The 115,343-nt window shown below is 69.6% G+C and carries 100 protein-coding genes and 3 pseudogenes (2 of these 103 cut by a window edge); 65 read left to right on the forward strand and 38 right to left on the reverse strand.

All coding sequences use genetic code 11. The features are described from left to right. The 4 genes from OG870_RS00275 to OG870_RS00290 all read right to left on the reverse strand — a co-directional run. Positions 1 to 600, reverse strand: partial view of a GH1 family beta-glucosidase gene (locus OG870_RS00275; protein WP_266593312.1) — the start only. The gene continues 804 nt to the left of window position 1, outside the view; only the first 600 of its 1,404 coding nucleotides appear in the window; it begins with the start codon at positions 598 to 600; the stop codon falls past the left edge of the window. A gap of 315 nt (positions 601 to 915) precedes the next feature. Continuing rightward, positions 916 to 1,821, reverse strand: a complete 906-nt coding sequence (locus tag OG870_RS00280) for a carbohydrate ABC transporter permease (protein WP_266593310.1) — start codon at positions 1,819 to 1,821, stop codon at positions 916 to 918. Then, a complete protein-coding gene (locus OG870_RS00285; RefSeq protein WP_266593308.1) occupies positions 1,818 to 2,765 on the reverse strand; it encodes a carbohydrate ABC transporter permease in 948 nt (315 codons plus the stop codon). Before OG870_RS00285 ends, OG870_RS00280 begins: the two co-directional genes overlap by 4 nt. A 165-nt stretch (positions 2,766 to 2,930) precedes the next feature. After that, positions 2,931 to 4,235, reverse strand: a complete 1,305-nt coding sequence (locus OG870_RS00290) for an ABC transporter substrate-binding protein (RefSeq protein WP_266593306.1) — start codon at positions 4,233 to 4,235, stop codon at positions 2,931 to 2,933. 569 nt (positions 4,236 to 4,804) lie between these two features. On the opposite strand from OG870_RS00290, the gene OG870_RS47970 reads away from it, so the two are divergent. Together OG870_RS47970 and OG870_RS00295 are read left to right on the forward strand one after the other, a co-directional pair. Next, positions 4,805 to 4,978: a hypothetical protein gene (locus OG870_RS47970; RefSeq protein WP_405626645.1), complete on the forward strand. Its 174-nt coding sequence runs from the start codon at positions 4,805 to 4,807 to the stop codon at positions 4,976 to 4,978. After that, positions 4,906 to 5,112 (forward strand): hypothetical protein, encoded by a 207-nt coding sequence (locus OG870_RS00295; RefSeq protein WP_266593304.1) that lies wholly within the window; start codon positions 4,906 to 4,908, stop codon positions 5,110 to 5,112. The genes OG870_RS47970 and OG870_RS00295 overlap by 73 nt, the downstream gene beginning before the upstream one ends. 301 nt (positions 5,113 to 5,413) lie before the next feature. On the opposite strand, the gene OG870_RS47975 is transcribed toward OG870_RS00295, so the two are convergent. Both OG870_RS47975 and OG870_RS00305 read right to left on the reverse strand, forming a co-directional pair. Continuing rightward, on the reverse strand, positions 5,414 to 5,809 hold the full coding sequence (locus OG870_RS47975; RefSeq protein ID WP_443063423.1) for a hypothetical protein: 396 nt from the start codon (positions 5,807 to 5,809) through the stop codon (positions 5,414 to 5,416). Continuing rightward, positions 5,790 to 5,978: a helix-turn-helix transcriptional regulator gene (locus tag OG870_RS00305; RefSeq protein ID WP_266593302.1), complete on the reverse strand. Its 189-nt coding sequence runs from the start codon at positions 5,976 to 5,978 to the stop codon at positions 5,790 to 5,792. Before OG870_RS00305 ends, OG870_RS47975 begins: the two co-directional genes overlap by 20 nt. Before the next feature lie 207 nt (positions 5,979 to 6,185). On the opposite strand from OG870_RS00305, the gene OG870_RS00310 reads away from it, so the two are divergent. Continuing rightward, positions 6,186 to 7,310, forward strand: a complete 1,125-nt coding sequence (locus OG870_RS00310; RefSeq protein ID WP_266593300.1) for an RDD family protein — start codon at positions 6,186 to 6,188, stop codon at positions 7,308 to 7,310. Further along, a complete protein-coding gene (locus OG870_RS00315; protein ID WP_266593298.1) occupies positions 7,307 to 7,648 on the forward strand; it encodes a transcriptional regulator in 342 nt (113 codons plus the stop codon). The genes OG870_RS00310 and OG870_RS00315 overlap by 4 nt, the downstream gene beginning before the upstream one ends. Positions 7,649 to 7,768: 120 nt before the next feature. Here OG870_RS00315 and OG870_RS00320 read toward each other — a convergent pair. Then, a pseudogene (locus OG870_RS00320) lies at positions 7,769 to 8,203 on the reverse strand (DUF4158 domain-containing protein); the annotation flags it as partial. A gap of 167 nt (positions 8,204 to 8,370) precedes the next feature. Between OG870_RS00320 and OG870_RS00325 the strand changes: the two are divergent. The 3 genes from OG870_RS00325 to OG870_RS00335 all read left to right on the forward strand — a co-directional run bounded on the left by OG870_RS00325 (position 8,371) and on the right by OG870_RS00335 (position 10,885). After that, positions 8,371 to 9,063, forward strand: coding sequence for an SDR family oxidoreductase (locus OG870_RS00325; protein ID WP_266593296.1), 693 nt, complete (start codon positions 8,371 to 8,373; stop codon positions 9,061 to 9,063). Between the two features lie 258 nt (positions 9,064 to 9,321). Next, positions 9,322 to 9,663, forward strand: a complete 342-nt coding sequence (locus OG870_RS00330) for a YciI family protein (protein WP_266593294.1) — start codon at positions 9,322 to 9,324, stop codon at positions 9,661 to 9,663. Beyond that, positions 9,647 to 10,885 (forward strand): RNA polymerase sigma factor, encoded by a 1,239-nt coding sequence (locus OG870_RS00335; protein WP_323179509.1) that lies wholly within the window; start codon positions 9,647 to 9,649, stop codon positions 10,883 to 10,885. The genes OG870_RS00330 and OG870_RS00335 overlap by 17 nt, the downstream gene beginning before the upstream one ends. 87 nt (positions 10,886 to 10,972) lie before the next feature. On the opposite strand, the gene OG870_RS00340 is transcribed toward OG870_RS00335, so the two are convergent. From OG870_RS00340 to OG870_RS00355, 4 genes are all read right to left on the reverse strand, one after another. Beyond that, the gene (locus tag OG870_RS00340; protein WP_266593292.1) at positions 10,973 to 12,466 is read right to left on the reverse strand and encodes a UvrD-helicase domain-containing protein; all 1,494 of its coding nucleotides are present in this window, start codon (positions 12,464 to 12,466) and stop codon (positions 10,973 to 10,975) included. Further along, positions 12,463 to 12,939, reverse strand: coding sequence for a hypothetical protein (locus OG870_RS00345; RefSeq protein WP_266593290.1), 477 nt, complete (start codon positions 12,937 to 12,939; stop codon positions 12,463 to 12,465). Before OG870_RS00345 ends, OG870_RS00340 begins: the two co-directional genes overlap by 4 nt. Before the next feature lie 3 nt (positions 12,940 to 12,942). Then, a complete protein-coding gene (locus OG870_RS00350) occupies positions 12,943 to 13,794 on the reverse strand; it encodes a DUF6083 domain-containing protein (RefSeq protein WP_266593288.1) in 852 nt (283 codons plus the stop codon). Between the two features lie 170 nt (positions 13,795 to 13,964). Beyond that, positions 13,965 to 14,228 (reverse strand): helix-turn-helix transcriptional regulator, encoded by a 264-nt coding sequence (locus OG870_RS00355; protein WP_266593286.1) that lies wholly within the window; start codon positions 14,226 to 14,228, stop codon positions 13,965 to 13,967. 180 nt (positions 14,229 to 14,408) lie between these two features. Here OG870_RS00355 and OG870_RS00360 point away from each other — a divergent pair, with 180 nt between their 5' ends. Together OG870_RS00360 and OG870_RS00365 are read left to right on the forward strand one after the other, a co-directional pair. Continuing rightward, on the forward strand, positions 14,409 to 15,473 hold the full coding sequence (locus OG870_RS00360; RefSeq protein WP_266593284.1) for a hypothetical protein: 1,065 nt from the start codon (positions 14,409 to 14,411) through the stop codon (positions 15,471 to 15,473). A gap of 203 nt (positions 15,474 to 15,676) precedes the next feature. Further along, positions 15,677 to 16,339 (forward strand): hypothetical protein, encoded by a 663-nt coding sequence (locus tag OG870_RS00365; protein ID WP_266593282.1) that lies wholly within the window; start codon positions 15,677 to 15,679, stop codon positions 16,337 to 16,339. 233 nt (positions 16,340 to 16,572) lie between these two features. On the opposite strand, the gene OG870_RS00370 is transcribed toward OG870_RS00365, so the two are convergent. Then, positions 16,573 to 17,943 (reverse strand): Fic family protein, encoded by a 1,371-nt coding sequence (locus tag OG870_RS00370; protein WP_266593280.1) that lies wholly within the window; start codon positions 17,941 to 17,943, stop codon positions 16,573 to 16,575. Positions 17,944 to 18,428: 485 nt separating this feature from the next. Between OG870_RS00370 and OG870_RS00375 the strand changes: the two genes are divergently transcribed. Then, entirely contained in the window at positions 18,429 to 19,850 is a 1,422-nt protein-coding gene (locus OG870_RS00375) for a hypothetical protein (RefSeq protein ID WP_266593278.1), read from the forward strand. A 133-nt stretch (positions 19,851 to 19,983) separates the two neighbouring features. Here OG870_RS00375 and tpg read toward each other — a convergent pair whose 3' ends face one another. From tpg to OG870_RS00430, 11 genes are all read right to left on the reverse strand, one after another. After that, positions 19,984 to 20,538 (reverse strand): telomere-protecting terminal protein Tpg, encoded by a 555-nt coding sequence (gene tpg, locus OG870_RS00380; RefSeq protein ID WP_266593276.1) that lies wholly within the window; start codon positions 20,536 to 20,538, stop codon positions 19,984 to 19,986. A gap of 6 nt (positions 20,539 to 20,544) precedes the next feature. After that, the gene (tap, locus tag OG870_RS00385) at positions 20,545 to 22,593 is read right to left on the reverse strand and encodes a telomere-associated protein Tap (RefSeq protein ID WP_323179503.1); all 2,049 of its coding nucleotides are present in this window, start codon (positions 22,591 to 22,593) and stop codon (positions 20,545 to 20,547) included. A 16-nt stretch (positions 22,594 to 22,609) separates the two neighbouring features. Further along, on the reverse strand, positions 22,610 to 22,996 hold the full coding sequence (locus tag OG870_RS00390; RefSeq protein ID WP_266593270.1) for a hypothetical protein: 387 nt from the start codon (positions 22,994 to 22,996) through the stop codon (positions 22,610 to 22,612). A gap of 65 nt (positions 22,997 to 23,061) precedes the next feature. Continuing rightward, positions 23,062 to 23,634 carry a hypothetical protein gene (locus OG870_RS00395; protein ID WP_266593268.1) on the reverse strand — a complete coding sequence of 191 codons (573 nt, stop codon included), beginning with the start codon at positions 23,632 to 23,634 and terminating at the stop codon, positions 23,062 to 23,064. A 513-nt stretch (positions 23,635 to 24,147) separates the two neighbouring features. Continuing rightward, positions 24,148 to 24,933: a hypothetical protein gene (locus OG870_RS00400; RefSeq protein ID WP_266593266.1), complete on the reverse strand. Its 786-nt coding sequence runs from the start codon at positions 24,931 to 24,933 to the stop codon at positions 24,148 to 24,150. Then, positions 24,930 to 26,360 (reverse strand): hypothetical protein, encoded by a 1,431-nt coding sequence (locus OG870_RS00405; RefSeq protein WP_266593264.1) that lies wholly within the window; start codon positions 26,358 to 26,360, stop codon positions 24,930 to 24,932. Before OG870_RS00405 ends, OG870_RS00400 begins: the two co-directional genes overlap by 4 nt. Beyond that, the gene (locus OG870_RS00410) at positions 26,357 to 27,175 is read right to left on the reverse strand and encodes an ATP-binding protein (protein WP_266593262.1); all 819 of its coding nucleotides are present in this window, start codon (positions 27,173 to 27,175) and stop codon (positions 26,357 to 26,359) included. The genes OG870_RS00405 and OG870_RS00410 overlap by 4 nt, the downstream gene beginning before the upstream one ends. After that, positions 27,169 to 27,996 (reverse strand): ATP-binding protein, encoded by an 828-nt coding sequence (locus OG870_RS00415; RefSeq protein WP_266593260.1) that lies wholly within the window; start codon positions 27,994 to 27,996, stop codon positions 27,169 to 27,171. The genes OG870_RS00410 and OG870_RS00415 overlap by 7 nt, the downstream gene beginning before the upstream one ends. Then, positions 27,993 to 29,558: a Mu transposase C-terminal domain-containing protein gene (locus OG870_RS00420; RefSeq protein WP_266593258.1), complete on the reverse strand. Its 1,566-nt coding sequence runs from the start codon at positions 29,556 to 29,558 to the stop codon at positions 27,993 to 27,995. Before OG870_RS00420 ends, OG870_RS00415 begins: the two co-directional genes overlap by 4 nt. 1,499 nt (positions 29,559 to 31,057) lie before the next feature. Continuing rightward, entirely contained in the window at positions 31,058 to 31,798 is a 741-nt protein-coding gene (locus tag OG870_RS00425; protein WP_266593256.1) for an HNH endonuclease, read from the reverse strand. A gap of 279 nt (positions 31,799 to 32,077) precedes the next feature. Next, positions 32,078 to 36,208 carry a hypothetical protein gene (locus OG870_RS00430; RefSeq protein ID WP_266593254.1) on the reverse strand — a complete coding sequence of 1,377 codons (4,131 nt, stop codon included), beginning with the start codon at positions 36,206 to 36,208 and terminating at the stop codon, positions 32,078 to 32,080. Between the two features lie 435 nt (positions 36,209 to 36,643). Here OG870_RS00430 and OG870_RS00435 point away from each other — a divergent pair, with 435 nt between their 5' ends. From OG870_RS00435 to OG870_RS00510, 16 genes are all read left to right on the forward strand, one after another. After that, on the forward strand, positions 36,644 to 36,994 hold the full coding sequence (locus OG870_RS00435) for a hypothetical protein (protein WP_266845016.1): 351 nt from the start codon (positions 36,644 to 36,646) through the stop codon (positions 36,992 to 36,994). A 109-nt stretch (positions 36,995 to 37,103) separates the two neighbouring features. Then, positions 37,104 to 37,394: a hypothetical protein gene (locus tag OG870_RS00440; protein ID WP_266845018.1), complete on the forward strand. Its 291-nt coding sequence runs from the start codon at positions 37,104 to 37,106 to the stop codon at positions 37,392 to 37,394. Then, on the forward strand, positions 37,391 to 37,582 hold the full coding sequence (locus OG870_RS00445) for a hypothetical protein (RefSeq protein ID WP_266845020.1): 192 nt from the start codon (positions 37,391 to 37,393) through the stop codon (positions 37,580 to 37,582). Before OG870_RS00440 ends, OG870_RS00445 begins: the two co-directional genes overlap by 4 nt. Next, positions 37,582 to 38,721, forward strand: a complete 1,140-nt coding sequence (locus OG870_RS00450; RefSeq protein WP_266845022.1) for a hypothetical protein — start codon at positions 37,582 to 37,584, stop codon at positions 38,719 to 38,721. The genes OG870_RS00445 and OG870_RS00450 overlap by 1 nt, the downstream gene beginning before the upstream one ends. 97 nt (positions 38,722 to 38,818) lie before the next feature. Beyond that, positions 38,819 to 39,718 (forward strand): hypothetical protein, encoded by a 900-nt coding sequence (locus tag OG870_RS00455; protein ID WP_266845024.1) that lies wholly within the window; start codon positions 38,819 to 38,821, stop codon positions 39,716 to 39,718. A gap of 62 nt (positions 39,719 to 39,780) precedes the next feature. Continuing rightward, complete coding sequence (locus OG870_RS00460; protein WP_266845026.1) at positions 39,781 to 40,548, forward strand: hypothetical protein; 768 nt, start codon at positions 39,781 to 39,783, stop codon at positions 40,546 to 40,548. 5 nt (positions 40,549 to 40,553) lie between these two features. Next, positions 40,554 to 41,174: a cell envelope biogenesis protein OmpA gene (locus tag OG870_RS00465; RefSeq protein ID WP_266845028.1), complete on the forward strand. Its 621-nt coding sequence runs from the start codon at positions 40,554 to 40,556 to the stop codon at positions 41,172 to 41,174. Between the two features lie 224 nt (positions 41,175 to 41,398). Next, positions 41,399 to 41,884, forward strand: coding sequence for a hypothetical protein (locus OG870_RS00470; protein ID WP_266845030.1), 486 nt, complete (start codon positions 41,399 to 41,401; stop codon positions 41,882 to 41,884). Between the two features lie 142 nt (positions 41,885 to 42,026). Continuing rightward, entirely contained in the window at positions 42,027 to 42,551 is a 525-nt protein-coding gene (locus OG870_RS00475) for a single-stranded DNA-binding protein (protein ID WP_266845032.1), read from the forward strand. Between the two features lie 172 nt (positions 42,552 to 42,723). Beyond that, on the forward strand, positions 42,724 to 43,383 hold the full coding sequence (locus OG870_RS00480) for a DNA-processing protein DprA (RefSeq protein ID WP_266845674.1): 660 nt from the start codon (positions 42,724 to 42,726) through the stop codon (positions 43,381 to 43,383). Between the two features lie 68 nt (positions 43,384 to 43,451). Then, the gene (locus OG870_RS00485) at positions 43,452 to 44,675 is read left to right on the forward strand and encodes a hypothetical protein (protein ID WP_266845034.1); all 1,224 of its coding nucleotides are present in this window, start codon (positions 43,452 to 43,454) and stop codon (positions 44,673 to 44,675) included. 80 nt (positions 44,676 to 44,755) lie between these two features. Next, positions 44,756 to 45,388 (forward strand): hypothetical protein, encoded by a 633-nt coding sequence (locus tag OG870_RS00490; RefSeq protein ID WP_266845036.1) that lies wholly within the window; start codon positions 44,756 to 44,758, stop codon positions 45,386 to 45,388. Continuing rightward, the gene (locus OG870_RS00495) at positions 45,385 to 45,924 is read left to right on the forward strand and encodes a DUF6248 family natural product biosynthesis protein (RefSeq protein ID WP_266845038.1); all 540 of its coding nucleotides are present in this window, start codon (positions 45,385 to 45,387) and stop codon (positions 45,922 to 45,924) included. Before OG870_RS00490 ends, OG870_RS00495 begins: the two co-directional genes overlap by 4 nt. A gap of 400 nt (positions 45,925 to 46,324) precedes the next feature. Continuing rightward, entirely contained in the window at positions 46,325 to 47,065 is a 741-nt protein-coding gene (locus OG870_RS00500) for a phosphoadenosine phosphosulfate reductase (protein ID WP_266845040.1), read from the forward strand. 73 nt (positions 47,066 to 47,138) lie between these two features. After that, positions 47,139 to 47,492 (forward strand): hypothetical protein, encoded by a 354-nt coding sequence (locus tag OG870_RS00505; RefSeq protein ID WP_266845042.1) that lies wholly within the window; start codon positions 47,139 to 47,141, stop codon positions 47,490 to 47,492. Between the two features lie 109 nt (positions 47,493 to 47,601). After that, complete coding sequence (locus OG870_RS00510; RefSeq protein ID WP_266845044.1) at positions 47,602 to 48,504, forward strand: hypothetical protein; 903 nt, start codon at positions 47,602 to 47,604, stop codon at positions 48,502 to 48,504. 259 nt (positions 48,505 to 48,763) lie between these two features. On the opposite strand, the gene OG870_RS00515 is transcribed toward OG870_RS00510, so the two are convergent. The 3 genes from OG870_RS00515 to OG870_RS00525 form a co-directional block, all read right to left on the reverse strand. Beyond that, the gene (locus OG870_RS00515; RefSeq protein WP_266845046.1) at positions 48,764 to 49,756 is read right to left on the reverse strand and encodes a hypothetical protein; all 993 of its coding nucleotides are present in this window, start codon (positions 49,754 to 49,756) and stop codon (positions 48,764 to 48,766) included. 344 nt (positions 49,757 to 50,100) lie between these two features. Further along, positions 50,101 to 51,555, reverse strand: a complete 1,455-nt coding sequence (locus OG870_RS00520; RefSeq protein ID WP_266845048.1) for a hypothetical protein — start codon at positions 51,553 to 51,555, stop codon at positions 50,101 to 50,103. Beyond that, positions 51,552 to 52,991, reverse strand: a complete 1,440-nt coding sequence (locus OG870_RS00525; RefSeq protein ID WP_266845050.1) for a hypothetical protein — start codon at positions 52,989 to 52,991, stop codon at positions 51,552 to 51,554. The genes OG870_RS00520 and OG870_RS00525 overlap by 4 nt, the downstream gene beginning before the upstream one ends. A 695-nt stretch (positions 52,992 to 53,686) precedes the next feature. Here OG870_RS00525 and OG870_RS00530 point away from each other — a divergent pair. The 26 genes and pseudogenes from OG870_RS00530 to OG870_RS00655 all read left to right on the forward strand — a co-directional run. After that, positions 53,687 to 54,619: a conjugal transfer protein gene (locus OG870_RS00530; RefSeq protein ID WP_266845052.1), complete on the forward strand. Its 933-nt coding sequence runs from the start codon at positions 53,687 to 53,689 to the stop codon at positions 54,617 to 54,619. After that, positions 54,616 to 54,957, forward strand: coding sequence for a hypothetical protein (locus tag OG870_RS00535; RefSeq protein WP_266845054.1), 342 nt, complete (start codon positions 54,616 to 54,618; stop codon positions 54,955 to 54,957). The genes OG870_RS00530 and OG870_RS00535 overlap by 4 nt, the downstream gene beginning before the upstream one ends. Then, entirely contained in the window at positions 54,954 to 55,541 is a 588-nt protein-coding gene (locus tag OG870_RS00540; protein WP_266845055.1) for a hypothetical protein, read from the forward strand. Before OG870_RS00535 ends, OG870_RS00540 begins: the two co-directional genes overlap by 4 nt. Next, entirely contained in the window at positions 55,538 to 58,228 is a 2,691-nt protein-coding gene (locus OG870_RS00545; RefSeq protein WP_266927983.1) for an ATP-binding protein, read from the forward strand. Before OG870_RS00540 ends, OG870_RS00545 begins: the two co-directional genes overlap by 4 nt. Continuing rightward, positions 58,228 to 58,563, forward strand: coding sequence for a hypothetical protein (locus tag OG870_RS00550; RefSeq protein ID WP_266845057.1), 336 nt, complete (start codon positions 58,228 to 58,230; stop codon positions 58,561 to 58,563). Before OG870_RS00545 ends, OG870_RS00550 begins: the two co-directional genes overlap by 1 nt. A 1-nt stretch (position 58,564) precedes the next feature. Then, positions 58,565 to 61,246, forward strand: coding sequence for a hypothetical protein (locus OG870_RS00555; protein ID WP_266845058.1), 2,682 nt, complete (start codon positions 58,565 to 58,567; stop codon positions 61,244 to 61,246). A 17-nt stretch (positions 61,247 to 61,263) separates the two neighbouring features. Next, the gene (locus OG870_RS00560; RefSeq protein ID WP_266845059.1) at positions 61,264 to 62,394 is read left to right on the forward strand and encodes a C40 family peptidase; all 1,131 of its coding nucleotides are present in this window, start codon (positions 61,264 to 61,266) and stop codon (positions 62,392 to 62,394) included. Further along, on the forward strand, positions 62,391 to 63,035 hold the full coding sequence (locus OG870_RS00565) for a hypothetical protein (RefSeq protein WP_266845060.1): 645 nt from the start codon (positions 62,391 to 62,393) through the stop codon (positions 63,033 to 63,035). Before OG870_RS00560 ends, OG870_RS00565 begins: the two co-directional genes overlap by 4 nt. Then, complete coding sequence (locus OG870_RS00570) at positions 63,011 to 65,635, forward strand: ATP/GTP-binding protein (RefSeq protein ID WP_266845061.1); 2,625 nt, start codon at positions 63,011 to 63,013, stop codon at positions 65,633 to 65,635. The genes OG870_RS00565 and OG870_RS00570 overlap by 25 nt, the downstream gene beginning before the upstream one ends. Further along, entirely contained in the window at positions 65,632 to 66,546 is a 915-nt protein-coding gene (locus tag OG870_RS00575; protein WP_266845062.1) for a replication-relaxation family protein, read from the forward strand. Before OG870_RS00570 ends, OG870_RS00575 begins: the two co-directional genes overlap by 4 nt. A 149-nt stretch (positions 66,547 to 66,695) precedes the next feature. After that, entirely contained in the window at positions 66,696 to 66,917 is a 222-nt protein-coding gene (locus OG870_RS00580; protein WP_266845063.1) for a hypothetical protein, read from the forward strand. A gap of 99 nt (positions 66,918 to 67,016) precedes the next feature. After that, positions 67,017 to 67,583, forward strand: a complete 567-nt coding sequence (locus OG870_RS00585) for a hypothetical protein (protein ID WP_266845064.1) — start codon at positions 67,017 to 67,019, stop codon at positions 67,581 to 67,583. A gap of 13 nt (positions 67,584 to 67,596) precedes the next feature. Then, positions 67,597 to 68,367 (forward strand): hypothetical protein, encoded by a 771-nt coding sequence (locus OG870_RS00590; RefSeq protein WP_323180323.1) that lies wholly within the window; start codon positions 67,597 to 67,599, stop codon positions 68,365 to 68,367. A gap of 101 nt (positions 68,368 to 68,468) precedes the next feature. Continuing rightward, entirely contained in the window at positions 68,469 to 69,122 is a 654-nt protein-coding gene (locus OG870_RS00595; protein ID WP_327690530.1) for a hypothetical protein, read from the forward strand. Then, positions 69,080 to 69,967 carry an ATP/GTP-binding protein gene (locus OG870_RS00600; protein WP_266845066.1) on the forward strand — a complete coding sequence of 296 codons (888 nt, stop codon included), beginning with the start codon at positions 69,080 to 69,082 and terminating at the stop codon, positions 69,965 to 69,967. The genes OG870_RS00595 and OG870_RS00600 overlap by 43 nt, the downstream gene beginning before the upstream one ends. 20 nt (positions 69,968 to 69,987) lie before the next feature. After that, positions 69,988 to 70,692, forward strand: a complete 705-nt coding sequence (locus OG870_RS00605; RefSeq protein WP_266845067.1) for an SAF domain-containing protein — start codon at positions 69,988 to 69,990, stop codon at positions 70,690 to 70,692. Further along, positions 70,692 to 71,519, forward strand: coding sequence for a hypothetical protein (locus tag OG870_RS00610; protein ID WP_266845068.1), 828 nt, complete (start codon positions 70,692 to 70,694; stop codon positions 71,517 to 71,519). The genes OG870_RS00605 and OG870_RS00610 overlap by 1 nt, the downstream gene beginning before the upstream one ends. Continuing rightward, a complete protein-coding gene (locus tag OG870_RS00615; RefSeq protein WP_266845069.1) occupies positions 71,509 to 72,999 on the forward strand; it encodes a CpaF family protein in 1,491 nt (496 codons plus the stop codon). The genes OG870_RS00610 and OG870_RS00615 overlap by 11 nt, the downstream gene beginning before the upstream one ends. Beyond that, complete coding sequence (locus tag OG870_RS00620) at positions 72,996 to 73,946, forward strand: type II secretion system F family protein (protein WP_266845070.1); 951 nt, start codon at positions 72,996 to 72,998, stop codon at positions 73,944 to 73,946. Before OG870_RS00615 ends, OG870_RS00620 begins: the two co-directional genes overlap by 4 nt. Next, positions 73,943 to 74,827 carry a type II secretion system F family protein gene (locus tag OG870_RS00625; protein ID WP_266845071.1) on the forward strand — a complete coding sequence of 295 codons (885 nt, stop codon included), beginning with the start codon at positions 73,943 to 73,945 and terminating at the stop codon, positions 74,825 to 74,827. Before OG870_RS00620 ends, OG870_RS00625 begins: the two co-directional genes overlap by 4 nt. A gap of 48 nt (positions 74,828 to 74,875) precedes the next feature. Continuing rightward, positions 74,876 to 75,196: a hypothetical protein gene (locus tag OG870_RS00630; RefSeq protein WP_266845719.1), complete on the forward strand. Its 321-nt coding sequence runs from the start codon at positions 74,876 to 74,878 to the stop codon at positions 75,194 to 75,196. After that, positions 75,196 to 75,621 carry a TadE family protein gene (locus tag OG870_RS00635; protein WP_266927986.1) on the forward strand — a complete coding sequence of 142 codons (426 nt, stop codon included), beginning with the start codon at positions 75,196 to 75,198 and terminating at the stop codon, positions 75,619 to 75,621. Before OG870_RS00630 ends, OG870_RS00635 begins: the two co-directional genes overlap by 1 nt. Before the next feature lie 14 nt (positions 75,622 to 75,635). Beyond that, positions 75,636 to 76,079, forward strand: a complete 444-nt coding sequence (locus tag OG870_RS00640) for a TadE/TadG family type IV pilus assembly protein (RefSeq protein ID WP_266845073.1) — start codon at positions 75,636 to 75,638, stop codon at positions 76,077 to 76,079. Then, positions 76,079 to 76,531: a TadE/TadG family type IV pilus assembly protein gene (locus OG870_RS00645; RefSeq protein ID WP_266845074.1), complete on the forward strand. Its 453-nt coding sequence runs from the start codon at positions 76,079 to 76,081 to the stop codon at positions 76,529 to 76,531. Before OG870_RS00640 ends, OG870_RS00645 begins: the two co-directional genes overlap by 1 nt. Then, positions 76,531 to 80,025: a hypothetical protein gene (locus OG870_RS00650; protein ID WP_327690531.1), complete on the forward strand. Its 3,495-nt coding sequence runs from the start codon at positions 76,531 to 76,533 to the stop codon at positions 80,023 to 80,025. Before OG870_RS00645 ends, OG870_RS00650 begins: the two co-directional genes overlap by 1 nt. A 695-nt stretch (positions 80,026 to 80,720) precedes the next feature. Then, positions 80,721 to 81,369, forward strand: a pseudogene (locus OG870_RS00655) (IS5 family transposase); the annotation flags it as partial. A 58-nt stretch (positions 81,370 to 81,427) separates the two neighbouring features. On the opposite strand, the gene OG870_RS00660 reads toward OG870_RS00655, so the two are convergent. After that, a complete protein-coding gene (locus OG870_RS00660; RefSeq protein ID WP_266593208.1) occupies positions 81,428 to 82,600 on the reverse strand; it encodes a hypothetical protein in 1,173 nt (390 codons plus the stop codon). A 265-nt stretch (positions 82,601 to 82,865) separates the two neighbouring features. Beyond that, a complete protein-coding gene (locus OG870_RS00665) occupies positions 82,866 to 83,351 on the reverse strand; it encodes a hypothetical protein (RefSeq protein WP_266593207.1) in 486 nt (161 codons plus the stop codon). A 222-nt stretch (positions 83,352 to 83,573) separates the two neighbouring features. Here OG870_RS00665 and OG870_RS00670 point away from each other — a divergent pair, with 222 nt between their 5' ends. Together OG870_RS00670 and OG870_RS00675 are read left to right on the forward strand one after the other, a co-directional pair. Next, entirely contained in the window at positions 83,574 to 84,179 is a 606-nt protein-coding gene (locus tag OG870_RS00670) for an ABC transporter ATP-binding protein (RefSeq protein WP_266593452.1), read from the forward strand. Continuing rightward, complete coding sequence (locus OG870_RS00675) at positions 84,176 to 85,009, forward strand: ABC transporter permease (RefSeq protein WP_266593206.1); 834 nt, start codon at positions 84,176 to 84,178, stop codon at positions 85,007 to 85,009. The genes OG870_RS00670 and OG870_RS00675 overlap by 4 nt, the downstream gene beginning before the upstream one ends. A gap of 96 nt (positions 85,010 to 85,105) precedes the next feature. Here the strand turns inward: OG870_RS00675 and uppS are convergent, their stop codons facing one another. Continuing rightward, positions 85,106 to 86,938: a polyprenyl diphosphate synthase gene (uppS, locus tag OG870_RS00680; protein ID WP_266593205.1), complete on the reverse strand. Its 1,833-nt coding sequence runs from the start codon at positions 86,936 to 86,938 to the stop codon at positions 85,106 to 85,108. Between the two features lie 298 nt (positions 86,939 to 87,236). Here uppS and OG870_RS00685 point away from each other — a divergent pair, with 298 nt between their 5' ends. Together OG870_RS00685 and OG870_RS00690 are read left to right on the forward strand one after the other, a co-directional pair. After that, positions 87,237 to 88,271 carry an SDR family NAD(P)-dependent oxidoreductase gene (locus OG870_RS00685; protein ID WP_266593204.1) on the forward strand — a complete coding sequence of 345 codons (1,035 nt, stop codon included), beginning with the start codon at positions 87,237 to 87,239 and terminating at the stop codon, positions 88,269 to 88,271. A 100-nt stretch (positions 88,272 to 88,371) separates the two neighbouring features. Then, positions 88,372 to 88,848 (forward strand): nitroreductase family deazaflavin-dependent oxidoreductase, encoded by a 477-nt coding sequence (locus OG870_RS00690; protein ID WP_266593203.1) that lies wholly within the window; start codon positions 88,372 to 88,374, stop codon positions 88,846 to 88,848. Between the two features lie 391 nt (positions 88,849 to 89,239). Here OG870_RS00690 and OG870_RS00695 read toward each other — a convergent pair. Next, a protein-coding gene (locus OG870_RS00695; protein ID WP_405627053.1) for an IS5 family transposase occupies positions 89,240 to 90,099 on the reverse strand; the annotation gives its coding sequence in 2 pieces (ribosomal slippage) (positions 89,240 to 89,754 and positions 89,754 to 90,099; 861 coding nt in all). Between the two features lie 72 nt (positions 90,100 to 90,171). Further along, positions 90,172 to 91,401, reverse strand: a complete 1,230-nt coding sequence (locus OG870_RS00700; protein WP_266593448.1) for an IS701 family transposase — start codon at positions 91,399 to 91,401, stop codon at positions 90,172 to 90,174. A gap of 290 nt (positions 91,402 to 91,691) precedes the next feature. On the opposite strand from OG870_RS00700, the gene OG870_RS00705 reads away from it, so the two are divergent. Then, the gene (locus OG870_RS00705) at positions 91,692 to 92,102 is read left to right on the forward strand and encodes a hypothetical protein (RefSeq protein ID WP_327690532.1); all 411 of its coding nucleotides are present in this window, start codon (positions 91,692 to 91,694) and stop codon (positions 92,100 to 92,102) included. 255 nt (positions 92,103 to 92,357) lie between these two features. On the opposite strand, the gene OG870_RS00710 is transcribed toward OG870_RS00705, so the two are convergent. From OG870_RS00710 to OG870_RS00725, 4 genes are all read right to left on the reverse strand, one after another. After that, positions 92,358 to 93,554, reverse strand: coding sequence for a hypothetical protein (locus tag OG870_RS00710; RefSeq protein WP_266593201.1), 1,197 nt, complete (start codon positions 93,552 to 93,554; stop codon positions 92,358 to 92,360). 60 nt (positions 93,555 to 93,614) lie between these two features. Next, positions 93,615 to 94,298 carry a hypothetical protein gene (locus OG870_RS00715; protein WP_266593200.1) on the reverse strand — a complete coding sequence of 228 codons (684 nt, stop codon included), beginning with the start codon at positions 94,296 to 94,298 and terminating at the stop codon, positions 93,615 to 93,617. Positions 94,299 to 94,513: 215 nt separating this feature from the next. Beyond that, entirely contained in the window at positions 94,514 to 98,296 is a 3,783-nt protein-coding gene (locus OG870_RS00720) for a hypothetical protein (RefSeq protein WP_266593198.1), read from the reverse strand. 474 nt (positions 98,297 to 98,770) lie between these two features. Beyond that, positions 98,771 to 98,971, reverse strand: coding sequence for a hypothetical protein (locus OG870_RS00725; protein ID WP_266593196.1), 201 nt, complete (start codon positions 98,969 to 98,971; stop codon positions 98,771 to 98,773). A 94-nt stretch (positions 98,972 to 99,065) separates the two neighbouring features. Between OG870_RS00725 and OG870_RS00730 the strand changes: the two genes are divergently transcribed. Together OG870_RS00730 and OG870_RS00735 are read left to right on the forward strand one after the other, a co-directional pair. Continuing rightward, a complete protein-coding gene (locus OG870_RS00730; protein ID WP_266593194.1) occupies positions 99,066 to 99,206 on the forward strand; it encodes a hypothetical protein in 141 nt (46 codons plus the stop codon). A 220-nt stretch (positions 99,207 to 99,426) separates the two neighbouring features. Continuing rightward, positions 99,427 to 100,128 (forward strand): TRADD-N-associated membrane domain-containing protein, encoded by a 702-nt coding sequence (locus OG870_RS00735; RefSeq protein ID WP_323179507.1) that lies wholly within the window; start codon positions 99,427 to 99,429, stop codon positions 100,126 to 100,128. A 26-nt stretch (positions 100,129 to 100,154) separates the two neighbouring features. Here the strand turns inward: OG870_RS00735 and OG870_RS00740 are convergent. Further along, positions 100,155 to 100,403 (reverse strand): annotated as a pseudogene (locus OG870_RS00740) (helix-turn-helix transcriptional regulator); the annotation flags it as partial. Positions 100,404 to 100,743: 340 nt separating this feature from the next. On the opposite strand from OG870_RS00740, the gene OG870_RS00745 reads away from it, so the two are divergent. The 4 genes from OG870_RS00745 to OG870_RS00760 all read left to right on the forward strand — a co-directional run bounded on the left by OG870_RS00745 (position 100,744) and on the right by OG870_RS00760 (position 111,909). Then, a complete protein-coding gene (locus OG870_RS00745) occupies positions 100,744 to 101,709 on the forward strand; it encodes a hypothetical protein (RefSeq protein WP_266593190.1) in 966 nt (321 codons plus the stop codon). A gap of 533 nt (positions 101,710 to 102,242) precedes the next feature. Beyond that, positions 102,243 to 109,124, forward strand: coding sequence for a polymorphic toxin-type HINT domain-containing protein (locus OG870_RS00750; protein WP_266593188.1), 6,882 nt, complete (start codon positions 102,243 to 102,245; stop codon positions 109,122 to 109,124). A 20-nt stretch (positions 109,125 to 109,144) separates the two neighbouring features. Continuing rightward, positions 109,145 to 110,776 (forward strand): hypothetical protein, encoded by a 1,632-nt coding sequence (locus OG870_RS00755; protein ID WP_266593186.1) that lies wholly within the window; start codon positions 109,145 to 109,147, stop codon positions 110,774 to 110,776. A gap of 101 nt (positions 110,777 to 110,877) precedes the next feature. Continuing rightward, positions 110,878 to 111,909, forward strand: coding sequence for a Dyp-type peroxidase (locus OG870_RS00760; protein ID WP_266593184.1), 1,032 nt, complete (start codon positions 110,878 to 110,880; stop codon positions 111,907 to 111,909). Between the two features lie 376 nt (positions 111,910 to 112,285). On the opposite strand, the gene OG870_RS00765 is transcribed toward OG870_RS00760, so the two are convergent. Both OG870_RS00765 and OG870_RS00770 read right to left on the reverse strand, forming a co-directional pair. Next, positions 112,286 to 112,942 (reverse strand): contact-dependent growth inhibition system immunity protein, encoded by a 657-nt coding sequence (locus tag OG870_RS00765; RefSeq protein WP_266593182.1) that lies wholly within the window; start codon positions 112,940 to 112,942, stop codon positions 112,286 to 112,288. Positions 112,943 to 112,959: 17 nt separating this feature from the next. Further along, a complete protein-coding gene (locus tag OG870_RS00770; RefSeq protein WP_266593180.1) occupies positions 112,960 to 114,510 on the reverse strand; it encodes an RNase A-like domain-containing protein in 1,551 nt (516 codons plus the stop codon). Positions 114,511 to 114,540: 30 nt separating this feature from the next. Between OG870_RS00770 and OG870_RS00775 the strand changes: the two genes are divergently transcribed. After that, the gene (locus OG870_RS00775) at positions 114,541 to 115,125 is read left to right on the forward strand and encodes a recombinase family protein (protein ID WP_266593178.1); all 585 of its coding nucleotides are present in this window, start codon (positions 114,541 to 114,543) and stop codon (positions 115,123 to 115,125) included. A gap of 214 nt (positions 115,126 to 115,339) precedes the next feature. Continuing rightward, positions 115,340 to 115,343: the beginning of a hypothetical protein gene (locus OG870_RS00780; RefSeq protein WP_266593176.1), read on the forward strand. 461 nt of this gene lie beyond the right edge of the window; the window shows 4 of its 465 coding nt (coding positions 1-4); the start codon lies at positions 115,340 to 115,342; its stop codon lies beyond the right edge, outside the window.

Raw genomic sequence — 115,343 nt, forward strand, 5'->3', positions numbered from 1 at the left:
TGCGGCTTCCGGCTCGGTCCGGCCGGGTGCGTGGACGCCCTCTGAGTAGCCGAGGAACGCCGCGCACCACGGTTCGTTGAGCGTCGTCCAGGTCCGTACGCGGTCGCCGAGCGCGCCCGCCACGAGCGCGGTGTAGTCCGCGAACCGCTGGGCCGTGTCGCGCTCGGGCCAGCCGCCGGCGTCCTCGAGTTCCTGCGGGAGGTCCCAGTGGTAAAGGGTCAGTACGGGGCGGATGTGGTGGGCGTGGAGCTCGTCGACCAGGGCGCGGTAGAAGTCCAGGCCCTTCTGGGCGGCGGGGCCGCGCCCCGTCGGCTGGACACGGGGCCAGGACACGGAGAAGCGGTAGTCGGTCAGGCCCAGCTCGGCCATGAGCGCGACGTCTTCACGCATGCGGTGGTAGTGGTCGGCGGCGATGTCTCCGGTGTCGCCGTTGCGGACCTTCCCCGGTGTTCTGCTGAAGGTGTCCCAGATCGACGCCGTCCGGCCGCCCTCGTTCGCGGCCCCTTCGATCTGGTAGGCGGCGGTGGCGGCGCCCCAGCGGAACGTCGGCGGGAACGTCAACGGGGAGGCGGTAACCAGGTGAGGGGCAGTCGTGGTCATCAGGGCTCCGTGGGGGTCGTTGATGTCGTGTGGAGTGGCGCTGCACGGCCTTGCAGCGCTCAGGAGACGAACCGGGCATCGGCCGGCCAGGTCTCGCCCCCGGTCATGCACCGTGCGGTGGGGGCGTTTCCGTTGTGGTTCAGCGCCCTGTCATCGGGGCAGTGGATCGGCCCCCGCCCAGCGGCTGTTCGGCCCGAGCGCAGTGAGGCGGGGCGTGATGGCGCGCGTCGGGGCAAAGGGCTCGAAGAGCGGGGGCCGGCTTCAGGGGGCGCTGCGCGCCCGGCCAGTCAGCGCAGTGGGGGCGTGGGCGGCGTGCTATCCCTTCACCGCTCCCTGCATGATGCCGCCCACGATGTGCCGGCCCAGCAGGCCGAAGACGAGCAGCACGGGCAGCGTGCCGAGCAGGGTGCCGGCCATGATGACGGACTGGTCGTGGACGTATCCCCCGCCGAGCTGGCGCAGGGCGACCTGCACGGTCGGCTCCTGTGAGGACAGGGCGATGATCGGCCAGAAGAAGTCGTTCCAGGAGGCCATGAAGGTGAGCATCGCGAGCACCGCCATGCCGGGCCGCGCGATCGGGATGACGATGCTCCAGAAGATGCGCCGTGTGGAGGCGCCGTCGACCCGGCCCGCCTCGATCAGCTCGTCGGGCAGCGTCTGCACGAGGTACTGCCGCATGAAGAACACGCCGAAGGCGGACACGATGCCGGGCAGGATGACCGCCTGGAGCTGGTTGACCCAGTGCAGCTTCGCGATGACCATGAACAGCGGGATCACGCCGAGCTGTGGCGGGATCATCATCGTGCCGATCGTCAGGGCGAGCAGCGCGTTGCGCCCTTTGAACTGCAGCTTGGCGAAGGCGAAGCCGGCGAGGGTGGAGAACAGGACGGTGCCCACCGTCACCGCCCCCGAGACGATCAGTGAGTTGAGCAGCGCCTTGCCGATGTCGGCCTGCTCGAGCACCTGCTGGAAGTTGTGCATCAGGCTGCCGCCGGGCAGCAGCGCCGGCGGACTCTTGGCCAGGTCGGCGTTGGAGCGGGTGGCCGCGACGATCGTCCAGTAGAAGGGGAAGGCGGAGATGAGCGCGGCGACGATGAGGATCGCGTAGGCGAGACGGCCGCCGTGCTGGTGGCCTCCCGCCCGCCCCCCGCGCGGGCGGCGGGCCGGACGGGCTGCAGGGGCGGTCTTTTCGGTGCGCCGGGGCGTGGCCAGGGTGGTCATCGCTGGGCCTCCTTGCGGGTGCGGCGGCGCGCGATCACGGTGTTGATGAGCACCAGCAGCAGGATGAGGACGAACATCACCCACGCGGTGGCGGCGGCCCGGCCGAGGTGGAAGAAGCCCCAGCCCTCCTGGTACATGTACAGGCCGAGGGTCTGGTACTGGTGCGAGATGCCGCCGGACATGCTGCCCTCGAACAGCAGGGGCTCACCGAACAGTTGGGTGGCGCCGATGGTGGACACCACGACGGTGAACAGGATGGTGGGCCGCAGCCCGGGCAGGGTGACGTGCAGGAACTGCCGCCAGCGGGACGCGCCGTCCAGCTCGGCGGCCTCGTACAGGTCGGCGGGGATGGACTGCATGCCGGCCAGGTAGATCAGCGCGTTGTAGCCGGTCCAGCGCCAGACGACGATCGTGGAGACGGCGATCTGCGAGGCGAGGGTGCCGGACTGCCAGTCCACCGGGTGGACGCCGACCAGGCCGAGCAGATAATTGATCAGGCCGAAGTCACGGCCGAAGAGCTGGGCGAAGACCAGGGTGGCGGCGGCCACCGACGTGGCATACGGCAGCAGCATGGTGACGCGGAAGACGGTGCGGCCGCGCAGCTTGTAGTTGAGCAGGTGGGCCAGTCCCAGCGCCATCATCAGCTGCGGGACGGTGGAGATGACTCCGATGGTGAAGGTGTTGCGCAGCGCGGTCCAGAAGTAGTCGTCGCCGAAGAGCGCGGTGTAGTTGCCCAGGCCGCGCCACTCCAGCTGCCCCGGCGTTTGGAGTTCGACCCGGTAGAGCGAGACGTAGGCGGTGTAGAGCAGCGGGAACAGCCCGAAGGCGGCGAACAGCGCGAAGAACGGGGCGATGTAGGTGTACGGCGACAGCTTGGCCAGGCGCCGCCTCAGGGTGGCCGGCGGCCGCGCGGTCCGCGGCGGGGCGGCGGCGGTCAGGGTCATGGGTCAGACCTTCGGTCGGGGGCAGATCGTGGGGTCGGGGCACGCACGTCGGATGTGGGGCGCGAAGGACCGCTTGGGGGCGGTCCTTCGCGCCCGGGAGACAGCCGGCTGACCGGGCGCGCAGGGCGGCGGGTCGGGGGCGTGCCCTGCACACCCGAGGAGGCGTCAGCCGACCGCGTTGTCGATGCCCTTCTGCGCGTGGCTCCAGGCGGTGGCGGAACTGGTGCCCTTCTGCTCGACCTCACCGAGGGCATTGGTGATCTGCTGGTCCACGTCCCTGTCGTGCACGCCGAGCACCTGCACGGGAGAGGTCTGCGCCGCCGTGCCGAACAGCTCACCGATCGGCGCGTTGCTGAAGTAGGGGTCCTTGACGCCCTGGACTCCGGCGATGGCCCCGAGGTTGGAGGGGAAGCTGCCCTGTTTCTTGAAGAGCTTCTCCTGCTGCGGTGCCGCCGTCAGCCACTTGATGAAGGCGTACGCCTCCTTCGCGTGCGGCGAGGTCTTGGGGATGGACAGGTAGGAGCCGCCCCAGTTGCCGGAGACTCCGCCCGGCAGCGGGGCGACGTCCCACGTGCCCTTGCCGGCGGTGCCGGCCTGGCCCTTGATGTAGCCCAGCATCCAGGCGGGGCAGCCGATAGTGGCGAAGGAACCGCTGCTGAAGGCCTGGTTCCAGGACGGGGACCACTGGGTGAGCTTGGCGCTCAGCCCGTCCTTGGCGGCCTTGACCGAGGTGTCCCAGGCGCTCTTCACGGCCGCGTTCTTGTCGTAGACGAGCTTGCCGGAGGCGTCGTAGTAGCGCTCCTTCTGCTGGCCGATCATCAGCGAGTAGAGACTGCCGATGCTGTCGATCCAGTGGCTCTTGGCGCCGGCCTTGGCCTTGTACTGCTCGCCCAACTTCAGGTAGCCGTCCCAGCTGGCCCACATCTTGGCCAGCTCGGTGCGGCCGGTGGGCAGTCCCGCCTTCTTGAACAGGTCGCTGCGGTAGCAGATCGCCTCCGGGCCGACATCGGTGCCCAGGCCCAGCGTCCGGCCGTCGGCCGTGGTGGCGGCCGCCCACTTGGCCTTGGAGTAGTCACCCTTGAGGTCCTTGGCGCCCAGCGAGTTCAGGTCCACGAACTTGTCGGACATCTGCTGGGTGACCGAGGCGGTGCGGCCCACCTCGATGCCCTGGATGTCAGCCAGACCCCCACCGCCGGCGAGGTGAGTGTTCAGGGCCTGCCAGTAGTCGTTCTCCTGCTCGGTGCTGGTCTCCTTGATCGTGACATTCGGGTGGAGCTTCTCGTACTCCTTGTACAGGCCGGCTTCCTTGAAGCCGAAGGTGCCGAACAGGTCGATGGTGAGCGTGACCTTGCCGTTGTTGTCCGCGGACGACCCGGACGACCCGGATCCACAGGCAGCAAGGAGCACACCGGCAAGTGCGACCGCCCCGAGTCTGAGGGTGGTACGTCTGGCGGCTCGGGAGATGAGCATGGAAGCCTCCCATGGCTTCGGGACGGGATGCGAGGCGCCTTTTGAGAGCGCTCTCAAGCAGTGCCCTGGAGACTGCCGCAGGGGTGCAGACTCCGTCAAGACTCAAAGACGTAACGGAATAGATTGAGCCATGAGGTGCGGGCGCTCGCCATCAAGGCTGCAGCCATAGCCCGGGGCATGCCAGCCCTTGCGACCTACGAATCAACGCGCCGTGACCTTTACCCTTTCCAGCGAGGCACTCGGCAGGCAGCCGAGCCGTCGGCCTGTCAGGCAGGAGCGGATCCGGATCCCGCTGCCGTCTGCACCTGGCCTGAAAGAGAGAGTGGCGGCGCCAGGAGCCGAACTCGGGTACGGCACCTCGCGCCGCTGCGAGTTCAAGAGATCATTGGCCTCGGAGCGCAAGACCTGCCAGGATCCTGGGCGTGAGGTCTGGGGACACGGGGCCCGATTCGCATCTCGAGGAGGACAATCGGCGAGTGACTCGACCCGAGGACCGATTGCTCTCCCTGGAAGGGATCGAAGACGATCGCTGGGGGCCTGCGACGTACGACTCCTACCTGGTCACCACGGTGCATGCCCTGCGCCACAAGCCCATCGGCGCGCTGAGCGTCCAGGACCTGAGGCTGCCGATCGGGCAGAACATCGGTCTGACCCACCTCCTGCCGCGGCCATGGAGATACTCCGAGCGGATCTTATGGCCGCCGACGACTTCTACGAAGGGGACCTGCTCTCCGCCGTCATGACCAGCCGGACACCATGGGCCGACATGCCGGCGACGGCGCGCGAGCTGCACTCGATCGTCTCCGGGCTCAAAGGGCTGGACCCCTGGCTGCAGGAGCAGGCCGACACCTTCCTCGATGCCGTCGCGGACCTATGACGCGCCCCTGGGGGTGAGGGGTGACCTCGCTGCGGTCGCGGCCGGAGGGACTGGCCGAATCAGAAGAACTATGCGACTCGAGGGGCCGGGCGCCGCTCCCTCCTCGGGCAGGTGCGTATCCGGAAGCGAGGTTCTCGAGAGCGCTCTCTGGCAACGTCGAGCGGGGACGGCTCTGCGCGGCCAGGGTGCACGGCATGACAGATCGTATGGGCTCCGCCGTGTCTCGAGTGGCGTGGGTGACGGGCGCCAGCCGGGGAATCGGCAAGGGGATCGCGCGGGCCTTGGGTCAGGCCTGGGAGTCCTAGCTCAGACACCAGGGAGCAAGTAACCCGTCGGTAGCTTTCAGGGCTTCGCGGCGGAGGCCCTCTTCTGTTGGCGGGGCACGGTCTTGGTCTTGTTGAGGTGTCCGTACACCGTCGAGCGGGGTACACCGAGTGAGCTTGGGTCGGCGCCCGCCGACCCGGCCGCGGGCGCGTGCGGAGGCCAGGCCGTCCATCGTGTTGGCGACGATCAGTTCGCGCTGGAACAGGTCGGCGATCTGTTGGACGGTCTTTTCTCTGGCGTCGTAGAGCTGCTGGGCGAGGGCGGCCTGGTCGGGAACGAGGGCGGCGACAAGTGCTGCAACGCCGGATAGGAGTGGAACCAGGAGTTGTAAGCCCCGGTCGGGGTGGCCTGCGTCATCGGACGGCATCGGCATGGAAAATCTCCTCTACAGGTCTGGAAAAGAAGCCGGCCAGCGGAAGTGAGGGCGTGTAGCGGCCGGTCTCGACCGAATTGATGGTCTGGCGCGACACCCCCATGGCCTGGGCGAGCTGACTCTGGGAGAGCTCGCGCTCCACCCTGAGACGGCGCACGTCGTTCCTCACTGCTTACCATCCCTGGATGTCGACGCCTCCACTTTCGATGAAAAGTTGGCTTGACATGCCGCAGGCATCAAGCGGGCTTTCCATCGTTCCGCCCGAGCCTCCGACCTGCCGCCGACCCTGCCACCCGCCTGCCGAACCCGTTGCCACCATCAACCCTGCTCCGTATAGTCCTCTGCACGATAGAGTTCTCGCCGGTGGGGAGTATCCATGGAGCCAGAGGCAGGATTGACACGGGGCGCGGACCGCCTGGAGGCAGCCGGATTCGGTGCCCGAAGCGGCGCGGCCATACTGGATGCGGTGGTCGCCTACGCGATCCTGCTGGTCTGCGGATGGACCTGGATGTTCGTTTCGAATACCCCGGTCACCTCGTACGACCAGGCCGTTCCGGGCTATGTCAGCGCGACGGTCATGATTGCGGTGTGGCTCTATCTCACCGGCACGGTGGCCGGCGGTGGGACGCTGGGCATGCGGGCGACCGGACTCCGAGTTTGCCGCACTGACAGCGCCTGCCCGCCGGGCCCGGCCAGAGCCGTGGTCCGCTCCCTCGTCCTGGTCGCCGCCGTCTGGCTGCTGTCGGAGGTCCACCCGGCGATTGTTGTGGCGTACTTCCTGCTGATGCTGGTCATCCCCGGCCACCGCCTGCCACATGACCTGGCCGCGGCCACCAAGGTGGTGCGCGTGGCAACCAGCGCCGCACCTGCGGTGACACCCCTGCCCGTGCCGGTCCGGCCGAACATTGACCCCGCCGAGGCGCGGTCTGTCCTGGCAGACCTTGAGCATCTGCGGCGACGTTCCGCAGGGGATCTACACCGGGCATCAGTACCGATGATCGTCCTCGGCCTGATCGAACTGGTCGGAGCGGGAGCCGACCTGCAGCAATTCGGCGACCTGTTCGTTCTTCCCTGGCTGTACTGGGTAGTCGCCGGGCCGATCGGCATCGCAGTCACAGCGTGGTGGTATCGCCGGTTCCGGCTGAGTGACGGTGCCGGGCCTGGGGAACGCGACATCGTCGTCATCGCTGTCATGGCCGGCTGCGCGGCGGTCCTCGGCGCGTTCCTCTCGCTCGGCGGGGCGATCACCGCAGCGGGTTTCCTCGCCGTGGGACTCGTCCGGCACAGCCGGGTCCTGACCACTGCCGCAGCCGCATCGTGCCTCGTCATCGGGCTGGAACAGCCCCTCCATGCGCTGTCGACCGGTCTGACCAACACGTATCCGAAAATGCCGGCGGCCCACCTGCTCGATCAGCACGGGACGACCGTCATCCTCGCACTGCTGGGTATGAGCCTGTTCGTCGCCGGCAGTCTCACGTTGCGCCAGGAGCAGAGTCGATGAATGACGGGCATACAGAGCAGCCGCATCCTTCCGTCGGTCTCAACGACGTGGTGCACCACCGTGCCCGGCTCGGGATCCTGACCGTGCTCGGCCAGGTACGGAAGGCAACATTTCCCTATCTCAAGTCGCAGCTCCGGCTTACCGACGGCAACCTCGGCCGGCACCTGGAAGTGCTGGCCGCCGAGGGGCTCGCCACTCTCATCAAGGGGTACGAGGGCCGGCGGCCCCGGACCTGGGCCGAGATCACCGATGCTGGCGATGCGGCGCTGGCCGCCGAGATCGCCACCCTCAAGCAGCTCGTGAGCCAGTTCGAGGAGCACGGGTCCTCACCGCGGTGAGACCGTTGATCCCACCGGGTGGCGCCTGCAGGGGCACCGGCAACACCTCGTCGCCGGCCACTGTCAGCATCATGTTCACTGCAGAGGTGGTCCACACAGCGTAGGCCCTGGCCTGGAAACTCAACTGCGCGGAGACATGGTCTGCGCCCTGGCTGTATGACGCCGTGCGCTGGGCACCGTGACCGGCATTCGGAGTTCGAGCTGTTTGTCCATGTTGAGGCGGAATGTGCCGTACGGGTTGATGTTCGACCAGAACAGCGCCGGCCGGAAACCCAGCGCCTCGCGGATCTGCTTCCGGTGCCGCTTCGCGCCCGCCAGGTCGTACTTCGCGAGTTCGGCCACCGACACCCTGACCAGACCGGCGACGTACTCGACAGCAGGCTGCGGGAACTCCTCGATGAACTCCGGGAACCGGCCCTCGATCTCGAAGAACTTGAGCATCAGGCAGAAGCCGAGCCGGGTCGGACCGGACTTGTTGGCCACCAGGCCCCAATCGCCATCCACCAGCGTCCAGCACGCCACCACGTCTTCCGGCGACCACTCCTGTCGCACACCCGTCCCCTGCCGTCGGCCCTTCGGACACTCATCCGATCAGCCCAACGAGGCGCCCCCGCAGCAGGAAACGGCAGACCCAAGCCTTACCGCACCTACCGGCGGGTTACTTGTTCCCTGGTGTCTGAGCTAGGACTACAGGGCCGGGCCAGGAGGGCTGGACGGTCTACGTGACGGCCCGTTCGACCAGCCGGGCGGCGTCACCTGAGGCCGGTACGGTGGAGGCGACGGCCGGGGAGGTGCAGGCGGCGGGCGGTCAGGGGATCCCCGTGGTCTGCGACCACGGGGACGACGCCGCGGTGGCGGCGGTCGCCGAGCGCATCACGGCCGAGCAGGGACGCTTGGACCTGCTGATCAACAACGTCTGGGCCGGGTACGAGCGGCTTAACGCGGGGGCCTGGGAGGAGTGGAACGCCCCGCTGTGGCAGCAGCCGCTGGAGCTGTTCGACGCCATGTTCACGCACGGGGTACGCGCCCACTACGTGGCGACCTCGCTGTGCGCGCCCCTGCTGATGAAGACGCCGGGCAGTCTGGTGGTGACGGTCTCGTTCGCCGTGCCCGAGGGCGAGCAGCACGCCTACGGCATGGCCAAGGCCGCCGACGACCGGCTGGCTGGCTGTGGCCGCCGCCGCGCAGCTGCGCCCGCACGGCGTCACCTCGGTGGCCCTGCACCCCGGGCTGGGGCGCACCGCGGCGTGATGCGGTTTGCGGAGCACCTGGATCTCAGTGCGTCCCAGTCACCTGAGGGCGTGGGTCGCGCCGTCGTTGCCCTGACCGCGGACAACGAGCGCCAGGCGCTGACCGGCCAAGCTCTGGGTGTGGCCGCGCTGGCCGACCGCTACCGGATCGACGTGCACAGCTGACCGCGCCCCGACCTGGCGCCCGCGCGCCGGCGGGCGCGACGAGAACGTCGTATGCGGGTCCGCTCGGGGGCGTATGCAGGCACACGATCGCCGCTGCCGCCTTCCGCGCCAGGGCGTTGGACTGTCATCGCCGGCGGTTTGTTGGGGGATCCGGTGGTCACCGTGGCGCTGCTGCCGGATTCGGGAGAGGGACCTGTCCTTTCGGCGCCGCCTTGTTCGTCGTGGTGGTACAGAGACATCACGAGCAAGGAGGAAGCCATGAAGTACGTGTTGCTGCTGACCCGGGGCGCCTGGCAGGAGGACGGCCCTGAGGAGGAGCGCGGTGAGGTGTTCGGCCGTATCGGGGAGTGGATCGGCAAACACTTCGCCGACGGCACCATCGTGGAGGCGCAGCAGCTGCGCGAGCCGGACACCGCCACCACCGTGGTGCTGGAGGACGGCCGCTCCACCCTGATCGACCGCCCGCTGCTGGAGGCCAAGGAGGCGATCGGCGGCTACGCGGTCGTCGACGTGCCTGACCTGGACGCCGCCCTGGAGCTCGCCGCGAGCTTCCCGATGCCCGACGGCAAGGTGGAGGTGCGCCCTGTCGTCGAGCGCTGACCCGCGCCACGGCGCCGCCGCGCGGTCGCTGCTCGAGCGGGTCTTCCGCGAGGAGGCGGGCCGGCTGACCGCCAGCCTGGTCCGCCTCCTGGGCGACTTCGACCTGGCCGAGGAGATGGTCGCCGAGGCCGTCGTGGAGGCGCTGCAGCGCTGGCCGGCTACCGGGCCGCCCGAGCGGCCCGGCGCCTGGCTGCTGACCACGGCCCGCAACAAGGCGCTCGACCGCATCCGCCGCGAGGGCCGCTACCGCGACAAGCTCGAACAGCTCGCCGCCCTGCCCGCCTCGGCCGAGCGCGAACCCGACGACCGGCTGCGGCTGATCTTCACCTGCTGCCACCCCGCGCTCGGTGCCGACGCCCAGGTCGCCCTCACGCTGCGCGCCGTGGCGGGACTGACCACCGCCGAGATCGCCCGGGCCTTCCTGCTGCCCGAGGCCACCCTCGCCAAGCGCCTGACCCGCGCCAAGCAGAAGATCGCCAAGGCCGGCATCCCGTACCGCGCCCCGGAGCCCGCCGAGCTCAAAAGCCGCCTGGAGCAGGTGCTGCGGGTGATCTACCTCGTCTTCAACGAGGGCTGCTTCACCACCGCAGGCGACACAGGGGTGCGCCGGGAACTGGTCGACGACGCCGAGTGGCTCGCCGGCCTGCTGGCCCAGTCCCTGCCCTCCGAGCCCGAACCCCTGGGTCTGCTCGCGCTGATCCGCCTGCACGCCGCCCGCTGGCCGGCGCGTCTCGACGACCGAGGCAGCCTCGTGCCGCTCGCCGAGCAGGACCGCTCCCGGTGGAACACCCGCCGCATCCGCAGCGCCGTCACCCTGATCGAGTGGGCCGCCGCGCTGCGCCGCCCCGGCCCGTACCAGATCGAGGCCGCCATCGCCGCCGTCCACTGCGAAGCCCCCAGCTGGCCGGCGACCGACTGGCCCCAGCTCCTGCAGCTGTACGACATGCTGCTCACGGTCGACCCGTCCCCGGTCGTCCGCCTGAACCGGGCCGTCGTCGTCAGCCACACCGGACCGGACACCGCCCTGGCCCAAGTCGACGCACTGGCCGACCAGTTGGGCCGCTACCACCTCTTCCACGCCACACGGGCCGCGCTCCTGCGCGCCCTGGGCCGCACCGACGACGCCCGCCAGGCCGACGCACAGGCCCTCCGGCTCACCAGCAACCCCGCCGAACAATCCCTGCTCACTGCTCGCCTGCACGGCGCCGAAAGCCCCGGATAACGAGCCGAGGAAGATCACAACGGATCCTCCCCTCGCGCCCTGGAGCCAAGTGCCGGCCGGATGACCACAGGAGTGGGAGCTTCGACTTCAGTTGCAGGAACTCCGTCCGCAGGATGCGGGAGATGGCATGCCGTGTGGATGGTCGTGGATCCAGGACAGGCCTCCGAGGTCGAGGTGGGAGCGGGTGCGGGTGACGGCGACATAGGCGAGGCGGGCCTCGCTGTCGTCGATGGGTGCGGGTGCGGCCTGGCGCACATCGGTGTCCTGGTCGGGGTCCTGGGGCGGGGTGAAGTCGTCGGCGATCTTCACGCGGGGCCATTCGCGGCCTTTGGCCTTGTGGGTGGTCGAGACGGTGACCTGGGCATGCTGTTCGGGCGCGAGGCAGGCGACGGCGGCGAGGATGGCGTCGGTGCCGTGGGTGTCGACGAGGTCGAGAAGCGGCTGCAGGTCGCGGCCGGCGGGGTCGTAGGCGGCGTAGTCCTGCAGTTCGCCCCAGGAGGGGAACAGGACGAGTTCGGGGTGAGTGGTGCGGCGGCCTTCCTTCAGATCGCGGGCGGCGAGGGCCAGGGCGCGCAGGCTGTCTCCGCCTCCGACCAGGGCGACCCGGCATCCGGTGGTCATCAGGCTCATGACGTGGGCCATGGCGCCGACGTTGGTGCGGCACAGCACCGCGTCGGGCCGAGTGAGGGGGCCGAGTTCGGTGGGCACGGTCTCGGTACCAGTCAGCCGGAGGGGGGCGTCGGCGATGGCCAGCCACCGATTGGCCTCCTCGGCGAGGTGAGGGCCGAAGCGGAAGGACTTCGACAGGGCGAGCTGGGTGCCGTCGAAACCGGTCATGACGTCCTTGGCGCCCCGCCAGTGGTAGATGGCCTGGGCGGAGTCGCCGACCATGACGAGCTGGGCGTGGTCGCGCTGGCTGAGGAAGATGTGTTCGACGACGGGGTTGGTGTCCTGGGCTTCGTCCAGCAGCAGGAAGTCGGCGTCGATCCTGGGCTGGGTGAGGGCCCACATTTTCAGGTAGTGGTCGTGGTCGAAGCGGACCGCGCCGTCGTCCAGGTGGTGCAGGTCGGCCCAGGCTTTGCGGGCGAAGGGCACGATGTGGGCGGCGAGTTGGGCGTGGAGGTCGGTCTCTTCCAGGCCGCGCAGGCGGGGTACGTGGTGGCGGGTGATGGCTTCGTCCGCGGTGTGGCAGAAGCGGGCGACGGTGCGCAGCAGGGTGTGGGAGAGGGCTCGTTGGGAGATCTCGCGTTCTGCGATGCGGAGGGCTTTGGTCAGGCCGAGGGCCTGTCCGGTCTGCCAGGCCGGGCGGCGGGGTGCGTTCAGGCGCTGGGTGTAGCGGTGGCCGATGGCGGCGTAGGCCAGGGCGTGGGCGGTTTTGCACTGGACGGTGGTGGGGAAGCGGGTGCGGGCGTCCTGGGCGATGGCCCGGTTGAAGGCGAGGTAGCGGCCGCGGCGGGTGGTGGTGCGGGCGAGGAGGGCGAGGGTGGTGGTCTTGCCGGTGCCGGCGCCGGCCTGCAGGGCCAGGTGGTCGCCGGCCTGGAAGGCGTCGGCGGCTGCCGTCTGTTCGTCGGTGGGGTTCACGGGGTGGGCCTCTCGGACAGCCGGGTGAGCGCGTGCCCGACGGCGGAGATCAGGTAGGCGGGGGTGGTGTGGGCCAGCAGCTGGCCAACTGCCCTGTCGAGGCGGTCCATTTCCTGGTCGGCGTGTTGGGCCAGGGCCCGGCGCAGGGCCAGTTCCAGGAAGTGTTCGGGGGTCTGCTGGGCGCGGCGGGCGGCGGCGGTGAGGGCGGCGTGCGCGGCGGGCGGGAAGGCGACGTTGAGCAGCACCTTGTGCTCGGTGTCCGGGTAGTGCGTGGTGATCACGTCGATGGGCAGTCGTTCCCCGAGCCGGTGGCGCAGTCGGCGGGCGGCCCGGTGGGGGGTCTTGGCCGGGATGAGGGCCATCAGGCGGGTGGCGTCGTGGTTGGCGGCGAGCGGCAGCACGCGGGCGGCGCGGTGCAGGGCCGCCGGGGGCAGGGGGCGGGTCAGCACGATTTCCAGTGCGTGGTGCGGCATGGGTCAGCCCCTTCGGTGCGGGCGGGCCGGGGGCGGCAGGTGGGTGTGGATGTGCGCCGCGTGCAGGAGGGGGTCGAAGGGCTGCCAGCCGGCCAGGGCGAGGTCGGCGGCGCCGGGGGCGGTGGCGTGTGCCGGGAAACGCTGGGTGCGCCAGCGCAGCTGTTCGCCGTACGAGAGGTGGCCCAGGTCGTAGACGGCCATCAGAGCGTCGGGGAGGGCAAGTTGGCCGTGTCGGGCGGTGGCGGGCAGTAGTTTCCACACCCCGGCCGGGCTCGCGAGGATGGGGTTGGGGCAGCGGTGACGGTGGCGGGTCTGGGCCACGCAGCGCGGGTCCTCGAGCCGCTGCTGGGCGAGGTAGCGGCACAGCAGCAGCTGGACGACGGGGCGGCCGAGGCCGCCGGTGCGGGAGGCGGGCTGCGGGGCGGCGGGTGAGGCGGGGATGAGGCCTCCGGTGTCGATCAGGCGGCGGGTGCGGACGGCGAGTTGGCGGCGGATCGCCTCGAGGCGGGGGCCGGCCTGGCAGGTCGGGGTGCGGTGGGGGCAGAGCACGGCATGCGGGATGCGGCACCAGGCGCTGTTGTCGCCGTGCGGGTAGGCGATGCCGCCGCTGAGGTGCCAGCGGCAGGATTCGGGGACGTCGGCGGCGGCCAGTTCCGCGGGGTGCAGGGCGATGGGCCGCTGGTCGGGGCGCTGGTAGAGGTCGATGCGGTGGCCGCAGTGGCGGCAGCGGCCGGTTTGGCCGGCGCGCAGCAGGCGGCTGGGGCTGGTGGTCGTCACCCGGAGCGGGCGGGGGCGGTGGGCGGCGCGGGGGCTGCCGTCCCGGTGACGGCCGTCGGGGGCGGGTGTGGGGCACATGGCCCGGACCGTGCCAGGCGACACGCAGGCGTGAGCAACGTGTCGGGGGTATGTCCCCCGGCCAGCCCAACAAGCCCGCACACATGAGCGTTACTGCGGATGGTTGTTCTATGCCTGAGTGCTCGATCGGGTGATTTGTTGCGTGGTGCGCGCCGGGACGGAGCGGGGGTTCAGGAAGCGGCCGTGCCGGGCGGGGTGTGGTCGTCGCACAGGGTGCCCAGGAAGTGCTCGATGGGCACGTCGAAGGTGTGGGCGAGGGTGTGCCAGGTGGTGACGCTGCCGGTGGTGCGGCCGTGTTCGAGGTCGATGAGGGTGCGCCGGGCCAGACCGCTGCGGTCGGCGAGTTCGTCGAAGGTCCAACCGCGTTCGGCCCGCAGGCGCGCGAGCACGACGCGCAGCGCAGTGAGGTCGGGGTCGGGCGGCAAGATCGTCACCTGACCATCCGACGGTGCAGACCCCTGCCCCGTCAGTGCGGGTTTCTGCACTTTCGTCGAGGGTGGAGGGACGGTGATATCCACGGTGCAGCAATCTGCACTACGGTGCGTCCGTCCCGGCCCCCGTGCGACCGGGGCACCGACCACCGCGGCGCGGACAGACGGGAGGACAAGCAGCCGATGAGGCTTGCCGGCGCGCATGCCGCAGTGCGGCGCATCTGGACCGTGGAGCTGCGTCCGCACGCGGGCGGTCCCACGCTTGTCTGCCCCTCCTGCACCGCCCACACTTCTCCCCTCACCGCTTCCTCCGCGCGCTCCGCCGCCCTGGCGCACTTGGCCTGCCATGCCCGCGCGGATGCGTTGCCGGCGTATCTGCGCAGCTGCCAGTGCCGGGTGCAGGGCTGTGTATGGCATCCGCGGCGCCGCGGATGCGCCGGGCCGGTACTGCTGGCCCTGACCCTCGAGGGCAGCGGTCGCGCCTGGCGGCTGGCCGACACCTGCGCCGCCTGCGCGGCGGCCACCAGCCATACCGCGGTGGTGCCGGACACACTGTTGAGCCCCTCCCGGCCGCACGACGCCGCCCGCACGCCGTCTGCCGAACACACCGGGCCGTCCGCGCAGGCCGACGAGCGGGTGCGCGTGCGGGAGATGCTCACCTACCTCGGCGCCGCGCTGCCCCGGTTCACCTCTCCCGCCGCCCGGCTGCTGGGCCTGCAGTGCGCCCTGCGCGCCGACACCCGCGGCCACGTCCGGCTGCCGACCGGCCTGCTGCGCGGCATGCGCCTGCGCGGACATCGGGAGCTGTGGCAGGAACTGGCCCACGCCGGCTGGCTGCAGCCGCCGGATGCAAGGTCGCTGCCCGTGCGGGCGCGGCTGCTTGATGCCGCGGTCCTCGACCAGGCGCCGGGCCGCCGCGCCCGCCGCCGCGCCGCCCACTGGGCGCTGCACCCCGCCCCGTTGGCCCTGCCGGCCGCACCGCCCGCCCTGCGGCTGACCGTCCTCGTGCTGGCCGCGCACACCGTGGCCGACACCCACCACGGCACCGACATGGATGTCCTCGCCCGCCTGTGCGGACACTCCCCGCAGCAGACCGGGGAACTCCTCGACCGGCTGGTGACCACCCGCACGCTGGCAGCCTGGCAGCACAACCGGGAGAGCGACGAAGTGTTCTGGCAACTGCCCCAGCCCCGTACACGAACCCGCCCAGCAGCACCGTCCTGCAGATGCCAGGCGCCACTGCCTTGAGGCCGGCCACGGGCCGAGAAAGGCCGCCTGCGCGGGAACAACCGGCTCCGCCGGTCCGTACCATCACTACGCCAAGGCACATGCTGCAGTGATGGCGTCCGCTCTGCGGCACCGTTCGGCACTGGCCGACAGGACGCTGCCCCCGTCAGGAGCGGCCCGCAGACGCCGCCCTCACGGCCGCACACGAGGAAAGGTCAAGCGCCATGTCCGAGAGCACGACCAGCACCACGGAACTGACATCGCAGTACATCGCCCGGGTGACCGACGACCTCGAACACAATCTCAAGGAACAGGAACGCGTCAGTGCGGAAATCACCGCCCTGCAACAACAGTTGACCGCCCTGCAGCAGGACCACACCGTGCTGGTGAACATGCAGCAGGCACTCGGCATCACCGAAGCACCAGCAAAGTCGGCGATCACGCCCGAGAGCACCGCAGTGCCCTCTCCCCGGCAGAAAACCAGCGCCGAACCAAGCAGCAGGCGAAGGGCGAGGAAGGCCACGGCCGCGCAGGCAAGCCCGACGGCCAGGAAGCCAGCCGCCAAGAAGCCCGCAGCCAAGACCGCAGACGCTTCCAAGACAACCCAGCCCACCCTTGTGGAACTCATCCGCCGCCACCTCGCCGAGCAGAGCGAACCACGCTCCGCTGCGGAAATCTCCGCCACGCTCGGCCAGGCCCATCCCGAACGCGGAATCAAGACCAAGGTCGTGCGCGTCACTCTCGAAGGACTCGTGGCCAAGAGCCAGGCTCACCGCACCAAGCAAGGCAGCTCAGTCTTCTACACCGCCCCCGACGTACCGGCGCCAACAACTACTTCCCCGACCGAGGCGCAGCCCGAAGACGCTGCTCCTCACTCGCCGGCCTGATGTGGTCGGGTAGCCGGAGCACGATAATTGTCACCATCGGTGCCTACTGACCTGCGGCTTCGGTACGGCGAGGCAGGGCAGTTGTCACCAGGTCGGCACGCTACTTGTCACCAGCAGCGCGGAGGCGGGGCAGTTGTGACCGGCTCCGGTACGCCGCCGCGGTCTGGGCTGCAGGACGGATCCGTACGATCCAGCAACTCAGATGGTCTCAGCAGCGCCTTCTTGTCCAACGGCTAGGAGCCGAGGGAGGCGGTGTTGCGTCGGGTCTCCGCGAGGTGGATGTCGACGTACCGCGTGAGGGTCAACGCGTCCTGCCGCTCATCGGCCTGGAAGGTGACGCGACGCAGCAGGCTGACCCCGTCGAGCGCGACGCCCTCGCGGGCGAGGACAAAGACGAGGGCAAGGAAGGCAGACCGGGCGTTGCCGTCGTCGAAGGGATGGAAGAAACACACGTCGAGATAGGCACGTGCAGCCCGAGCAGTGAGCGGAAGGGACCGCTCGGCGTTCCGCGCGCTCTCAGCCAGACAGGCATCGAGGCGAGCTCGGGTGTCCGGGCCGATGCCGTAACGTTCCCGGCCCCCCTTGGCGAAGGCCGGCAGCTCGCGGAACGGCGGCAACCGCTCTGAGCCCAGGACATGTTGCTGCCAGCGCCGGAGCAGCTCGAAGTCGAGTCGTGCGCCGCGTGCCGCGTCGGCCCGCAGCAGTTCCAGGGCGGCGAGCAGGCCCTCGACGCGGGCGGGGTCGATGGCGCCGTCGAAGGCACGGATGTCCTCCACCGCACCGTCGCGTGACGGAAACACCGGTTCCCCGCCGCCCCCGTCCGGGGCCTCGTGCCAGGGCACGGTCTCGCGCAGCGCGAGCCAGCGCTCAAGGTGGTCCTGCGCGAGCCCGCCCGCTCGTTCGGCGTGGTCCGGCCGCAGCGAGAGCGAGAGTCGCTCGGCGACGTCCTCGACCAGCGCCAGGTCGGGTCCGGTCCAGCTCTCGAACCGCCCGCCGATCGCCTCGTCGACCAGCTTCTCCGCGACGTCGGGCGCGACGTTCCAGCGGCTGAGGAACCAGGTGAGCACCTGACGGCAGTGCCCGTGCCAGCCACTGCCGCAGCCGGTCCGGTCGGTCACCTGCACAATCAGGTTTCGGGCGGCGCGCTCCCACAACATCCGCTGGTCGTCGACCTCGGCCAGGTTCAACGGGTACGCGTCGAACCACCCAGCGAGACTCTCCAGCCACTCGCGCCACTCGCAGAGGGCCGCGACGACGCGGGCGAGCGTCTCCTGCGGAGTGGTGATCGAGTCTCGCGGGCAGCACCAGTTCCCGACGGGTCCTCCGTCGAAGTCCCCTTCGTCGTGCGCCCAGCGCCAGCCCGCGGTCCAGCGGCCGTAGCGCTCGGCGAGGGCGTGCGACATGGCATCTGCCCAGGGCTGCCCCTCGCCCGAACTCCAGGCGCTCATCACCGGGTCGCCCAAGGGTATGTCAGGGCGGCTGGGCACCCTCCGAGCAGGCCCGAGCGACCGCACCACCTGCGGCGCCGACGCGCTGTCGAAGAAGCGACGGGCGGGATCCACATCGCCCCAGGTCAGAAAACCGGGGGCCAGCTCGACAATCACCGCGTAAGCCTGCCACGCCCACCCGCCTGCAGTTCAAGCGGATTACCGACTGAAGTGCTATGGCGCCAGCCGAAGCAGTCGCATTCCGCCTGCCACCCTGGAAGGGCCCGCGCTTCGATCTGGTAACAACAAGCCTGCCTGTCTGACAACCAACGTGCTTCGGCTCATCACAACTGTGGTCGGGTAGCCGGGTCACGTTGCCGTGACCCGGCTACCCGACCACAACGATGTGCCGAAGCCCGATAGTTGTCACCCTCGGCATCCGCTGGCCTGCAGCTTCAGTAGGACAAAGCATGGTCGTTGTCACCGATGCGACGCGCTACCTGTCACCAGCGGCAAGCGAAGCAGGGGCGATGTCACCGCGTTCGGCTTCTGGTGAGCAGGGTGCCGAGCGGCAGCCCTCGGCGATCACGGGCCATATTTCGCGCGCCCTACGCGAACCCCGCCTCCTACGATCACCGGGTACGACTGCTGGAGGGGCGGGAATGCTTGAGGACATCGAGGACGGGACAGCGGCAGCGACGCGGCTCGCGGGTGGTGCGCCGCTTCACAGCACGCTGGATGTCGCCGACCCCGCTGACTGGCTCGCGCTGGACGCAGGAGTGCGTGAGGTGGCCTGGCGCCGCCCGCAGCTCCTGCCGGGGTGGGAGCACTCCGCCCCACTGCCCGCCGACCTGACTCAGCTCGGCGAGCCTCGGCTCGCACTCGCCCTCTGCCACCGCGACGGGCGAATCCGTCAGGAGGCGCTGCGCCAGTCGGTCCGATACCCCGGTCTGCTGCCGTTGGTCGTGATCCGCTGCGCCGATTGGGTCGGCCCAGTGCGCCAGCACGCCCGGCAGTTGCTGCGCGAGGCCCTGAACGTGCACGCTGCCCTCGACCTCGCGCCGCTCATCCTCCGCGTCGGCCGCCGCGACAGGGGTGCCTTCGGCGTCGATGTGCTCGGCCAGATCCTGCGCCAGGCATCCCACGGGCAGCTCGCTGTTCTCTTCGCTGACCCCGACCGCATCGTCCGGCGATTCGCGTACCGGCTGGCCATCGAGGGCCGACTACTCCGTCCCGCCGAGCTGGCCCGCGCGGCCGCCCGGGACCAGGACACCGTGGTCCAGGACCTGTGTGCCACAGCGGCGCTCACGGCTTTGGGGGATGAGGACACCTACGAGGGTGTGCTGCCTCCACTGCTGTCCGCACGCAACCCGCGTACCCGGTCGGCCGGCGTCACCGCACTGAGACGGGCAGGGTGGTCAGAGCAGGCGGAACCGTTTCTCAGCGACCGGTCCGCGCTCGTGCGTGCTTGCGCCCGGTACGTCGTACGACAGCAGGGAGGTGACCCGACGACCTGGTACCGGGAGCGGTGCACGGCACCGGACAACCCCGAGTTGCCGCCCGGTGCGGTCATCGGGCTGGCCGAGTGCGGTAACCGCGCGGACGCCAGGCTGCTGCGACCGCTGCTCGTACACCCGGCGGCCGGGGTGCGGGCACGAGCGGTGGCAGGGCTGCGGGCACTGGACTGCGTGGATGCGAAGCAGTTGTGGCCGCTCCTCGACGACCCTGCCGCCGGAGTCGTCCGCGAGACCGCCGCCGCCCTCCTGCCCTCGGCCAAGGACCTGCCCGCCGACTGGCTATTGGAGCGCATCAGCTCCGAGCGTCCGCGGCACGTCCGCGTCGGTGCGTTCCGGCTGCTCGACGCGTGCGGCGGCATCGTGGCGCTTCGGGCGGCTGTCGGTCTTTTCGAGGACCCCGATGTGAAGCTGCGCACCTGGGCCGCGCAATCAGTGCAGCGCTGGCATCCCTCGCCTGACGGGCCGCGCGGCGACGCGGAGGTGGGTGAACTGCTCGACCGGAGCCGACACCTCTTCAGCGACCACCTGCTGCGCCGGCGCAAGTGGGAAGCCGGGTTGGACAGCTGAGACTGCACCGCGGTCCCGAACTCTGCTCAGCACTCGCCGCCCGGTGGCCCTGGTGACAGCACGCCTGCCTTGGTGACAACTATTGTGCTTTGGCTCAGCAGGCGGGGGCCCTTGGTGGAGGGGGCCGCTCTGCTCAGTAGTCGACGTCGAGGTAGTCGAGGTCGGTGAAGTCCACCAGCAGGCCGTGTGCGCGTCGTCCGCGGTCTTTGAAGTAGATCTCCTGGAGTCCTTCGGTCACGATGTCCTGGAGTTGTTGCTCTGTGGCTCCGGCGGCGTGGGCGTCGAAGAGTCGTGCTGCGTAGGCTGGCGGCAGGCCTTGGGTGATGGGCCTCAGCCGCGGGTCGTCGGTGGTACCGGGGGCGGCGGTGAAGCCGAAGCGTGCCCGGGTGTCGATGACGATGCCGCTGGTCGTGGCGGCCTGTCGTTTCGCCCGGTCGCGGACTCGGGGCTGCCATCGTTTGCGGACTTCGTCAGCGAGCCGTTGGGCGAGGTCGTGGCGAGGCTGCTTGAGCTGTCCTTTGACGTAGCGCTCGACGGTGCGCTGGGTGATGCCCAGCAGGTCAGCCGCGGCCCTGGTGCCCTTGGTTTGTCGGACCAGGAACTGCATCTGTTTCTGGGCCGACTTCGGGATGGGGCGGGTGAAGTGTGCGGCGTCGGCCTGGTCGAGGCTGTCGGCGATGATGCCCATCGGTGCCTACTCCCCTTCGTCCTGGCCGGAGATGATGCCGGTCTTGATGTGCCGGGCGATGTTCACGTCCGGGCCATGTTCTTCCAGCAGGCCTTCGGCCCACAGCACGCTCTGGGTGCCCTCGTGTTTGACCATCCCGGGTGAAACGCCGAGCCGGAAGCCGCCGGGCAGGGGCTTGCCGTCCCGGTAGGGCAGGAAGTTGAGCGGGCTGGGGCCGTCGGAGGCGTACACGGCGCAGTCGGAGAGGACCGCGACCGGGTACAGGTCCGCGTGGGTGGCGAGCTTGAGCATCTTGCGGTGCATGTTGACGCGGGCGTTGGCGATGACGGCGGCGCGGATGTCGGGGCGCCAGGTCGGGCGGGCGAGGGCGGGCCAGGGCTCGCCCGGTCGCCAGCCGCCGCTGCGGGCCCGCTCGCGGAGTTTGCCGATGCCGCCTTTGACGGTGGCCTTGATGGCGCTGAGCACGGCGGCGAGGACGGGGTCGGTGTGCTGGTGGCCGGCCATCGCGGCCAGGTACTGCTCTTCGGGCATGCCGGGGGTGATCCCGAGGTCGGCCATCGTGGCGATGTAGGCGTCGCGCAGCCGGGTGTACCAGGCGTCCAGGTAGGGGCCGTGCTCGTAGCGCAGGTAGGCCTCGAGAGGGGTGATCGTGTAGCCGAGTTCGACGGCGTAGGCGACGGTTGGGGTGGCGTACCAGGCCGGGCCGGTGGGGCGTTCGCCGTGCGGGGTAAACGGGCTGGGCAGGCGCTCGTCGAGGCGGATGTGGGAGAGGTCGACCAGCCAGGAGCCGGGCAGTTTCGTGTCGAAGGCCGGGCGGTGGACGTGGACGGGGGCGGACAGGCCGACGGTCAGCCGGTTGGCGGCCGCGGCGAAGGCCATGTTGACGTCGATGCCGACGACATAGGGCTTCATGCACTCCTCGTCCGTCAGCGGCCTCGCCCACTGGTAGGCCTCTTCGTCCAACACCTGGTCGGGGGTGCGCTGGTGGAAGCGGGGATACAAGGCGGCGACGGCCGGGTGTCCGTCGGGAGCCTCGGGCGGGGCACACTCCACCGCCTCGGTCAGCGAGCCGGGCATCGGGCCGGAGACCCAGTTCCCGGTGACGGGGTCCTTCACCGCGCGGGTAGGCGGGCGCAGCGCGGTCATCAGTTCCAGGCCGGTGACGGCGGTAGAGCCGCAGGGGGTGAGCACACGGGTGGCGTAGGTGCCGAGCAGGCGGGCGAGTTCAGCCGGCTCCAGCTGGTCGGCTGTCCCCCAGGAACGGGCGTCGAGGGCGCCCCAGGGCAGGACGGCGAGCTGCACGCACTGGCGGCGCCCGTCCTGGGCCGGCCGGTAGATACGCGGCCAGGGGCCGAACCCACGGCGCGTCAGCTTCCACTTCGCGCGGGCGAGTTGACGCACCACTGGATGATCGTCGGGCAGGCGCAGGCCCCGGCGGTCCTCCAGCTCCGCGGGCAGGCCGAAGCGGGCAGTTGCCTGAGCGGTGAGGACGATCAGCGGGTCCGAGTCCTTGCCGTGCCGGTGCAGCCTCTCCGCGCCCAGCCCGGACTGACGCAGCACCCAGTCAGCCAGCTGCGGGATCGTGGCCGCGGGGCACTCCAGCAGCACCCCGCCCAGGCAGTAGGCGGTGCCGTCCCCGTCCAGCACCGCCAGCGGCCCGTTGGGAAACCGTGCGTCGGCAGCACGCGTTGGTCCGCTCGATCGAGCAGGACGTGCCGTCGGCGCCGGTGTGTTCTGGGTCGAGGGCACAGAAGGCGGTTTCGGTCGGGCTGCGGGCCGGCTGGAGGGCGAGGGGGCGGGATGGCGCTGAGCAAGCCCCTCGAGCAAATGGCGGTATGCCTCGCGGCGCTCCCCCGTCGGCTCGGACCGGCCGGCCTCCCACCCCTCAATGCTCGGCACCCGCGTACCAAGCGCCTGGGCGATGGCGGCCCGGGTCAGCCCGGCCGCCTCACGCAGTCTTACCCGCTCGGCCGGCAAAGGCAGCACGGTACCGTCGTCGACGGCGGCAAGCAGCGAGTCGACAGCGGCGAACAGTTCCTGCGGCTGGTCCGTCATCTGGGCTTTCCCCTTCTTACCTGACGCCCTGGCGGATCTCTTCGAGGCGGGTCATCAGCCGCTGATAACGCTGCGAAGCAGCCTGCTGCGAGTTCAGCCCCTGATGCTGCGCGATCTGACGCCAGTCCATGTCACGGCGCCTGGCTTCGATGACCACCTGGGACTCCAACCGGTCCAGCTGATGCCGCATGTCTTCGAACAAGCTAAGCGCCGCACCGAGATCATCCGGGGTCACGTCCGCCGCACGGCCGCCGGTTTGCTGGTAGTTGGCGGCAGTCATCAGCAGCCGCCCCAGCAGGACGGCATCGCGTTCCAGGCTGCGCGCCGGACCCCACTGAGCGGTTGGGCCCTCCGCGAGGGCAGACAACCGCCGCCGGGCTTCATCGCGAGCATCATGTGCCATGTGCCCAGCTTACCTCATTGCTCAATGAAACAACGTATTATTGTTTCATTGAGTATGGGTGGTGTTCAGGGGCATACACCGAGCTGCGGGATGCAGTGAAGCGTCCTCATGCCCCCGATCGTGTCGGTCACTTGGTGGTCGCAGTGCTGCAGCAGATGCCTGAGGTCCTCGGGGAGTTCGGCGTGGTGGACCAGGATGAGTGCTACCCGGGTGGTGCGGTGCAGATGGACCAGGTCGGTCCACATGCCCATGTGCATGAGATGGGTGCGCAGCAACGTCACCGTGCGGGCGGCCCGGGTCCGGGCCACGGCGTAGGCAGCCTTGTGCTCACGCTTCCCATGAACCAGTGAGGACCCCTCGGGAGGCGGTGGCCCCTCCCCCAAGGCCTGGCTCAGCTCGTCCCACACCTGTCGCTCACGGTGGGGCTCAGCGGGATGGACCACCAGGTGACCTGCCGCCGGGTTGTAAATCTGCAGGGCAGCACGCGTGAATCCGACGTCATCGCGGCTGTCGACGACCACCCTGACGGGCGGACGCCGCGGAGTACACAGCAGATCCCATGACGGTGGCTCGTGCAGGCCGGGCCCGCACACCAGAAGGTCGACGCTCGTCTCTCCCAGAGCGTTGATGGGATTCATGGCATCTGCCAGCGCCGCTGTGATACGGCTGCCCGGAATGAGCATGTGCGCTGTTCACCGGCATGTGGCACGAGGTCGCTCATGGCGCCCCCGGAGTAAGTCGTGTGACGTGATGCCGCGCTCGATCGGACTTCCATCAGCACCTCGGCTGCTTGCGGGGCACGGGCCCGTCCATCCTCAGGGCGCGGAAGAGGTCTTCGCGCAGGGTGCGTACGAGCGGAAACCGAGCCATGCCCAGATCACTTGCTCGCGTGCGGTGCTGCGGAGCGCGGCGAGTGTCCTGCTGGCGTCGGCGTCTCCATGAAGGCACGTCATACCGCCGGCCTTGATGGCGTCATCGATCGCGGTCTTGGCCGTGCTCGGTGCGGGGGTCGGCACCAGGGCGGGCTTGGTCGGGCCAGCTGCCAGGAGTACTGGCCTCTTTCCAGTCGGCCGGGTACAGAAGTCATGTCAGGGATCCCTGGTGATCGGAGCAGGCTGCCGGCGGCAGGGCCGGGGGCCGCGGGGCGGGTGTCATTGGGTGGCGAGGGCGGCCTGGGCGCCGGTGGGTACCGTGGTGGCGGATTCCGGCGGGTGTTCGGTCATCGGGGAGGCAGTCAGGCCCAGGGCGAACAGCAGGTCGGGGTGGGGGGCTGGCGGGCCGACGGGGGCCAGCAGGCGCCGGTTGATCAGGCGCGGGATCTGAGCGGCCGAGGCGTTAACGGGCAGGCCGAGCACGGTGTGGTGGAGCAGGCGTGCTGCGGCGGTGGCCTCGGTGGGGCTGAGTGCTGCGGCGCAGTGCCCGGCGTGGTGCAGGTTGTCGAGCTGGCGGGAGGTCAGCAGTCCGGGTGTGGCGGCCAGATGGATGGTCGTTTCGGTAGAGATCAAGCGCTGCGGGCTGTTGGGCTGGTCGAGATGGGCCTTGAGAGCTGCGGTGGCTCGTGTCAGGCGTGTGGGTTTCCATTCCAGGGCGGAGGCGAGGTCGTCGGGGTGGACGGGGCCGGTTTCGATGAGGGCGGCGTGCAGAACGGCGGCCTGGGGGGTGAGTTGTGGGTTGTGGCGAGGGCCCGCGCGGGCGGTGCCGGGCTGGCAGAGCAGGGATTCGGGTGAGGTGTTCAGGATGTGGGCCAGGGCGATCATCGCCGCGCTGCTGAGGCTCTGCGGGGTGAGACGGGCTTCCCAGTCGGCGGTGGGGATGCCGGTCAGCGCGGTCAGTTCGTCGTCGGTGAGCCGGCATTGGGATGCCCGCGCCCGTAGGTAGGGCAGGTCGAAGGCTGCCGAATCCAGAAGGTTGGGTGGGTGCGGGAGCGGGTGGGTCACGGGTGTGCTCCGGGTGCTGGGGGCATGGTGGGCGCAATGGCCGGGGCGGGGGTGTTGAGGTGCCAGCAGCGGGCAACGGTGTGCCAGTCCTCTGTGGTGTGGGGGTGGAGGACGGTGGGGATGTGGAGGCTGACGTCGCGGATGAGGTGGTCGAAGCGTTCGGAGGTGCCGAAGCAGTTGGCGAACAGTCCGAGGTGGTCGGCGGTGCGTGGGGTGCGGCGGCGGAATTCCAGGGCCGCGGCCAGGAGCGGGCGGGCGCGGGGCGGGATGGCGTACAGGTGCCGTGGGCCGGGTGGCACGCCGACGTTGATCCGGGAGTCGCGGTCGATGGCCAGGAGAGTGGCGTGCTCGCCGACGCTGGCGAGTTGGGTCATGGACAGCAGTGACTGGCTGGTGCCGGTGAACAGCAGGGCGGCGACGGCGGCGGCGCGCAGCGGGTTGGGCAGCTGGGTGGTGAGGATGTGCGCCACACGCGGAGTGATCGGCACGGTGGTGATGCCGGGGCCGCCGTGCTTGGCGAGGTCGTCGGGCACGTTGAGCAGGAGGGCTTGGCTGAGGAATGCGGCCTGGGCTCCGCGGACGCGGGCCAGGGTGTGCTGGGGACTGGGGCTGAGGACGGTCAGCCGGGCCAGGAACAGGCGCAGGCCTTCCATGTTCCGCCAGGGGGTGGCCCCGTCCGGACCGGCGTCCTCGGCCTGAGGCGTGTCGGGGGGTGGCGGTGGTGGGGGGTGGCGGGCCAGCCAGGTACGGGCGGCGGCATAGCCGGCTCGGTATTGACCGTCGGTGTGGGCGAAGTCGAGGTCGTTCTGGCGGCGCCAGCAGTCGGCGCGGAAGGCGGCGACTCCGCTGCGGGGCAGGCTGGGCAGCGGATAGGCGTGGTCGGACGGGGGCGGGCCGTGGCGTCGGCCGGTGGCAGCCGGGCCGATGGCGTTCAGGATGGTGTCGGTGCCGCGCACGGCGGTGAGGTCGGTCAGGTTGGCGGCGGTGAGGCGTTCGTTGAGGCGCTGTTCGTCGGCCGGGGTGGGTGTGTGGGCGATGAGGATCAGGTGGATACCGGTCTCGGTGCGCCAAGTGGCCAGGCGTTTGAGGCGCTCGGGGGTGAGGCGGTGGGCGCGCAGCACGATGGCTTCCGCAAGGCCCATGTGCAGCGTCCAGCAGGTCACCGCGCGCCAGGCCGGATCGGTGGACATCCGCTCGGCATCGGGGCGGGAGAAGCTGTCGCGGCCCATGGCACGCAGCAGGTCCAGGGCGAGGTAAGCGAGGCTGCTGGTGTGGGGGGTGGGGTCGGTGGTGATGCGGCCGCGGTGGGGGTGCGCACGCTGGTAGGCGGCGGCGTGGATGGTGCGGTCGTCGTGGGTGTCCAGCAGTAGCGTGACGGGCGGCGGCGCCGGCCCTGTGACGAGGTGGGCGGGTGAGGTCACGGTCATGGCTGGCGTGAGGTGTCGATGCGGCGGATGACCTGCCACAGCAGGCCGGAGTCGGGGTGGGTGGCGCCGGCGGCGGCCAGGGCGCGCTGGACGTGGTGGGTCAGCAGGGCCCAGCGGCGCAAGCTGCCGTGGGCGAAGCGGCCGTCCAGCATCCGCAGATGATCCGGTGCAACGGTGTGCCACAGCGGGTGCAGGGCGGGAATGATGCGGGCGAGCTGGTCGCCGGCGATCGTCACAAGGGTCAGCCAGGCCGCGGTGCGGGTGTGCAGCATCTGCTGGGCGCGCAGGGCCCGTTCACCGCCCTGTCCGGCGATCAGGACCACGCAGAGTCCGGCGGGAAGGTCGTCGTGCAGGAAGCGGAGGTATTCGAAGCAGGTGTCGGGCATCCGGTCAGCTTCGTCGACGACCACGATGTGCGGCCCGGCGTCGAGCGCGCGGCGGATGAGGGAGTCGGAGGCCGCCGGGTCGCCGGGCGGTTCGCCTTTCAGCCCGAGGGCGTAGTGCAAGTGAGTGCGCAGGTCAGCCGGTCCTGGCCTGGCGCCCAGGCGCAGCAGGAGGTGCGCCTCGGGAAAGCGGGTAAGGGCGGTGGTGTGAACGGCGAAGGTCTTGCCTACGCCGGCGTCGCCCAGCACGCACAGGAAACGCTGCTGACGGTGGGCATCGGCGAGTGCGCGTTGGACTGCCGTGAGGCCGGGAGTCGCGACGGTGCCTGCCCCGGCCAGACTGAGGAAGTGCAGTTCGCGGGGCGCGGGCTCGTCGGCGAGGGGAAACGGCTGCGTGGCCGCACACCCTTGCGCAGCAGTCTCGGTCAGCATCGGGCCAGGGCCCAGTCGACGATGCGGTCGTCGACCTGCTCGGCGCCGAAGTGCTCCATGCCTTTCAGGACGTGCTTGGTCACCTTGACCCACTCGCGGAAGGAGCCCAGGGTGTACTGGGTGTCGATCCGCTTCAGCAGTGCCTCGTCGACGTCCCGCCACACGGGGTGGGAGTCGGGTACGGCTTTGAGGACCTCGTCCTCGGTCATGGCGAGGATCTCCAGGCGGATGTAGATCCTGGAGGCGAGCGCCGGGTCGCTCTGCAGGGTCTCGTAGGCCTCCCGGCCACCGACGAACATGATGGCGGGCTTGGGGTCGCAGTTGTCCCACAGCTTGCGCAGGAACTCGAAGTTCTCCCGCCGGTACTGCTGGGCCTCGTCGCACACGATCACGTACGGGCGCCGCGGCAGAGTCTCGCGCAGCAGTTTGTCGAACGCGGTGGGGGTACCGGGCATCTTGCAGCTGAGGTTCATCTGGTGGAACAGCTCCTCGCGCAGGTCCTTCGGGCCGGGGCGGGAGCGTGCGAAGTCCAAGGGGAGGATCAGGTCCGGGTTCATTTCCTGGATCGTGGCGCGGGTGCTGAAGCTCTTGCCGAGCCCTGCGTCGCCGTAGATCACGGACATGGCCTTCGACTCGACGGTGTCGATGACGGTGTCCTTGATCTGTAACAGGGTGTCGGTGGCGACCAGGGTGGAGTCCTCGAGGCCGAGGAAGAACTGCGGACGCAGGTCAGGCCGGCGGCGCGGTGCCGTGGCGGGCTGACCCGCGTCCGGCGCAGCGCGGCGTTTGGGCATGTGCTTGCGTTTCGGAGCAGTGGTCATGAGGCGTCGTCCTCCGTTGAAGGAACAGGGGTCTGGCCGGGGCGCCGCCAGGTGGGCGGGAGCGGGGTCAGGGGCTGGTAGGGCTGTACGCGCCGTCGCGGCGGTGTGGATGGGGTGGTGCCCTCCAGTTCGGCGCGTGCCTCCTGTTCCGTCATGCGGAGGGCACGGACGGGGAGTTCGGGCTGAGTGGAGGGCAGGTGGCGTTCCCGCCTGCGATCGGCGGAGCGTTTCAAGGCCTGGCGCAGCACCTCGCTGTGCTCGTCACGGTCGCTGAGGACTGCCTTGCGCATCTCCTCGCTGGCCTCGTTGCTGAGGAAGGCCCGGCCGAGATAGCGGTTGCCACGGAAGGTATAGAGGTCGATCTCGTGGTCGTGGTGGGGCATCCACCGCACGCGCAGTTCCAGACCGATGCGTCCCACCCCCTTCTCCGGCATGTAGTAGCGGTTACGGAACTCCACTCCGTGACTGGTGACCTTGTGGATCTTGTTGTCGCTCTCCAGCATGAACGCGCGCAGTTCTTCCGGGCTGGGCTCGGGCCGGATCTCGGTGGGATCGCTCAGCCACGCTTCAAGCGGTGTCATCCCGGTCCGTTCAAGGACGTGCTGGGTGTTGTGCTCCTCAACCCACTGGCGCAGCTTGTCGACGAACGCCTCGAAGGTCAGGGGCGGGTCCTGGTCGCCGACGCGGCGACGGTGGTCAAGCAGGGGCGCCTTGGTGTAGCGGGGCAGGTCAGCGAAGAACCGGGTCACACCGGTGCCGTTCAGCCGCTCGATCCCGCCCTTGTGGCGGGCGCTGCGCACCTTGTGCATCGGCACACCGAGCAGACCGAAGGTCCGCCGGACTGTCTTGGACATGAAGTCGGAGCCACCGTCGACCCTCACCAGGTGCGGCAGCCCGCCGGCGGGCCCGTACGGGGGTTCACGCAGCACAGAGGCCCGCACGGCCGCCAGGACCGATCCGCGGTGCGCAGAGCCGGCGGTGACCGCCCAGCCCATCACGTTGCTGGTGCCACGGTCCTCGAACCACGTCACCCACACGTTCGACAGCTTCTTGTCGGGCATCATCACGACGGTCGGGGCCTGCTTATGATCCCCTTCCCACACCTGGTTGCGGGCGACCGCCGGGCGCTGGAAGGCGGGATCGAAACCGCGGGCAGCTGGGATGCCTTCCCGCAGCCCGGCCATGAAACCGGGGTCAAGGTCACGGGCGATGGCGTCGTGCAGCGTGGTCAGGCCGATCGGCCTCTCCCCCGCCCTCTTGGCCTCACGCACCAGATGCTCGTGGGCACGCTTGACGTTGCCCCGGTAGTCGGCGAGGACATCGATGATCTCTTCGGTGATCCGGAAACGCCTACGTTCGGGCTTCTCCGGTGAGCCGGACCCTTCCGCCTCGGCCAGCCAGCGCCACGCCTGCCGCAGACTCACGTCCACCGACTCGGCAATGAGCCTCATGTGCGCGGTGGTCAGCTCCCCCGACTCCCGCAGCCTGAGCATCTGACGGACGGCAGCAGGCCTCAGCTCGTCGCGGGGCCGTTCCAGACCCGTCTCCGACTCATCGTCCACGGTGATCACCGTCGGCAGAACCTGTAAGACCAGCAAGTGAATAGCGGCGCAGCGCTCAAGTACAGCCTCCCCCGGCAGAGGTAACAGAGGCGGCACGGTCGGGTGCCGCACAGCGTGGATTGAGGCTAAATGCGGCGTGACCGAATCGGAGGAGGCTGTCACTGGAACGAGTGGGCTCTGGGCCGTTTCGCCTTCACTCAGCGAGAACATGCGCTACTTGATGCTGGCGATATGGCCAGGCCGGTGCAGGCCCGGCCCCCCCAAGGGCGCCCTTCCGGAGTTCTTCCCCGTAGCCTGTACTGCTCTGTATGGAGTGCCGCTCTGCACGTACATGCACCGAACTCGCCAACAGGGAAGCGGGAACGCCCATGGCTATCCGTAGCCCGTGGCCCTGCCTACAGCCGTCGATGCCATATGGGACACCTACGCCCCCTGGTCCTCCACCGGTCCAGGTCATCGTCGACCCCGTGGACGACCCCGCGCTCATGCGTGCGGCTCTGCTGGCCCATGCTCCAGAAGAGGGGCGGATAACCGTTCACCTTGCGCCCTCGCGGTATCCCTCACGCATGCTCTTTCAAGAGATGCTTACCCAACTGGGCAAGAATCCGTATTGGAGATCCAATACCGAGGCCGCTGACACGCTGAGGGGACAGGTTTTTATTTGGATCACCGCATTGGGGATCAGGCATGTCATCTTCTGTCGCGCCCACAACAGTCGGTGGGACCGAGTCTGGGAAGTCCTGCTCGCGCTGCGCCAATCCGCGAACTTGCGTCTTACCGCGCTGTGGCACCGGCCTTGGACCGGCACCCCACATCTGGCCCGCGTGCCACACCGGGTGATCAGGGCCCGGTCCGCAGCGCGGGCGGCCTTGCTGAATACGCCACAACCTCTCTGTCCGACAGAGAGTGGAACATCACTGAAGATGACAGCGGTAAGCCGACCTTTGCCAGAGCCTGTATTCTCCGACGCCCTTCCAGGACACACAGTGCTAAGTGGCCGCATGGATGAGCCGTTGTGTCCAGGCGCCGACACGATCCAGTATTCTCCGTCACGCCCGGACGGCCTGCGGATGCACCCCAGCCCAGAGGTTATCGCTGGCCTGCTACAGATCGCCGACCCCGCAATTGCCGCGATCTTGACGACCGCAACGGTCACCGGCCTTGGTCTACGCGCACTCTCCAACACACGAACTTGCGACGTATCCGTAGTCGGCGACTTGCTCAAGACACATGGAGGCGTAGGCTACGACTTTCACGGGCAGTGCGCACTGCATATGATGCCGCGATGGGCCCAGCCAGTCCTCAGAGCAGGTCGGCTCGAATGCCTCACGTACTACGAACACCCATTCGGTTACGCCAAGAAGCGCGAGAAAATGCTTCAGAACGCCGCCCGCGATATTGGGCTTCCTCTATAGACCGCGTGGTCCCGAACGTCGGCGACCAGCCTTTGTCACCGGCCAGCAGGTCAGCACCACGCAGGTCACGAGCGAGCAGAAGGCTTACCGACGACGACCTCCGAGATCTTCAAGACGGTCAATCTGAATCTTGAGGGCAGCCGTCGCGCGCTCAACCTGCGGGGCCTTTTCCAGCGCGGCGACGAGGTCCCGTGCGGCGTGGGCGAGCGTCGGGGCGGTGTCCGGAAGTTCCCGAAGCCGGAAGGCGGCTGTGTTCAGCAGCTCAACGGTGTCGGGCGAGAGACCGAACCCGTGCACTCGAGGGTCAGCCAGTGACGTGGTGAGCATGCCGAGCAACTCGGCCATCTGGGGCGCGAACCGCCGGAACTCCTCCAGGGCTGGCCCCACTTGGTCAAGGAGGTCAGCCTGCGCCTTCGCGATCGCGTCGGACAGCGCCTCCTCACTCAGGACGCGGGTGTCCTTGAACCGCTGGAGGCTTTCGCCCTCCCGGCGCTGCTTCCAGCTCTCCAGCTCCTCCACCGTGTAGCGGTCGCGGTACTTCCCGTCGATCAGCTTGTGGTGAGGCTCGCAGAGCAGCAGCAGGTTGGCGAAGCTGTTCACGTCTCCCGGCCAGGTCGGATCGGCCCGGGGCCCATTGGCTTCGAATGCGCGGATGTGGGCGATCTGCACATTCGTCATCGGCACCCCGTTGACCTCACGGATCACCGGTGTGGGGCACGGAGGGTCAGGCCAGTAGCAGTACCCGCGGGACAGATCCATCAGCGCCATGATCACAGCGTTGCTGTAGTAACGGCTCGCCATCGCCACCCCCGGTGAGGAATCCAAGGTCCACACCATAGGAGGGCCGCCGGGGCTGTGTGGACGTGCAATCCGGCCACGGCGGCCGGGCCATGCCCAGGCCCCCGAGCGTGAGCCGCCCCCTCTTCCTCACCTGCCGCGCCATCGGGGCCCCAGCGCGCCACACACTGGACAGACCCGGAGCACGGCATCGCACCGCGGACCCGGACAGTGGTCCGGACGCCTCTGCGCAGGCGGATTCCGGCAGCCGCCACTCCAAAGGGGGCGCCAGTCTGGTCCTGCCTCGGTTGGGGCGGACGAAGGGGGTCAGTCGGTCTGGGCTCCGGGAGGCCGGCAGTCGAGGACCCGTGCGCGGACCAGGGCATCTTGCTGTGCGGCCAGTTCCTGCTGCTCGTGCTCGATCTGCTGCGGGGTGTGGCCTGGCGAGCAGTGCTGCCGCCGCTCGGAGTGCCACTGGTCGCAGTCGAAGAGGCCGACGAGGAAGATGCCAGCGGTGCGGGGGCGGCGCAGGTAGCGGGCGACCAACTGCTCGGCGAGCGCTGTGGGTAGGCTTCGGTTCCAGCAGCCTTTTGCTTCGATGACCACGGTGAATGGCTCGGTGTCGTGGGAGGGGTCGGCCGCCTGGATGTGAATGTCTGTGCGGCCTCCTCCGGCGCCTGGGCGGTCGACTTGGACCTCGCGATTGAGGATGATGCGCCTTCCGCCGAGGTGGATCTTGAGCAGGCCCATGACGAGGTCGCTGAAGTCTTCTTCCCATGTCGGCCACATCGCGTTGTAATCGGCTGCGGCGGCGCGGTTCCACAGCAGGATGGCCATCCCGTTGGGGCCCGAGAGTGTTTCCTGGACTCGGTCGACGGCCTCCATGACAACGTCCAGGAGTTGGGCTTCGTCGGTGATCACGCGCAGGCTGTGGTCGGCCGCCAGTTTCTTCAACTGGTGCGCGGGCAGCGGCCGGCTCTGCTGCTGGGCCGCCTGGCGGGCGGTGCGGCGGGCCAGGCGCCGCAGCCAGGACGTGTGGCGGGATGTGGAGGCGGCCAGTTGGCCGAGGTGGTCGGCCGCTTGCGGTGTGCCTTTGCTGGCGATCAGCTGGGGCAGGGCGTCGGCGAGGTCGTGGAGGGTGTCTTCCCGGGTGATCCTGTAGGCGACACCGGGCTCGTGCTCGGTCCGGGGCCGGTGAAGTTCCTCCCGTTCGCACAGGCGTGTGTAGAGGTCGACAAGATCGTCTACGTCGAGTTCTGCCACGCCTGCGGGCCAGCGATCGGAGCCGCCGATGATCATACGGTCGATCACGGCCCTGCACAGGTCGGGATCCTCGAACGCCTGACGGATGGGCGGCCAGCTTTCCGGCAGGTCGGGGTAGGACATGAGAGTGCAGGCCGCGGTGATCCAGCGCCCTGGGTCTGGTTCTGCCCCTTCATGGGGCGGGCCAGCTGCCACGGTGTCTTTGACCTGGGCGAGGGCAGAGGTGTCGCCGAGGCCGGACAGGGTGACCGTCACGGCAGCCCAGGCTGCGTCACTGCGGTCGCATGCAGCAGCCCAGGCCCGCACGACGGCGAGGGCGTCCATCGCGTCCAGTGTGTGCAGGAACCGGACCAGGTCGGTGAGCCGGTAGGACTCGAGGCGGTCCAGGCATGTCGCAAGCGCGGCCTCGAACGCGTGGCCGGCGTGGCGAGCGCACCGCTTGAAGAGGCTGTGGTGCAGGTCCGCCTCCTGCGCGGGGGGTGTCATCGTGGCCAGCGCGAGCGCCCACCCGGTCCACCGCTCGATGTCTGTTGCGGGCGCTGTGGCTTGCCATGCGTCGGCCGACACGAATCCTGCCGCGGTCAACTCTGGTACGTCGGTCCATTCGGTGCCCCAGGCTGAGACGTCGTGCGGCTTCCATGCGGGGGCGGTGGCCAGGACGTGCAGGGCGGCGTGGAACAGCTTCGCGTGCAGAGCGCTGTCCATGGGCGGGCATGACGGTGCTGCGGCCACTGCGGTGAGGTGGAAGGATCCGTCGGAGGGCCGACCGTCGTGGGTGCGGTAGATGTGGCCGAGGACCGTGCGCCAGGCAGCGCGGACCTGGTCCGGGGCGGCAGTGTGGACCGCCTCCAGCGCTGCGGTGAACTGGTCCTCGTCGAAGGTGTTGCGGCGCCGCTGCTCTTGCTCGCCCTTCTGCCTACGGAGCTGCCACTCGGGGGGCGGAGCGTCCCACCAGGCGGTGGCGTTCCTAAGTTCGTTATCGGCCTGCCGGGCCTGTTCGATGGCCTCGTGCAGCCGCGCGTCATCCGGCCGCTGTCTGCGGCTGAAGAGCGGCTGCGCCGTACGCCGCATCTCTTGTGGCAGGTCCGGCCAGCGCTCGGCCCAGTACAGCAGGTCTTCGTCCGGGAACAGCCCCACCTCCGGGGTGGTGAAGGTGAGTTCCAGTACATGCTCCTGGCTGCTGTGGCGCAGGACGTAGTCGGCAAGACGGCGGCGCAGAACGGGCACGGCATTCAAGGAGTCGTGCAGGTATTCGAGTGGGGTGCGTGCGTCGCTGGTGTGGGACAGCTCCGGGTAGGCCGCCAGGGCGACGAGCGCCCGGCCGGCCTGCTCCTCGCGGGACACCGGGCTGCCGAGGCCAGGGTGGCTGATGATGTGGATGCACCTCGCCAGCAGTGCAGTGGCGATCAGGGACTTGGGGGTTTGGTCCTCAAGGGCTGTGCGGCACCAGGCCAGAGCCTCGTCGGCATGCTCTGCCGAAATCAGGTCCATGGCCTTCTCCAGCTCCGGCCGGTAGGTGAACGACCGTTGGGCAGGGAGCAGGTCGAAGTACTCGGTCAGTGGCAGGTGCTGCGGCCACAGATGGTCCAGCGCTGCTTCGGCAACGCCGGTCTTCGCGTCCGCGGCCAGGGCGCGCATTCTGGCGACGACCTCGTCGCCGTGCACGGTTCCCTCGGCGATCGCGTGCAGAGCGAAGGAGCGAAGCCGCGTCGGCAGCGTGATGTCCTCCGCGAAGGACAGTAGCGCGGGCGTTAGTTGGGCTGGCTGGCACTGTGCAGCGATCCACAAAGCCAAGTACGTCTGATCCGGGTCGGCGTCGCGGACCAGGAACGGGGTCAGCTGTGCGAACAGAGAGGGGTGGGTCAGCCGTTTGAGGAGTGCGAAGTCGATGCGGTCGAAGCCCTCGTCGGGGGCTTCATCCAGGAGTGCCTGGGCGGCCTGCTGCCGGTAGTCGGCCGACAGCGAGGGCAGGTCGGCCAGGAGAAGGACCCGCGGGTCGTGGACGAGTAGATCCTCGAATAGCTCCAGGTCGTCGGCCGCGAGGCGGGCGGCGATCTCCTCCTGCTCTGGCACGATGTGGCGCGCTGAGCCGCTGCCTGCCCACAAAAGCTCGCTTCGCACCGCCGGGGCGATGTGCTCACGCAGGTACTGCGCCGCCAGGTGTTCCTGGTAGCTGCGGTGGGCAAACACCCAGCGCCGCTGCCCCACCGGTGTCAGCAAGGAGGACTCGGTCAGGTGCAGCAGTTCATGGCGGCGGCACTCCAGTTGCGGAACGAGTCCGGGAAGGGCGGGGTCGACAAGGCTGTCGAGATGTAGTTCGCCCTCTCGCGCCGGCTCCCGGTCGGCGAGGGCCGGGACGCGGCTGAACTGCAGAGCGGCTGCCGCCCAGCGGGCCACTTCCAGCAGGTGATCCACCGCTGGCCGTTCCTGGCGCTGTACAAACCCCTGCGGCCAGCTCTCCGTGCACAGCCTGCGGCAGGCCTGGTTGTAGGCCTCGGCCACCGTCTTGGGGAGAGCTTCTCCTTCGGCCTGAGCATCCAGCAGCGGGATCAGCGTGACAGGCTGCTCTGCCAGGGCCGCAAGGCCCCGGCCGCTCACCTCCTCGGCGAACGCTGCCCCGTCCAGGCCGCGCTGCCAGGCCGCGCTCTCCACGTCGTGCCGAGTCAGAGGCTCCAGCGTCATCAACGTCACCTGGTCCGCATCCGGCCACAGCCCCCGCAACCCGCTTTCCAGCGCCTCGGGCCATCGGGTGGTACGGCAGGTGATCCGCAAGCGCAGCCTTTCGCGCTGTGGCTCCGACAACGCCCGCAGTTGCAGCAGGAGGACTCTGTCGAGACCAGGGATGTCGCTCAGGCCCTCATCCAGCCCGTCCAGTAGCACATACCGCGGCCCGTCTCCTTGCCCATGCAGGTGCTGCTGCAGTGTGCTGCCCGCCGAGGCCGTATCGGCGACGTCCCGGCCCAGATGCAGCCAAGGCGCCGCCTCTGCACCCTGGTCCCTGAGCAGGCCGTGCTCCTGTTCCAGAGCCACGGACTTGCCCGCACCGCGCTCCCCCAACACCACAACGACCGGCACATCCCGCATCTCGTCCAGCCGCACCGGACTGCCGACATCCCACCCGCCATCGAAGGCATCGGTCCGGGCACTGCTCTCGGCCTGCAGGGGTCGCAACGACCGTCGCCACGCGTATCGCATCAGTCCATTCTCACCGCCCGTAGCACCGAAAGCGGATCACGGACGGTCAGCCTTGAGTACTCCGGTGTAGCCGGAGGCTGGTGGTCGGGTATCGGGCATCCTGCCGATCTCGCGGGAAGCGTGCTGACGGCACGGCACTCGGGACCGCATAGGCATTGGTCATTGCACCACCGGTGGGCTCGAAAGGACGGACCATGGCAGGCTCGCCACGAAGGAGGTTCGGTGAAGGTGACACCGGACGATACGGCTTTACGTCACCACATGATTCGGACCACTGCCATCGTGATCGGCTCGGCAGATAGCTGCTGATCAGCGCAAAGGCAGCTTCTCACCAGTGACACGCGAACCCGAACATCTCAGTGACGGCTTCCCCGAACCTCACACCCGCCGCAGGGGAGCCGAGGCGTACCCCGGGACCAAGGAGAAGGTGTGATCATGCGCTGGCTGATGACCTTGGGCGAGCGCACCCGCCCGGACGCTCCCACCTTCGCTGAGTGCCCCGGCCCGCACGAGGCCCGCGCCGTTGCCCTGGTCGACGACGTCGGGCAGTTGTTCCCCGTCCTGCTGGAGTCGCGGCGGCTGTTCGGCGTCGAACTGACCGGGTGGGCCAGCCAGGTTGAGGCGGACGACGTCGAGAACCTTCCCCAGGAGGTGATCGAGAACTGGGGGCCCGACCAGCTGCGGCTGGACACGATGCCGGGTGGCTACGTGAAGGTGTCCGACTACCGCGACAATCAGGCATTCACCGCCCTGCCGCCCAGGACCAACATGCTTACGCGCCCGTAGGCGCACCGGCACCGGAGGGGTGGGGCAGCCCCAGGAAATCCAGTTGCCCCACCCCATCAATTACGTATTATGGAACATGTCAGATCGAGTGTGAGCGAGGAGACACCCCGTGGCATCTTTCGACCACGCCACCCCGGAGCGCTGCTCCGAGCTCGGCCGCGCTCTCACGGCCGCCGGCCTCACCTGGAGCGACAACGGCCGCCAGGACGCCCCGCAGTACCTCACCTACACCGTGACCGACCCGCACGGCCGCACGTGGCGGATCAGTCCGGCCACCAACTTCCAGATCTCCACGTCGAATGCGGCGCAGATCTGGGAGGCCAGCTGTGGCGAACTGGCGAGGACCACCCCGGTCCTGTCCGCCCGCAAGGTGGCCGAGCAGATCAAGACCGCCCCGTGAGCCTGCCGCCGTTCAGCCCCGAGGACTTCGGCGAGAAGTGCGAGACCTGTGGGGCCGCGCCCGGGCAGCTCTGCCGCCCCTGGTGCGACACCGGATACACCGCCGACGACTACCGCGCAGACGCCCAGCGCCACGCCGACCGCCCCGATGACCAGCCCTCGCGCCGCAGGCGGAAGGAGAGCCCGTGATGGACCTGTCCACCCCCGCCGGTCTGGAGATCCTCGCCCGCGACGTCGCCGAGCAGCTCGGCGCGCACCGCACCGAGCAGGACGGCACCCCGGACCGGGTACGGATCATCTTCGCCGACGGCCGCACCCTCGAACTCGTCCCCAACCGCCCCCGGACCCGGATCACCATCACCGCGGTTCTGCCCGAGGAAGCCACCGCGCAGAACCTGGCGATCGAGCCCATCACGGTGACCGCCCTGCCCCGCCCGCGCCCCAGCGAGAACCAAGACAAGGCCACCGCCCGGCACACCGCCGACCACATCCGTCGACGCCTCATGCCGCAGCAGACCGCCGTTGCTTCGCGGCTGTCAGCCACCGTCAAGCGCGCCCGGACCGCCCTGTCCGCCCTCCCCACCCACCCCGAACAGCGGTGGGCCGTCTCCGACCTGCCCGTCCCCCACCCGCTCGGCCTGGACCGGACGTGCCACATCGCCTGGTGGCACACACCCTCCGGGGAGTCCCGCGCCGTCGCCCCGTTCCTCGCCGACCTCCTGCGCCGTGCCGGACTAGCGACGACGGAGCCGCACGGCAGCGCGCACGTGTTCTTCTCCGATCCGCCCGCCGAGCAGCCCGACGCACGGTTTCACGTCGCGCCAGCCTCCGCGTGCGACGGGTGGGATCTCGTGGACCAGTTCACCGGGGCAGTCGTGCGCACCTACGACGACGCCCAGTGGGCCCAGCGGATCGCCGAGAGCGCGAACAGCGAGGACGAGGCCGCCCGGCGCGCCGCGACCCCGTCGCCTGATCTGCCCGGCCTGTCGGACGACCTGATCGAGGTGGAGCAAGTCCGCGCCCTGGCCGTCGAGTTGGCCATGGCCGGGCACATGCCGTACGGCCTGGTCGACGTCGACTACACACAGACGCCCGGATTCTTCATCTACCCCGGGCCGCAGCCCAGCGCGGTGCGCGTGGCGCGGCTGCTGGAGCCCTGGGGGGCGATCCGGCCCGGAGCCCGCTTCGAGGCGCCGGAGCGCGAGGTCGAGCGCTACGACAGGGAGCTGAGGGCCTACGCGAGGCTCCTGAACGGCCCGGGCCGGACCGTGGCCGTCCAACTGGACGGCATCCAGGTGACCTTCAGCGCTCCACCGCCCAGGCCCTGATCTGCGGTTTCAGGGTGGGGCAACGCGGAGAAACGCAGTTGCCCCGCCCTCTTTAATAGGTATTACGGAACTCGTTAGCCATTCGGAGGGGATCTCTGTGGATCTGCACCATGCCGCCGCGCTGCTCACCTCGCACGCTCAGCACGCCTTCACGCTCCAGCAGCAGGCCGGAGCCGCCCTCACCCAGGGCACGCAGCGCGACCCGCGGCGCCTGGCTCGTCTCGCCCATCAGGCCGAACGCGCCGTAGCGCTGGCCGCGTTGTGGGACGCAGTCCTGTGGGAGGCCCACGGCACCGACGCGCGCAGCCTCTTCCCGCTCGCCGACCCCGCACGCCTGGTCGCCGCCACGCGCACCCTGCGCACCCTCACCCGCGACGGGATCACCGGCGCCTACGACCTGACCTGCCAGGAGTTCAGCGACCGCACCCCCGAGCGCCCCGCCCGGCACTGGGCGGAAAGGCTCTTTCTCCTCCACACCAACATCGTCGACCACCTGCCCGGCGCACCGACCGCCACCGCCGTCCTCGCCGAGCTGCACGCCCGCTTCACCGAGGCACCGGCCGGAACGGCAACCGCCCTGGACGTGGTCACCGCCCTGCGCGAGCGCCTCGATACCGGACCGGCGGCCGCCCGCGACATCCCCTGTGGCGCGGACGAGATCCTCATCCGCGCCCTCGAACTGGCCACCTTCCAGGGGTGCAGTCTCACCAGCACCGGAGGCAACCGCACCGCCGTCGTCGTCCCCCTGGTCGGCGACTGGACGATCCGCATCGACGACCAGGGCTCCGCCAACCACCCGGAGGAGATCCACGGCACCGGCAAGGGCAGCGCGGGGTGGACCGCCCACCTGCACGACCCGGACGGGGACGCGACCGACGTGCTCCGCCACCCCTCCCCCGACACGGCGCACGAGTGTCTCGCCGACAGCGCGGCATGCGTCCGTCAGCTGACGCAGTGGCGCGCCGAGAGCCAGGCCAAGGGCCCCGTCCAGAACTGACCCCGCCCGGCCCACCACACCGAAGACAGCCCAACGGCCCTGCTCCCGAGAGGACTTCCGCCGTGTCCCCCTCAGCCGCCCCACTGGAGACAGCGGACCTGTCAGCGCTCGCCGACCGTCAGCAGACATGGTTCGCCACCGGGCGCGGTCCGGTATCCGTGCGCCGGTACGCCCGCTTCTCGGACTTCGTCCGGGCCGCCGTGTGCTCCGGCAACGGCCGCGACCGCGCCGCCCTGCTGACGCTGCACCCGCAGGCGTACCCGCTCGCGCCGGCCTGGCTGGCCGCCATCGCCGAGGCCGCGCCCGAGACAGCTGACCACCGCCGCCCGTCCGCCTCCATGGTCTCGGTCCGGCTGCTTGCACGGATGACGCCGGATCACCGCAACGGCATCCCCCGGAAGTCCGACGGCTCGGTCGGCTGGAGCGTGCCCGGCGCGTCCGCGCGCGCGTGGCCGGACGGCCGGATCGAGCTGCGCAGCGCCACCGGAACGCAGCTCGCCGGTCGGCTGGAGGGCTCCGAGTGGGATCACTTCAGGGTGGCCGCCGTGGCGGACGCAGGCCTGCGGCTGCTGTGCGCTCCCGAGGCCCGTCACCTGACCAGCACCGGGGAGCCGTCCGGCTGGTACCGGCCGTCCGACCGGGGCCAGATCGGAGGGGGCCGCGAGCGCAAGGGCGGTCAGGTGTACGACGGCGCGACCGTGGCGCGCTGTTCCTGCGGCTGGAGCGTGACCGTTCCGTCGCAGCTGGGCGCCCGCAGCGCGCCGAGCGCTGCCCCCGGCCCCGGCCCTGGCATGCCGTCCTTGCCCGCAACTCCCGTGAAAGGAGCGTGACTTCCATGAGCCGCGCGATCCCCGTGCGCTGCCTCGCCCGGCCGCTGGCCGGCGGGCTGGTCGTGCCGTGGGTCTCCCTGATCCACAACGGGCACGCCGTATTCGGCAGCCTCGACGCCGACCGTGCCCGGCGCGCCTTCCTCCAGCGCCTGTGCCAGATCTGCTCCCAGCCCCTTGAAGAGCAGTTCTTCGTCATCGTCCGACCTGCCGACGAGCAGCAGGGCTACTCCCCCGAACCTGCGCTCCACCCGGAGTGCCAGCCGTACACCGCGGCGAACTGTCCGATGCTCAACGGCACCGCCGCCCACTACCGCTCCCGCCCGGTGCTCGCCTCCCATCCCGCGTCCCGTCCCTGCGCCGACCCGTCGTGCCGGTGCCCCGAGCTGACGCCGGACGAGGGGCACACCGCCCGCAGCGGACGGCCCGCCGACCGGTACGAGGCATGGTTGATCGCTGCCCGGCACTACCAGCTGGTGTTCCGCCCGGACTCGCCCGACATCCCGGTCGGGATCAGCCTGGACGTGCCCATCCTGCGCACGCGCGTCCTGCGTGAGGCCGTCCTGCCCGCCGACCACGCCGCCCTGCTCGACCTACTGCGCACCGCCCTGGGACTGGAGCAGCCCTAGCCCGTACGTCCCGGGCCTAGCCCGGTACGCCGCCCCCATCTGCGTGACCCCGAAGGGGAGTTGCATGCCCACCGCGTACCCCGTGACCCTGCCGCCCGTTCCCGACGACCCGGAGACCGCCTGGCACGCCCAGCGCGTCAGCGACGCCCGGCCGCGACAACCTCCCGGACCAGGGCTACTCGCTGTACGCCGAGACCGTCAGAGGCAGGGGCCGCCCACGGATCGTGCCGCTCGCCTTCCAGTTCCCCGACGCCGTCGACTGTGAGCGCGCCAACCGTGGCGCCGTCTTCCACGCCGGAATTCACGGCGGCCTGCCCTATCTGGAGGTCGACGGCGTCCTGGTCTTCGCCTACCTCGACCCCCAGGTCGGCGCCGTCCGGGTGTCCGTCCACCTCGACAGCGCCCCGGACCATCTCGTGAGGCCCGATGACACGGTGCCGCTGAGGGTCAAGGTCGAGGACACGATCGTGCTCGATGACAGCAACGCCGAAGGAGCACCCAGGCCGCCGCTGCTGGACGCGCTGCTGAGCGCGGCCGACGCCGTACGGATACAGAAGGAGCCCATCCTCGCCGCGGCTCTCGCCGCCGGCCTCCTCTGGCGCTGCCCAGCCTGCCAGTGGGACAACCCGGCTGCCGCGACCTGCTGTGAGGGGCCCGGGCCCTGCCGAACCCCCCAGCCTGCCGCAGGGGTTGAGGCGGAACGCAAGTAGGCCCCGGCCGGCCTCTATGGGGCGGGTGCCTCCCTGTCGAGGAAAAAGGGGATGACACTCCATCGCAATATAGGTATTATGGAACTTGACCGGATGGCTCCCGGGCACCGCCAGACCGTTCGTCGCATCGAGGAGTACCTCCATGAGCGGAGAGACCACCGCCGTCATCCGCGGCCGCGTATACGGGACCGTGCAGCTGCGCCACACCGAACGCGGCACGCCCGCCGCCCGGTTCACCGTGATGCAGGTCCCGCGCGAGTACGACCGCGCCCGCGGGCAGTGGCGCGACGGCGAGCCGGTCCCGGTCATCTGCACCGTCACCGGGCCGCTCGCCCGGCACGCTGCCGAGTGCCTCACCGACGCCGTGCACGTGATCGCCACCGGGAACCTGGCCCTGCGCGCGGGCCTCCACCTCGACTCGGCCCAGGTCGGCGTGGACCTCGCCCACCACGTCGCCTACATCGACGACACCCTGCCCGCCGTCCTCGCCGGACGTGCGCCCGCCCCGGCACCGTGTGCTGCCGCGGCCCCCGAGCCCGCGCCCCGCGCCGAAGGCCGCCAGGCCGCAACTCCCGCCGCCGCACCGGCCGACTGGTGGCAGTCGCCGCCGCGCCGCTCCTGGGACGCGGTGACCGCGCCCAGCCGCACCGGCCGCCCCACCACTTGATCCCGCCGAGCGCGCCGCCCGCGCCGCGCTCGCCGCGCACTTCTCCCCCCACCAGGTCGCTGCCCATCTCGCCCATCACCCCGCCAAGGAGATCTGGCAGTACGGCGTCGACCACGACGCCAGCGGCCGCCTGGCCCAGTACAAGCCGCGCGAGGAACTCGCCAGCGCCCAGCTGAGGTGCCAGTTCGTCATCCCGTCGGATGACGCGTGGCCCGCCGCCCTGGCCGACCTCGGCCCCGACTGCCCGCTCGGTCTGTGGGTGCGCGGTCACGAGCAGCTGTCTCGGCTGACCGCCCGGGCAGTGGCCGTGACCGGCAACCGGGCCGCCACCGCCGAGGCCCTCACGCGCGCGAAGGCCTTCGCCACCGCCGTCGCCGAGGCCGGGCACACGGTCACCGCCACCCTCGCCTACGGCGTCGACGCCACCGCCCACCGGGCCGCCGCCCAGTCCGGGCGCGCGACGCTCGCCGTCCTGCCCCGCGGCCTGGACCGCGCCCACCCGCACGACCACGCCCAGCTGCTGAGCTCCATCCCCGCCAGCGGCGGCGCGGTGGCCAGCCTGTTCCCGCCCGGCACCCCGGCCAGCGGAGCAACGCTCCGGGCCAGCGCCGCCCTGCTCGCCGCGCTCGTGCGGGCAGTGGTCCTCGTCGAGGCCCTGGACCACTCCGAGGCTGCGATGCACACCGCCGAGGTCGCCGCCGGCCTGAACCGGCCCGTGCTCGTCCCGCCCCCGACCGGCGACGTGCGCGCCGACGGCAACGTCCGTCTGCTCGCCGAGCAGCGCGCCGTCCTGGTCCCCGATCCCGCGCACGCGCTCGCCGCCCTGCGCTGACCTGCCCAACCGCCCTGCCGTGCCCGGCCGTTCGGCCGGGCACGGGCCCGGAAGGAGTGACGGAGGCCATGCCTCGCACCGCGTACACGCTGTCGCTGCCCGGCCTGAGCAGCGCCGACGACCTGGACACCGTCATCAACTGGGGCCTGGGAGCCGACTCCACCGCCTACCTCGCGCGGATGCTCACCGACCCCGACGCCCACGGCATCGATCTGGAGCGCACCGCCGTCCTGTACATGGCCACCGGCAGCGAGTGGCCCGAAACCCGGCTCCTGGTCGAGGAGTTCATGCTCCCGCTGCTGCGCGAGCACGGTGTACGCCTCGTCCAGCTGGCCCGCAACGGGCACCTGAAGTCCGACGGCTTCACGGTCCTGGACGACTCCCGCCACCCCGAGCAGCTCTTCACCCGGGGACCGTGGACGCTGTGGGACGACCTGGAGTCCGTCGGCACGGTGCCCCAGCAGGCCGGCACCCGCAAGTGCAGTCTGTGGGCGAAGGGCGACGTCGGTGACTGGTGGCTCGCCCGCGTCTTCGGCGGTCACCGCCCGTTCCGCCAAGTTATGGGCTTCAACGCCGATGAAGCCGGGCGCTGCCTCCGTGACGAGACCGCCTCGAAGCTCTCCGGCCGGACCGGGGTGTATCCGCTCATCGAGTGGGGCTGGGGCCGCCAGCAGGTGGAGGACTACCTCCTGAGGCGGTTCAAGGTGCACTGGCCCAAGAGCTACTGCACGTTCTGCTGCTTCCCCGTCTCCATGGGCGCCCTGCCCGCCCACCTTGAGCGCATGCGCACGCACCCGGACATCGCGGGCGAGGTGCTGCGCTTGGAGTACACGGCGATGAGCCTCAACCCGAACGCGAAGCTCTACGGCCGCAAGACCCTCCTGGAGATGTTCGACCCCTCCCAGCCGCGGGACCGGGCCTGCCTGGAGGCCTTCGAGCGTGAGCTCGACATGCCGTGGGCGCTGTACCACGTGCGCCGCCTGTTCCTCCTGTCTGACGCCGGCGAACGGCGCCCAGTGAAGCGATCCACCGAGCGCGTCGACATCGGACGCCCCGAGCAGCTGGCACAGCGGCTGGTCACCGTGGGCGGACGTCACGGCATCGCCGTCGAACGCGACCCGCAGTACGGGCGCGCCCGTTCCTGGACCCGCCCCCGCACGAAGGCATGGCCGATGGCCGAGGAACTCTTCGCGACCGCCCCGGCCCGCGTGATCAACAAACAGGACCCGAACTTCGAGCCGGCGTGGAACGCCCTGATCTCCGGCTCCACCGCACAGCTCCCTCTCGCCTGACCATCCCGCCCCTCTCCCGGAAGGACCTGTCGTGTGCGCTCACCTGGCATTACTCCCCGATCCGTCTCGCCTTCTGCGCCGTGCTGTACCTGGCCACGCCGTCCGGGGATGACGCACGGGCCGCCATGCGGGCCGGACTGCTGGCCTGCATGACGACCCCGGCCCAGGGCAACGTGATCCCGCCCGGCTGCCTGTACGCCTGCGACAATGGCAAGTTCGGCAAGGGCTGGCCCGGCGCCGAGGCCTGGTTCACCTGGCTCAAGGCGACCCTCGACCGCTACGGCCCGGACCGCTGCCTGTGGGCCGTCGCCCCCGACGTCCCGATGGACGCCGCGGCGACCCTGCCCGAGTCGCTGCCCTGGCTTGAGCCGATCCGCTCCCTGGGCATCCCGGCGGCCTTCGCCGCCCAGGACGGCAGCGAACACGGCCTCATCCCCTGGGACTTGATCGACGTGCTGTTCCTCGCGGGCTCCACCGAGTGGAAGACCTCACCGGCCGCCCACCGCCTCGCGCTTGAGGCCCGCGAGCGGGGCCTGGCCGTCCACATGGGCCGCGTCAACTCCCGCCGGCGGCTGCGCATCGCACAGGCCTTCGGCTGCACCAGCGCCGACGGCACCTATCTCGCCTTCGGCCCCGACACCAACCTCCCCCGCCTCCTCGCCTGGATGAAGGAACTCCACACCACCCCAACCCTGTTCGGAGACGACGCATGACGACGACCTGGCTGCGCTACGTGGGCGCATCGATCATGGGCATCCTCGACCCCGTCCCCTCCACCGTGGCCTCCCCCATGGCCAAGGAGGAAGGCGCCTGGGTCCGCACGAACGCCTGGACCAAGGCACTGCGCAAGATCGACGACGCCTACCCTCACGGCTTCCACCGGTGGTGCTCGTGCGAGGCCGGCACCTGCCACCCCTGCCGCACCGGACACCACGACCAGTGCATCAGCCGCAACGGCCCCCGCGTCGACGACGCCGCCGGCACCATCACCGACCGGCGCGGCTTCGTCGTCGCCGTGATCCGCTACGGCCCCGGCCAGCGGCCCTGTCGCTGGATCTGCCCCTGCACGCACGCGCCCGACGGCGAAGCCGAGGAGGCCGCCGTTCACGCCCCCGAGGTACAGCCGTCCGCCCGGCGGTCGGAGACCCGCTGCTCGACGTCCGTGCCCGCACCCGCGCCGGACGGGCAGATGTCCCTCTTCGCCAGCACCGGTCTGCCGGAGGAGGCCACCGGCGGTGAAACGCCGTGACGCTCCCGGTCCAGCCCGACCCCGAACCATCGCCCCCCTGCACACCCGCGGCACCGTCCGCCCTGAGTTCCCCGTCCGCTGCTCGTCTCACTGGAGTTGACATGCCTTCGCGCCCCAGCAGCCGCCCGCCCATCACGCCCGATCTGACCTCCTACGATCTGCTCGCGCCCCAGCTGTCCGGCGGGAAAGACAGCGCGGTCATGATGGCCGTGTTCATGGAAGCCGCCCGCACCGCCGGCGTGGCCGACCGGGTGATCTCGTACCACTCCAGCCTGGGGGTCCTGGAGTGGCCGTCCGTCGTGTTCGACGGCATCCGCTACCCGGGGGTGTCCGAGCTCGCTGCCCTGCAGAGCGCTGCGTTCGGGGTGCCCGCCGGCCGGCACCTGGAGGTACCCGCACGATGCCGGGCCCGGACGGGACCCGGATGCCGCACAGTCTGCTCACCGAGATCGTGGCGTACGGGCGGTTCCCGCGGATGGGCAGCCCGTACTGCCGCAAGAGCGCCAAGGAGAGCGTGGTCTCCGCCGCCTGGACGCCGTTCGTCGACCGCCTCAAGCGCGAGCTCGGCCGACCGGTGCGGATCTTAAAGGTCATGGGCTTGCGCAGCGATGAGGGCCCCGACCGCAAGAAGCGCCCGGCCTTCCGTACGGTGCAGGTCAACGGGGCGCGAGTGGTGGACGAGTGGCTGCCCGTCAAGGACTGGTCCACCGCCGCCGTCAAGGAGTGGCACGCCGACGCGCCGGTTCCGTACTCCTGGACGTACGACTCCGTGCCCGGTGCCGGCGACTGGTCCGGTACCTCCCGCTGCTCCTGCTCGCTGTGTGTCTTCGCTTCCAAGCACGACGTGTTGCTTTCCATCGGGCGGCGGCCGCGGCTGGCCGACCTGTACGCCGAGGTCGAGCGGGTGCGGGGCGATAGCTTCCGCAGCTTCCGCGCGGACTGGCGCATCGCCGACCTGATCCGGCACGCCGCCCAGTGCGGGGCGCCCGACCCCGGCGTCGTCTGCACGGACGACGGTCCGGAGTTCACCGCTCTCACGAAGCAGGTCCGGGCGGCGCTGCAGAAGGAGCCCCGCAAGGAACCCGAGCTGGCTCGCCACGGCGGCCGCGCCCTGTGCGAGGGCTGCACCGTTCACAGCTGATGACCACCGCCTGCCGCGTCGGCCGATGCCCGCGGCGCGGCAGGCGCCCCCTACAGTGGATGAGGAGATGACCATGGAGATGAACCCCACCGCCCTGCTGCTCGAGCTCGCCGCCCAGGCCCGGAGCGTGAGCGACCCGGGCACGCTGCGCGACTTGCTGTCTGCGGGCCACCGGGCCTGGTGCGAGGGCGTCGCCGACGTCCGGACCGGTGTTGGCCGGGAGACCTCGAGCCTGTCCGACGCCGAACTCGCCGAGCGGTGCGCCGCTGCGGGCGCGGCGTGGGAGGAGGGAATGACGCGCGACGAGGCGGTCTCCGCTCTCGCGTTCGTGACCTGGGACGCCGCGCCGGCCGCCATGGCCTACACGGAACTGGCGGAGCGTGCGGCACGCTGCGGGGTGTGCCTGCTGGGCGAGGAAGTGCTGTAGACGGATTTGCCGTCAGGCTGGACAACAAACCGCCCACTTTGGCATTATCGAACATGTCGCGCTCGTCCGAGTGCCGGCCCCGCTGTGCTGACTCTTCCAAGGGGACCCGATGTCTTCCGCCGACCGGCTCGTGGACACCGCGCAGATCGTGTCCGAGTTCGGCACGAGCAAGCCCCGGGTCAGCGAGTGGAGCAACACCCCGGACAGCGGCTTCCCCGCGGTCGCGCACACCGAGGGCCGCAAGCGGTTCTGGCGCCACGACGAGGTTGCCGCATTCTTCGCGCAGCGTGCCCCGAAGAAGCGCGCGCTGCCGGCCGCGGTCCTCGAGGCTGACCAGGACGAGCTGCTGACCAAGCGGGAGGTGGCCCAGCTTCTGGGTTACACCCGCACGTCGACCATCGACGGCTACTTCCGCGACCGGCCCGGCTACTTCCCCGAGCCCGACGAGGACGCCGACGGCCCGATGTGGCGCCGCGGCACGATCGTCACCTGGGTGTCCAACCGCCCCGGCAAGGGCCGGCGCAGCTCCGCTCCGGCGGCGCGGCCTGATGTGTCGGCGGATGGGGATCCCGACGAGCTCCTCGGCACGCCCGAGGTCGCCGGCCTCCTCGGCTACAGCAGCACGGCTTCCTTCTCCAGCGCCCTCTACCAGGGGCGCATCCCCGAACTGCCCGAGCCGGACGCCCTGGAGAAGGAAGAAGGCAGCCGCGGCCGGGCGCGCAAGAAGTGGCGCCGGGCCACCGTCGTTGCCGTCGCCCGCAAGCGCGGTGTGCTGCCGCCGGCCGACCAGGACGAGAACGAGGACCTGGTCGGCGCCGCCGAAGCAGCCCGAATCCTCGGATACAACAACGCCGACAGTTTCATCAGCGCGCTGGGGCACGGGCTCCTGCCCGACCTCGAGGAGCCCGACGGATACGAGTACCGGCGCGGCAGCGGCGGCCGCCCCCGTCAGCAGCGCTGGAAACGCTCCCGCCTCGAGGACTTGGCCGCCCGCCGCTCCTCGACGTCCTGACTGCAGCGCGCCGAACCGCGTCGCAGGCGGGATACCGTAAGACCGCGGCCTCTGGTTTATGGGATCGACGAACTCCCGGCGGACCAGATACCGCACGATGGCCGGTATGGAGAGGCCAGCCACCCCTCCACCGCGAAGCCGTACGGTTTCGCGGAACCGGCCATCGCTCAGTTCCTGCGCCGGAGCATCTCTGATGTGGACGACGCCAGCGCTGTGAGCACCGGTGCGGCAAGGATCCGCCGCGGTACGTGAGCGGCCATCATGAGTTGATGTCGGCTGTTGGTGTGGCGTCCACCTTGGTCACCTGGGTGCCGATGGAATAGACGGCAGGCTTGCCGGCTGCGGAGATGAGTCCGAGCTCAGTCTGTGCGTAGTGGCGGACGACCTTGTACATCTGCGCGTCCGGGTTGTACTTGACGAACGGCTTGTCTGAGTCGCCGAGGTTGATGTAGGACTGCAGGTCCTTGGCGAGGAAGGTCTCATCGACAGCGCTGTCGGACAACACGAGCGCGCCGCCGTCAGCGGTCTTCGCGGCGAAGACGTCCCCGGCGCGGGGGGCGGTCTTCTTGAAGTCGACCCAGGCGTGCCCGTCCAGGTTGTTTTCCCGCTCGGTGTACCAGGATCTGCCGATGCGTCGGGCTGAGGTGTTGGCGAGCGGAGTGTTGCGGCCGCCTGTCACCCACAGATCGGTGACTAGTTCCGGCAGCTGCGAGGGTGCCGTCTTACCGATCTTGGTGTCGGGGTCGGCGACCTTCATCAGCCCGGCCTTGTCGAGCGCGATGTGCGGCACCTTGGCCACCTCGGACCCTTCGAAGTCGCGGGCGACGACCATCCGCCAGCCGTCACCCGAGCGCTTGAAGACGAGGAACCTGATGTCCTTTGACCACAGCTTGCCCGGCTTGCCGTGGGTGAGGTGCGCGCCTTGGGTGCGCACCAGGAACCAGTTGGCCTTCGAGGAAGCGGGCGGGATGTAGAAGGTGCGGTTGACGTACACGAACGGAGCGATATTGTCCGCGACGTCGCTCTTGTCGAGGGCTGGGATCTGCGTGAAGTACGCCTGGTCCATCGCAAGGACGGCGCCGCCCTCCGCCTTCGCCATGAGTGAGGCGGAACGTTTGGCGTTGGCCTGGTTGTTGAGCTTCTGATAGGCGTCGACCGTCGTGTTCGCCTCGGCCTTGGTGAGCAACGGCCTCTCGGCCGGCGCAGCGCCCGCGGGTTCGGAAGCGCTGTCGGCGGTAGAGCATCCGGTCAAGGTAGCCGCGGCTGAGAGTACGGCCGCGGCGAACGCTCCAATGCGCGTGGCAGGGCCTATGTGGGCAGAGCGGGCCGGGTGGGCCATAGCAAGGTATCCCCGTTTTTTGTCGTGTTCTTTCGGCGACCGCCCTGTGCAGCGCGCACGGGATGATCGCTGTGCCACGGTATCGGCACTCACTCGGGCGGCAACTCCCGCCCCACTCCGGAACCGGACCGTAACCCTCCGAATCGGGGGTGGCCACAGGCCTTTGGCGGCTACCGGCCCTGAGCCATTCAGTTGTCGGAGCCCGGCCACCAACCGGCGGAGCTCCACGCAGACTTCGCAGGCTTGGTAGCCGATCATCACTTGGCATCCGCGGAGTTGAGCGGGGGAAGCAGACCGTCGCCGGGCCACAGGGGCGATCCTGCTTCCGCCCAAGCCAGGTGCCTGCCGACCTCGACGAGGACCTCGACACGGTCGGCCGACCCGTACGTCCAATGGGCCCCGGAGGCGGGGTCGACGGCACGGATCTCGCCGTGCGGACCGTTGCACACCAGGGCGCGAGCGATTTCAGGCAGGCCTAGATTGAGGGCGTCGCAGTCGTGGGCACGGATGAGCTGCAGCAGGTCTTCGGTGGCTGTCTCCCAGTCGCCGACCTCGGGCCAGCGTTCGCCCCCGTCGAGTTCGTGGGTGAGCGTGGACAGCGGCACGATCTCGCCGGGTCGGCGGCCATGGACGAGGAGGGCGTGGATGCGGGCGCCGTCGGGCTGTTGTACGCGGGGGTGCAGCAGGGAGGATGCGGCCACGACGGTGGTGTTGATCTCCTTGGCAGGGGCCGGGTAGTAGGGCTCGTGCGCGAACAGGAAGTAGACGTCCGGGGTGGGGACGGCCTGGCTGAGTTCGGGCTGGGACATGGGGAGGCTTCCCTTCTGAGGCGGTGGGGTCGGTGCATGACGGGGGCCTGGATGGGTCGTCGGTCGGGCGCCAGGCGCATACGGGCTCAGGGGTCGTGCGGGAGCGCAGGCCTGGTTCGTTCCGGGTGCGTTGTCGTCCGCGGTGTGCTTGAGGATCTGGGTGACCTGGTGGGCGAGTTGGAGCATCAGCCGCTCGCGGGCGATGAGTTCGGCTGGGGCCGAGCGGGCGTCGCGGGTCTGGAGCAGGTTGGCGGCGTCCCACAGCAGGTGCTGGCCGATCTCGGCCGGCCGGCGCAGTTCGTAGCGGTCGCTGCCGGCGGCGGCCTGGACGAGCGAGGTATGCAGGGCGGCGAGGCGCTGCAGGTAGCGGCAGGGGCCGTCGCCTTCGACGATGTGGACGTGTTCGCGAGCCCGGGCGTCCATCCGGTCGGGCAGGTGCTCGGCGAGCAGCGGGGCAAGGAGCATCGCCGGCAGCGCGACATCCGTGGGGACGCCGCGGCTTATCTCGAACAGGCCGACCAGCACGCTGATGAGGGCGACGCACGCGGCGGACAGTCGCAGGGATCCGGGGACGCTGCCCAGGGCGATGCGTCGGGCGGGGCGTCGGGTCAGCCAGCGCGGGGCCAGGCGCTGCGCTCGGGTCGCGGCCGGGGTGAGCACACCGATCTGGTGGGGGATCTCGGGCGGACTGCCGTCGCCGGGGACGGTCCAGGCGAGCCAGCCCCACGGGGTGCGTTCGTGGACGAGCACGGGTTCGCAGTCGGCCGAGCAGGTGTGGTCGCGGACGTGGCCGGTGCGCAGGGCGCGGGCGCGTTCCTTCTCCCACCGCCTCGGGTGGCCGGTGAAGGGGTGCTCGTGGTGCGCGACCGCGGTCGGCGGCGGTGTGTGGAGCGTGTCCGTCACGAGGTGCTTCCTTCCAGGTGGTCGGTCGATGCGGAGGCACAGGTGGTGCAGCGGCCGTCGCCGTCCGGGTGGGCGCGCCGGGGGGTGGGGCCCGGGCAGGTGTGGCACAGCGGCCAGCCGAGGCAAGCCGGGCAGAGGTCCTCGCCGGGGGCGGTTGCGGGATGGCCGCAGCCGGCGCATTCGACGAGGGCCCGGTAGGTCAGGGCCTCGCCCACCGTGCGGGCGGCGGCGGAAGCGGTCACCGGCTGCGGCGGCTGGTCGTCCCCGGCGGGCGTGTCGTGGTGGCCGGCCGTGAGGGCGGGCGGCGGGTAGGCCTGGGCGGCGCGCAGGCGAGCGGCGATGATCGCGCCGACCGTGGTCCGTACCGGATTCGGCAGCGGCCTCGCGGCGACGACGTGATGCAGCTGCTCGCGGCTCCAGCCGGCTTCCAGCATCGCGGTCACGATGCGGCCTTGATCGGTCAGCGCCTGCCCGGTCAGCAGCAGCTCGGGGCGGGCCGCCCCGAGCTCGAGCAGCAGCCGGATCCCCGGGTGCATCTCATCCGTCGCGGGCGCGGCCGGCGGGGACGTCGGCGTGTGCGGCCGGTCCGTCCGTCCAGGTGGTCGCGACGTGTCGCCGCGGCACGGACGGAGGGGGCTGGTCTTCTGCTGAGTGGTCTTCTTTCTGTTGGTGTTCTTAGTGGACCGATCAGCCAACGTAGGGTCATCCACTGGTGGAAAACCCGACTCTGGTTGTGACCTGCTGCTTTGCAGAGCGGGCAGGTCGGTGATGAAGTACGCGGCCGCGCCGAGGGTGCCGTCTGGGCCGCGCTCGCGTTCCCGGACCAGGAAGCCGTGCTTCTCCAGCTCCTTCAGGCCGCTCTTGACGGCTGAGTCACCGTCGCGGCCGCGGCGGGCGATGTCGGAGACGGTCATCCGCCAGCCGTCCCGGTGCGTCGAGAGCAGTCCGAACAGGCCCTTGGCCTTGAAGGACAACTGGGGGTCGCGGAAGAGCCCGTTGGCGATCTGGGTGAACTGATCGCCCGCCATCACGCCCCGCCGGATCCCCGCTGGGAGGCCGTCGGCGTACTCGGCCTCGGGGGCCGTGACCATCAAGTCGCCTTCGATCAGCGCGATGTCCAAGGTGGCCGGGCGGTCCGTGATGCAGTAGACGATCTCGCCGAGCGTGCCGTCCGGGCGGCGCTGGCGTTCACGGATCAGGTAGCCGTGTGCCTCGAGCTCCTGCAGGCCGGTCCGTACCGCTTCGCGTCCGTCCGGGCCCAGGCGAACGAGGTCGGTGACGGTCACCTGCCAGCCGTTCCTGTGCGTACTGACGTACCCGAAGATCCCCTTCGCTTTGAAGGACAGCGCAGAAGCACGGAACAGCGCGTTGGCGATCTGGGTGAACTGATCGGCCGCCATCACGCCCCGGTGGATCCCCGCCCCGAAGCGGCTCACTGCCGTGTCCCCGACGCGTGCCGCGCGCTGTGGCCACGGCGGCACACCGGGCCCGCCGAGGTGGGGCGGCCGGGGATCGTGGGTGTGGAGGCGTACGTGTGTTCCATGTCGTCAGCTCACCCGCCGGCCCCGACCACACCGGCGGCCACGAGCCCCGACCATCGGTCACGATCCGGCAACGGAGCCGTCTAGCTGCCGTGGTCGGGCTCATGGCCGGGCCTACCACGGCGCCTTCGGCCCGGGCGCTCGGTGATTGCGCAGCCTTGGGCGGGCGTTGCGCAATCGGGCTGCGCAACCGGTCTGGGGATCCTGCGCAGTCGAGTTGTGCTGGGGAGGCTGCGCAGTCCGCCCGGACTTCCTGATCTCCTCTTGCGCAGGTCCGTCTCGCGTACTGCGCAGGCGTCTGTCGCGGCCCGGCCGGCTTCCGTCTGCGCATCGGTGTCCGGGCCCTGTGGCCGGGCGGCACGTGATCGCCTGGCGGTCGCCGGTCTGGGCAACGCGCGCCGGGCGCGATGGCCTGCCGCCAGCTCACGTCTGGCCCATGGTTGGGGTCGTGGTCGGCCCGACCATGACCCCGACCATGGACTTCGTGTCCCCATCGTGACCGTGGTCGGGGGTTCGTGGTCGGTGGTCGGGTCGGGGTCGGCGGGTTTTCTCGAGGTCAGCAACATCCGTTCTGACCTGGGAGTTTGACCATGTCCCCTGGCAAGCAGACCGCACGGAGCGAGGCCGCTGCTCCGATGGCGGCCGGCGCCCGGCTGGAGGCGATGCGCCGCCGCGTACGCCTCTCACGTGTGGCGGTCTGGACCGTCATCGCGGCCGGCCCCGTCGCGCTGTGCGTCGCCGTCGCCTCCACCCCGACCACGGTCGCGGCAGCAGCGGCGGCCAAGCCCACTGCGATGCGCACCGCGTCGGACGCCGCCGACCCGGGCGGCTATGCGCAGGTGTTCGTCGGCGCGTGGTTGCGCAGCAGTGCGGACGACGAGACGAGTGCGCAGGCGCGGCTTGCGCAGTCGATGGCGCCGGACGTCGAGCTGCCCGACCCGGTCGCCGATGCGCAATCGGCTCCTCAGTCGGTGACGGCGGTGCGCAGTGCGCAGCGCGGCGCCGGTGCGTGGTCGGTGACGGTGGCTGCGCAGTTCGCAGGCGGATCGGTGCGGTTCTACGCCGTGCCGGTGGTCTGCGACAGCGCGGGCTCCTCGTTCACGGTGACCGGTGCGCCTGGCGTGGTGGCCAGCCCGGCCCGGGCCGAGGTGGCGAAGTCGTCGTACGCCGTGCCCGTTCCGGAGGGTGATCTGTCGTCTGCTCTCGGGCAGTTCCTCGCCGCCTACCTGACGGGGGCCGGTGAGGTCGACCGCTACCTCGCGCCCGGCGTGAAGCTCACCGCCGTGTCCCCCGCCCCGTACGCGGCGGTCGCCGTCCAGGAGGTGTCGGCCGTCGAGGAGGCCGCGGCCGCCGAGCAGGTGCCGGCGGACGGCACGAAGGTGCGGGTCCTGGCCTCGGTGGAAGCCCGTGACGCGACCGGCCGGTGGCCGCTGGCGTACGAGCTCACGCTCAAGGCCCGCTCCGGCCGGTGGGAAGTCGCCGCGCTTCAGTCCGGGACTGCCCAGGACGGGGGCGGGCGATGAACACCGTGCACAGCCTGATGCTCGCCGGGCAGCTGGACGACCTCGGCAACAGCTGGATCAACATGTTCAAGGAGTGGGCGACCAAGGGGCTGCAGGCCGGTCTGATCTGTCTGGTCGTCGTCATCATGATCCAGAAGTTCAGCCTCAAGGCGGGGATCGGTGCCCTGCTGTTGATGGTGATCGCGCTGGGTCTGTACAACTCGCGCAACGACCTGGCGAACATGTTCACCGACGAGGTGAAGAACCCGCCCAAGGGCGCTCCCGCCGTTCCCGGCATCGTCCGGTCCGAACTCCCGGCCTCTCGTGACCATTCGCTCGGGGCCGGGGGCTGGCTGTGAGCGCGGCCGCCGCGGCACGGGTGGGCCGCTTCTACACCTCCGCCCGCCGCCATCCCTGGGTGCTGGGCAAGGTCGCCGACTGGAAAATCCCGCTCGGCCCCTACACGCCCGCGCAGATCGCGGTCGCCGTCGGCGGCGGCTTCCTTCTGATCAAGACCATCGGCTGGTGGTCGTGGATGGGGCCGGTCCCCATCGTCGGGTGGGGCCTGGTCATCTGGATGGTGCGCCGGCCGAAGGTCCGGGGCCGTGCCCCGATGCAGGCCGCTTTGGGCTGGGTGCTGCTCGGCTGGCAGCCCCGCGGAGGGCGGATCGGCGGGCGGGCCGCCCGCGACCGCGCTGACCACCCGCTGCTCGGCGGCTTCACCATCGAGGACGCGCCCGCGCCCGCTCCCCATCCCGCTGTGCACGCCGCACCCTCCCGCGCGGTTCAGCGGGGTCCAACCCGGGCGCCGCACCCGAGCCCGGCCACAGACCGCGCGTCCGCACCCCGCCGCACACAGCCAGTTGCTCCCGCGGTAGCGGCAGGGCCGGTGTCGGGCGTGCAGCAGCTGCTCGCGCTCGCCCAGCAAGGGGGTGCGCGATGAGGGTGCCGATCCGTCACATCGCCGGGCACCTGGTGTGGTCCACGCAGGGCAGCGTGTGGGCCGTCTACCGCCTGCACCCGGGCCCGGACGCGCAGGGCCGGCGCGAGGAGACCGTCCAGGGCACCTACGTGCCCGCCCCCGTCCGCGACGAACAGCTCGCCAAGATCACCCACTTGGTGCGCTCTCTGTCCGGGGCACCGCGCCTGTACGGCATGTGCGCGCAGGTCGACCCGGGCGAGATCGCCCTCAGGATGATCGAGGGCATCGAGCCGGCCGAGCAGGCACCCGGTGCGGGCCGGCACCCGTGGGTGGAGAACGTCGAGGCCACCCTGGATCTGCTGGACGGCCAGGAGATGCACCGCCGCACCCTGTGGCTGGCCGTGCCCCTGCAGACCGAAACAGGCGGCCTGCAGGTGTCGGCGTCCCTCGGTGCGGCGTGGGCCGAGGTCGCGCCGATGCTGGGCATGCGGCTGGCGCCGGTGGCCCGGCGCGAGGTGAGCTCCTACCGCGAGCAGGCCTCCCGGGTGGAGGCCGCGCTCGCCGGCGGCATCGCTTTCCGCCCGGCCCGCCCGGCGGAGATCGTGTGGATGATCCAGCACGCCCTCCACCGCGGCCTTGCCGAGCCGCTGCTGGCGGAGGCCGAGACCAGCGAGCTGTACGGCGGGCAGATCCGTGAAGGGGTGCTGCGCTCCCCCAGCTACGCCGACCTCGGCCAGGTGCGCCTGCAGGAAGGCGGCATCGACCCCGACCTCGATGATGTCGACGAGCTCAAGAGCGCGGGCCGGATCACCCGGTCGGGCCGCAAGGCCTGGTGGCGAGTGAACACCGGATCACCGCTGGGGCGGCGCTGGCTGCAGGTCGAGTCCGACAACGGTGTGGGCTACCAGGCGCAGTTGGCGCTGGCCGAGTGCCCGCCCGCCATCAGCCAGGATGCCGCCGACCTGTTCACCCAGCTGGAGATGCTCGACTTTCCCGTCGACTACACCGTCGACCTGACGCTCGTGCCCGCAGAGAAGGCTCGCGACCAGGTGCGGCGCAAGAAGAACGAACTCATCGACCAGGCCGATCAGTACGACGCCCGCCCTACCGGCATGCCCGCCTCGCTCACCGAGGCCGCCCGTGACCTGGGCGAGCTGGACGCCCGCCTGTCCCGTACGTCGGTCGAGGTGGAGGTGCAGTCGGTGACGGTGCTGACGGTGTGGGGGCCGACCGCCGCCGTCTGCGACGCGAGGGCCCGCGCCCTGGCCGCGCTGCTCGGCGGCGCCGACTACCGCGCCGTGCGCCCGGCCGGCCTGCAGGAGGCCCTGTTCACCCTGGGGCTGCCCGGCACCGTACGGCCGGGCGTCGTACGGGAGTTCACCCAGCACCAGGTCTCCGAAGACTGGGCGCTGGGCGGGGCCTTCACGGCTGCGGAGGTCGGCGACCCCAACGGCATGTTCCTCGGCATCGACCAGGACAGCGGCTCCACCCGCCCCGTCATGATCAACGTGGCGGATGCGCCCAAGGTGGACGCATCCGCGTCGATGGGCATCGTCGGGGATCTCGGCGCGGGCAAGAGCGTCCTGCAGAAGCTGATCGCGGAGGCGGTGTGGGCGCGCGGCGGCTGCGCGATCTGCATCGACCGCACCCCCGTGCGCGAGTGGGCCACCTTCGCCCGCACCGCGGCCAAGGGCCGCGTCCAGATCATCGACGCCGCGCAGGCCGAGGTGTCCATCGACCCGCTGCGCATGTTCGACGGGCCGGAGGGCCGCCACTACGCCCTGTCCTACCTCACCCTGCAGCTCGGCATCGGCCCGATGAGCACCAACGGCGAGGTCCTCCACCACGCCGTCGAACAGGCCGCCCTCAGCGACGCCCCGTCCATGCACCGTGTCCTTGAGGTCCTCGAGGAGATGGCCACGCGCGAGGCGGGCAAACGGCAGGACGCGGCCGCGACCCTCGCCGGTCTCATCCGGGTCGTGGCGACCAACTCCCTGGCCCGGATGGTCTTCGACCCGACGCTGCCGCCGGTCAGGTTGGACGCCTCCAGCGCCTCCGACATGATCGTGATCACCACCACTGGTCTGAAGCTGCCTCCGAAGGCGGCGTTCGCCAACCCTGAGATCCTGCACCAGCAGCCGCTGGAGGCGCTGATCGGCCGGGCGGTGCTCTACCTGATCGCCGCGATCGCCCGGCAGACGGCTTTCGAGGACCCCGAGCGGTTCACCGCGGTGGTCCTGGACGAGCTGTACTGGCTCACCTCGTCCGCCGAGGGCACGGCCTTGGTCCACGAGATCCTCCACGACGGCCGCAAGCACGGCGCCGGGCTCCTGGCGGGTTCGCACGACGCCGAGGAACTCGGGCCCGACCGAGGCCTGATGGCCTACCGGGCACTCGCCCGCACCGCCGACCGTGAACGCGCCCGCCGCGGGCTGGAGTTCGTCGGCCTCGACCCGACCGACGGCGAACTGCTGCGGCTGGTGACCACCGGCCTGTCCCCCGTCGGGCAGCGCGGCCGGGAGGGCGAGTTCCTGCTGACGTGCCCGCGGCAGAACACCGGCCGCATCAAGGTCTCCATCCCCCGCATCGAGCGCATCACCACGTCCATCACCACCACGCCGGGACGCCGCACGAGCGCTGTCTCCCCCACGGTGCCTAAGCCGCTTGCCGGTGAGGCCGCACAGACCCGTCCGAAGGAAACCGTCTGATGACCACGTTGTCCTGTGCCCGCTCGAAGCGCGTCGCCGCCGTGAGCGTCCTCACCGTGCTCGCCGTCGTCGTGCTCGCCCTCGGGGTGGGCGTGCCGCAGGGGTGGTGGCCGCACACCGGACAGGCCTTCGCCGCCGACGCCGCGCACCGGGATCCCTGCGCCCTGATCGTGGGCCCGGCCAAGGCGTACTGCGAGCGCGGCGCCGCGACCACTGCCTCCGCCGGTCATCAGGACGTGGCCGGCGGGGCGTGGAGGCTGGTGCCTGCCAGTGCAGGTGTGGGTGCTCTCGTGGTGTGGCGGCTGCGCGGCGCCGCTGGGCGAAGGCGGCGCTGACGTGTTCCGTCCAGACCGTGCGACTTTGCGTTCGGCCGGTTTCGTCGTGCTGCTCACCGGCGTGTTCCTCATGGTGAACACCCAGGTCGTGTACGCGGCCGGCAGCAACAGCGAGACCGGAGACCTGCTCGCCCCGCTGAACATCTACTCGTCCGAGGGTGTGCCGATCGACGGGTACGACCTGAACGCTTCAGGTGGCTCCATCGTCGCCTTCAAGACCCAGGCCCTGGCCTTCGCCCTGTCCGGGCTGTTCACCCTGATCAGGCTGCTGGTCGGGCTGGCCGGGTGGGCGATCGAGGTGGCCTTCCGGTTCCCGCTGCTCAAGCTCCTCACCAAGCCCGCGCAGAAGGTCGCCGACACCTACGACACGGTGGTCGTCGACACACTCGGGATCAAGGGGCTCTTGCTGGCCTGGGCGTTTGTGTTCGCGGGATTCATGATCGTGCGTGGCCGGGTCGGCCGCGGTCTGGGCGAAATCTTCCTCACCCTGCTCATCGGGGCGATCGCTGCCTCGGCTCTCATCCGCCCCGACACCATGCTCGGCCCGGACGGGCCGCTGGGGCAGTCCCAGCAGGTGGCCGCCGAGGTCGCCCAGGAGAGCGTCAACTCCTACGACTGGGGCGGCAAGCTCGCCAGCTACGACCCATGCGCCGGCATGGCCGGCAACGCCGAGATCAAGTGCGAACAGCGTGAAGGCGAAGGACCGGTCTCTTCAACGGAAGTGGCCCGGCCCATCCAGGATTCGATCACCAACGCCTTGATTGTCAAGCCGTACATGCTCCTCCAGTACGGGCGCATCCTCGACCCGGCCAAGCCTGCCGACCGCAAGGCCTACGCGGTCCACCTGAAGTGGATCACCGGCGGTTATAAGGCCGGCACGGCCAAAGACGACAAGGACGATCCCTGCCGCCTGGTCAAGGGGCCCGCCAAGAAATGGTGCCAGCGCGGCGACGGCGACAAGGGGACCGCAGGGGCGCTGCCCGAACTCACTCCGGGTGGTGAGCTGCTGGATGCCGCCAATCCGGTCGTCAGCGCGGAGGACCAGGAGTTCGCCGCGTTCCTCGCCGACATGAAGAAGGCCGGACCGGTCGGCAAGTCGTGTGCCGCCTACGCCGAACAGCCCACCTGGTGGCGGGTCGGCGGAGCCTTCCTGCTGCTGATCGCCGCCCTGTTCATCTGCGGCATGCTGCTGTCCAGCGCGATCGTGCTGCTGGGTACCCAGGGCATCTGCGCGGCAGCGGCGGCCGTCGGCGGGGTCACCTTCGTCGCAGGCATGCTGCCCGGCCCGGCGCGCCAGTCGGTGTGGAAGTGGCTGTCGATCTGGGGCATCGCCGTCCTGGCCGTGGTCGGGATCTGCGCCTTCATCCCCTTCTTCGGGATCGCCATCGACGCCACCATCACCAACGGCCCCGACCTGATGGTCGAGCGGATCCTGCTCATCGACGTGCTCGCCATCGCCGGCGCGGCCGGACACCGCAGGCTGCTGACCGGCATCACCTCCTTCGGACGGCGCATGGCCATGCGGATGCGCTACGCCAAGGTCGGCGGCACCCACATGCCCGGCGACACCTCCGAACTCGGCGCCGCCCTCGCCATGAACTCCCCTACCGCGATCGGCGGATACGGCGGCGGGCTGCGCGCCTTCACCGGCGGGGGTGGCGGCAGGTTCGGCATGCTCGGCACCCGCCAGCGACTGATGGGCGCACTCACCTCCCTGGTCGACGGCGCCGGCATGCCGGTGGACACCGGCGGACTCCTCGCCGATGCCACGGCCGAAGCCGGGCGCGGTCTGGCCCCGTTGACCGCGGCCGCGGCCGTGGGTGGGCTGGGCGCACGGCTTGGCGGGAAGGGTGCGCATTGGCTGCTGATCGGCCGCCGTCCGGATCGGGAGCAGTTGGCCAAGTGGCGCAAGCCCACGGCCGACGGGGACCCGGGTGCGGGTGGCCCGTCGGGCGGCGGTGGTTCAGGCGGTGCGGGGCCGCGTCGGCCGTCAGGCCCGCCCGACCGGTATCGCAACGACCAGGGGCAGGTCGTCGACCGTAACACCGGCCAGGTGCTGCACGACCAGAACAGCGATCGGACGCTGCTGTCGACCCGGGCCCACAACCGGCTGGTCCGCTTCCGCGGGTACCGCATCCTCAACCGGGGCGGCCGGGCCGCGTACGGGGCGACGGTCGGTCTGCCGGCCAACGTCCGCCGGGCCCGGTCGGGGGGTTCGCGCTACTCCCAGGACGCCCGCCAGCAGGTGCGGGTTTGGGGCAACACCGTCCGCGAAGACCGCCGGGCCTGGGGCGACACGGGGCGACACGTGGCCCAGGTCCTGCGGGACCACACCGACGACAGCGGCGGTTCCGGTCCGTTCGCCAACCGCCGCCTGCCAGCCGTAGGCACTCCGGCTGCCACCCCCCGCCCGGCCGCGCCTGCGCGCCCCGCCCCACCAACGGGCGGTCCCGCAGCTCCGCCGCCGGCACCGCTCCCGCCTCGGCAGGGCCCGCCCCCAGTGCCTCGGTCCGATCTCGGCAGGCCCGCTCATCCCGGGGGCGGGAACGCACGCAACCCACGGGACGAGGCACGGGACCGGATGCGGGAGCTGATGCGGCGGACCGAGCCCGACGCCGACCGGCTGGGCCGCCTGCGCCAGGTGCGGGATCGGTGGCAGGACGAGGACGGTGAGGGCGAGTGAGGCCGCCGGTACGCCGCATGAGGCGGTGGGGATGTGTCGTCGCGCTGCTGATGTTCGCCGCCGTGTGCTGCGCCGCGCCGGTCGGAAACGCGATCAGCGCATACGTCGCCCTGAAGACCGGTGCGCAGGACGACGGAGGGATCGCCGAGGGCGGCAGCGCCGCGGACATCCCGCCGCGGATGCTGACCGCCTACAAGAAGGCGGTTCAGCACGTCGGTGAGTATGTGCCCAAGTGCGAGGGCATGCGCTGGCCTATCCTCGCCGGGATCGCCAAGGTCGAGTCCAACCACGCTGTGGGCAGGAACATCGCCGACAACGGCGACATCCGCCCGAAGATCTACGGGGTGCTCCTCAACGGCTCCGGCGCCGGCGGCAACACCACTGTCTTCCCCGACACCGACGGTGGCAGGTGGGATGGCGCCTCACAGGGTGAGCGAGCCGTCGGGCCATTCCAGTTCATGCCCTCGACCTGGGAGTCGACCGGCGAGGACGGCAACGGGGACAAGGTTGCCGATCCCCACAACGCCGACGACGCCGCGCTCGGCGCCGCGATCTACCTGTGCACAGGAGGCCGCGACCTGACCAAGCGGGCCCAGCTCACGGCGGCGATCCTGCAGTACAACCACTCGAGCGAGTACGTGGCAGGCGTGCTGGGCTGGATCGAGCAGTACAGGGCGGCCGCCAAGGACCCGGACCTCAAGAACGTCTCCGGGAAGGCCCGCACCGTGATCGAGGCGGCGCTCTCCCAGCGGGGGGTGCCCTACTCGTGGGGCGGGGGCAACGCCAAGGGTCCGTCGTACGGGTTCTGCTGCTCCCCCAGCGGCAAGAACGGCGCCAACATCAAGGGCTTCGACTGTTCCGGGATGACCCAGTACGCGTACGCGAAGGCCGGCATCCGACTGCCGCGCACCGCGGCCGCCCAGGCCGGTGTCGGCCGGCGGATTCCCGCGGGCCTTGGCACGGGTGCGCTCATGCCGGGTGACCTCGTCTTCTACGCCACCGCTCCCGGACGCGATTTGACGATCTATCACGTCGGGATCTACCTGGGCGGCGGGCAGATGGTCAACGCCGCCCGCCCGGGGACCGTTGTCCGGCTGGACGCGGTGGACGCGATGTCCGGCTATGCGGGAGGGGCGCGGCTGCTGTGACCACCACCCCGCGCTCCTCGCGTCTGCTGTTGCTGAGCACCGTCGTGCTCACCATTGCCGGCCTCGCTCTGCTGGGCATGCCGCACGGTCAACAGCCGCAGGCCCCGGCCGCCTCGCCGACCAAGCAGGTGACCACGGATGCGTCATCGGCGGCCGCTGCGCCTCCTACCGGCAAGCTGACCGCCCACGCGGCTGCCACCGCGACGCCCGCCGCATCGACACCGCCGGCCGTCGCGTCCGCTCTGCCACCGCACGGCGAGGGCGTGGCCGGTGACCGGGCCGTCCAGCGGAACCTGGAGGCGGCCTGGCCCGCCGATCTTCCTGCCGCCGACGAGCGGGAGTTGCTCACCGCCGGTCGCGCGCTGCTGCGCGCGGACGCCACCGGAGCCGGCCGCGCGAAATGGCCAGAGGTTTTCCCCGACCCGGGGCAGGCGGTGGCCCCGGCGTTCGCCACCGCCCGTTTCCGCATCCAGGCCGCGATCGCCCGCCGCCACGGCAGTCGCAACAAGGCGGTGGTCCATCTGGTGTGGGCCGGCGTAGACCGCGGCGGCACCTTCACCGACCTCCGCATCACCGACTGGTTCTTCACCCGCACGAACAAGAAGGGAGCAGCGACGTGGATTCCGCAGCCCCGTACCTGACCGGCCAGTCGGACCCAACGGCATCCGGACAGGTGCTCGGCCTCATCTCCGGCATCGTTCATGCCGCCGGCTGGGTGCTCACCTACTGGTGGGTGGTGGCCGCGGTCGCCGTCGTCGTCTGGATGGCGAGCGAGCTGGTGGTGCGCCACCTGGCCCGGAAGGCCTCGGCTGAGCGGATGGCGCTGGAGCTCGTGCCGTCGCGGCACTTCGACCCTGGTTTCGAGGAGATCTTCCGCCGGGGTGTTCAGCTCGCCCGGGCCTCGACTTCCATGCCGTGGTGGGCGCCGCGCCGGTCGAAGACGGTGCAGCTGAGGCTGCGTGCCGACGGCTCCAGCCCGTTGCGGTACCGGATCGAAGGCCCCGCAGGCGGCGAGCGTCTCCTGTCGATCACGCCGTTCGGCCCTGCGGTGACCGTGAACCGGGCCCGTCCCCTGGTCGACAAGCCCCGTGACCACGTGGTGCGGGCGGAGTTCATCCTGCGTGGCAAGCCGAGCGCGCCCTTGCGTGAAGTCCCGCTGGCCCCCGACCCGTTGCAGCCGCTGATCGACGCTGTCTCCGACCTCCGTGCCGAGCTGGGTGACCTGGCCGAGATCCGGCTCGACATCCAGCGCGCCCCCAAATGGTCGCTGCGGGCGCGCCGGCTGCAGCTGATGACGGAGGCGCGGCGTGCGGAGAGGCGGGAGGCCCAGCGGGCCGCCCGGTGGGTACGGCAGGACGCCACCGGTATCGAAGACTCGCTGGCCTGGCAGTTGCAGCAGTTGGTGGCCGGCAAGCAGGGCGGGGGCGGGCGTCGGTTGGTCATGCCGCCGGTCCCCCGCCGGGTGGACCCGGAGGAAGCACTGGGCAAGCTCGTCGAGGACGACCACCTGGTGCGCGTGCAGCTGCTGGTGATGTGCGCGTCCAACGTTGAAGGGCGCGCCCAGGCCCGCCTCGGTCAACTCCAGGCCGCCCTCGACGTGTTCGGCGGCGGCTCGCGCTGGGCGATGCGCGGCTGGCGGGTGGGCCCGTGGCGGTTCGGCGCCGATCACTGGCCCACTAGGCGTGGCTTCGAGCGCCGCTGGGATCTGGGGCACTGCCAGCCGCCTCGTGCGAACTGGGTCCGGTTGGACGAGCTGACCGGGCTGCTCAAACCACCCACGGTGCACTGCCGACTGCCGCTGCTGGCCGGGGACCTGCCGACGTTCGAGCACGGGGATCCCGACCTGCTGTTGCAGGGCATCTACCGCGGATCCGACGGCCGGCGGCGCCTGGTCGCCACCTACGCGTGCGAGACGCTGTTCGAGGTCGGGGTGGGCAAGGCGGGCGGCGGCAAGACCGAACGCGCTCTGGCCCAGGCGATCGGCTGGGCCCACGCCGACGGCGGGCTGATGTTCGTCGACCCGCATCGCGACTCCTGGCCGCGCGCCCTGCCGTTCCTCGCCCACGACCACTTGATGCAGCGGATCGCACTGATCGACCTGAACGCCAACGGGCCTGCTCCGCAGCTCAGTTGCTGGAATCCGATCGGTATGCACCAGGGTCAGGTGGCGCACGAGGTCGTGGAGGCGACCGCGGATGCCTACGCGTCCGTGCTCAGGTGGGACGACGCCACCGCTCCCCGCGCGCTGACCATCTTCACCGCCGCCCTGGCGGTGCTGGTGGCCGTCAACGAGGCCGCCTGCCAGGCCGGGCGGCCCGAGGACCAGGCGACGGTCTTTCACCTGCGTTCTCTCCTCACGGATCCGGCCTTCCGTATTCCGGCGCTCACCGCGGTGGAGGGGCGCCTGGACGAGGAGACCCGCTCCTGGTGGCGGACGGTGTTCCCGACGCTGCCCACCGACGCGTTCGGCGTCGTCCTCAACCCGATCGCCCGGCTGGCCGCGAACCCGGTGACCCGGGCGTTCCTCGGGCAGCCGGCCGGCGTCTACAACATCCGGGCCGCGATGGACTCACGGATGATCGTGTGGGTGTGTCCGGGCGGGAACGGGCCCACCGACCGGCTCATCACCGCACTGCTCGCCCGCGACCTGCTGCGGGCCGTGCGCTCCCGCCGGGATACCCCGGAAGGCCAGCGGGTGCCGTTCCGCCCGTATTTCGACGAGCTGATCACCCTCACGGGCGCGGCCCCGGAGACGATCGCCGCGATGTTCGAGGACTTCCGCAAGTACAAGGTCCACGTCCACGGCATGACGCAGCTGCTGGCCCGCCTGCCCATTCCGGTGCGGCTGTCGCTGGTGCAGAACGCCTCCACGCTGGCGTCGACCGCGGGTTCACAGTCTGCGGTCGCCCCGATCACCGCGGAGTGGGGCGACCGTCCCAGCCCGGACGTGGTCGCCGCGCTGGACCGGTTCGAGCACTACATGTCGCTGACCGTCGAGGGCCGTCGTGTCGGCCCCGTCCGGATCACCGGCCCTCACCTGGACGAAGTCTTCGCCGACTACGCCCGCCCACGCCAGGTTGCGGCACTGGAGCGCGCCGCCCGGGCCACGGCCGGCGCAGCTGCGCTGGACCAGCTCACGGACCGGGCCGGCAACCAGCTCACCCGAGTGAGCGGCTTCCTCGCCCAGCACGCCCCCGCCACCCCGCCGAACGTCCAGTTGAACATGAAGGGATACAAGTGACCACCGCCTTCGAGACCGTGTCGTCCGGTCGTACGCCAAGCCCCGTCGAGCCGCTGCCGCATCAGCTCCTGGCCGTGCTCGGTCAGCACCGGATGGCGACCACGAACCAGCTCCACGAACTGCTGCGGCCCGGCGCCGCGCGGCAGACCGTCTCCGCGCCGTTGAACAAGCTGCGTCGCGACGGCTTGGTGGACTACACGGTGCTGCCGCAGTCCAACCGGTCCCGCGCCTGGTACCTCACCAGCGAGGGGGCCCGGCTGACGAAGGACTTCCCCGCTCTGCGGGGACGGCCCCCGTACCCGATCAGCTCGGCCACGGCTGCCTCGCTGAAGACGCCCCACACCCTGACCGTGGTCCGCACCCACCTCACGTTCGTCACCGACGCCCGCCGGCGCGGTGACGAGCACGGCCACCTGGACTGGACACCGGAGGTCTCCCACCCGCTCAGCGACGGCGAAAGGATCATCACGGACGCGGTGATGCACTACACCCTCATCGGTGACGACGAGCGGATGAAGCTGCGGGCGTTCGTCGAGGTCGACCGCACCACGATGGGCAGCGAACGGCTCGCCTCCAAATTGATCGAGTACGCGCGGCTGTGGTCGTACGAGCCACAGCCCGTCGGGCGGGCACGTGCGCGGCAGCCGGCCGCTCCTTCAGCGGTGTGGCTGCGCTGGTATCCCGTGTTCCCCCGGGTGTTGTTCGTGCTGACCGGGGCCTCCCGGTACGTCCTGGACCACCGGATCAGCGACCTGCAGGCCATGATGGCGGCGCACCCTCTCGTGGGCACGCTGGCCCGGCAGGTGCCGATGGGAGCGGCAGTCCTGGACGACCTCGAAGAACGGGGGCCCACCGGTGACGTCTGGGCGCCTCTGGCCGGCGGCGAGCCACGGCCGTGGACCGAGCTGTGAGACCCCGGGTGCCGGGGCCGAATGTCGCAGCCTTGCAACTACGCCCCAAACCCCTTGAGATTTGCTCACGCGAACCTCTAGTTTACTTCTGCACAGCAAGGCATCGCCTCGGAAACTCCTTGCTGTGTACCGACGTTAGGGAACGAAGCATGTTGCACGCGCCTGGTCAGATTCGCACTACAGAACCCGCCATCGACGGGGAGTGGCCCGCCCGGACGCAGGACGTCACATACGTGGGTGACGCGTGCGTGGTCCGCGGGAGCGGCGACTTCGGCCTCGCCGACCTGAGCGCGGTGCGCGGTCGCTTCCCCGGCCGGCACGTCACCCTCGACGGCGACGTGATCACCGTGTGGCCGCCGGTCCGGCAGTAGTGAAACGCGTCCGCTCCCCGTGTCCCCGCTCATGTCGCCGGCGCGGCCCCTGCGCCGCGATGACCACCTCCAGATCCCTCACCGAAAGGAAGCAGCCCTATGACCAGTCGGGACACCACAGCGTTCGGCAGACGCCTCACTGCACTGGCGATCGCCGTCGGCCTTGGCCTGGGCGTCTCCGCCTGCTCGGGCGGCGGCCGGGACCAGGACCGTCCGGCGGCGGCATCGGATGCACGTGGCGGCTCCGCTCTGCACGAGCAGTTGCAGACCGACACGCCTCTGGCCGAACTCCAGGGACAGGGCGGCCTGTCGCTCACGATCACATCAGCCAAGCGGGACCCTGCCGGCTACGTCACCGTCCGCGGCGATCTGAAGAACGACGCGTCCACCGTGGCCGCGGTCCCCGCCGAACTGCGCGGCGACGAGCTGAAGGTACTCAGGACAGGCCCGTCACTGGGTGGGGCGACCCTCGTCGACTTCGCCCACAAGAAGCGCTACTACGTGCTGCGCGACACGGAGGGACGCCCCCTCACCACGACCGGCCTGTCCACGCTGAAGGCCGGCGAAAGCGCCCATGTCTTCATGCAGTTCCCCTCGCCCTCGTCGAGCACGGTCGGATTCCAACTGCCCCTGTTCGACACCGCGAACATCAAGATCAGTGAGTGAGGTGAGCGTCCGCATGACCACCACCCGATCGCGGATCGCCGCTCCGCTCCTCGCCCTCGCAGTCGCGACAAGCATCTGGGCCGGCGGTTCGGCCGGGCAGGCAGCAGCCGCTCCCGGTCCGCGTACAGCCGCATCCAGCGGGCGCGCGCTGCTCGCCATCGACTCGGCCAGTCCCGGACTTACGCTCCATGCCCACGCGACGCTCGCACCGCCCAAGGTTCTCGATCTCGGTTCGCAGCCCGTCGGCATTGGACGGGTGGTCGAGGACCAGGAGGGAGCCGAGCGTAGCGAGGACGCAGGCACACAGGTGACCGTCGATCTGCAGGCGGAGGTGCTCTTCGCCAAGGACAGCGCGCGGCTGAGCAGTTCGGCGCGATCTCGCATCGCCTCCGTTGCCCGGGAGATCGAGCCGCAGGTGGGCACGGTGATCCGGGTGTACGGGTTCACCGACGATGTCGGATCGGCCGCCCAGGCGACGTCCTCTCCCGGCGGCGTGCTGCCGCTGTCCAGGTCGTGCTGGCCGAGGAGCTCAAGGGTGGGGTGGTCAGCTTCGACACGCGCGGGTTGGGCGAGAGGCAGCCGGTGGCCTCCAACACCACCGAGGCTGGCCGTCAGAAGAACCGACGTGTTCGAATCTCGTTTCCTGCCGCAGCGGACTCATCAGGTTCGTTCGGCTCGGCGAACACGCCCTGACGGTGTGCGGGAGCGACGAGTGAAGACACAGAAGTACAAATCGATATCCGGTTCCGAAAGTGACCGGATACGTCCCGAGTTGTGCGAGTGAACTCATCTATCACGCTGGGAAGTTGGCTGGCATATGCGTAACCTTGCGATCACGCAAACGCATTACCGCAGCTGGACCAGGCCGCGGTTCTGGGTCGTCGCATGGCGGAGGCCGGGGGCAGCGGTCGACCGCACCGCGTCGTACGGGGAGACATCGTGACAGCTACACAACGACGCCCATCGGGGCTCACTATCGCCGCTGTTCGCACCCGGAAGCACGCAACTGCGCTGCTCCTCGCCGGAAGCGTGCTGGCGCTGGCCGGCTGTAGCGACAGCGATTCGAACACGTCGTCCAAGCTCAGCCCGACCCCGACGGCTGTCTCGCCGTCTGCCAGTTCGACCGTCGACGCCGAGGGCGCCGCCGTCATCGCGGCGTACACCAGCTCCTGGGACGCGCAGACCGCGGCCTACAGCAAGGCCTCTTCCGCGGGCACCGACTTGAAGAAGAACACCACCTTCAAGGCCCTGGCCGACATCGAGAAGGACCTCTCGGTTATGCGGGAGGCCGGGCAGGTGACGACCGGAAAGCCGGTGATCAGTCCGAAGGTCGTCAAGGTGACCGACGCCAAGGTCCCCACGGCCACGGTCGCGGACTGCGTCGACACCACGCACTGGACACTGATCGACAAGGCATCGAAGAAGAAGGTCCCGCTGCCAACGACGCGGCTCATCAAATACGTCAGCACCGCAACGCTTGAAAAGTGGGGGACGAAGTGGATGGTCACGAAGTTGACCGCTCAAGAGCAGTCCTGCTGACCCGACGTCTCGCCGTACTCACCGGCGCTCTCGTACTGGCCTCGGCGGGTGTCACGCACGCCGGCGACGATCCGGACGTCGGCGCGGGCAAGTGCCAGGTCATCAAGTTCTGTGTCGACGTCGGCGTCGGTGACGAGACCCGAGGCAGCGGCGGGCAGGCGGGTGGCTCGCAGGGCGGCGGTGACGGCAGCGACAGCAAGGTGAAGTGCACCTACACCAAGGTCGATCCGAAGCCTCCAGCCAACCACCCGGCTTGGAAGGGCGAAGACCCCAAGAAGAACGACCTGTACCTGATGGAGTGTTCGGACGGCGGTCAGGACAACCCGGCCAGCTTCGTTGTCGTGCGCACAGGCCAGGCTCCTGCGCCGCAGGTCGACCCGCAGGTGCTGGCCCAGCGCGCGGTGGATTCCATGACGCTGCTCGGTCCGGACCTCGCCAGCCCGCGCGCGGCGGGGAAGTACACCGTGGGTGTCCCGATGTGGATGTGGGTCAACGAGAGCGCCACGACGTACGGACCGAACACCGCATCGGCTACGGCGGGCGGGGTCACCGTCACCGCGACCGCGAAGGTGTCGAAGATCGTGTGGGCGATGGGCGACGGCGCCTCCGTGACCTGCAATGGCCCGGGCACGCCCTACACATCGTCGGAGGGCATGGCCGAGTCCCCGACCTGCGGACACGTGTACGCCAAGACCTCGGCCAGTGCCCAGAGCGGCAAGTTCCCCGTGACCGCGACCTCGACGTGGACGATCAACTGGCAGGGCGGCGGACAAGCCGGCCAGCTCACCGAGGTCCGGCAGACCAACGTGCAAGTGGCGATCGGCGAAGTCCAGGTCGTCAGGTAGCGCCGCCGGAAGGACAAACCGTGAGCAAGACGAAAGAACGTGCAGACACAGCCCCGAACGGTGTCCCGCAGCCGGGGCGCGTGGCCGGACCGGTGGCGCCGCCGCGGGTGTCGGCTCGTAGGCGACGACCAGGCGTTATTGCCCTGTCGCTGGCGCTGATCGCCGCCGGTGGGGCGGGAGTTGCCGTCCTGCTGCTGCAGGTCGGCAACCGCACGGACGTGGTGACCGTGGTCCGCGACGTGCAGGTCGGCCAGGTCCTCACCGAGGACGACCTGGGCAGGGCGTCCGTCGCCCTGGACCCGGCCGTCAAGGCGGTGCGCGCCGACGACCTGAAGTCTGTGGTGGGCAAGCGGGCCGCGGTGGAGCTCAAGCCGGGCGCCATGCTCGCCCCCTCGCAGGTGACGAAGGACAACCTGGTGAAGGCCGGTGAGCAGTTGGTGCCGATCGGTCTGGAGCCCAAGCAGATCCCGGCCACCGCGCTGGTGCCGGGCCAGAGGGTAGAGCTGGTGCATGTCCCGGCCCAGGGCACCACGGACACGGGCAAGACGTCCGACGCCGCGCCGCAGACCATCGACGGCCAGGTGGTGAAGGTGTCAAGCGCCGCCCCCGGTACGGGAATCGTGGTCGTCGACGTTGCCACCTCCGCCACCGACGGCCCCACGGCCGCCGCATGGGAGGCAGCCGGCACCCTGCGCCTGGTACTCGCTGCCCCGGACGGCAACTGATGGCCGTGATCGCGCTCGCCGGGTGCAGCGGCGCACCCGGCGTGACCACCAGCGCGCTGGCCCTGCTGCTGTCGTGGCCGCTGGAGGCGGACCGGCGGATGATCCTGGCCGAGTGCGACCCGGACGGCGGAGCCGTGCTGCACGGGCTGCTGCAGGGCACCCTCGGCGACCGGTACGGGCTGCGCAACCTCAGTGTTGCTGCCCGCAAAGGCGAGTTCAGCGATGCCTTCTGGCGCCAGCTGATCGACCTGAGCAGCGATGACGGCAAACAGGAGTCACCGCGCGACCGGCTGCTGCTGCCCGGCCTCACCGACCCCGCGCAGTCAGCAAGCCTCGGCCAGGTCTGGAAAGTCCTGGCGCAGATGTTCCGCGGCATCGAGGCCGAGAGCGGCCACGACGTCCTGATCGACCTCGGCCGCCATGGCGCGTACGGCCCCTCCGGGGTCCTGGCCGAGCAGGCCGACGCCACCTTCGTGGTGGTCCGCAACACCCTGCGCTGCCTGCAGGCGGCAGAGGGCCGGGTGCGGGCACTGGAGGAGCGCGTCGGCGACGTCAGCGTGCTACTGATCAACGAGGGCCCCTACCCCGCGGGCGAGGTGCAGCGCGTTTTGCAGGTGCCGGTGGTCGCCACCCTGCCGCATGCGCCGGACGACGCCCGCGTGCTGTCCGACGGCGCCGAACAGCCCCGTCGGTTCACCAAGTCGCCGCTGATGAAGGCCGCCCGCACGACCAGCACGCTGCTGGTCCAGCGGGCCGCCCTGCGGCGGGCCCGCCTCGATCCACGCAGTCTGCGCGCAGCAGGCGGGGAGGTGACCCATGCACGCTAGGCCCCTGCACCCCGACCCCACCGTGGCGCCGCTGCCCCAGGAGTGGGGACAGCAGACGAACGGTGCACCGGCACCTGCCGGTGCTGCCGAAAGTACGCAGGTGCTGGGTATGGCGGCTCCGCAGATCACCGTCGACTACCGGGTGGCCCGGGAGATTGCGTCCCAGGTCGCCAAGCAGCGCGAGGAACTACTCAAGACCAAGCCCGATATGGACCGGGCCAGCGAAGAGCAGCGGTGCCTGAACTGGATCGCCGAGGCTGTCGCGCTGTGGTCGGACGCCCAGGCGATGACGCCGCAGGAAGACGAGGCGCTGCGGCGTGCCGTGTACGACCTGCTGTTTCGGGCCGGCCGGCTGCAGCCGTACCTCGACGATGAACGGGTCGAGGACATCATCATCCAGGGTCCGCACGAGGTGTGGCTCGACTACGGCGACGGCGAACGCCGCCGGGTCGGCCCGATCGCGGACTCCGAAGAGGAACTGCTGGAGCTGCTGCGGGAGTTGGCCCGGGGCGGCTCCGGGCACAGTGAGCGCACCATCTCCACCGCGAACCCCACCCTCGCCCTGTCCCTGCAGGACGGCTCCCGCCTCCAGGCCATCACCGGGCTCGGGCCGATGACCTATGCCGTCATCCGCCGGCACCGGGTCTCCCACGCCGACCTCGACGACATGGTCCGGCTGGGCACCATCGACCCGATCCTGCGCGAGTTCCTCGGCGCGTGCGTACGCGCCGAGAAGAACATCATGATCGCAGGCAAGCAGAAGGCCGGGAAGACCACGCTGCTGCGGGCGATGCTCAAGGAGTTCGACCCGGAGTGCCGGTTTGCGACCATCCAGACCGAGGACGAACTCTTCGCCCACGCCAACGGCTACCACCGCCAGGTTGTCTCACTGGTCGGCCGTGAGTCCAACGGGGAGAAGGACGTCACCGGGCGTGGCGCCGGTGAGATCACGCTCCTGGATTTGATGCATCCCGCGCTGCGGATGTCGCTGGAGCGGATCGTGGTCGGCGAGGTCCGCGGCCCCGAAGTCGTCGCCATGATGCAGGCGTTGACGAACGGCTCGGGCGGCAACCTGTGCACCATCCACGCGCGTCGCCCCGACATCATCTTCGACCGGATCGCCGAGCTGTATGCACTCGCCCAGGAGAACCTGTCCGAGCAGCTCGCCTACCGGCAGACCGCCAACGGCCTGGACTTCATCGTGTACGTCGACATGACGGATGAGACGCAGATCGGCGGCCGCCGCCACCGCTACGTCTCGCACGTCCTGGAGCTGACGGGGATCGGCGAGATGGGCCGGCCCGCCACCAATGAGATCTTCTCCCCCGGCCGTGAGTGGGGGGATCTGCGGGCGGTGCCGAGGATGGACCCGGGCTGCGTCGATGACCTGCGCCGCGTCGGCTTCGACTCAGGCCTGCTGCAGGAGGCGTATGGGGCCTGGCCGGCGCCGCTGCCGCTGAAGGTGGGGGCGGGCCGATGACGCTGCTGTTCGGATTGCTCAGCGGGATGGCCGTGGTCGGCGGGCTGATCGGTGTCGTGGCGGGTTGCGTGGGCACCACGGCGCCGCGCCGGGCTCCGCTGCACCTGCGCTGGCAGGCCCCGCGCGCCGGGAAGGAGCAATCCGAGGACGTCCGGATGCGTCGGCGGACCCTCGCGGTCGCGGCGGTGGTGGTGTTCGGGGCCGTGTGGCTGTTTTCCGGGAACTTCGTGGGCGGCGTGCTGGTCGGGTCGGCCGTCATCGGCGTGCCGTGGCTGACTGCGTCGGCCCGGATGGCGCAGGACCGCATTGGCCAGTTGGAGGGCTTAAGCGAGTGGACGCAGCGGCTGGCCGGTCTGCTGCGGCTGGGCATGGGACTGGAACAGGCGATGGTCACCAGCCGTCAGGGGGCGCCGGACGAACTCGCCGGGCAGATCATCAATCTGTCCGACCGGCTTCGCCTGGGCTGGCGGCCGGAACTGGCGCTGCGCGCCTTCGGTGATGAGCTCAACGACATCACCTCAGACAAGGTCATCGCCGCGCTCATTCTGTCCGTCAACGACCGCGGGCCGGGCTTGGCCCAGGCACTGGAGGACTTGGCGGGCACGGTCCGTAGCGAAGTCGCGGGGAAGCGGAGCATCGAGGCCGACCGGGCCAAGTCGCGTACCACGGTGCGGTGGATGACCATCATCACCGTCGGGGTGGTCGCGGCCGGGTTCTTCGTGCCGTCCTACACCAAGCCGTACGCCACGCTGCTGGGACAACTGGTGCTCGCCTTTATTGCCGCCGGGTTCATCGGCGTGCTCGCCCTGATGCGCCAGCTCGGCTTGTTCCGCCGCATCCCGCGTTTCCTCCTTCCCGACCCGGCCAGCACCGTCCGACTTCCTGCGCCCGCGCCGGAACCGGATCTGCCGATCGCCGCCCGGGAGCCGGAAGGAGCCGCCTCGTGAACGTGCTTCCCGTTGTCCTCACCGGCGGCACCCTCGGCGCCGGCGTCGCGCTGCTGATCCGGGAACTCCTGCAGCCCCAGCCCGCGTTGGCGCCGGCCCTGAAGCGCAGCGCCCCGGGCACCTTGACGATGCCCGAGCCGGAGCTGGACCGCGAAGAGCGGTGGGGCCGGTGGCTGCTGGCCCGCCTCGAGCGGCTCCCGGGCGTGCGGGTCCCCACCACGAACCTGGCCCTGCTCGGGCAGGGGCCGGGCCAGTTCATGCTTAAAAAGACTGCGCTCGCCGCGCTGGGTCTGCTCTGCCCGGTGATCGCGACGATTCCGTGGATCATCGCAGGTGTGGGCCTGCCGTTCTACGTGCCCGCCGGCGTCGGACTCATCATCGCCGCCCTGCTGTTCATCACCCCGGATCTCGCGGTGCGGGACCAGGCCAAACGGGCCCGGGAGGAGTTCGCGCACGCACTGTCCGCCTACCTCGACCTGGTCGCCCTCAAGCGGGCCGCCGACGCCGGCCCCGCCGAGGCGCTGGAAAAGGCCGCCGAGGTCGGCGAGGGCTGGCCCTTCCTGTATCTGCAGGGCGCACTGCGCCGGGCCCGGCTGGAGAAGATCCCGCCGTATCAAGCACTCACGGAACTCGCCCACGAGTACGACCTGCCCGTCCTCGACGACGTCGCCGACATCATGCGCGGCTCGGCGACCGACGGCGCCGCCGTCTACAAGGCGCTGCGGGCCCGCACCGCCGCGCTCAACGCCGAACTGCTCGCCGATCAGGCCGCCGAGGCCAACACGGCCAGCGAAAAGATGACCGCGCCAGGGGCCCTCCTGGCCGTCCTGGTGATGCTCTTGATGGCTTTCCCCGCAGTGATCCGCATGCTCACCGTCTGAGACCACCCACTCGTTCAACTCGGTCAACGCTCGAGAGAGGTATGGAACATGAAGCTCACCGCAGCCCGCACCCGCCGTGCTGTGCTCCGCGCGACCACGCACCCGCACACCGGCCCCTACACCACATCGCGCGGACCGGGACGTGGCCGACGGGGAGCACACGCCTGGGAGCGCGCGAATCGTGCGGTCCTCCGGCTGACCACGCGCGTACAGGAGGGCCTTGAGGAGGCCGCCCGCCGACCGGACCGGGGCGACATCTCCACCACGACCGTCATCATCTGGGTGGCCGCCGTCACCGGCGCCGTTCTCATCGCCGGGACCATCGCCGTCGTGATCAACAAGTACAACGGCAAGCTCAACGGCCTGTGATGAAGCCTCCCGAGCGACTGCAGGACTGGTGGCAGGGGCGAAGATGGCGCGAGGACCGTGGGGACACCAGTATCCAGATGGCGATCATCTTCCCGTTCGTGCTGCTCGCCACGGTCGCCGTCATCCAGGCCTCCATGTGGTACTACGCCCGGCAGATCGCCCTGACCGCTGCCCGTGAGGGCCTCACCGCTGCCCGCGCCTACGATTCCAGCCCGGCTGACGGTGCGGCCCAGGCGCGAACCGTGCTGGGGCGCACCGCGGGTGACAGCCTGCGCGGCTACAGCGTCTCCGCGAGCAGCAGTGGGCAGCGCGTTCAGGTTCAGGTGTCCGGCACGGCCCTGTCGATGATTCCTGGCGTGTCGGGCCTGCAGGTCAGCCAGTCGGCGTCCGGCCCCGTGGAGCGCTGGACGGTCCCGGGGGAGTGAATCACGTGCGATCCATGGCCCGCTGGGCTCGCAGACTGCGCAGCGATGAGGGCAGTGCCGCGATCGAGGCGGCGATCGTCCTCCCGGCATTGATCATGTTTCTGTGTCTGGCGATCGCCGGCGGCCGGATCGTCACCTCCGGCGCGAAGATCGACTCTGCGGCCGAGGACGCGGCGCGGGAGGCGTCCATCCACCGCACAGCGGCCACCGCCCAGAGTGCCGCGCAGTCGGCGGCAGCCGAGTCCCTCAATGACCAGGGCATCAGGTGCGCGTCGACATCCGTCAACATCAACACCGGTGGTCTCAGCGTGCCCGTGGGACAGGTCGGCACCGTCACCGTGACGGTGACCTGCACGGTCAATCTGGCAGACCTCCTGCTTCCGGGCGTGCCAGGAGCCAAGACACTCACCTCGACGGCGACCTCGGTAGTGGACCAGTACAGGCAGCGGGGTGACTGATGACCGTCCGTCAAATGTGCCTGGGGCGAGTGCGGCTGGACGACCGGGGAGGCATCACGGTGTTCGTCGCGGTGTGTGTCATCGCGCTGCTCGGGATCATCGGCGTCGCCGTCGACGGCGGCAGCACGATGCGGGCCACGGAACGCGCGGACTACATCGCCGGCGAAGCCGCGCGGGCCGGCGGGCAGGCCATCGATCCGGCCGACGCGATCAGCGGGAGGGCGACCGTCGTGGATCCGCAGGCCGCGGCCGCCGCAGCCCAGGCCTACTTGCGCTCCGCCGGTGCCACCGGCACGGTCAGCGTGTCCGGCCACGACAAGACCCTCACCGTCACGGTCACCGGCACCTACGACACGAAGTTCCTGTCCGTGGCGGGGATCGGCTCGCTGTCGGTGACCGGCCACGGCAAGGCCACCCTCCTGCATGGCGTCACGGCTCCCGAAGGAAACTGATGAGCACCACCCCCTCCCCCACCGCAACCGCCGGCCGCACCCTGGCGCGGGTCTGCAAGGCCCTGCTGAGCGCGGTGGTGCTGGCGGTCGCGGTCGCCGGGCTGCCGCTGCTGCTGGCCTGGGCCACCCCGGTCATCTGGGCTGCCACCCACGACGACGCCCTGCACCTGCTGGACCGGCAGGACACCGGCAGCGTGTTCCTGCTGCTGCTCGTCGCGGTGGGCTGGATCGGCTGGGCGCAGTTCAGCTTCTGCACCGTGCGCGAGCTGATCGCGCAGGTGCGGGGCCGTACCTGGCATGCCCCGCGCGGGATGGGCGCCTCGCAGCGCGCCGCCGCTCTCCTGATCGGCAGCATCCTGGTGCTGCTGCCCACCAGCTCGGCGCTGGCCTCCGACGCCCAGGCCGCCCCGGCCACCACGGCGGCCCCCGTCCCCGGCCAGACCCACACGCCGCAGACCACCGCGACCGAGCAGGCTCAGACGCCTGCGGCGAGCACACCGGCGTCCCGCTCGACATACACGGTGCGCGAGACGCGGCCCGCCCAGAGTCTGTGGGGCGTCGCCGAGAAGGAGCTGGGAGACGGCGAGCGGTGGCGGGAGATCGCCGACCTGAACGAGGGCCGGACCATGGTCGACGGCACGGTCTTCCGCGCGAACAGCTTTCTGCAACCCGGCTGGCAGCTCCAGATGCCCGAGACCGCTCCGGCCGCGGGAGGCTTCCGCACGCAGCTGGGTGACAGCGCTCCGGCCGGCGACGAGAAGGGGCGGCACGTCGTCACGGTCCACTCGGGCGACTACCTGTCGAAGATCGCCGAGAAGGAGCTCGGCGACGGCGACGCATGGCCGCAGCTGTTCGAGGCCAGCCAGGGCAAGCCGCAGCCGCATGGCCTGCCCGAGATCACCGACCCCGACGTCATCCGCCCCGGGCAGCAGGTCACCGTGCCCGGTGCCCCAACCGGCCAGCCGCCCCAAGACCGAGACCAGGGTGAGGAGTCGGGCAGCCAGGAAACCACTCCCCCCACCCCTCAGAACCCCGACGGCATGCAGAAGCCGGGCGACGACTCGGGGGATGCACAGGCCCCCGCGCCCAGCCAGACCCGGGCGCCCACACCGCAGTCGTCGGCGCCCAGCACACCGTCCAGCCGCCCGGCCGAGCAGCCCGGGCAAGGCCAGTCCTCGCCGTCCGCAGCGGCGACCGCGACGCCCGAACCCAGCGCCAGCGCCCCGGCTTCCGCCCCCTCCCCGTCGGCGTCGGCGCAGCCGGACGGCTCCGCTTCCCCTTCCCCCGCTGCTCCCGCGACCCAGACCCCGGCGACGGCCCCGGCCAGCAGCCCGCTGAACCTGCGCATCGTGCTCGGCGCCGGCGCGCTGCTCGCTGCCGCGATCACCGGGGCGCTCGCCCTGCGCAGGACGCTGCAGCGGCGCCGCCGCAAGCCGGGCGAGAAGATCGCCATCGCGTCGCAGACGTCCGTCGCGGAGGCCCAGTTGGCGGCGGCCGCCGAGCCCGGCGGCGCTTGCCGTCTGGATGTGGCGCTGCGGACCCTGGCCCACCACCTGGCCCAGCAGGAGGAGGACGACGCGGTCCTGCCGCCGCTGCGGGCCGCCCGGATCGGGACCCGTACGGTGGAGGTGCTGCCCGAGGACCTCACCCAGGAACCGGTAGCCCCCTTCACTAGCGGGCAGGGCGGATGGTGGGCCCTGCCCGCCGATGCCGCGCTCCTGGACAAGGAGATGGCCCGGGACGTACCGGCGCCGTATCCGGGGCTGGTCACAATCGGCAGCACCGCGGCGGGCGACCTGCTGCTGCACAACCTCGCCGGGCTGCCCGCGCTGTTGCTGGACGGCAACCCGCTCCACATCACCGAGGTGTGCACCTCACTCGCCCTGGAACTCGGCATGAGCCCCTGGGCGGCCGAAGTCGAGGTCGTCACCGTGGGGTTCGGCGAGGACCTGCCACAACTGCTGCCCACCGCGCGGATCGCCCACATGCGCCAGCCCGCACACGCACTGCGCGACCTGAGCGAACGCCTCCTGGAAGCACACCAGATGCCCGAAACCCAGCATCAGCCGTATCTGCTGCTGTGCGCTGCCCCCCTGGACGAGGACACCGCCTGGCAGTTCGCCGACCTGATCGACCGGGCGGGGACAGTGCCCGTCACCCTGATCGCCCCAGCGAGCACGGCGGCCACTCACTTCCCTGAGGCGGAGATCCTCAACGCCTCCACCAGCGAACCGCAAACCCTCGACCACGCCGGCACCGACATCACAGTGCAACGCCTTCAGCACGCCGCCTACCTCCACATCACCACCGCCCTGAAGGTGTCCGGGCAGCCGCCCCACCCGGCCGACGGACCCTGGCAGGACGTCCCGGACGAACCCGACAGCATGCCGCAGACCCAGCAGGCATCGCCGGACCAGCCCAACGCGCCCGCAACCCCCGCCCCGATCCCCTCGCCGACAGCGGCAACGGAGGTGAACGGCGAGGTCTTCCCGGCCCTGCTCACCGCCAGCACCGACCCATCCGGGCTCCGCCCCCTCTCCCCCACCACATCGCCGACCGGACACGAGGACAAGACCGGCCCCGGCACCGACACAGCGGTGCCTTCGCTCCCGGCGCCCGCGGCTGCCGCCGATTCCACCGCCGCAGCAGGGGCCGCAGAAGCTGACGACCCAGCACCCTCCGCCGACAAACCCACAGTGCCGGTCGCGGAAGAGCGCGAGGCGCACGACCTGCACGCCCCCGAGATCCGGGTCCTGGGGCCGGTTGAGGTGACGGGCGTGGACAGCACCGGCCACGGGCCGAGGATGGCGCAGCTGGCCGCGCTGTTGTATTTTCGGCCCGGGCGAAATGCGGATGTCCTGTGTGCCGACATGGATCCCATCAACCCCTGGTCGACAAGCACCCTCAACGCGCGGATGCAGGGCCTGCGCAGCTCCCTGGGCAGCGACTCGACGGGCAACGTCTACGTACCACGCCGCAAAACGGGTGAGGACCCCTACCGGCTCACTGCCGCCGTGCGCTGCGACTGGACGCATTTCCTCCAACTCGTCGAACGCGCACTGCCGCAGGGCCCATCCGGCCTGACCGACCTGGAACAGGCACTCACCTTGGTGCGCGGCCGGCCGTTCGGAGGCAAGGCCCTGCCCTGGGCCGAGCCCTACCAGCAGGAAATGGTCACCCGCATCATCGACGTGGCCCACACGGTGGCCACCTACCGCACGCCCGCCGGCCCGCACCACGATCTCAGCGCCGCCCGCCAGGCCATCGCGACCGGCCTCGAGGTTGATGATTCCGCCGAGCTCTTGTACCGGGACTGGATACGCCTCGAAGCCGCACGCGGCAACCGCAGCGGCCTGCACACCGCCATCACCCGCATTCAACACGTCAACGCCGCACTGGACTGCTCCCTCGAAACGGAAACCACCCACCTCATCAACAAACTCCTCAACACCCCAGACACGACGGTACGCAACGCAGGACCCGCGATTTCGTGAACAATTCCACGTGACCATGAGCGCCGATCGAACATTCCCGCGTGATCATGGACAGCGGTAACGTTCAGCGGCTGTCACTTGCCGCCCGTTGGCGATCTTCCCGTTTGGGACGCCAGCCGGGTCGAACCCAACCGGTTGCCGGCGCCTTCGGCCCGGAGTCCCGTCGGGCCCGCACAGGGCCTCGGGGCTTGTCTCCCCCACCACGCTCGTACGGCAGCAGCGCATCCTTCAGGATGGCGCACTACGGTCCGGTCGGCCGGGATCCTGGTTCTTTCTTCAAAGGACCAGAGTAGCCAATGATCATCCTGGACACCTGCGTGATACGAAGCATGGGACTCGACAGCAGCGAGGCGCACTTGCACCACGCCATCCGGGAGACAAAGAGGGAGAGGGTCGCAGCGCCATGGATAGTCCTGGAGGAGCGCGCAGCGCAACTGGCCATCAAGCACGTCGAGGCGCATCAGAAGGCATCCCAAGCCCTTCAGCAGCTTCGGCGGGCAACGCCCGGCGATGTGCCCGAGCTTGGTGACCCGGACCCGGAGGCCGTACGCGCGCACTGGCGGGAGGAGCTGACCCAGCTGGTAGAGGTCTTGCGGACGAGCGAGGCCGCGCTGCGTGAGGGGATGTACCGGGAGGTCAACGTCCTGCCTCCGGCCAGCTCAAAGAAGGATCCGTGGGCTTGTTGTACTGCGCGGCGCTACCTGCCGCACGACTTCGCCCCGTGGGCCACGGTCTACGGATACGTCGCCAAGTGGCAACACGACGGCGTGTTCGAGCAGCTCACCGGCCTGCTGCGGCGCCTGGTACGCGAAGCCGAGGGCCGAGGCGCGGAGCCGTCGGCCTGCGTGCTGGACTCCCAGACCATCAAGACCTCCGCCAACGTGCACCTCGCCAATCAGGGCACGGACGCCGCGGATCATCGGACGCAAGCGCCACCTCGGCTGCGACACCCTCGGCCTGCTGCTGACCGTGCTGGTCACCGCCGCCAGCGTCTCCGACACCGCAGCCGGCGTGACCCTGCTGTCCCGCATCGCCACCGCCCACCCGCACATCACGAAAGCCTGGGTGGACGCGGGCTACCGCACCACCGCCATCGACCACGGCACCCGCCGCGGCATCGACGTCCACCCCGTCCAACGCCCGCCCGGCGCCCGCGGGTTCACGATCATCCCGAGACGATGGACCATCGAGCGCAGCATCGGATGACTCATGCACCACCGACGCCTCGCCCGCGACTACGAGACACACCCGCACCGCTCCGAAGCCATGATCCACCTCGCGATGATCGACCTCATGACCCGCAGACTCACCGGCGAAGCCACCCCGAACTGGCGCGGAACCTGACCCGGGACCAAACACGAATCACCGGACCAAACGCTCAGTTACAGCAGTGGCCGGAGGGTCAGTCCGCTGGCTGGGCCGCGGTGGCCATGTCTTCGAGGGCCTGCCGCCAGCGTGCGGGGAGGCTTTCTGCACCGGGGAGTGCTTCGTCGATGCGGAAACATGCACTCACCTCGTTTCCGTAGACGAACACGGCAACCGTCATGGGCGCACCTGGCGGGCAAACGACCAGGGGATCGATGCGGTTCACCTCCGCGTCGCCGTAGCGCAGACGGTGACGCACGACGACGTAGGAGGCGCCGAGCGTGAGCCGGCCAGGGGCGGTCATGAGTGCCACCAGACGCTGAAACGGCCACATCGGGAGCCGAGTGAGTATCGCGCGGAGTACTGCCTTGTGCTCCGTCGACTTCAGTGGGTGGGTGAGCGTGCGCGTGTGTGCCAGGCGTTGGAGGAGTGGCATGGTGCCGCCTGGCAGGTCGATACGGGCCAGGAAAAGGCGATTGCCGGGGGCTGTCACTTCTTCGGCTGTGCGGAGGTTGATGGGGATCATGACGGGGATGGGGAGGTCGGCAGCGCGGGGCCATGCGGCTTGCGCCCACTCCGCGACCGCGTCGGCCATGGCCGTTAGATTGACGTCGTTGGTACTGGCGTCGCCGGCGCGTGCCGTTGTCCGCAGCCACGCCGCGGGCGCGTAGGTCAACATGAGGTGGCGGCGGCTGGACAGTGGGTGTGCCGGTGAACTCCACCGGTGGTGTTTGCCGGCGCGCCGCAGCAGCATCATGGTGCTGCGCAGGACCTGTCCCGGCCGAAGCCGGTGTTCATGGGGGACTCCTCGCGCCACCGCTGCGGACTGCTCGACACGCATCGGTGGCCCGAACAGGGCCTCGAGCACCGCGAGGATGCTGCCGCCGTCCTGCAGTGCGTGATGGGTGAGGTATAACAGGACGAATCCGTCGGGGACATGCCCGTGGAGCAAGATCAGACGCCAGGTGGGAACTGCCTCGGGCCAAGGTTCCCGTAGGAGGCGCCGCATTGCGGCGTCGAGAGGTTCCGGTCCCGCGTCGACGCGCTGCGCATGGACGTGGTGGTCCATTTCCGGGGCGGCGGACTTCCATCGTGCCGTCGGCTCGCGCCTGTCCAGGACGTGCGTCAGACAGGGAAGGTCCGCCAGGCGCGCGGCGACGTGCTGGCGCAGCTCGGCCAGGTCGGGCACGACACCGGTCAGGTGCAGCATCACTCCGGTGTTGGACAGAGCGTCCGGGTGCTCTGCGTGCCGTTCGACGTCTCGCAGGATGAGATCAGCGGGGGTGGGGGCGAGGAAACTGCAGCTCGCTGGCACGTCTGTCGCCGCCGCCGTCATTCCGTGCTTTGTTGCTCCCGCGGACCGCTTGGTCATCCCGAAGCTCCTGCCATGACGATTCTCCGGCGCGGGTGGATGAGCACTCTCTCCCTCAACGAGGGCGGACAGAGCTGGTCACGTGGATGCCTGCGAGCCGGGCTCACGACACCAGGGCGGTTTCCGCCTGCCGGGGCATCGACCCCTGGGCTGTCCGCGAGACCATGCAGTAGGTACGGGTGCGGGCGGCGAAAGCGGTCATGCCCAGCCCTGCGGTGAAAGAGCCCATCCGGTGCGCAGCAGCAGACAGCTGCAAGGCATGACGTGCGCCCACGACCGCCCACCTCGGTCTGCACCCTCCCTTGCGTCGGCAGGTAGCCACGATGGCGCTGTCCGCGGCCGCGTTGATCAGGGAGTTCTGCAGCAGCAGGTCGGTGGAGCTGATCAGTATGGTCAGGAACATTCCGGCCAGCTCTCTGCGCACCACGGCCGCGAGCACGATGCCGAGGCGGCCGTAGATCAGGGCGCCGGTGAAAATCCCAGCGGCGATCACGGCGGGCTGAACAGTCTGCCAGAACAGGTTCCTCCAGGCGGTGGCGTAGACGGCGACCGCAGCTGCCACCAGGACGAGCGAGGCGTACTTCGCCAACGCGAGGCAGGAGCGCCAGGTCGCCCGCTGCCCCCATCCTCACGTACGAGTATGTGGGCCTTGCCGTCGGCAAAGCGCTTGCAGCGCCAGTCCGGTCAGCTCAGCCCGGACCGGGCGCCAGCGAGGCGCGGATGCTCGCCGCTGGCCTGCCGCCTGTGCCGTACCCCGCCGCCAGGAAGGTCGTTAGGCATGAAGATCGGCGAGAGGTTCGAAGGGGCTGTGATGGAAGTCTGCGGTGTGCACCACGCCTATCGTCGGCGGGTCGTGCTGGGCGGTGTAAGTCTGCAACTGCGTTCTGGTGTGCTGGCGGGCATCGTCGGGGAGAACGGGGCGGGCAAGACCACGCTGTTGAAGATTCTCTCAGGAGAGTTGCGGCCCCTGAGCGGTACGATCCGCCACAGCGGCAAGTTCGGGTACTGCCCCCAGGCAGCCGTCCTCAACGATGCCCTCACCGTCCGTCAGCACCTGCAGTTCTTCGAGACTGCCTATGGCCTCAAGGACCTCCGCAGGGCCGAGGAAGTGATGGAGCGGTTGCACTTCCACGAGTACGCCGACGAGCTCGCCGGCACCCTCAGCGGCGGCACCCGGCAGAAGCTAAATCTCACGTTGGCGCTGATGCACGACCCGCAGGTGCTGCTGCTGGACGAGCCCTACCAGGGCTTCGACTGGGAGACCTACCAGCGCTTCTGGGACCTGGCCGCGTCCTTGCGGGAGTGTGGGCGCTCCGTCCTGGTGGTCTCCCACCTCGCCTACGACACCGACCGCCTGGACGAGCTGTGGCGCCTCGACGGTGGCCTGCTGCAACAGCAGCCTAAGGAGTCGGTATGAGGCGCCATGGCCGGCTGTTGGTCACCGCCACGTGCTATGCCGTGGCCGAGCACCTGCGTAACCGGTTTGCCATGGTGCTGGTCGCCGGATTCATTCCCACGTGGACGGCTTTGGCTTACCTGGCCGTGCCCAATGCGCCGGCCGAGTTGCGTCTGAGGGCCACCGGGCAGCTTCTGCGGCCCGCCGGTAACCAGCTGTCCGAGATCACCGGCGCGCTTAACGCCGTCAGCCTCATCGTCGGGTTCATGATGTTCGCGGCCGCTTTCTCCGGCGGACATTTCGATCGCCGTCTGGTTATGGCCGGGTACCCGCGCATCCACCTAGTCGTCGCCAAGATGAGCGCTCTTGTTCTGGCATCGGGCGCCGTCGCCGTCTATGCCGTCGCCGTCACGCACTTCTTGTGGACGCCGTGGCAGCCGGTTCTCCTGGCTGCGGCCCTGTTCTGCGCCGCCTTGACCTACGGCGCCATCGGAGTCGCTCTCGGCTCCCTGCTGCGCCGAGAGGTCGAGGGCATGTTCGCCATCGTCATGATCAGCGTTATCGATGTATACCTGCAGAACCCCATCGCCAGCTCCGGGTCCGACAGCCCCATCGTGCGACTACTGCCCTCATACGGCGCCGTGCAGGCAAGTACCGCCGCCGGGTTCTCCGACACCGCGCTACCTGGCTATCTTGCTGTCCAGCTCCTGTGGTTCACCGGCGCCGCCCTGATCGGCCTCCTCGCCTTCCAGCGACGCACACGCAACACGTTGTCCCTCAGCCCCCGCCACCCTCGCCGGCGGCTGCCTGAGCAGACCGTCCGGAGCTGTGTGGAGGAGACAGAGGTCTGATCCTCGCGGCCTTCTCGCGGAGAGCGGTCGCCTCCTCATCGCTCGTTCGGGATGGTGCGTGCTGCGGTCGTCGTGCGGCTCCGGGGCCGCATCGTGCTACGCGTTCTCGGTGTCTGTGCGGGCGGCGGCCCAGGCGGGCGGCGCGTCGGGCGAGGGGGCTGCGCCGTAGCGGCGGCGACGGTGCATGTGGTCGCTGATCACCTGCCAGAGGTCGCGTCGGTCCACCTGCGGCCAGAGCTCGGAGGTGAAGTGCAGTTCGGCATAAGTGGCATGCCAGGGCAGAAGGTTGGACAGCCGCTGCTCGCCGCCGGTGCGCCACAGCAGATCGACGTCGGGCATCTCGGGGTAGGGGAGGTAACGCGCAAAGTCCCGCTCGGTCAGGTCACCGTGGGTGAGGTCACCGGTGCGTGCGGCGCGGGCGATGGCGCTGCCGGCCCGTGCGAGTTCGGTGCGACCGCCGTAGTCCAGGCAGAGGTTGAGCGTCAGTCCGGTGCGGTGACGGGTGGCCGCCTCTTGGTCACGAATCTTGGCGGCAAGGTCGCAGGGGACTCGCTGCGCGTCGCCGATCCAGCGCAGCCGGATGTCGTGCCGCAGGATCCAGCCGTCCTCCAACTCGCCGCCGAGTACGCGGAAGATGTGGAAGACCTCGTCGGCGGAGCGGTTCCAGTTCTCGGTGGAGAAGGTGTAGAGGGACAGGTGGTCAAGTCCGATCTCCAGCGCTCCCATAGCCATGTCGCGCAGCACACGGACACCGGCCGTGTGGCCCGCCGTGCGCGGCAGGCCGCGGCTGTTCGCCCACCGGCCATTGCCGTCCATGATGATCGCCACGTGGTGGGGCAGACGATCGCGGTCGATGGTCGGGGGGTGTGCCCCGCTGGGATGAGCGGGCACGGGCATCGCTGGAACGGTGACTGTGGCGGACGGCTGCCGGGATCCGGGTGTGCGCTGTGGAGGCACTGCGGCTTGGGGACGGACCGCCGACGGTGTGTGGAGCGGGACCAGGCGCCACAGCAGGAACGCCTTCAAGCGCGCGGGGGCCATGATGCGCCATCGCGTCAGCCGGTCAGGCTCGCAGGGGCGTTGCAGGATGGCGGGCCCGCTTTTCTCGGCCATGTCCAGACGGGCGCGGAATAAGGCGACGATGGACTGGAGCAGGATGTCGGCACCTGGGTGCAGATGGTGGCGCAACTCCGCATGGCCATCGGCGAGGCACTGACGGGCCCGTTGGAGGAGATGGGCGACCAGCGCCTGGACGTCGGGGCTGAACTGCCGCTCCGGCAGGTCACTGCCGGCGCCGGGGAATCGGCCGAGAACTTCCGCCGGCAGGGTCAGGGTTCCGCCGTGCACGTCGTCGGCCAGGTCGGCGAGGGTGTCGGTGAGGTACAGGCCGTCGAGGAAGCCGGAGACCGCGGCCAGCTGCCCGAGATCCACCGGAACGCGGACGCCGCAGCGCTCCAAGAGCCGCAGGAACTGTCCCACCCAGCCGGTGTTCTGTGACTTCACCCGCGCATGCCAGTCGTGCCACGTCGCCGGGGCGGTGCCGTCCGCGTCCGCGGCCAGGGCGGACAGCGACTCCTGAAGATCGTCCAGGTCGATCTCCCACCGCCGGACCGTGTCCACTAGCGCCCGGCGCACCGGGTCACCGCTGCGTCCATGATCTGCCTCGGTGCGCAGGGCCGCCGTCCAGGCGGCAAGGTGCTCAGCCCGCTGAGCGGGGGTTCCTTCGGTGGTGTCGATCAGCCCGTCAGCGGTGTGGAAGGCTGCGTACAGCGCCCAGCAGGCCGGCCGGATCTGTGGTGGCATCAGGTGCAGGAGCGCGTACTCCGCCGAGTGTGCCTCGCGCACGATTTTTCGGCAGGCGCGGTAGGCCGCCCGGACATCGGCGTCCTCGCCCGCGCCGGCCGGCGCGCCTTCTCCCAGCCGTGGCAAGGGATTCCTTCCAGCCGTCTGATCAGTTCTCCGGCCTTTCCAACGGGTTTCCCGCCGCCGCGCTACGGCTGACCGTCATCGTTCACCTGAAAGCGCACCTCCCCGGCCACCGGGGATGTCGCGGCGGGCCGCCCCGCTCTCCGGCTTGCTCGTACGCGGGCGGGGCGCGTGCTGCCTTGGCGGAGGTGTCTGCGCCGGACATGTAAGCAGCCCCTTCCCTCCAGCCGTGTCCCTGGGCCGGTCGAGGGCGTTAAGCGGGGAGCCCGCCGTTCCCCCACCGGTCATCCAGGTGCCAGCCATGCCGTTGATTCCTGACTCCCCGCGCCGCCGCGCACCGTTGCCCTGGCTGCGGAGGGGAACCGACCCGTCGGGGTGGCGGTACGCAGACGTGCCGCGGCTCACCGGTCTCACCGCGGTCGTCACCGGCGGCAGCTCGGGCGTGGGACTCGCTCTCGCCGAACAACTGGCCGCGCGAGAGGCGCATGTGGTGCTCGTCGCACGCGGCGCAGGCGAAACCGAGTCCGCCGCCCGCCATCTGTGCCGCCGGGCCACCCCGGGGCACGTATCAGCGGTGCCGGTGGATCTCGCCGACCTCGACGACATCGGCACCGCAGCGGGCCGCATCGGGGAACTGACGGACGGCCGTGTCGACATCCTGGTCAACAACGCGGGCGTTGCCGCTCTGCCAGCGACGTGTACGCCCAGCGGGTTCGAGGCACATTTCGCGGTCAACCACCTCGGCCACTACGCCCTCACCGGCCACCTGATGCCTGCTCTGCTCGCCGCGCCCGCACCTCGGGTGGTCACGGTGTCCTCGGTCCTGCACTGGCTCGGCCGACTCGATCCTGTGACACCGCACCGGCCGGCCCGATACCACCGGTGGGGCGCCTACTTCGCCTCCAAAGCCGCCAACCTGCTCTTCACGCACGGCCTGGACACCTGGGCACGCGCTGCCCGAGCACCGCTGACGGCCGTGTCCGCTCACCCGGGTCTCGTGCACACCAACCTCGGCTCACGCGCCCTGCGAGAGTCACGCCGCCACACCGAGGCCCGCCTGCTGGAGCATCTGCAGCGCCGCTGGCACAGTCCCACCGAGGCCGCCCTGCCCCTGCTGAGAGCGTCCACCGACCCCACTGCGCAGGCAGGCGACTTCTTCGGGCCCGGTGGATACCTCGAGCTGTCGGGACCGGCCGTCCACGTCCGAGCCGCACCATCGACGGCATCCGCAGCAGCCGCCGATCGGCTCTGGCGGCTGTCGCAGCAGCTGACAGGCGTCGCATACCCCGCCGCCCCGCCCGCGCCACACAAGCCCGAGATCTCGACAGGGACATGAGACACCCCGACAAGCCGGCTGTTCACACTCTCGTCGGCCCCTCCTTGGGCGGCACTTGCCGGTGCTACCGACTCATGCCGAACGACAGGGAGAATCCGACATGATCCACCCGTGGGTCACACGGGTGGGCCGTACGCGCCTTTTCCTCGCCCTGGCCCCCCGTCTGCTGCCTCGGCTCGATGTGGCCGGCCATCGCCTCACCGGCGGTCGGCTGCTGCCGAGCCGTCTTCTGCTGCCCACCGTGCTCCTGACCACTACCGGCCACCGCACCGGCCGGCCGCACACCACTCCCTTGTGCGCCCACAAGTACGCGGACGGCAGCTGGCTGATCGCCGCCACCAACTTCGGCCGCCCGCACCACCCGGCCTGGAGCACCAACCTGCTCCACCACCCCCGAGGTACCGTCACTCACCGGGATCACCAGTGCGCCGTCGAAGCCACTCTCCTCCCCCCGAGCCAGCACGGTGCCATCCGCCCGGAGCTCCTGCGCATCCTTCCGATCTACGACCACTACGCCGGCCGTGCCACACACGACATCCGCATCTTCCGGCTGAGCCTGGCCATCGGCAGTCCGTAGCGCCACTGCTCTCCCGGGCCGCGCCGCCGTATCGCCTGCTCCTCCTCGGCGGCCACCAGGCAGGGACGAGGCGGTGGCTGCCTCCGCGCCCCGTCACGACGGCATGGCCCCCAACCGCGTCCAGAGTGTCTGTCAGCGCCCGGCGCAGTGCCTCCGGTTCCCGGCGGTGTGGTCAGTGGCCGCCCATGAGGTGCAGGTCGCGCCGAAGGCGGCGGCTCTGCTGGCCGCGAGGTGTCTACCCCGAGCCCGAGCTGGGCCGCTGCGCACCGCTCCGGTCCCTGACCTGCGCCCTCGGCATGAGTGGCGCCACCGGTCACCCCTGTCCACCGCAAACCGTGCGTCACTCCACGTAGGGCCCTTTGTGAAGATCACGAAACACTAGGGCCCGTCTTCAAACTGATCTTGCCCAGAGTAGGAATGACGCGAGACTGACGGCTGCCTCGTAGGAGGTGGCGGTCTTGTCGTACCTGGTGGCGATGCCGCGGAAGCCCTTGAGGCGGTTGAAGCACCGCTCAACTACGTTGCGGCGGCGATAGATTTGACGGTCGAATGCCGGTGGCCGGCCGCCGCGACTGCCGCGGTTGTGCCGGTGTCGCTGCTGGTCGGCCTTCTCCGGGATGGTGCAGACGATGCCGCGTTTGCGCAGGTAGGCGCGGAATCCTCGGGAGCTGTAGGCCTTGTCGGCGATGACCTGGTCGGGTTTGGAGCGGGGACGTCCAAGTCCGGTCCGCGGGACACGGATCCGTTCCAGAAGGGGACGTGCGCAGAGGCTGTCGTGGCGTTGGCCGGCCGTCAGCAGGATCGCGAGCGGGCGAGCCCTGCCGTCGCAAGCGAGATGGATTTTGGTGGTCAGGCCTCCTCGGGATCGGCCGAGGGCGTGATCGTCTGTTTCGTCCGGCCGGTGGGTCCCCCTTTTCGGCCGGTGGCGGCGGCGTGCTGGTGGGCACGGACGATGGTGGAGTCGATCTGGACGAGCCAGTCGATGTCGCCGGCCGCGTCCGCCTGGGCCTGGACCTGCTGCAGGGCCCGGGTGAACACGCCGTCCAGCGCATAGCGGCGGAAGCGGGTGTAGACGGTCTGCCATGGGCCGTAGCGTTCCGGCAGGTCGCGCCAGGAGATCCCGGTCCGGATCTTGTACACCATCCCGTTGACGACCTGCCGATCCTCCACACGTGGCCGGCCCGTCGCGGCCCGCGGTATCAGCGGAGCGAGCAACTCCCACTCCTGATCGGTGAGTTCATGGCGACGTATCACCCCACCATGATCCACCATCCGGTGATCTTTGAAGACGGACCCTAGTACTCCAGTTGTAGATCGTGATCTTCATCGTTGATGGGCGGCCTGCCGTTCGTAGTGGCAGGCCCGGGACCGGGCTTGATGGCGTCGTCGCCAGGCGGACCAGCCGAGGTGATGTGCGGCTGGGCGGATGGTGATGCTCAGTGCGGCGAACAGGTGCCGGATCTCGTTGCAGGTCAATGGGATCAGCTCGCCTGGGGCCGGGCGGTGTTCGTGTGCGGTGGCTGCGGCCAGGAAGGCATGGGCGAGCATTGCGAGGGTGACCCAGCGGTGCCAGGACGTCCAGCGTCTGACCTGGTGTTCGTCCAGCCCGGCCAGGCCCTTGGCGGCCTGGAAGGTCTCCTCGACGGTCCACCTGCGCCCGGCCACCCGCACCAGCGTGGCCAGCGGCACCGGGGCGGCCGAGTAGCAGTGGTAGAAGGCGAGTTCACCGCTGTTGCGGTTGCGGCGAACGAGTAGATGGCGGTGACCGGGCCGGTCGTCGGCAACGTCGGCCAGGGCCCAGTCGTAGAAGCGGTGCCCCTTGGCGCCGGCGCCCGCGGAGAGCTTCTGCCAGGCCCGTTTCGGCAGCTTCTTGGCCAGTGCATCGGCCCGCACTTTGCCCGCCCGGGTGGCGATCTGGTGATCGCAGGCGACCGCGAGGACGTAGCCGACCTGGCGGTCTTCCAGCGCGCTGCGTAGCTGCGGATTGCCTCCGTAGACCTCGTCTGCCGCCACCCAGGCGGCACGGACCCCGGCATCCAGGGTCCGGCCGATCATGCGGACGGCGAGCGCGGGCTTCGTGGCGAAGCCGACCTCCTCGGGAATCCCGGCCGACCGGCAGCGGGCCGCGTCCGTGATCCATGAGCGCGGCACATACAGTTCCCGGTCGATCGCCGCGTGCCCGCGTCGGCTGGAATAGGCGAGGTAGACGGCGACCTGGCTGTTCTCGATGCGCCCGGCAGTGCCGGTGTACTGGCGCTGCACGCCGACCGTGGCGGTGCCCTTCTTCAGGTCGCCGGTCTCATCGACCACCAACACTGCGTCCTCATCATGCAGTTGCTCGACGACGAAGCTGCGCAGCTCGTCCCGGACCGCATCGGCATCCCACTTCGCCCTCGACAGCAGATGCTGCAGGCCGTACGGGGTGGCATCGCCGGCGTGCTCGGACAGCGTCCAGCAGTTCTTGCGTGGCAGGTCCGACAAGAGCCCGAGCACGAACTCCCGGGCCCGGCGCCGTGGTTCCACTCGGGTGAACCGTCCCGCGATGCGGCCCATCAGGACCTCGAACATGTCCTGCCAGCGGGCGGGATCTATGCTGTGGCCTGCGGCCACCGCCTGATCTTCTGTCTTCACACACCGATGATCAACGGTGGCCGCATCCGCGCCGCTCGCCCCCTGCGATCCGGGGGCAGGGGGCCTACCGGCGCGCCGGGCAGGGGCTAATCATGTGGTCGATCACTTCACCGCCGGTGTTCCGGCGCTTCGCCGGTGCTGTCACGGCTGGCCTGGCCTTGGCGGCAACCTCAGGGTGCACGGTTCCCATCGATGCCGTCGCCGGTATCTCCGTGACCGCCGACGACCGCCTGCTCGGCGTCATGATGGTCTGCGGGCATCAGATCGACGGTGCGATCCTCTACGTCGACAGCGACGATGCCGACAAGACGGTGACGGTCGGTTCATGGACCGCCGACCACCCCCTCACGGCAGGTCTCACCACCTGGACCCTTGATCCTCCTTCTGCGGGCTGGACCGCCGACAAACCTCTCACTCCGCTCACCGCCAAGACCGCCTATGCCCTCTACGGGGGGACCGAGGACAACTCGTGGTCATCGAGCAGCGTCTCCTTCACCCTGGCCGACCGGGACCGGCTCACCCCGGGAATGGTCCGCTACGACAAGATCTCGGACAATGGTGATGAATCCGCAGTCACCGTTCCCATAGCGGAGTTCAAAGCCAGGGCCTGTCAGGACATGTAACGCAACGGCGCCACCGGCCAGGTCGAGGCGCTTCGCCGCCACAAGACGCGAGATCACGATCTACAGCTGGAGTACTAGGCGCGACAAGCTCACCCAGGACCAGCTGGACGCGCTGCGGGAACTGGGAGTGGAGTGGGCGTAACCGACTCGACCACTCCGGCCAGCCCCGCTATCGGACCGGGGATCCGGCCCCACTACTGCGTGTCGGTAACGGCGATTCCCCGCGGGCGCCCTCTCGCTGCCTGTCCGTGCCGCTCAAGCGGCCGCGGATTGATTTGTTGCCGGGGCAGAGTTGCGGACGATGAGTCCTAGGAGTAGGGCGCCTTCCAGGGCGGAGAACAGTGCGAGGAGTCGTTCTCGCTCTTCTTGCGTGCCACCGTCGCTGTGCTTGAGCTTCTGGAGTTTGTCGCGTGTGCTGACCAGGATGCGTGCGAGTACGTCCTGGATGAGGGCCGGCCCCGCGCCATCGTCATATTCGTTGGCCTCGCGGGCGACGGAGCTAGCGCTGTAGACGAAGCACAAGGCTTCTCCCCGTTTCGTCGGTGCTTCTTTTCCGTCCTTGATGTAGGTGAGCAGCGGTTCGTCAGGGAGATTGGCTTTGATCCACGCGAGGACGTCCTTCGGGCGGAATGCTTCCCGCATGATCCGGTCGATGAGCTCGATAAGGGAGTTGGCTGCCTGCGAAACGCCGTCCTCTGAGTACTTCAGCGCGTCCCTAGCGCCCCTAACCTTCCTGACGAGCTGGGAGTTCTCACGCTGCAGTCGTTCGGCCGAGGCTTCAGCGACCCGGTCTCTGAGACTGCTGACGATCTCCCTCAAGTCCTCCGGCTCCCACCCAGTGAGGTCCTCGCAGGTCGCCACTGTGAGCTCCATAGGAAGATCTTTGAGGATCTTCTCCCCGAGAGCCTTGTCCACCACGGCGATGCCCCGTACCAGGTCGAGGGCGAGGATCTCCCTCTTCGAAACCGCTTTGCGCTGGTCTTGCGACATACTGCTGACCGCGTCGCTCCAGGCCACGGCGAAGGGCATGAGCGCTCGCAGAGCGCGCCGGGCCGCCAATGCGACAACTGCTCCGTCTTCTCGTACCGCACTGACGAATCGTCGGTACTCTGCGGCTCCCAGCAGCCGACACGCGAAAAGCTGGTAATTCACTCTCTGGACGGAGTTGGCCCACGTCTTGGCCTCTTCCGGTGTTCGGAATTGACCGACTATGGATTCGATCCCGATCTCCAGCTGCTGAAGATCCATCGCCTCCATGACCTTCTCCAGCCGGTCCTGCCAGGGGAGAGGGCTCTCGGAGTCGGTCAGGGCACGGCACACGGAGACGAGCAGCTCCGCACCGGTGATGAGGGCATCGTCGAGGCGCAGAGCCGTACACACTTTGGGATCGAGGTGGCGGGCGAACTCGGCGATGCTTGACGGACGGACGGCATCCGACAACGGTTCTTGCATGTTCGCCTCGCTCCACGCACACGGTCTTCCCGAAATTGACGGTACTACAGCCAACTCCGCCTACTCATGCGGTTTTTGTACCAGCCCGTGCGGGCCCTGAGAATACGGTGCATGGCGTGCGCGCCGCGTTCGCGGAGGGTCTTTTCTCTGGCCAGCTCGCGCCTGGTCCGGCTCGGGATCTGCACGTGGTGGCGGCCGAGCCACAGAGCACCCTGCAGCGGTGTAGCGGGAGGCAGCGTGCACGCTCAGTCCGAACATCATGCAGATCATCTTCACGTCGCCGTCGGCCGCCTGGACTTCGTCGAGGATCCGGTCGTCGCGCAGCAGGGTGCTGGAGGCGGGGTAGTGCCGGTACAGCCAGGGCCGGCTGACCGGTGCGGTGGACAGGGCGGTGCGTCTGGTGACGAAGAAGTACAGGTTGGCGGTGTGCGGCCAGCGCCGGGTGCGGTGGGCGAGGTAAACGGCCAGGCGTACACGGACCGGTGCCCCGAGACGGATCGTGCGGCCGGGCACGTACAGGCGGTTCGACTCGAGGTCGCGGGCGTCGTGCAGGGTGAGGTGGCGGATTTCGGCGGGGCGCAGGGCGTGGAAGGCGAGCAGGGCGGTGACGGCGGCCCGGGCCGGGTCCGCTTCACCGACCTGCAGACCACAGCTCTGACCAGCAACGACCACACCAGAGCGAGCTGGACCGATTACGTAGAGAACGCCGCCCCTGCGCGAACAGGCCTGCTGGCGCTCGGCCACCCTCGTCCCGATCTCCCGGAACACCGCCAACCGGCCGGCACCGTGACCTCAACGGATCCGCTCGATGAGGGCCGCGGCCCCGTGCGCGAGTTCGCCGGGCGACAGGACGGGCAGGCCGGTGATGTCCGCGGCCTCACGGCTCTTCAACGGGCAGTTCGTCAGCGTCCCGCTGACCGCGAGGTGAGCGATCAGGGCCGGGGTCAGGGCGTGCGGGACTACGACGCGGGCGTTGTCGCGGCCGTTCTCGCGGGCGTTGCGCGGTGCTTCGGCCGCTCGGCGGGGGTGGTCACCGCGATCACATAGGACGAACCGCCGAGGAGCCGGCCGTCGTGGCTGAGGCGTTGCAGCACGTCGAGACCGTAGCGGTCGCCGGGGCGGGAGTCCGGCGGGCCCTGGATCGTGATGGCGGCTGTCACCGTTCCCCCGGCGGGGATGCGGACGCCGTGGATCTGTGAGACCGGTGCATCGCTGGCGGCGTAGATGCGGGTCGGGTCGAGCTTGACGAGCCTGCTGAGCCGACGGTGCCGGCGGGCCTGGTCCTCGTTCCCGTCGCGTTCGGCTGGTGGGGCGGCCGACTCGAAGTGTTCGCCGAACTCCTCGATGAATTCGCCCGCTTGCGCGAGCCACCTGCCGAACAGCTTCTTGACGACACCGTCGTGCGGGCCGTGGCGCTCGACCGTGAAGCCTTCGTACGCTCGCTCCGGGTTCTCCAGAGACAGCTTCGGCAGCATCAGCGACAGCGGCCCTGGGAACTGGGACCGGTCGAAGACGAGGTCGACGGTTGTCGCCTCCCTCGCGGGGTTGTGGAAGTCGAGCAGGAACGTCGCGGGATCGTGCTCGAAGCGCTCTCCCTTCGGAGGCACGGGACGGGCACCGGCGGTGACCAGGTGCAGGTTGCGCCACGCGATGTGCTTGTCCTGCATCACCGCGGAACCGATGTCCGTTGCGGTGGCCGTGACTTTGTCGGTGCCTGTGGTGACGAACGCCGCCGCGCAGACATGGTCGTGTCCGATGGGCAGCGCCAGGGTGGACAGGTCGACGTCGAACTCGACGACCTGCGGGGTGCGGACGTCAAGGGTGCTGTTGAGGGGCCGGTAGGGGACTATCGGGTCGGCGAACTGCCAGCCGGTACCCGCCAACCAGTTGCTCGTGTCGCCGCTGTTGATCCGGGCCGCGTAGCCCGCGGGCAGCGCGGCGAGCGCTGCCGAGGCGTCGGTGAGCAGGAGCAACACGCTCACCTGCGGGCCCGCGACCGGCGTCAGTGAGCGGTTGTGCACCTCGACGAAGATGCGATTTTTGCCCGAACTGTCGGCGGTCTCGATGTCCGTCGTGCTGTCGGCGTAGTCACCGATGTTGATCGCGAAGTCCAGGTGGTCGGCCGACGAGCCCAGCGCGGGCAATCCCGGCAGCGACGGACGCCGGACCTTGATGTCCGGACTCATCCACATGTAGGAGGTGAACCCGGGGGCCGTCGGGTCGGGAGCCCCGGAGGCGACCAGGGCCGGACGGCTGCTGCCGACGAGGTGACCGGTGTCGGTGGAGTTGGCGCGCAGGTACAGGTCCGGATCGGTGCCGGTCGTCGCGTCGAGCTGGATCTCCCACAGGCCGCGGCCGTGGGTGGCCGCCCGCAGCAGTCGAGAGGGCCGGTGGATCGCTAGATCGCTGATGGCCGCTTCGGGCAGGCCTGGGGAGAACAGCGTCCAGGACCAGGTGGTGCCAGCCCGTTGGCCGCGCCAGCAGCCGACATCGGTGCCGACGTACACCGTCAGCGGGTGGTCCGGGTCCACCACCACGGCATGGCTCGGCACGTCGACGACAGTGGTCGGCATGGCTGCGTGCCAGGCGGTCCCGTCGAAGTACCAGCAGTGGGCGCTGGCGGCTCCGCCCAGGGTGATGTACAGCGCGCCGGTGGCGGCGTCGGCCACGCTGATGTCCGTGATGTAGCGGAAGCCGGGTAGCCCGCTGGTGGGCAGGACCGTGTGCGACCAGACGCCGCCCGCCAGGTCGTAGCGCCAGATCGTCGAGTATGTCGCGGCGTAGACGCTGGTCGCCGAGGCGAACGCGACCGCAGTGACGGGATTGCCGTCGATGACGTCCTGGGCGGCGTTCGGGGTGCTGGGCGTGTACGGGTTCGTCCCGGTCGGCAGGGTGATCCAGGTGGTGCCCCAGTCCGCGGTCAGCCAGAGGCGGTTGGTGCCGTAGGCCGCGAGCGTAGGGGCGGAGCCCGCCGGGGACGTGGCGATCGGCGCGTAGAATCCGGCGGCCCCGTACTCGGTCGTGCTGGCGTCGTTCTGTGCGGTGGTGTTCGCGGTGACGGGCGGGAAGGGGATCCAGTTGATGCTCGCGCCGCCGTCCGTGCTGCGATAGAGCATGGTGTGCATGTACTGCCCCATCACCTGGTAGGGATTGCTCGGGTCGACGGCCACACCGCCGGAGTCGCCCTGGAACCGCTCGGTCCACGCCTCCTCACCCAGGTATCGGACCAGGCCGTTGTCCTGGGTGCCGGCGAAGACGACCGCGTCGGTGTCGCCCCGCTGGGCGAGGAAGGTGGGCTCGGTGATCGCGAGCCCGGTGTTGCACGGGCGGTACGTGCCGATGGTTCCGCTCGTCGACGAGTGCCAGAGGCCGCCGTCGGTGCCGATCCAGACACTGGCCGGATCGTGCGCGGTACCGGCGGCGTTCAGGCCGAAGCAGAACGCGTGCGCGTCGGAGTGGATGTTGCGACCGATCCAGGTCGGGTCGGCCGACGGGTTCGCCGTGTTGGCTGCCTTGAACGGGAACGTCCAGGTACCTGGCCCGCCGGTGACGTCGCCGCGCCAGAACGACAGTGACCAATTGCTGCCGTCCGAGGTGCGGTCGCCGCCCAGGTAGATGCGGTTGGCGTCCGCCGGGTCGACAGCCAGCACGCTGTCGTAATAGCCCTGCCCACCGCCGAAGAGCACGGTGCCGGGCAAGCCGGCGACGGTCTGGAACGCCTTCTTGACCAGCCGGTAGAGCGAACCGTCCTCGCGCACCGCGTAGACGGCGGTCGGGTCGCTCTCACCGGCCGCGAGGACGGTGCGGCCGGCTCCGCCGATGCCGGTCAGGGCGCTCCACGTCACCGTGTCGGTGCTCGCATAGACCCCGTCTCCGTCGAACGCGGTGTAGTACCGCTTCGTCGTCCCGGCGCCCGCGACAATGAGGGAGCAGGCGGCACTGGTTGCTGTCGTGAACGCCGGACTGGTCACCTGTGCCCAGGTCGCCTTGCTGCCCGAGGTGGGACGGCGGTAGATCCCGGCGGTCGTCGCCGCGAGGACGCGTGTCGGGTCGTCCGGGTCGATCACGATGTTGAAGACCGCCTGTCCGGCCAGGTTCGTCGCCTCCAGCGTCCACGTTCCCGGCGCACCTCCCGCCGTCGAGTGCTTGATCCCAATCCCGAAGTAGGCGTCGCCACCACTGGTCTCACCGGTGCCGACGTAGACCTCGTCCGTGGCCGCGGACGCCCCGAAACGCACCTGCAGCGCACCTACGCTCAGCGAGTCGGCCTCCGCACCGCCGAACACCGTGGGCGAGGTGGCGTAGTCGTCCAACGGCACCCAGGTCGCGCCGGCATCCGCCGAGAACCACACCCCGCCATTCGCGGCACCCGCGTAGACACGGGAGCTGTTCGGTCCGGCCACCACGGCTCTGATCCGTCCGGAGACCGGGGGTCTGTCCGTGGCCTGCCCGTAGCCGATCACGGACGGACCCAGGGGCGTCCAGTTCACGCTGCCGGGCCCGCCGGGCGCGACGGGAGGTTCTCCGATCGTCCACTGCTCAAGGCGGCGCTCAAGGCGGCGGCGCCGTGCCGCCGCTTCGGCGAACACGCGAGTCAAGAGCCGGCCCTGCGCGTCGGACCGACTGGCTTGGAACCATTCGCGGCGTGCGGTCACCTCGTCGTCCTCGCGGGGGCCGTCCGGGCCCTCACCGTCGGGGTTCTGTCGCAGTTCGCGTTCGCCGTTACCGCTGTCGTTCGTCATGATTGCTCCTGATGCAGGACGACGGCGCATCCAGGGGAGTCCCGAGCCAGCGTTCCCAGTCGGAGCAGGGCAGGGCGCGGCAGGTGGCCGGGGCAGTCGGCCTTCGGCTGCGCACGACGTGTCCCGCGGACTCGACCAGGGCCTCGGGCTGCGCCGAGGCAGGTGTCACCAGTCTATTCCGCCCGGTGGACAGCGGCGACTCACCGACGAACGCGGACGGTACAGAGCCCGCGCTGGTGGGCCGCAGGCCACCTCCAGGATTTCCGTTGCACCGTCAGATTGGCGCTCCATGAGTCCGGTCGGCGCGACCCGTGCCACCGCAGGCGGCCCCTGGGGTGCGAGTCTCAACGACCGCGACCGCCGCGAGCCTGACGATCGGTAGGCGGTAGCCTCGACGGTCGCGCGGCGGACGGCCTGCAGCACAGCGATGGCCTGGGTGCGGTTCCAGGTGCGCACGGCGGCGGCCATCTCGGCTCAGTCGACGCCGGAGCCGTCGAGGTCTCCACAGTCGCCTGCGTCCTCGATCGCGGCGAGGAACTCGGCCGAAGCGTGCAGCCAGGTGGAGTCGACGACCGTGCCGCGTTCGAGGAAGCAGATGGCCTGCCACTGGACGTTCCGCAGCCGCGCCCCGTCGACCTGGCGGCGCGGCTCCTCGCCCCCTCCACCCGCAGGCACCTGCGCGTCGCCTCCTGACAGCGGATCCGGTCCGCCGCACACGCCTGATGTCTCTGAGACACCCCGCAGTCTGGAGAAGGATGGCCACCGGACCGTGCTGTGGCGGACCGAGGACGGCGTCCGGCTGCAGCCGCGCCGGGCAGGCTTCGCGGCGAAGCGGATAGGGCTGTTCCTCGAGCACCTGGCGGTCGACGTCCGCGTGCCCAGCGGTCGCCTGTGCGCCCGCCGGCTGTAGCGGTTCGGCTCTGTGCGGCCGCAGTTGGCTGGTCAGATGCTGGGCAGGGAGATGGCTGGCTGCCACACTCAGCCGGTTGAACTGATCATTGCGCGGCCGTGGCGCCGTACGGAGAAGTCCAGGGGGTTCTTTGTCGAGCGCACGCCCAACCCGCGCTGGCCACTACCGTCGATCAGGCTCCCAGCCGTCTGCCATCCCGTTGGTGATCGTCTTGGCTGTTGTGCTCGTGGGCATCGGCAACAGCGTGGGCGCGGTGCCGCTATGGCTGTGGATCCTGATAGGCGTCGCAGTGACCTCGGTCGCAGGCGTCGCGATCCACCTGCTGGTCAAACAGATCCGCCGGGAGGATCTCCAGGTCCAGGCGGCTGAAGAGGCGGCCGAACGGCAGAAGGAGATTGACGCGCAGAAGCTCGCGGACCTCAAGACCGTCACGCCTCTGGCCACGCTCCTGGAACTCAACCAGTCCCAGATCGACGAATACCACCGCATCGCCACCGACCAGGCCGACCGGTCCTTCCGGTCCTCGCAACGGGCGATGGCGTTGGGCCTGTTGGTGATCGTGGGCTGTTTTGCCGCCGGCCTGTACTTCGCCAACGGGCAGACCAAGGTCTTCGTCGCCGCCATCGCGGGCGTCGCTGCGGCGCTCTCCGCCTTCCTCAACCGCACCTACCTGCAGATGTACGGGCAGACCCTGAGCCAGCTCAACCGCTACTTCGAGCAGCCGGTCCTGACTGGCTACTACCTGACCGCGGAGCGCCTGGCCCAAGACCTGGGCGAGGATCCCGAGAGCGAGATGCGCCGCCGCATCATCGACCAGGTGCTGGAAGCCAGTGCACGGATGAACAACGGCGCGACCGGCGAGGAGCGGCCGTCACCGTCCAAGCCGAAGTCGAAGAAGAAGCGCACCACGGCGGCCGGGTAGGCCGCCGTCGGCGTCGCGCGCGGCCCGCCGCCGCGCGCGTGGTCGTCGCACAGGGCGCCCAGAAAGCGCTCGATGGGCACATCGAAGGTGTGGGCGAGGGTGTGCCAGGTGGTGACACTGCCGGTGGTGCGGCCGTGTTCGAGGTCGATGAGGGTGCGCCGGGCAAGGCCGCTGCGGTCGGCGAGTTCGTCGAAGGTCCAGCCGCGTTCGGCCCGCAGGCGCGCGAGCACGACGCGCAGCGCAGTGAGGTCGGGGTCGGGCGGCAAGATCGTCACCCAACTATCCGACGGTGCAGACCCCTGCCCTGTCAGTGCGGGTTTCTGCACTTTCGTCGGGGGCGGAGGACTGGCGAAATCCGCGGTGCGGGAATCTGCACTACGGTGCGTTCGTCTCGGGGGCCTGTCACGGTGAACCCCCGCCACGGCGCCGACAGACGGGAGGACGGTCAGCCCATGAGGCTCGGTGGCGCACATGCCGCAGTGCGGCGCATCTGGACAGTGGAACTGCGCCCGCAGGCGGGCGGCCCCACACTGGTCTGCCCCTCGTGCACTGCCCGCACTTTCCCGCTGCAGGCATCCTCCGCACGGTCGGCCGCCCTGGCCCATCTGGCCTGCCATGTCCGCGCGGACGCGCTGTCGGCGCACCCTGCGCAGCTGCCAGTGCCGGCTGCGGGGCTGCGTCTGGCATCCGCGTCATCGCGGCTGCGCCGGGCGTGTACTGCTGGCCCTGACCCGCGACCTCAGCGGCCGCACCTGGCGGCTGGCCGACGCGTGCGCGGCCTGCGCGGCGGCGACCAGCCACACCGCCGTGGTGCCGGACACGCTGATCAGCTCCGTCCGGCCCCGGTCCTCCGCCTGCCCGTCACCTCCTGCCCACGGCGGGCCCCTCCCAGAGGCCGACGAGCGGGTACGCGTGCGGGAGATGCTCACCTACCTCGGCGTCGCGCTGCCCCGGTTCACCTCGCCTGCCGCCCGGCTGCTGGGCCTGCAGTGTGCCCTGCGCTCCGATGCCCGCGGTCATGTCCGGCTGCCGGCGGGGCTGTTGCGCGGCATGCACCTGCGCGGGCACCGGGAGCTGTGGCAGGAACTGGCCCACGTCGGCTGGCTGGAGGCGCCGGACGCCAGGGCTGTCCCCGTGCAGCTACGGCTGCTCGACGCCACGGTCCTGGACCAGGCTCCCGGTCGCCGCGCCCGCCGTCGCGCCGCCCACTGGGCTCTGCGCCCTGTGCCGTTGGCCCTTCCGGCCGCACCGCCCGCCGTGCGGCTGGCTGCCCTGGTATTGGCCGCACACAGCTCCGTCCATGCCGAACACAGCACCGACCTCGACGTCCTCGCCCGCCTGTGCGGGCACTCTGCGCAGCAGACCGGAGAGCTTCTCGACCGGCTGGTGACCACAGGCACCCTGGAGGCCTGGTATCACAACCGGGAGACCGACGAGGTCGTCTGGCACCTGCCCCACCCCCTGGGCCCGCCTCCGGAGGCCTCGCCTCGGCAATCTCCGAGAGCTCGGCATGCACAACTCAGACATGCGCAACAGACCTCCCCGCTCTGTGCCATGACAGGTTCTCGGGCAGCTGGATGACGGCTTCTAGGGCAGTTGGCGACCGCTCATACGCTGCGCCGCCTGGCGCCCCTCGCGGAGAGTGAAGCGGAGTCCGGGCCCGGTCAGCATCCTGGCTGACGGGCGCCACGACTACTGGTGGCCAAGTCGATGAGCGTGCGCCGCCTGGTTCGACCGCGCGGCAGTTGGTGCCGGCCACCCGCACAGTCCCGCTCCTGCGTCGCACCGAATTCGAGCCATCAACTTGCCGCTACGCCACCCGAGCACCTGCCGGCGCCACTGCCCGCCCCGGCAGGCCTGTCGCAGCTCGGCACCTACGCGCCACCCCCTGCAGGGGGCATGCCGGTAGCACCTGGCAACGAGACCGGTCTCGGCCATATCTCGCCCCACCTGTCGCGTACATGACCCTCAGTGTCTACGGTGTGACCGCTCGTGCGTGGCGGGTGGGGTTCACGGGGTCTACGCGCCCTGTGAAGTGCTCTGGGGAGGGCGCAATGCGGTCACGGGGCGGATTACTTCGTGCAGTCAGACATGGCCGACGACGACTGGTGGCAGTGGGCGCGCTGGTTCTCGCGCTGGCCGCCGGAACGGTGTCGGCCGACGCCATGCCACCACACCCCGATCCTTCCCGGGCCACCGCGTCCCCGCAGGCAGCACCGTCCCGCCTGCCCCAGCAGAAAGCCGAACCTGCCGCGGATACGGACTCCGCCGCCGCTGAGCCCACCACCGACAACGCTGTCTACGCCTACGACGCCGTGGGCCGCCTGGTCGGCGTGAGCGACCCCGGCGGTGAAACCGCCCGCTACCGCTACGACAAGGCCGGCAACCGGCTGGGCATCGACCGATATGCCTCCAGCACGCTGTCGGTGCTGTCGGTGGTACCCGTCAGGGCCAAGGCGGGTGCGAAGGTCACCCTGGCCGGTACCGGCTTCTCCCCTACCGCGGCGAGCAATGCCGTGACCTTCGGTGGCAAGGCCGCCACCGTCACGTCGGCCTCCGCCACCCGCCTCGTGGTGATCGTGCCTTCGGCCGCGGTCAGCGGGAAGGTGGCCGTGACCGTGTCCGGGAAGAGCGTCGAGGCCACCGAGTCGTTCACGGTGGCCCCCTCCGGCCCCACCATCTCGAAGATCGAACCGGCCTCCGGTGTGAGCGGCGCCCAAGTCGTCCTCACCGGCACGGGGTTCGCGGCGGCCGCGACCGACAACGTCGTGCGCTTCAACGGCATCGTCGCTGAGGTCAAGGAGCGCACCAGCACGTCCCTGACGGTCGAGGTCCCGCCCAACGCCCGCACCGGACGTGTGGAGTTGGCCACCCCGGACGGGTCGGCAACGGCCCCCAGCGACTTCAGCGTCACTGCGGACGCCAGCGAGTCGCTCTTCGACACGACCATGCGCGCCTCGGTGACTGACACTGACCCATCCCAGGTCTCGGTGGTCGCCGCCGGCCACAAGGCGCGGATCCTGTTCGATGCGGACCGCGGCGATGCCATCGGGTTCGGGCTGCAGGGCGCCACGTTCTCCGCCCTCGCTGACATCAGCCTCGTCTCCCCGCAGGGCACCACCCTGGGGGCGAGCAACTTCTCCAGCACGTCGGCCGATTGGGAGGCGTTCAACCTTCCGGAGACGGGGACCTACCAGTTTGTCATCGACCCGCGCAGCAGCACCGACACCGGCTCTGTGGCCGTGTTCCTGTCCAAGCCGGTGGGCGAGGCGGTGGCCTTCGACGGGCCGACGGTGACGACCGGTCTGTCCCGGATGGGGCAGGACGGTGCCTGGGCGTTCACCGCGGCCAAGGGCGAGTCGTTGAGCGTCGGGGTCGACGCCACGGCGATGAGCAGCTACACCCGCTGCTACGTGTATCTGCCGGACGGCACGCAGGGTGACTACCTGCCCGTCCCGAACGGCGACAGCAACTCGCTGGACATCGACTCACTCACGCAGGCGGGCCAGTACACGCTGCGCTGCGATCCCGACTCCGGCGGCACCGGCACCGTGAAGGTGGCCATCTCGCACTACGTGCAGGGCGGCACGCTCGATCCGACGGCCCCGTCGACGACCCTGGATCTCGCCCGGCCCGGGCAGGAGGGCGTCGCGTCCTTCACCGCGCAGGCCGGGGACCATGTCAGCCTGGGCGCCACGGGCACGACCATCCCGTCCTACGCGGTCATCGAGATCCACGGGCCGGGTGGCAGTTACCTCACCAGCCTCACCTCGGCGCCGGGCCGTGACGCAGACTGGGACAGCGATGCGCTGGCTGCGGCCGGCACCTACACCGTGCGGATCACGGGCCGGAAGCTGGACACCGGCAAGGTGACGCTGACGTTGTCGAAGCCGTCCGAAGCCGGCGTGATGACGGTGGGTGGCGCCGCGGTCAAGGCGAGGGCCACCCGGCCCGGGCAGGACATCCGTGCCACCTTCAGCGCGCAGGCGGGAGATGACCTGTCGCTGGAGCTGGCGGCGAACACATTCACCAAGAGCGTGTCGGTGACGGTGGTGGCCCCGTCGGGCACCAAAGTGGTCAGCGGGCGGCTGGTGTACGCCGGCGCGTCCGGCACCATCGCGCTGACAGACGTCGCCGAATCCGGCACCTACCGGGTGGAGATCAGCCCCAGCAGCCTGGCCACCGGCACCGTTGACCTGACGCTCAAGGCAGCGACCGCGGCCGCCACCGCCAAAGCCGTCACCGCCGAGGTGCCACACCCTTCGCTGCGGACGGCGTGCCTGGTGGAGGAGCTGGCCCGGGGCTTTATAGTGCCGCGGCCCGACTGGCTTCAGGTCCGCGCCGACCGCTGCGAGGCCCTCAAGCGGCAGGCCGCGGCCAAGGAGGCGAAGGCGAAGAAGGCCGCGGGCATCGTGCCGAAGGGAGCGGATGCCTGGCATCCGGGTGCGGCCAACCTCAAGGGCCGCGACTGGCTCACCCACCGCAAGCCCGCACCGAAGGCCCCGGCCCGGCTGCGGGCCCCGCCCGGCAGCACGGCGATGACCGGCCACGTGCTGAAGCTGGACGGCAAGCCCCTGGCCCAGGTCACCGTCCGCGTGGGCAAGAAGAGCACGCGCACCGACACCCAGGGCCGCTTCGTCCTGGCCGGCATCAGCGCGGCAGCCAAGACCCTGACCGTGGACGGCGCGAGCGCGAATACCGCCCAGCGCACCTACGGCCGCTACGACATCCGCATCCACCCGGTGGCGGGCCACAGCCCGGATCTGGGCTTCCCCGTGTGGATGAGCCCGCTGGACACCAAGCACACCGTCACCTTCGACGCCCCGGCCAAGTCGGACGTCACGCTGACCACGCCCGACATCCCCGGCCTCGAGGTCCGCCTGCCCAAAGGCTCGGTGGTGCGCGACGAGCACGGCAAGACGGTCACCGAGCTGGGCATCACCGCGATCCCGGTGGACCGCTCGCCGTTCCCACTGCCGAAGAACAGCGTCGTGCCGATCTTCTTCACGGTGCAGCCGGGCGGCAGCTACGTCTTCCCCGACGGCGCGCAGATCATCTACCCCAACTACACCGACGAAGCCCCCGGCGCCCGGGTCGACTTCCTCGCCTACGACCCGGCGGGCAAGGGCTGGCACACCTACGGGCACGGCACCGTCAGCCGCGACGGCAAGCAGGTCGTCCCCGACAAGAAAACGATGGTCTGGGCGTTCACCGGCGCCATGATCAGCGTCTCCGATGCGATCCCCTTCGACATCTCCGCCATCGGCGACGTCTTCGACTGGCTGTCGGGCGACCCGGTCAACCTGCAGACCGGCCTGCTCACCGACTCCCGCACCGACCTGGGCGTGGCGGACCCGCTGGGCTCGGCCGAGGTGACCCGCAGCTACTGGCAGGGCGATTCCCGCTCCCGGGCCTTCGGCATCGGCCGCGACCTGTCGTACAACATGTACCTGCATTCCAAACACCTCTACACCGAGGTGGACTTGTATCTGCCGGGCGGGAAGAAGGTCCACTTCGTCCGTACCTCGGCCGGCACCTCCTACGGCGACGCCGTCTTCGAACCCGAAGGCACCCCCACCGCTCTCGACGGTTCCAAGATCCAGCAGGAGTCGGGGGGATGGCACCTGCGCCTGCGGGACGGCAGCGACTACCTCTTCCCCTGGTACGGGCCCCTGCAGGAGATCCGCGACCGCCACGGCAACACGATCCGCCTGACCCGCTCCAACGGCACCAAGGGCGACATCACCACCATCACGAGCCCGGGCGGACGCTGGATCTCCCTCGCCTACGACAGTCAGCACCGCGTCACCGGCGCACGGGACAACACCGGCCGCACCACGTCCTACATCTATGACGACGCGGGACGGCTGAAGACGGTCACCGACCCGGCGGGCAAGACGAGTTCGTACACCTACGACGGCACCTCCAACCGCATCAAGACGGCCACCGACGCCCGCGGCATCGTCTACATGACCAACGACTACGACACCGACAACCGGGTCAAGCACCAGACGCTGACCGAGGGGCAGGAGTACTCCTTCGCCTACAGCACCACCAGCACCAACCAGGTCACCGCAACGCAGGTGACCGAGCCGGGCGGCGCGGTGCGCCGGGTGGAGTTTGACGCTGCCGGCTTCGGTGCCGCGGAGACCGATGCCTACGGGACCTCGCTGGCCCGCAAGACGGTCTACGAGCGGGGCACCAACCACCGCGTCAGTGCCATCGTCGACCCCTATGGGCGGCGCACCGAACTGTCCTACGACACTCACGGGCACGCCACCTCCGCGCTCGAGCTGGCCGGCACGGCCGATGCCCTCTCGACCGGGACGACGACGTTCGACGGGCCCTACGACCAGCCCAGCGCGTCCTCCGACCCGCTGGGCCACAGCACGGTCTTCACCTACGGCGCAGGCGGTGACCTGCAGACCTCGACCGACCCGGAAGGCCGCAAGACGACCTTCAGCTTCGAGGCGGACGGCCAGATCAAAACGGTCACCGACAACGCCAACGCCGTCACCGAATACACCTACACCCACGGCAACCTGGCCTCTGTGAAGGACTCCGAGGGCCGTACCAGCCGTCAGTTCACGGACGCGGCCGGCCGGGTCACCGCCCTCATGGACGAAGCGGGCTCGCTGACCACCGTCTCCTACGACAAGCTCAGCCAGTCCCGGGAGATCACCGACCCGCTGGGCAACACCACCGCCCTCGACTACGACCCCAACGGCAACCTCACCACCCTGACCGACGCCCGCAACAACACCACCACCTGGGCCTACGACGACGCCGACCGGCCCAAGACGGCCACCGATCCGCTCGGCGCGCAAGCCCTGTTCGCCTACGACGCGGCCGGTCACCTGAAGCAGGCCACCAACAGATCAGGCCAGGCAGCCACAGCCGAATACGACCTGCTCGGCCGACTGAAGACCACCCAGTACGGGGTCAACGCCGTCGGACAGGCCGAATCCACCGCCACGTACGACTACTACGACAACGACCTGCTGAAGCAGATCACCGACAGCCAGGCCGGCACCCAGTCGTTCGGCTACGACGTCCATGACCGGCTGTCCTCCGTCACCGGCCCCACCGGCAACGTCACCTATGAATACGACGATGCCAGCCGGCGCGCCACGATGACTGCCGCGGGAACCAGCACCACCTATGGCTGGGACAAGTCGAGCATCCTCACCTCCGTCACTTCCGGCAGCCAGAAAGTCACCTTCGGCCTGGACGCCGTGGGCCGCGAGAAGACCGCCTCCCTACCCGGCGGCATCACCCGCACCACCGGCTACGACACCACCGGCGTCATCAAGTCCATCGCGTACGCGCAAGGCAGCAAGACGATCGGGGACTTGACCTACACCCGGGACGGACGGGCCCTGCAGACCGGCCTGACCGGCTCGCTGGCGAAGGTGGCCCTGCCCGCCGCCGAGACCGGCACCCAGTTCGGCAAGGACAACCGCATCACCAGCTACGACGGCCGCACCTTCACCTACGACGACGACGGCCAACTCAAGAACGACGGTCTACGCACCTACACGTGGAACGCCCGCGGTGACCTGACCGGCCTGGCCAAGCAGGGCACCGCCTCGACGTTCGGCTACGACCCGCTCGGTGGGCGGGTCTCCAAGACCATCGGCGGCAGCACCAGCCGATTCCTCACCGACGGCTCCAACCCACTGGTGGAGCAGGACAGTTCGAAGGCGACCACGGCCACCGTGGCCACCTCAGGCCTGGACGAATACCTCACCCGCAGCGAGGGCGGCACGACGCAGGTCTACCTGACCGACGCTCTGGGCAGCGTGGTCGGCCTGGCCAACACCGACGGCACCGTCGCCACCACCTACGCCTACGACCCGAACGGCACGCCCACCGCATCCGGCACCGCCTCGACCAACCCCTACACCTTCACCGGCCGCGAGAACGACGGCACCGGCCTGCTGTACTACCGCGACCGCTACTACGACCCACAGACCAGCCAGTTCATCTCCCAAGACCCCAGCGGCCAGGCCGGCAGCACCAACCTCTACCAATACGCCCTGTCCTCCCCCACCACCTACACCGACCCCTCCGGCAACAACCCCATGATCGCCGCCTGCGTCGTCGGCGGCCTCATGGACGGCGGCCTCGACTGGCTCACCCAGCGTCTGTCGGGCCGCAAGGTCAACTGGGGCCAGGTCGGCCAATCCGCCGCCATCGGCTGCCTGTCCGGCATGCTCGGCGAAGGCCTCGGCGCTCTGGCCGAAGGAAAAGCCGCCAGCCGCGCCGCTTCCTGCGCCCGCCCCAACAGTTTCACCGGCGACACTCCCGTGCTGATGTCCGACGGCACCCGCAAACCCATCAAGGACGTCGCCGTCGGCGACACCGTCATCGCCACCGACCCCGAAACCGGCGACACCGGACCCCGCAAAGTCACCGCCCTGATCAAGGGAGACGGGGACAAACAACTCGTCGACATCACCCTCGACACCGACGGGCTCGCTGGAACCAGGACCGACACCATCACCGCCACCGACGGCCACCCCTTCTGGGTCCCCCAACTCCACCAATGGGTCGACGCCGGCGCCCTGAAAGCCGGACAATGGCTGCAAACCAGCACCGGCACCTGGGTCCAGATCACCGCGATCCGACACCGCACCCAGCCGGCATCGGTCTACAACCTCACCGTCGACGACCTGCACACCTACTACGTCCTCGCTGGCACGACATCTCTTCTCGTTCACAATGCCGGTTGCGGCGTGGGCCCGTCCGCCGTCAACCCGGACTACACCACAGGGGCGATCCGCAACCCGGACGGCACGTGGACCATCCCCGAGGACTCCCCGCTGTACCGGCCGCCGGGCGAGAACCGCGTCGGGCAGGGGCGGTTCGAGGGCCGGATCGAGATCGATGAGAAAGGTCCCAAGACACGTACGGGCGAGGCGACCGAGGCCTTCGCGCGTTTCATTGACAAGCTGCCCGACATACACCTGCCCGGGCACCTCCCAGGCAGTTGATACCGAAATTGGGGGCTTGAATGGATGCGCGTGCGGCGAACAGCAAGCTGAAGCGTCGAGCTGCAGACGGACAGTCACTGCAGGCCCTTTCCCGGCCGGCGCTTGACGTGCTCAGCCGATCGGCTGCCACTGTCAGCGGCGTGCTGTTCGACGACGATGTCCGGCAGATGGCAGTTCGCCTGACGGACAGCACCATGATCCACGGCGGCCTGGTCGCCGGGGAGGAACGTCTGCGCGCGGCCAGGCTCCTGGCCGGGTATCTGCACACGCTGGCCCACGGCGGAGTCCACATGATCACGCCCGATGAACGCCAGGCGCAGGAAGAGGGCGAGCTGGCCAGAACGGTGTACGGGCCGCTGGGTGTGAGCGTCGGCGTCCTGCAAGAAGACATGGCCGAAGAGGAGCGCCGCGCCGCCTACGGCGCCGACGTCACCGTGGGGGCCTATCGCAGGTTCGGCCTGGACCTGCTTCATGACCGGCAGGCCCCGGCAGCGTATGACCGGATCCGCCGGGAGGTGTCCGCGGCCGTGGTCAAGGACCCAGGCCACGTGCTGATCGCACCGATCATCGAACCGCTGATGCTGCTGGAAGACGACGCATCCCCGGTACCCGCACTACGCAAGACAGTCCGGCTGGCAGCCGCCCTGCGGGAGGAACAGGACTACGCCGTCGATACGGATCGTGGCAGCGTGCGGCTGACCTCGGAAGGCCGCAAGCACCTGCACGACACCTTCGGTGTGCTTGATCCAACCAGTACGGAAACCCTCCTGCTGGAAAGACGCGTCACGCAGGCGGTGGCCGCCGCGAACTGCTACGCACGAGGCCGGGATTACGACATCACCGACAACACCGTGGTGCCCCTTCCTTCCGGAGCCTTGCCCACCGGGGTGCGCTTGCGCGGAGGACTGCTCCAGGCGATCGAGGCCAAGGAAGACCTGACGGTCAGCGACACCCAGTGGATCACGGCGACGTGCTCGGTCTTCGAGTACTTTCAGCGCTACTCCCAGATGGGCGGTACGTCACGGGCGGAGCTGATGTTCACCGCCGAGCTCGAGGAGCTGTTCCGGCTGCAGGTGTGGGACCGACGAACTCCCGAAGAACTGCACACCCAGCGGCAGCACGCTCAGCAGATGGCCACCTACCTGACGCTGAACCGTCAGATCACCCTGTGGGGTCGGCTGGGCGCGCAGCAGCGCACCGAGGTCTACGAGATGCGCGACCGCATCTGGGAGCCGCACGAACTCCGCACCCTGCTGCATCACCTGGTCGAGGCCGTGGTGAGGCAGGACATCCACCACGGCTCCGGTGATCCCCGGCAACGACATCCAGGACTCGGCGAGTTGGCCTCAGCACTCGTGCCCGAGGAGCTGGCCAACACCGCAGGCACGCAAGGGATCGAGGACGCCATACTGACGAGGGCACGCACCGTCTGCGACGACCAACTGATGACAGACCCGGACACTTTGCGCCGGGCCGTTCTGTCCGCACTCGATCAGGCAGCCGTCTACCAAGCCCAGGCCGAGATGCACTACCGCGACCTCTACTGGCCCGATGGCCTCACAACGTTCGAAGAAGCGCTGGCCGCAGCCCACCACAGCCTCCGCACGGAGTTCGAGCGGGCCGTCGTCCGACATGCCCTGCGCCGCGGCTGAACGGCATTCCCCCCCCGGTGCAGTCACCCCTGGCGCCCACCACCCCCGTGAAGGGCTTGCTACCGACGATGAGAAGCAGACGCAGAATCCTGCAAACCTCTGTGGCCGCCGCCGTCGGCATCAGCGGACTGGGTGCCATCGGCGCTGCCGCGCTCAAAGCCGGACCCGGCCACGAGACTCCAGCACCTGCGCACCTCCGCGGCACAGCACCGCTGCCGTATGCGCAGGTCATCTCCCTGAATCTGGCAGTCGATAAAACCCGCTGCATCGGCGCACTCCGTGCCGCACACCGATCCGTAGCAGCCGTCGATGGCGGGAAGACAGCTGCCTGGCTGGCGCTCGGTACAGATGCGCTACCTCAAAGCTCCGACGCCCCCCGACAGCTGAAAAGGATGCCTTCTTTCGCCGGCGACGTAATCGATCCCTCTCAGTCGCACGGCGACCTCCTGTTGCACATCACCGGAACCTCGACCCGCGCGGTGAAGGACGCGGCCGAACGAGCACTGCAGGCCCTGCCGCACTGGGACGTGCGCTGGCGCCTGGACGGACATCGCCCTGAAAACCACACCGAGCACGGCAGAGGACTAGCCCGCAATCCGTTCCACTTCACCGAGGGCTACGGCAACCCCGACACCTCGGCAGGGATTGCTGAGCGAGCGGTCGTCAGGGCAGACCAGGGCGAACCGGCCTGGACGGTAGGCGGAAGCTACCAGGTGGTTCGGATCATCCGGCTCGCCACCGATTTCTGGGACCGCGACACCATCCACGAGCAGGAACGCATCATCGGCCGCCGCAGGGACGGCCGATGGCTGGACGGCACCCCCAGCGATGAACGGCCCGCCTTCGCCACCGACCCGCACGGCACGATCACACCACTCGACGCACATGTACGCAAAGCAGCCCCCGACCGCCGCCACCCACCGCCCCTGGTCCGACGCGGCTACAACTACCACCGCAGCACCGACGACCAGGGCCTGATCTTCTCCTGCTTCCAACGCGACCTGGCACAAGGCTTCGAGGCCGTCCAGCACCGGCTGCAGGGCGAAGCCATGGCCAAATACACCCTCACCGTCGGAGGCGGATACTTCTTCGTCCCCCCACCCGGCGACGGCTGGCTCGACGCAGTGGCATGAGGAGGAGCGGCCCTGCGCGTGCTGCCCCCGCCTCCGCCTCGTCGCAGAGCGCCCGCCGCCCCGGCACGCGTCGGGCAGGGCGTGACGCGCTCCGCGACGGGCGGGATCGGAGGGGGATGGGCGGCTGCACGGACTTGCGCAGGGATCATTGGACTCGACACTCACATGATCTTGGAAGCTCGTGCTTGTCCCGCGTCCGGGCCACCGCCGGCGCACATCGGGAAACTCACTCAAACCGCGACTACGCCGAAGCCCTGAGGCATGTACGGAGAACGGCCCTCCGACTCTTGCCGGGTGACGTTGAAGGCGGCGGCGATGACATCGAACGTTGTGCGTCTTCGAACGCGCAGGCTACGGGGGCTGGTGGGACACGCTGCTACGCCGAAGCGACCCTGCGGCAGATCATCTCAAGCCATTGCCGGAGCGACATCCCTTGCGGCGGCAGAAGGTCGAGCCCCAGCGCCTCAGTTGCCGTGTCGAGTTCCTGATCCGAGGACGCCATGGCCAGGAGTTCACCCATCTCCTGCACTGCCTGTGCACGGTCTTCTGGTAGGGCTTCGCTGACGTACTCATCCAGAGCCTCATCGCGTGAATCGTAGATATACGAGAAATCCCGATGAAAGTAGGCTCCGAGCAGCTGACTCAATGCAGGGAATCGCTCGTTCCATTCCCACGAGTTCTGCGGGTTCACGTAAGGGACGCGGGATGGGTCTTGCAGGAGCTGGTAGAGATGGCCTCTGACGATGCGCAGGCAATCCTCCACGCTCGCCCCCATTGGCGGGCGGATGTGCGGCAGGTTTTCCACTTCATCTGCAATCTCTTCGGAGAAGAGCCCGACGGAAAGTAGGTCATCAATTTGACGGAGCGCCGTTGCCGCGCGGTCAGGGTCCCTCGCGGCGATCCTGAGATACGAGGCCAGGCCGGGACCAGGGGCCTCCGCGGTGTCGGAGAAGGTGAAGCCTGTCTGTGCATAGGCTTGCAGCAGGCTGCCGAGTTCGTAGAAACGCTGTCCGGGAGGGGGCGGCTGGCTCATGAGGTGCTCCGAAGGCACTAGGGCTGGGGGAATGAGGTGAGGACGCGGTATCCGGATTTCGCCGACGGGTCGGCTTTCAGGATGACGCGAACCTTGTTCACCCATGTCGTGGGTTGTCCGTGAGTGAAGTCATAGCGAGTGAGGTGGAGCCCTGTGGGCTCGTCAAACTCCGCTTCCAGTCGCAGCGGATGCTTCGCGCCCTTGTTTAGCCATTCAGAGATCTTCCGCTGGTTTGGAGGTTGAGTTAGCGTCTCGTCCGTGAAGCGTTGGGCCTTATCGACGTCAACGTATCGCGAGTCCGACTTCAGGTTCGGGTCTTCGCGCAGGCGTTTACGCATGCCGTCAGTGGTCTTGTCGACATGCTTGTCGATGGTATGAGACTTGCTCTTGCCTCCGAGGCTCTTACCTTCGTCACCGCGGACATCCGCACGGTGCTCGGGCTTGGTCCGCCCCTTGCGCTTACTCCTGGGCCACGCGTTGTAGTCCTCACCGGATCCATTCGATGCACCCTGCCCCATGAGTGCGATACCCGCGACGCCCAGGGCACCGGCCTGAACGGCGGCTTCAGTGGCGGCTGCTCCAGCAAGCACTCCACCTCCTGCCAGAACAAGGCCGCCGGGCGGGAAGAGCATGATCAGGGCAGCAAGCGCGAGGATGGTCAGCGCGATGCCCGCATACAACTCAAGGTCTTCCAGGAACGCCAGGAGCATCGAGACGGGTTGCTCGGTGACGTGACCGTCCAGGGGCTGGCCTTGCCGGTAGTGCGCGTAGAACAGCAATCCGCCGGATATGAGCGCGCCGGTCGCGGGCCATACACGCAACCGGATCAGCGTGAGGGTTTCCGCGATCGGCTGGCGCCGGCTCACCACCCACGCCCGGATGAGCAGGATCAACTGGACGAGCGTCCAGGCCAGGGCAGCAGCACCGAACCACATCAAGATCGCGGGCCCGTGGCCGGTGGTGAACTGCTTCTGCAAGCCCTTGGTGGCGGTGAACGACCCCACCGCGAGGAACGCGAGCGACGGGGCCATCAGAATCAGCGGTATGAGCAGCAGGGGCCAGCGGCGTCGCCACGGGCTCTTGACCCCCGCCGACTTGAGATGTGCACGTATCTGAGCCTTGTCCCACGCCCCTTCACGGTCCGAAGCAGTGATGCGTGTCGCGAGATCCGACACAGCGGCGTACAGCGTCTGCAGGTGCTCGGGCGGTACTCGTCCGGCGGCGTAGCACAGCGATCTGCGCAGCCGGGCGAACCGTGCTGCGATCAGCAGAGTGAGGGGCAGATGCCACATCGCGAAGCCGCCCAGTGCGGCGAGCCCGGTGCGGCCTTCGCGCTCGCTGGCGAGCAGCACTGCCGGCATCGCGTGCCGGCCCCGGCGGATGGCCGCGTAATCGACGGCCATGGCGATCAGCAGGCACGCCAGCGGGAGCCAGCCGATAGCACTGTCGGCGTGTTTGAGCATGGTCCGCTGCCATGCATCGTCGGGGACGGGTCTGCCGCCCACGCCAGGGTAGTTGTGCAGGGCGTGGTGGCCGGTCGCGTACTCGTCAAATTCCTGTGCATCCATTACAATGGATCATGAAAAGGAATCGAACGCATGTACGACAAATTGGAGGGGCAACTCGCCTTCGGGTATCTGCGCATCAGCGATGACCGAGAAGGCAAAGAGCTTGGCGTTCAGCGCCAGGAAGAAGACATCAGGAAACTCGCCGTGCGGCTTGGCGTGACGTTGGTTCGCATCTACCGAGACAACGACATCTCCGCCAGCACCAACAGCAGCGAGCACCGGGCAGACTACGAAGACATGCTGGGTCAACTGGAAGCTGGCCCCGTGCGGATCGTGCTCGCCTACACCAAATCTCGTCTCACTCGTAAGCCGGAAGAGAACGAGCGGCAGGTCAAGCTCGGTCGGTTCCACGGAGTCCAGTACCACTACGTACGCGGACAAGCACTCAACCTCCAGGACTCGCAAGACCGCACGTGGGACCGCATTCAAAACGCCATGGATGCGGGCACAGCCGAAGTCATCCAAGAACTCACCCTCCGTCAGAAGGAACAGAACGCACGCGAGGGCAAGTGGGACGGCGGGTGCCGCACCTTCGGCTACGGCTTGGTCATCGGGTTCGATCCGGTCAAGGGCAAAGACATCATCGACCCGCTTTGCTTGGCGATGAGAAGCTGAATGGAACCGTCGGCCAAACTGCCGGGTACGTTCTATTCGATGTCAAGGCTAAGCTCGGGTAGCATTGACCAGAATGGCCATTCATGTTATAAATAGATACATATTGCCGTAATTGGTGATTGTATCGTGCCCCCTGTCTTCGGATGTGACACCTCGCTTGTTTCTTTCAAGCCGGTGGTGTGTCCCACCCGAATTGACCAAAGAGGCACACCTCATGT

Origin of the sequence: Streptomyces sp. NBC_00461 (assembly GCF_036013935.1) — a bacterium.
Taxonomy (GTDB): Bacteria; Actinomycetota; Actinomycetes; order Streptomycetales; family Streptomycetaceae; genus Streptomyces.

Bases quoted from the DNA above. Each gene is read 5' to 3' on its own strand.
- OG870_RS00280 (WP_266593310.1), bottom strand. From the start codon at position 1,821: ATGACCACCCTGGCCACGCCCCGGCGCACCGAAAAGACCGCCCCTGCA.
- OG870_RS00285 (WP_266593308.1), bottom strand. From the start codon at position 2,765: ATGACCCTGACCGCCGCCGCCCCGCCGCGGACCGCGCGGCCGCCGGCC.
- OG870_RS00290 (WP_266593306.1), bottom strand. From the start codon at position 4,235: ATGCTCATCTCCCGAGCCGCCAGACGTACCACCCTCAGACTCGGGGCG.
- OG870_RS00295 (WP_266593304.1), top strand. From the start codon at position 4,906: ATGGAGATACTCCGAGCGGATCTTATGGCCGCCGACGACTTCTACGAA.
- OG870_RS47975 (WP_443063423.1), bottom strand. From the start codon at position 5,809: ATGCCGATGCCGTCCGATGACGCAGGCCACCCCGACCGGGGCTTACAA.
- OG870_RS00310 (WP_266593300.1), top strand. From the start codon at position 6,186: ATGGAGCCAGAGGCAGGATTGACACGGGGCGCGGACCGCCTGGAGGCA.
- OG870_RS00315 (WP_266593298.1), top strand. From the start codon at position 7,307: ATGAATGACGGGCATACAGAGCAGCCGCATCCTTCCGTCGGTCTCAAC.
- OG870_RS00330 (WP_266593294.1), top strand. From the start codon at position 9,322: ATGAAGTACGTGTTGCTGCTGACCCGGGGCGCCTGGCAGGAGGACGGC.
- OG870_RS00345 (WP_266593290.1), bottom strand. From the start codon at position 12,939: ATGCCGCACCACGCACTGGAAATCGTGCTGACCCGCCCCCTGCCCCCG.
- OG870_RS00350 (WP_266593288.1), bottom strand. From the start codon at position 13,794: ATGTGCCCCACACCCGCCCCCGACGGCCGTCACCGGGACGGCAGCCCC.
- OG870_RS00360 (WP_266593284.1), top strand. From the start codon at position 14,409: ATGAGGCTTGCCGGCGCGCATGCCGCAGTGCGGCGCATCTGGACCGTG.
- OG870_RS00365 (WP_266593282.1), top strand. From the start codon at position 15,677: ATGTCCGAGAGCACGACCAGCACCACGGAACTGACATCGCAGTACATC.
- OG870_RS00375 (WP_266593278.1), top strand. From the start codon at position 18,429: ATGCTTGAGGACATCGAGGACGGGACAGCGGCAGCGACGCGGCTCGCG.
- tpg (WP_266593276.1), bottom strand. From the start codon at position 20,538: ATGGGCATCATCGCCGACAGCCTCGACCAGGCCGACGCCGCACACTTC.
- tap (WP_323179503.1), bottom strand. From the start codon at position 22,593: ATGACGGACCAGCCGCAGGAACTGTTCGCCGCTGTCGACTCGCTGCTT.
- OG870_RS00390 (WP_266593270.1), bottom strand. From the start codon at position 22,996: ATGGCACATGATGCTCGCGATGAAGCCCGGCGGCGGTTGTCTGCCCTC.
- OG870_RS00395 (WP_266593268.1), bottom strand. From the start codon at position 23,634: ATGAATCCCATCAACGCTCTGGGAGAGACGAGCGTCGACCTTCTGGTG.
- OG870_RS00405 (WP_266593264.1), bottom strand. From the start codon at position 26,360: ATGACCGTGACCTCACCCGCCCACCTCGTCACAGGGCCGGCGCCGCCG.
- OG870_RS00410 (WP_266593262.1), bottom strand. From the start codon at position 27,175: ATGCTGACCGAGACTGCTGCGCAAGGGTGTGCGGCCACGCAGCCGTTT.
- OG870_RS00415 (WP_266593260.1), bottom strand. From the start codon at position 27,996: ATGACCACTGCTCCGAAACGCAAGCACATGCCCAAACGCCGCGCTGCG.
- OG870_RS00430 (WP_266593254.1), bottom strand. From the start codon at position 36,208: ATGCGATACGCGTGGCGACGGTCGTTGCGACCCCTGCAGGCCGAGAGC.
- OG870_RS00435 (WP_266845016.1), top strand. From the start codon at position 36,644: ATGCGCTGGCTGATGACCTTGGGCGAGCGCACCCGCCCGGACGCTCCC.
- OG870_RS00450 (WP_266845022.1), top strand. From the start codon at position 37,582: ATGGACCTGTCCACCCCCGCCGGTCTGGAGATCCTCGCCCGCGACGTC.
- OG870_RS00465 (WP_266845028.1), top strand. From the start codon at position 40,554: ATGAGCCGCGCGATCCCCGTGCGCTGCCTCGCCCGGCCGCTGGCCGGC.
- OG870_RS00475 (WP_266845032.1), top strand. From the start codon at position 42,027: ATGAGCGGAGAGACCACCGCCGTCATCCGCGGCCGCGTATACGGGACC.
- OG870_RS00485 (WP_266845034.1), top strand. From the start codon at position 43,452: ATGCCTCGCACCGCGTACACGCTGTCGCTGCCCGGCCTGAGCAGCGCC.
- OG870_RS00495 (WP_266845038.1), top strand. From the start codon at position 45,385: ATGACGACGACCTGGCTGCGCTACGTGGGCGCATCGATCATGGGCATC.
- OG870_RS00500 (WP_266845040.1), top strand. From the start codon at position 46,325: ATGCCGGGCCCGGACGGGACCCGGATGCCGCACAGTCTGCTCACCGAG.
- OG870_RS00505 (WP_266845042.1), top strand. From the start codon at position 47,139: ATGGAGATGAACCCCACCGCCCTGCTGCTCGAGCTCGCCGCCCAGGCC.
- OG870_RS00510 (WP_266845044.1), top strand. From the start codon at position 47,602: ATGTCTTCCGCCGACCGGCTCGTGGACACCGCGCAGATCGTGTCCGAG.
- OG870_RS00530 (WP_266845052.1), top strand. From the start codon at position 53,687: ATGTCCCCTGGCAAGCAGACCGCACGGAGCGAGGCCGCTGCTCCGATG.
- OG870_RS00535 (WP_266845054.1), top strand. From the start codon at position 54,616: ATGAACACCGTGCACAGCCTGATGCTCGCCGGGCAGCTGGACGACCTC.
- OG870_RS00545 (WP_266927983.1), top strand. From the start codon at position 55,538: ATGAGGGTGCCGATCCGTCACATCGCCGGGCACCTGGTGTGGTCCACG.
- OG870_RS00550 (WP_266845057.1), top strand. From the start codon at position 58,228: ATGACCACGTTGTCCTGTGCCCGCTCGAAGCGCGTCGCCGCCGTGAGC.
- OG870_RS00560 (WP_266845059.1), top strand. From the start codon at position 61,264: ATGAGGCGGTGGGGATGTGTCGTCGCGCTGCTGATGTTCGCCGCCGTG.
- OG870_RS00580 (WP_266845063.1), top strand. From the start codon at position 66,696: ATGTTGCACGCGCCTGGTCAGATTCGCACTACAGAACCCGCCATCGAC.
- OG870_RS00585 (WP_266845064.1), top strand. From the start codon at position 67,017: ATGACCAGTCGGGACACCACAGCGTTCGGCAGACGCCTCACTGCACTG.
- OG870_RS00590 (WP_323180323.1), top strand. From the start codon at position 67,597: ATGACCACCACCCGATCGCGGATCGCCGCTCCGCTCCTCGCCCTCGCA.
- OG870_RS00595 (WP_327690530.1), top strand. From the start codon at position 68,469: ATGGCGGAGGCCGGGGGCAGCGGTCGACCGCACCGCGTCGTACGGGGA.
- OG870_RS00610 (WP_266845068.1), top strand. From the start codon at position 70,692: ATGGCCGTGATCGCGCTCGCCGGGTGCAGCGGCGCACCCGGCGTGACC.
- OG870_RS00615 (WP_266845069.1), top strand. From the start codon at position 71,509: ATGCACGCTAGGCCCCTGCACCCCGACCCCACCGTGGCGCCGCTGCCC.
- OG870_RS00620 (WP_266845070.1), top strand. From the start codon at position 72,996: ATGACGCTGCTGTTCGGATTGCTCAGCGGGATGGCCGTGGTCGGCGGG.
- OG870_RS00630 (WP_266845719.1), top strand. From the start codon at position 74,876: ATGAAGCTCACCGCAGCCCGCACCCGCCGTGCTGTGCTCCGCGCGACC.
- OG870_RS00635 (WP_266927986.1), top strand. From the start codon at position 75,196: ATGAAGCCTCCCGAGCGACTGCAGGACTGGTGGCAGGGGCGAAGATGG.
- OG870_RS00640 (WP_266845073.1), top strand. From the start codon at position 75,636: ATGGCCCGCTGGGCTCGCAGACTGCGCAGCGATGAGGGCAGTGCCGCG.
- OG870_RS00645 (WP_266845074.1), top strand. From the start codon at position 76,079: ATGACCGTCCGTCAAATGTGCCTGGGGCGAGTGCGGCTGGACGACCGG.
- OG870_RS00650 (WP_327690531.1), top strand. From the start codon at position 76,531: ATGAGCACCACCCCCTCCCCCACCGCAACCGCCGGCCGCACCCTGGCG.
- OG870_RS00660 (WP_266593208.1), bottom strand. From the start codon at position 82,600: ATGCTGCACCTGACCGGTGTCGTGCCCGACCTGGCCGAGCTGCGCCAG.
- OG870_RS00670 (WP_266593452.1), top strand. From the start codon at position 83,574: ATGGAAGTCTGCGGTGTGCACCACGCCTATCGTCGGCGGGTCGTGCTG.
- OG870_RS00675 (WP_266593206.1), top strand. From the start codon at position 84,176: ATGAGGCGCCATGGCCGGCTGTTGGTCACCGCCACGTGCTATGCCGTG.
- OG870_RS00685 (WP_266593204.1), top strand. From the start codon at position 87,237: ATGCCGTTGATTCCTGACTCCCCGCGCCGCCGCGCACCGTTGCCCTGG.
- OG870_RS00690 (WP_266593203.1), top strand. From the start codon at position 88,372: ATGATCCACCCGTGGGTCACACGGGTGGGCCGTACGCGCCTTTTCCTC.
- OG870_RS00700 (WP_266593448.1), bottom strand. From the start codon at position 91,401: ATGGGCCGCATCGCGGGACGGTTCACCCGAGTGGAACCACGGCGCCGG.
- OG870_RS00710 (WP_266593201.1), bottom strand. From the start codon at position 93,554: ATGCAAGAACCGTTGTCGGATGCCGTCCGTCCGTCAAGCATCGCCGAG.
- OG870_RS00720 (WP_266593198.1), bottom strand. From the start codon at position 98,296: ATGACGAACGACAGCGGTAACGGCGAACGCGAACTGCGACAGAACCCC.
- OG870_RS00745 (WP_266593190.1), top strand. From the start codon at position 100,744: ATGTCCGCGCGGACGCGCTGTCGGCGCACCCTGCGCAGCTGCCAGTGC.
- OG870_RS00755 (WP_266593186.1), top strand. From the start codon at position 109,145: ATGGATGCGCGTGCGGCGAACAGCAAGCTGAAGCGTCGAGCTGCAGAC.
- OG870_RS00765 (WP_266593182.1), bottom strand. From the start codon at position 112,942: ATGAGCCAGCCGCCCCCTCCCGGACAGCGTTTCTACGAACTCGGCAGC.
- OG870_RS00770 (WP_266593180.1), bottom strand. From the start codon at position 114,510: ATGGATGCACAGGAATTTGACGAGTACGCGACCGGCCACCACGCCCTG.
- OG870_RS00775 (WP_266593178.1), top strand. From the start codon at position 114,541: ATGTACGACAAATTGGAGGGGCAACTCGCCTTCGGGTATCTGCGCATC.